The organism is Saprospiraceae bacterium (assembly GCA_016710235.1).
Taxonomy (GTDB): Bacteria; Bacteroidota; Bacteroidia; order Chitinophagales; family Saprospiraceae; genus Vicinibacter.
In genome coordinates this window covers 2,104,629-2,219,971 of sequence record JADJLG010000001.1, presented here as the reverse complement: position 1 = coordinate 2,219,971, position 115,343 = coordinate 2,104,629, and the positions used below count along the sequence as shown (strand labels likewise).

The 115,343-nt window shown below is 37.4% G+C and carries 82 protein-coding genes, 1 tRNA gene and 1 other RNA gene (1 of these 84 only partly in view); 32 read left to right on the top strand and 52 right to left on the bottom strand.

Going from position 1 to position 115,343, the window contains the following annotated elements; genetic code table 11:
* From IPI99_08835 to IPI99_08805, 7 genes are all read right to left on the bottom strand, one after another.
* Positions 1-303: the 5' end (the start) of a phospho-N-acetylmuramoyl-pentapeptide-transferase gene (locus IPI99_08835; GenBank protein ID MBK7340618.1), read on the bottom strand. The gene continues 954 nt to the left of window position 1, outside the view; 303 of the gene's 1,257 nt are visible here — the first part of the coding sequence; it begins with the start codon at positions 301-303; its stop codon lies beyond the left edge, outside the window.
* A 122-nt stretch (positions 304-425) separates the two neighbouring features.
* Positions 426-1,880 (bottom strand): UDP-N-acetylmuramoyl-L-alanyl-D-glutamate--2,6-diaminopimelate ligase, encoded by a 1,455-nt coding sequence (locus IPI99_08830; protein MBK7340617.1) that lies wholly within the window; start codon positions 1,878-1,880, stop codon positions 426-428.
* Between the two features lie 23 nt (positions 1,881-1,903).
* Entirely contained in the window at positions 1,904-4,021 is a 2,118-nt protein-coding gene (locus IPI99_08825; GenBank protein MBK7340616.1) for a transpeptidase family protein, read from the bottom strand.
* 3 nt (positions 4,022-4,024) lie between these two features.
* A complete protein-coding gene (locus tag IPI99_08820) occupies positions 4,025-4,348 on the bottom strand; it encodes a hypothetical protein (protein ID MBK7340615.1) in 324 nt (107 codons plus the stop codon).
* Between the two features lie 5 nt (positions 4,349-4,353).
* Entirely contained in the window at positions 4,354-5,262 is a 909-nt protein-coding gene (rsmH, locus tag IPI99_08815; protein MBK7340614.1) for a 16S rRNA (cytosine(1402)-N(4))-methyltransferase RsmH, read from the bottom strand.
* A complete protein-coding gene (gene mraZ, locus IPI99_08810; protein ID MBK7340613.1) occupies positions 5,249-5,701 on the bottom strand; it encodes a division/cell wall cluster transcriptional repressor MraZ in 453 nt (150 codons plus the stop codon). Before mraZ ends, rsmH begins: the two co-directional genes overlap by 14 nt.
* A 686-nt stretch (positions 5,702-6,387) precedes the next feature.
* Positions 6,388-7,227: a 1,4-dihydroxy-6-naphthoate synthase gene (locus IPI99_08805; GenBank protein ID MBK7340612.1), complete on the bottom strand. Its 840-nt coding sequence runs from the start codon at positions 7,225-7,227 to the stop codon at positions 6,388-6,390.
* Here IPI99_08805 and IPI99_08800 point away from each other — a divergent pair.
* From IPI99_08800 to fsa, 3 genes are all read left to right on the top strand, one after another.
* Positions 7,226-7,933 carry an RluA family pseudouridine synthase gene (locus IPI99_08800; protein ID MBK7340611.1) on the top strand — a complete coding sequence of 236 codons (708 nt, stop codon included), beginning with the start codon at positions 7,226-7,228 and terminating at the stop codon, positions 7,931-7,933. The genes IPI99_08805 and IPI99_08800 overlap by 2 nt on opposite strands.
* Before the next feature lie 14 nt (positions 7,934-7,947).
* Positions 7,948-8,039: signal recognition particle sRNA small type (gene ffs, locus IPI99_08795), an RNA gene on the top strand.
* 24 nt (positions 8,040-8,063) lie between these two features.
* Positions 8,064-8,723, top strand: coding sequence for a fructose-6-phosphate aldolase (fsa, locus tag IPI99_08790; GenBank protein ID MBK7340610.1), 660 nt, complete (start codon positions 8,064-8,066; stop codon positions 8,721-8,723).
* Between the two features lie 48 nt (positions 8,724-8,771).
* Here the strand turns inward: fsa and IPI99_08785 are convergent, their stop codons facing one another.
* The 5 genes from IPI99_08785 to IPI99_08765 all read right to left on the bottom strand — a co-directional run bounded on the left by IPI99_08785 (position 8,772) and on the right by IPI99_08765 (position 17,049).
* Positions 8,772-11,516, bottom strand: coding sequence for a CotH kinase family protein (locus tag IPI99_08785; protein MBK7340609.1), 2,745 nt, complete (start codon positions 11,514-11,516; stop codon positions 8,772-8,774).
* Positions 11,517-11,655: 139 nt separating this feature from the next.
* Positions 11,656-12,579 (bottom strand): DUF4249 domain-containing protein, encoded by a 924-nt coding sequence (locus tag IPI99_08780; protein ID MBK7340608.1) that lies wholly within the window; start codon positions 12,577-12,579, stop codon positions 11,656-11,658.
* Between the two features lie 91 nt (positions 12,580-12,670).
* Entirely contained in the window at positions 12,671-15,340 is a 2,670-nt protein-coding gene (locus tag IPI99_08775) for a TonB-dependent receptor plug domain-containing protein (protein ID MBK7340607.1), read from the bottom strand.
* Positions 15,341-15,376: 36 nt separating this feature from the next.
* Positions 15,377-16,372 carry a FecR domain-containing protein gene (locus tag IPI99_08770; protein ID MBK7340606.1) on the bottom strand — a complete coding sequence of 332 codons (996 nt, stop codon included), beginning with the start codon at positions 16,370-16,372 and terminating at the stop codon, positions 15,377-15,379.
* Between the two features lie 47 nt (positions 16,373-16,419).
* Complete coding sequence (locus IPI99_08765; protein MBK7340605.1) at positions 16,420-17,049, bottom strand: RNA polymerase sigma-70 factor; 630 nt, start codon at positions 17,047-17,049, stop codon at positions 16,420-16,422.
* 195 nt (positions 17,050-17,244) lie between these two features.
* Between IPI99_08765 and IPI99_08760 the strand changes: the two genes are divergently transcribed.
* Entirely contained in the window at positions 17,245-18,036 is a 792-nt protein-coding gene (locus IPI99_08760) for a phosphopeptide-binding protein (protein ID MBK7340604.1), read from the top strand.
* A gap of 45 nt (positions 18,037-18,081) precedes the next feature.
* Positions 18,082-18,158, top strand: a tRNA-His gene (locus IPI99_08755).
* A 99-nt stretch (positions 18,159-18,257) separates the two neighbouring features.
* Here the strand turns inward: IPI99_08755 and IPI99_08750 are convergent.
* Positions 18,258-21,089, bottom strand: a complete 2,832-nt coding sequence (locus tag IPI99_08750; protein MBK7340603.1) for a CRTAC1 family protein — start codon at positions 21,087-21,089, stop codon at positions 18,258-18,260.
* Between the two features lie 71 nt (positions 21,090-21,160).
* On the opposite strand from IPI99_08750, the gene IPI99_08745 reads away from it, so the two are divergent.
* Entirely contained in the window at positions 21,161-21,955 is a 795-nt protein-coding gene (locus tag IPI99_08745; protein MBK7340602.1) for a class I SAM-dependent methyltransferase, read from the top strand.
* Between the two features lie 97 nt (positions 21,956-22,052).
* Here the strand turns inward: IPI99_08745 and IPI99_08740 are convergent, their stop codons facing one another.
* The 11 genes from IPI99_08740 to IPI99_08690 form a co-directional block, all read right to left on the bottom strand.
* Positions 22,053-24,347, bottom strand: a complete 2,295-nt coding sequence (locus tag IPI99_08740) for a PKD domain-containing protein (protein MBK7340601.1) — start codon at positions 24,345-24,347, stop codon at positions 22,053-22,055.
* The gene (locus IPI99_08735) at positions 24,344-26,107 is read right to left on the bottom strand and encodes a S8 family serine peptidase (protein MBK7340600.1); all 1,764 of its coding nucleotides are present in this window, start codon (positions 26,105-26,107) and stop codon (positions 24,344-24,346) included. The genes IPI99_08740 and IPI99_08735 overlap by 4 nt, the downstream gene beginning before the upstream one ends.
* A gap of 70 nt (positions 26,108-26,177) precedes the next feature.
* Complete coding sequence (locus IPI99_08730; GenBank protein ID MBK7340599.1) at positions 26,178-26,717, bottom strand: hypothetical protein; 540 nt, start codon at positions 26,715-26,717, stop codon at positions 26,178-26,180.
* Positions 26,714-27,373: a hypothetical protein gene (locus tag IPI99_08725; protein MBK7340598.1), complete on the bottom strand. Its 660-nt coding sequence runs from the start codon at positions 27,371-27,373 to the stop codon at positions 26,714-26,716. The genes IPI99_08730 and IPI99_08725 overlap by 4 nt, the downstream gene beginning before the upstream one ends.
* A 2-nt stretch (positions 27,374-27,375) precedes the next feature.
* A complete protein-coding gene (locus tag IPI99_08720) occupies positions 27,376-27,891 on the bottom strand; it encodes an archaeosortase/exosortase family protein (protein MBK7340597.1) in 516 nt (171 codons plus the stop codon).
* 209 nt (positions 27,892-28,100) lie between these two features.
* Positions 28,101-28,292 carry a hypothetical protein gene (locus tag IPI99_08715; protein ID MBK7340596.1) on the bottom strand — a complete coding sequence of 64 codons (192 nt, stop codon included), beginning with the start codon at positions 28,290-28,292 and terminating at the stop codon, positions 28,101-28,103.
* 60 nt (positions 28,293-28,352) lie between these two features.
* Positions 28,353-29,048: a hypothetical protein gene (locus IPI99_08710; GenBank protein ID MBK7340595.1), complete on the bottom strand. Its 696-nt coding sequence runs from the start codon at positions 29,046-29,048 to the stop codon at positions 28,353-28,355.
* A gap of 48 nt (positions 29,049-29,096) precedes the next feature.
* Entirely contained in the window at positions 29,097-29,444 is a 348-nt protein-coding gene (locus tag IPI99_08705) for a hypothetical protein (protein ID MBK7340594.1), read from the bottom strand.
* A gap of 1,048 nt (positions 29,445-30,492) precedes the next feature.
* On the bottom strand, positions 30,493-30,942 hold the full coding sequence (gene smpB / locus IPI99_08700; protein MBK7340593.1) for an SsrA-binding protein SmpB: 450 nt from the start codon (positions 30,940-30,942) through the stop codon (positions 30,493-30,495).
* On the bottom strand, positions 30,939-31,412 hold the full coding sequence (locus IPI99_08695) for a hypothetical protein (protein ID MBK7340592.1): 474 nt from the start codon (positions 31,410-31,412) through the stop codon (positions 30,939-30,941). Before IPI99_08695 ends, smpB begins: the two co-directional genes overlap by 4 nt.
* Positions 31,413-31,423: 11 nt before the next feature.
* A complete protein-coding gene (locus IPI99_08690) occupies positions 31,424-33,595 on the bottom strand; it encodes a S9 family peptidase (protein MBK7340591.1) in 2,172 nt (723 codons plus the stop codon).
* Between the two features lie 23 nt (positions 33,596-33,618).
* Between IPI99_08690 and IPI99_08685 the strand changes: the two genes are divergently transcribed.
* Positions 33,619-33,765 (top strand): hypothetical protein, encoded by a 147-nt coding sequence (locus IPI99_08685; protein ID MBK7340590.1) that lies wholly within the window; start codon positions 33,619-33,621, stop codon positions 33,763-33,765.
* An 8-nt stretch (positions 33,766-33,773) separates the two neighbouring features.
* Here the strand turns inward: IPI99_08685 and hscB are convergent, their stop codons facing one another.
* Together hscB and rseP are read right to left on the bottom strand one after the other, a co-directional pair.
* Positions 33,774-34,292 (bottom strand): Fe-S protein assembly co-chaperone HscB, encoded by a 519-nt coding sequence (gene hscB / locus IPI99_08680; GenBank protein ID MBK7340589.1) that lies wholly within the window; start codon positions 34,290-34,292, stop codon positions 33,774-33,776.
* The gene (gene rseP, locus IPI99_08675) at positions 34,289-35,629 is read right to left on the bottom strand and encodes an RIP metalloprotease RseP (GenBank protein MBK7340588.1); all 1,341 of its coding nucleotides are present in this window, start codon (positions 35,627-35,629) and stop codon (positions 34,289-34,291) included. The genes hscB and rseP overlap by 4 nt, the downstream gene beginning before the upstream one ends.
* Positions 35,630-35,740: 111 nt before the next feature.
* Here rseP and IPI99_08670 point away from each other — a divergent pair, with 111 nt between their 5' ends.
* Positions 35,741-36,454 (top strand): 16S rRNA (uracil(1498)-N(3))-methyltransferase, encoded by a 714-nt coding sequence (locus IPI99_08670; protein MBK7340587.1) that lies wholly within the window; start codon positions 35,741-35,743, stop codon positions 36,452-36,454.
* Entirely contained in the window at positions 36,444-37,100 is a 657-nt protein-coding gene (locus tag IPI99_08665) for a DUF4159 domain-containing protein (GenBank protein ID MBK7340586.1), read from the top strand. Before IPI99_08670 ends, IPI99_08665 begins: the two co-directional genes overlap by 11 nt.
* Before the next feature lie 23 nt (positions 37,101-37,123).
* Here the strand turns inward: IPI99_08665 and IPI99_08660 are convergent, their stop codons facing one another.
* On the bottom strand, positions 37,124-37,633 hold the full coding sequence (locus IPI99_08660; GenBank protein ID MBK7340585.1) for a hypothetical protein: 510 nt from the start codon (positions 37,631-37,633) through the stop codon (positions 37,124-37,126).
* Between the two features lie 257 nt (positions 37,634-37,890).
* Between IPI99_08660 and IPI99_08655 the strand changes: the two genes are divergently transcribed.
* The 9 genes from IPI99_08655 to IPI99_08615 all read left to right on the top strand — a co-directional run bounded on the left by IPI99_08655 (position 37,891) and on the right by IPI99_08615 (position 56,100).
* Positions 37,891-38,550 (top strand): DedA family protein, encoded by a 660-nt coding sequence (locus tag IPI99_08655; protein ID MBK7340584.1) that lies wholly within the window; start codon positions 37,891-37,893, stop codon positions 38,548-38,550.
* Between the two features lie 17 nt (positions 38,551-38,567).
* Positions 38,568-39,935, top strand: a complete 1,368-nt coding sequence (locus IPI99_08650) for a cation:dicarboxylase symporter family transporter (GenBank protein ID MBK7340583.1) — start codon at positions 38,568-38,570, stop codon at positions 39,933-39,935.
* Between the two features lie 109 nt (positions 39,936-40,044).
* Positions 40,045-41,820 carry an ATP-binding cassette domain-containing protein gene (locus IPI99_08645; protein MBK7340582.1) on the top strand — a complete coding sequence of 592 codons (1,776 nt, stop codon included), beginning with the start codon at positions 40,045-40,047 and terminating at the stop codon, positions 41,818-41,820.
* A 58-nt stretch (positions 41,821-41,878) separates the two neighbouring features.
* Positions 41,879-42,523: a hypothetical protein gene (locus tag IPI99_08640; protein ID MBK7340581.1), complete on the top strand. Its 645-nt coding sequence runs from the start codon at positions 41,879-41,881 to the stop codon at positions 42,521-42,523.
* 14 nt (positions 42,524-42,537) lie between these two features.
* Entirely contained in the window at positions 42,538-43,533 is a 996-nt protein-coding gene (murB, locus tag IPI99_08635) for a UDP-N-acetylmuramate dehydrogenase (protein MBK7340580.1), read from the top strand.
* A 121-nt stretch (positions 43,534-43,654) separates the two neighbouring features.
* Entirely contained in the window at positions 43,655-46,075 is a 2,421-nt protein-coding gene (locus IPI99_08630; protein MBK7340579.1) for a hypothetical protein, read from the top strand.
* Positions 46,076-46,284: 209 nt separating this feature from the next.
* The gene (locus IPI99_08625; protein ID MBK7340578.1) at positions 46,285-49,707 is read left to right on the top strand and encodes a T9SS type A sorting domain-containing protein; all 3,423 of its coding nucleotides are present in this window, start codon (positions 46,285-46,287) and stop codon (positions 49,705-49,707) included.
* 494 nt (positions 49,708-50,201) lie between these two features.
* On the top strand, positions 50,202-54,026 hold the full coding sequence (locus IPI99_08620; protein MBK7340577.1) for a hypothetical protein: 3,825 nt from the start codon (positions 50,202-50,204) through the stop codon (positions 54,024-54,026).
* A complete protein-coding gene (locus tag IPI99_08615) occupies positions 54,016-56,100 on the top strand; it encodes a PQQ-dependent sugar dehydrogenase (protein MBK7340576.1) in 2,085 nt (694 codons plus the stop codon). Before IPI99_08620 ends, IPI99_08615 begins: the two co-directional genes overlap by 11 nt.
* Positions 56,101-56,108: 8 nt before the next feature.
* On the opposite strand, the gene IPI99_08610 is transcribed toward IPI99_08615, so the two are convergent.
* The 6 genes from IPI99_08610 to IPI99_08585 form a co-directional block, all read right to left on the bottom strand.
* Positions 56,109-57,083, bottom strand: a complete 975-nt coding sequence (locus tag IPI99_08610; GenBank protein ID MBK7340575.1) for a deoxyhypusine synthase family protein — start codon at positions 57,081-57,083, stop codon at positions 56,109-56,111.
* A gap of 25 nt (positions 57,084-57,108) precedes the next feature.
* A complete protein-coding gene (gene speB / locus IPI99_08605; GenBank protein MBK7340574.1) occupies positions 57,109-57,975 on the bottom strand; it encodes an agmatinase in 867 nt (288 codons plus the stop codon).
* A 130-nt stretch (positions 57,976-58,105) separates the two neighbouring features.
* On the bottom strand, positions 58,106-59,506 hold the full coding sequence (locus IPI99_08600; GenBank protein MBK7340573.1) for an arginine decarboxylase: 1,401 nt from the start codon (positions 59,504-59,506) through the stop codon (positions 58,106-58,108).
* Between the two features lie 321 nt (positions 59,507-59,827).
* A complete protein-coding gene (locus IPI99_08595; protein MBK7340572.1) occupies positions 59,828-61,180 on the bottom strand; it encodes a T9SS type A sorting domain-containing protein in 1,353 nt (450 codons plus the stop codon).
* Between the two features lie 17 nt (positions 61,181-61,197).
* Positions 61,198-72,600 carry an HYR domain-containing protein gene (locus tag IPI99_08590; GenBank protein ID MBK7340571.1) on the bottom strand — a complete coding sequence of 3,801 codons (11,403 nt, stop codon included), beginning with the start codon at positions 72,598-72,600 and terminating at the stop codon, positions 61,198-61,200.
* Between the two features lie 253 nt (positions 72,601-72,853).
* Positions 72,854-76,825, bottom strand: a complete 3,972-nt coding sequence (locus IPI99_08585; GenBank protein MBK7340570.1) for a T9SS type A sorting domain-containing protein — start codon at positions 76,823-76,825, stop codon at positions 72,854-72,856.
* A 211-nt stretch (positions 76,826-77,036) separates the two neighbouring features.
* Between IPI99_08585 and IPI99_08580 the strand changes: the two genes are divergently transcribed.
* Positions 77,037-77,255, top strand: a complete 219-nt coding sequence (locus tag IPI99_08580) for a hypothetical protein (protein MBK7340569.1) — start codon at positions 77,037-77,039, stop codon at positions 77,253-77,255.
* A 74-nt stretch (positions 77,256-77,329) separates the two neighbouring features.
* Here the strand turns inward: IPI99_08580 and IPI99_08575 are convergent, their stop codons facing one another.
* The 6 genes from IPI99_08575 to IPI99_08550 form a co-directional block, all read right to left on the bottom strand.
* Positions 77,330-78,889, bottom strand: coding sequence for a T9SS type A sorting domain-containing protein (locus tag IPI99_08575; protein MBK7340568.1), 1,560 nt, complete (start codon positions 78,887-78,889; stop codon positions 77,330-77,332).
* Positions 78,890-79,408: 519 nt separating this feature from the next.
* A complete protein-coding gene (locus IPI99_08570; protein MBK7340567.1) occupies positions 79,409-79,921 on the bottom strand; it encodes a hypothetical protein in 513 nt (170 codons plus the stop codon).
* 232 nt (positions 79,922-80,153) lie between these two features.
* Complete coding sequence (locus tag IPI99_08565) at positions 80,154-80,606, bottom strand: nucleoside deaminase (protein MBK7340566.1); 453 nt, start codon at positions 80,604-80,606, stop codon at positions 80,154-80,156.
* 24 nt (positions 80,607-80,630) lie between these two features.
* Positions 80,631-81,509: a bifunctional 5,10-methylenetetrahydrofolate dehydrogenase/5,10-methenyltetrahydrofolate cyclohydrolase gene (locus tag IPI99_08560; GenBank protein MBK7340565.1), complete on the bottom strand. Its 879-nt coding sequence runs from the start codon at positions 81,507-81,509 to the stop codon at positions 80,631-80,633.
* Positions 81,510-81,549: 40 nt separating this feature from the next.
* Positions 81,550-83,010 carry a GWxTD domain-containing protein gene (locus IPI99_08555; protein ID MBK7340564.1) on the bottom strand — a complete coding sequence of 487 codons (1,461 nt, stop codon included), beginning with the start codon at positions 83,008-83,010 and terminating at the stop codon, positions 81,550-81,552.
* Positions 83,011-83,020: 10 nt separating this feature from the next.
* A complete protein-coding gene (locus IPI99_08550) occupies positions 83,021-83,383 on the bottom strand; it encodes a hypothetical protein (GenBank protein ID MBK7340563.1) in 363 nt (120 codons plus the stop codon).
* A gap of 54 nt (positions 83,384-83,437) precedes the next feature.
* On the opposite strand from IPI99_08550, the gene IPI99_08545 reads away from it, so the two are divergent.
* Together IPI99_08545 and IPI99_08540 are read left to right on the top strand one after the other, a co-directional pair.
* The gene (locus IPI99_08545) at positions 83,438-84,283 is read left to right on the top strand and encodes an SDR family NAD(P)-dependent oxidoreductase (protein ID MBK7340562.1); all 846 of its coding nucleotides are present in this window, start codon (positions 83,438-83,440) and stop codon (positions 84,281-84,283) included.
* Positions 84,280-85,923 carry a M1 family metallopeptidase gene (locus IPI99_08540; protein ID MBK7340561.1) on the top strand — a complete coding sequence of 548 codons (1,644 nt, stop codon included), beginning with the start codon at positions 84,280-84,282 and terminating at the stop codon, positions 85,921-85,923. The genes IPI99_08545 and IPI99_08540 overlap by 4 nt, the downstream gene beginning before the upstream one ends.
* 12 nt (positions 85,924-85,935) lie before the next feature.
* On the opposite strand, the gene IPI99_08535 is transcribed toward IPI99_08540, so the two are convergent.
* Positions 85,936-86,925 carry a DUF3089 domain-containing protein gene (locus tag IPI99_08535; protein MBK7340560.1) on the bottom strand — a complete coding sequence of 330 codons (990 nt, stop codon included), beginning with the start codon at positions 86,923-86,925 and terminating at the stop codon, positions 85,936-85,938.
* Positions 86,926-87,015: 90 nt separating this feature from the next.
* Here IPI99_08535 and rlmN point away from each other — a divergent pair, with 90 nt between their 5' ends.
* The 3 genes from rlmN to IPI99_08520 all read left to right on the top strand — a co-directional run bounded on the left by rlmN (position 87,016) and on the right by IPI99_08520 (position 91,861).
* Positions 87,016-88,065, top strand: coding sequence for a 23S rRNA (adenine(2503)-C(2))-methyltransferase RlmN (rlmN, locus tag IPI99_08530; protein MBK7340559.1), 1,050 nt, complete (start codon positions 87,016-87,018; stop codon positions 88,063-88,065).
* 62 nt (positions 88,066-88,127) lie between these two features.
* Positions 88,128-89,171: a 3-dehydroquinate synthase gene (gene aroB, locus IPI99_08525; GenBank protein ID MBK7340558.1), complete on the top strand. Its 1,044-nt coding sequence runs from the start codon at positions 88,128-88,130 to the stop codon at positions 89,169-89,171.
* The gene (locus IPI99_08520) at positions 89,168-91,861 is read left to right on the top strand and encodes a transglycosylase domain-containing protein (GenBank protein ID MBK7340557.1); all 2,694 of its coding nucleotides are present in this window, start codon (positions 89,168-89,170) and stop codon (positions 91,859-91,861) included. The genes aroB and IPI99_08520 overlap by 4 nt, the downstream gene beginning before the upstream one ends.
* Before the next feature lie 27 nt (positions 91,862-91,888).
* Here IPI99_08520 and IPI99_08515 read toward each other — a convergent pair whose 3' ends face one another.
* Positions 91,889-93,292, bottom strand: a complete 1,404-nt coding sequence (locus IPI99_08515; protein ID MBK7340556.1) for a phosphoglucomutase/phosphomannomutase family protein — start codon at positions 93,290-93,292, stop codon at positions 91,889-91,891.
* A 231-nt stretch (positions 93,293-93,523) separates the two neighbouring features.
* Here IPI99_08515 and IPI99_08510 point away from each other — a divergent pair, with 231 nt between their 5' ends.
* Positions 93,524-94,171, top strand: a complete 648-nt coding sequence (locus tag IPI99_08510; protein MBK7340555.1) for a protein-L-isoaspartate(D-aspartate) O-methyltransferase — start codon at positions 93,524-93,526, stop codon at positions 94,169-94,171.
* A 39-nt stretch (positions 94,172-94,210) separates the two neighbouring features.
* Here the strand turns inward: IPI99_08510 and IPI99_08505 are convergent, their stop codons facing one another.
* Positions 94,211-96,070, bottom strand: coding sequence for an excinuclease ABC subunit C (locus IPI99_08505; protein MBK7340554.1), 1,860 nt, complete (start codon positions 96,068-96,070; stop codon positions 94,211-94,213).
* A 175-nt stretch (positions 96,071-96,245) separates the two neighbouring features.
* On the opposite strand from IPI99_08505, the gene IPI99_08500 reads away from it, so the two are divergent.
* Entirely contained in the window at positions 96,246-96,476 is a 231-nt protein-coding gene (locus tag IPI99_08500; GenBank protein MBK7340553.1) for a hypothetical protein, read from the top strand.
* Here IPI99_08500 and IPI99_08495 read toward each other — a convergent pair whose 3' ends face one another.
* The 5 genes from IPI99_08495 to IPI99_08475 form a co-directional block, all read right to left on the bottom strand.
* Complete coding sequence (locus IPI99_08495; GenBank protein MBK7340552.1) at positions 96,477-96,701, bottom strand: AtpZ/AtpI family protein; 225 nt, start codon at positions 96,699-96,701, stop codon at positions 96,477-96,479.
* Positions 96,702-96,715: 14 nt separating this feature from the next.
* Positions 96,716-97,123, bottom strand: a complete 408-nt coding sequence (locus tag IPI99_08490; protein ID MBK7340551.1) for a polymer-forming cytoskeletal protein — start codon at positions 97,121-97,123, stop codon at positions 96,716-96,718.
* A gap of 404 nt (positions 97,124-97,527) precedes the next feature.
* Positions 97,528-98,577, bottom strand: a complete 1,050-nt coding sequence (locus IPI99_08485; protein ID MBK7340550.1) for a PorP/SprF family type IX secretion system membrane protein — start codon at positions 98,575-98,577, stop codon at positions 97,528-97,530.
* Positions 98,578-98,678: 101 nt separating this feature from the next.
* Positions 98,679-99,758: a trypsin-like peptidase domain-containing protein gene (locus IPI99_08480; GenBank protein MBK7340549.1), complete on the bottom strand. Its 1,080-nt coding sequence runs from the start codon at positions 99,756-99,758 to the stop codon at positions 98,679-98,681.
* Between the two features lie 112 nt (positions 99,759-99,870).
* The gene (locus IPI99_08475) at positions 99,871-101,184 is read right to left on the bottom strand and encodes a hypothetical protein (protein MBK7340548.1); all 1,314 of its coding nucleotides are present in this window, start codon (positions 101,182-101,184) and stop codon (positions 99,871-99,873) included.
* 261 nt (positions 101,185-101,445) lie between these two features.
* Here IPI99_08475 and IPI99_08470 point away from each other — a divergent pair, with 261 nt between their 5' ends.
* Positions 101,446-102,336 carry a GSCFA domain-containing protein gene (locus tag IPI99_08470; GenBank protein ID MBK7340547.1) on the top strand — a complete coding sequence of 297 codons (891 nt, stop codon included), beginning with the start codon at positions 101,446-101,448 and terminating at the stop codon, positions 102,334-102,336.
* Positions 102,337-102,377: 41 nt separating this feature from the next.
* On the opposite strand, the gene IPI99_08465 is transcribed toward IPI99_08470, so the two are convergent.
* Positions 102,378-105,677, bottom strand: coding sequence for an AAA family ATPase (locus tag IPI99_08465; GenBank protein ID MBK7340546.1), 3,300 nt, complete (start codon positions 105,675-105,677; stop codon positions 102,378-102,380).
* A gap of 204 nt (positions 105,678-105,881) precedes the next feature.
* On the opposite strand from IPI99_08465, the gene IPI99_08460 reads away from it, so the two are divergent.
* Positions 105,882-106,472: an OmpA family protein gene (locus IPI99_08460; GenBank protein ID MBK7340545.1), complete on the top strand. Its 591-nt coding sequence runs from the start codon at positions 105,882-105,884 to the stop codon at positions 106,470-106,472.
* Between the two features lie 43 nt (positions 106,473-106,515).
* Here IPI99_08460 and IPI99_08455 read toward each other — a convergent pair whose 3' ends face one another.
* The 4 genes from IPI99_08455 to meaB form a co-directional block, all read right to left on the bottom strand.
* Positions 106,516-107,694, bottom strand: a complete 1,179-nt coding sequence (locus tag IPI99_08455; GenBank protein MBK7340544.1) for an NADP-dependent malic enzyme — start codon at positions 107,692-107,694, stop codon at positions 106,516-106,518.
* 197 nt (positions 107,695-107,891) lie between these two features.
* Positions 107,892-108,314, bottom strand: coding sequence for a peroxiredoxin (locus tag IPI99_08450; protein ID MBK7340543.1), 423 nt, complete (start codon positions 108,312-108,314; stop codon positions 107,892-107,894).
* A 32-nt stretch (positions 108,315-108,346) separates the two neighbouring features.
* The gene (locus tag IPI99_08445) at positions 108,347-110,062 is read right to left on the bottom strand and encodes a M23 family metallopeptidase (GenBank protein MBK7340542.1); all 1,716 of its coding nucleotides are present in this window, start codon (positions 110,060-110,062) and stop codon (positions 108,347-108,349) included.
* A 3-nt stretch (positions 110,063-110,065) separates the two neighbouring features.
* A complete protein-coding gene (gene meaB / locus IPI99_08440; protein MBK7340541.1) occupies positions 110,066-111,064 on the bottom strand; it encodes a methylmalonyl Co-A mutase-associated GTPase MeaB in 999 nt (332 codons plus the stop codon).
* A 329-nt stretch (positions 111,065-111,393) separates the two neighbouring features.
* On the opposite strand from meaB, the gene IPI99_08435 reads away from it, so the two are divergent.
* From IPI99_08435 to IPI99_08420, 4 genes are all read left to right on the top strand, one after another.
* On the top strand, positions 111,394-112,614 hold the full coding sequence (locus tag IPI99_08435) for an IscS subfamily cysteine desulfurase (GenBank protein MBK7340540.1): 1,221 nt from the start codon (positions 111,394-111,396) through the stop codon (positions 112,612-112,614).
* 57 nt (positions 112,615-112,671) lie between these two features.
* Positions 112,672-113,064, top strand: a complete 393-nt coding sequence (gene iscU, locus IPI99_08430; GenBank protein ID MBK7340539.1) for a Fe-S cluster assembly scaffold IscU — start codon at positions 112,672-112,674, stop codon at positions 113,062-113,064.
* An 11-nt stretch (positions 113,065-113,075) separates the two neighbouring features.
* Entirely contained in the window at positions 113,076-113,402 is a 327-nt protein-coding gene (locus IPI99_08425; GenBank protein MBK7340538.1) for an iron-sulfur cluster assembly accessory protein, read from the top strand.
* A 162-nt stretch (positions 113,403-113,564) separates the two neighbouring features.
* Complete coding sequence (locus IPI99_08420; protein MBK7340537.1) at positions 113,565-114,920, top strand: hypothetical protein; 1,356 nt, start codon at positions 113,565-113,567, stop codon at positions 114,918-114,920.
* Positions 114,921-115,343 lie beyond the last annotated feature (423 nt).

The following is a 115,343-nucleotide window of genomic DNA, read 5'->3' as shown; positions in this document are numbered from 1 at the left end:
TAAAATATACACATTATCCAACCTCGTCAACAATAAGGTTGGTATCACGATTGCCATAATGATAATGACACCACCCATAGTAGGGGTGCCTTCTTTTTCTTTTTGACCTGATAGACCCAGATCACGTACAGTCTCACCAATCTGAAGTTTTTTCAATAGACCAATCACGCGACCCCCAAACAACATGGAGATCACCAATGAAATAATCAATGCCAGCAAAGCGCGGAAGGTAATATACTGAAATAGCCTACCACCTGGCAAGTGAAATATTTTCTCGGTAAATTGAAATAAATAATATAACATTTTTGAAGTACGTCAATGAAAAAATTTAACAGTACAGCAGGGATTCAATCCCTTTGGTTGAATAAACCTGCTGTAACTGTTAAAACCAACCTGAGAATGATAATAGAACCTACTCTATAATCTTATATATCTTGAATGAACAATTCTTCTATCTCTTTTTTGTCGTCAAATGGAATTTTCTTTCCTTTAATTTCCTGATATTTTTCATGCCCCTTTCCGGCGATTAATATGATGTCATTGGTATTTGCAATGATACAAGCAGTTTTAATTGCTTGATGTCTATCTACAATTGACAATGTTTTTTTCTTTTGATCTGCAGTTAGGCCATTTTCCATTTCTTCTATAATATCTCCCGGCTCCTCGTTTCGAGGATTATCGGAAGTAAGAATGACTTGGTCACTGTTCAACACTGCAGCTTGAGCCATTTTTGGTCTTTTATCCTTATCCCGATTCCCACCACAACCAAGCACAGTTATGATCCTTTGTTGTGGCATGCAAATAGATCTGATCGATTGCAGTATTTTTTCAACAGCATCATCGGTATGTGCATAATCTATTACAGCAGTTAGTTTTTTCGAATGACCTTTTATCCATTCAAATCTACCCTCCACAGGTTTGAGAGAAGAAATAGCCTGCATCGCTTCTTGCTCTTCTACACCCAACAATATACTCGAACCCAAAACAGCCATTAAATTGTATGCATTGAATTCGCCAATGAGTGAGGTGTATAAAGAAATATTTTTATACCTCAACTCCATGCCATTCAGATCGCTTTCCAAAATCTTGCATTGAAAATCTGCAGGTGAATGGATTGCATATGTATACACTTTTGCAACTGTGTTCTGTACCATGACAGATGAATTCCTATCATCTGAATTGATCAATGCAAATGAAGATTTCTCTAATTGGTCAAAGAACTTTTTCTTCCCCTTAATATACTCAGTCATCGTCCCATGGAAGTCCAGATGATCCTGAGTAATATTTGTAAAAATTGCCAATGCAAATTTTAAACCTGCAATGCGATTTTGTACAAGAGCATGTGAACTCACTTCCATGAATACATGGCTACATCCTGCCTCAACCATATCATTGAGCAAAGCATATAAACTAATTAAATCAGGAGTAGTATGAGTTGATTCCAATTCATGATCATGTATAATGATTCTTATCGTCGAAATTAAACCGCACTTAAAACCCAGAGCCCTAAAATTGTGAAACAGTAGCGTGGCCGTTGTGGTCTTTCCATTTGTGCCGGTGACTCCTGTGAGAATCAGATGTTCTGATGGATTATTGTAATATTCTTTTAATAAATGAAGAATATCGCTATCCATCTTATCTGAAATCAAGTAGCAAACACTCGGATGCAAATCATGTGGAAGATATTCACACAATATCACTTCTACACCGCGATGAATTACTTCATTGATGTAATGATGTCCATCAAATACATCACCCTTTCTCGCCACAAAAATTTCCCCGGATTTTATCTTTCTACTATCCTGACAAATTCCTCTGACTTCTTTCTGTGTATCTCCTACAATCCGGATATTACTCCAGTTAGAAATCAGATTTGACAAACTTTTCAAAGAACTTATTTTATTTATTCTAAATACAATATCAAATTTTCATTGCTTATGATACTCCCCGGATCTTTACTTTGCCTGACAATTTTTCCACGACCTACAGGAATTGCCTTTATTCCATAATCATCGAGCAAAAACATTGCGTCGCGTAGTCCCATTCCCCTCACATCCGGAATTAAATTTTTAATATTTTGTACAGGCACAATAAATACGCCGCTGTGATCTGCAATTGTACGAATCCATTCACCTTTGGTCTCCTGTTTGAAAGGAACGCCGATATGTTGAAAAATTTCCTTAAAATCAGATCGATGTCCATAATTTCCAACCGGCAACAACTCAGAGGCAAGCAATGGCCGAGGCTGTTGATTAATTGCTGTAACCGGCTCCATATGCGTACGCATACAATGGTCAGCAATTTTCTTAAAAACCGGTGCAGCTGCTTGTCCACCATAATATCCACCTTGTGTGGGATTGTACACTACCACAATGCAACTGTATTTTGGATTCTCTGCAGGAAAATATCCACAGAAAGAAGCCTGATAATCTTTATGGAGATCATCTTTAACAAAATAATTTGTTACTGCAGTGCCTGTTTTACCAGCTACGCTGTAATAATCATTTTTCAATAAGGTGGCAGTACCTTCCTGAACGACTCCTTTGAGTAATTCATGTATTTGATTAAGTGCAGACTCTGAAAAAATTGAATCTTTCATTACCGTCGGAGAAAAACGTTTCACTTCTTCGTCGTTATCCAATATTGTTTTCACCAAAAACGGTTTCATCATACGTCCATTGTTTGCAATGGCATTGTAAAATGTCAATATTTGCAACGGTGTTAACTGTAATTCATATCCCACCGACATCCAAGGTATGGTAGTACCATACCAAGTATTTTTATTTTTTATTGGATTTTTAATTACCGGAAATGGTTCGCCACCAATCTCAATTCCTGTTTTTTGTGTTAATCCAAACTTTTCGTAATAAGCTGCAAACTTTGAAGGGCTATTGCCAAACGAACTCCATGCTAACTTTGAAATCCCTACATTGGATGATTCAATAAATGCATAATATAAATCCGCAGCAGAAATATTTGGCGTATGCGAATCTTTCATTTCCTTATTATAAAAATAAGTAATTCCGTTGCCAAGAGATACAGGCGTTTTTAGATTCACAGCGCCTTCCTCCAACATAGCAAGTGTCGAAGCAGTTTTGAGAGTAGATCCAGGTTCTGAAGAATATCCTACCGCGTAATTATAATTCTCCACCAATTCCCCACTTTCGCTTCTACCCAAATTCGCAATCGCACAAATCGCTCCTGTTTTCACGTCCATCACTACAGCGCATGCCTTATCTGCGTTGTGAGTGAGCATCGCCTCTGCAAGAGCTTCCTGCGCCACTTCCTGAATTCCAATATTAAGTGTCGTGACAATATCTTTGCCTTTCTTGGCTTCAATTTCTGAAACTTCATCTACCGGAAGATATTGATGATCTCCGATTTTTTTCATCAATCGTTCTCCCTCTTCACCTTTAAGTATTTCGTTAAATGAATTTTCTAATCCAATGGACAGACTGTCTCTGAATAATCCTATAGTCCGGTTTGCCAAAATCTTAAAAGGTTTCTCCCGACGGTTGTGCCTTATTGTCCTAAGACCACCTTTGTTTTGACCATACCTGAATAATGGAAATTTTTTAACGAGTTCTAATGTATTGTAATCTACATTTCGAGCGATTAAAACATATTGATTTTTTGCCTTACGCTCTCTTACCAACCAGGTTTTAATTTCTGATGGTGATCTATCAGGAATTAAGCTCTGTGACAAAACCAAAGACAAAGAGTCTATACTCTCTTTAAACAGATCTCTGTTTTTGTCTTTCATTCCAGGAGCTTGAGTATCAAATCGCAATTCAAAGAACGGTAGTGAAATCGCCATTGGACTTCCATCATCAGCGAGAATTTTTCCTCGCTCAGCTTCAAAAGGCATCAGCACAAAAAGTTGTTCTTTGGCTTTTGCACGCCAGTAATCTCCTTCGACCTGGCTGATATAGAAGGCCTTTCCTATCATCACAAGTGCAACCAGACTAAAAAGTCCAAACACCACATAAACGCGTAATAAGAATTCCTTTTTTCTACTCATTTTCTAGTTTTCCACTTGAACCAATTTAAGTGGAGCTTCCTTTCTGATCAATATATCTTGTGAGGAAACTTTTTTTGAAATTTGCGACTCTGTACTATTGTACAAAATTCCGGATTTCAATGTCCAGTAATCCCACTTTATTTCTTTTAACTCATCTAATAGAACCTGACTTTTTTTCATATTTTTTTCAGCATAATGCACGTTGGCGATATAAAATAATCCCAATAGACACAGCACGAACAAGAAAGGCAGATTTTTAAACAACAGCATCGAACTTACCGTGCTGTATTTTTTGTGATCGAGTTTTGGAGGTTTGTTAAATTCCATGTTTTCTATATTTTGATACCTATACGTAGTTTCGCTGATCGTGATCGGGGATTTTTCGATTGTTCATTTTCAGAAGGCTGTATAACTTTTTTATTTTCAGCCAGAAAAATTTTTTTTCTTCTCCCATAAAATTTTTCAGCTTCATCATTTGCTGTGCCGCGCAGAAAATTTTTTACCACGCGGTCTTCCAGCGAATGATAACTGATCACAGCCAACACACCACCGGAAACCAACATTTCTCCAGCTTGCTCAAGAAATTCCTGAAGACATTTAATCTCTTCATTCACCTCCATTCGCAATGCTTGAAATGCCTTCGCCAAAAATTGATGTGGCTTTCCGTAAGAGAACTGCTCAAGCCAAGTTGCAAACTCAATGCAACTTCCAAAAGATCTATTCTTCCGATCACTCACCAACTTTGCAGCTATTCGCGAGGCATTCGTCAGCTCACCAAAATCATGAAAAACAGCGAGCAAACGATCTTGCGAATAACTCATCAACACATCATGAGCTGTCATTGGATTTGCTTCACTCATTCGCATGTCCAACGGACTTCCGGATCGAAATGAAAAACCCCTATCCTCCTGATCAAAATGATACGATGAGACTCCTAAGTCTGCAAACACACCATCTATCTTTTCAATCTTATAATATTGCAGGTATTTCTTTAAATACCTGAAGTTGGAATGAACCCAAACAAAGCGATTGTCTTGGGGCAAATTCCTGACAACAGCTCGATCCTGATCAAAAGCAATCAACCTCCCTTCATCATCCAACACACTCAGAAATGCCTTTGAGTGACCGGATCCCCCGAGAGTCCCATCTATATAAAGCCCATCTTTTTTTCGAATCAGGGCCTTGACCGACTCTATCAACAATACGGGGTCATGATATGAATTACTCTCATCCATTCCCATCACCAAATATCTCTTCTGCGAGATCCGAAAAATTTTCGGGTTCTTGCGCCACCATCGCCAGATAAGTCCCTTTGGACCATACCTCTACTTGGTTATTATACGCCAGCAAGATTACTTCTTGATCAATTCCCGCATGTTCCATCAAAGACTTAGAAAGCAATATGCGATCATTTGCATCCGGCAAAACCGTTGTCGCGCCGCGATAGAAGTACCTTACGAAGGCACGTTTTTTTGCATTGTATGTATTCAGTTGATTGACTTCCTTCGTCTTTTCTGCCCAGACATCTGCCGGGTAAAGGAGCAAACACTTTTCAAAACCACGATTGAGAACCAATTTTCCTGATACGTTTGGCGCAAGTTGCTTCATAAGTTGCGCAGGAAGTCTGAGGCGGCTTTTGTCGTCCAGCTTTACTTCAAACTCTCCAGTCAGGTCGTACATCAGAAAGATCTCTTCGTTGGTTGTTGACACAAAGATATGTTTCCATTTCCACTTTTTCCCACTTTCGCCCACAAAAAATATATTTTTTTTTAATATTAATGTGGTTGATAATCAGCGTATAAGCGAAATGTGAATACAATGCAAACAAAAAGTGTATATTCTTAAGATGTAATCTCCTCTTTAGGAAAGACATATATATTATACAAAGATAAATATATAAATTATTAAATTACCAATTGATAAGGATTAAATTTATTTTATATATAAATAATTTGTCATGTGTTTAATCCCAGAAAAGGAGGAACCATGTATATATCGTCCTTTCGACTTCGGAAGCATGAATCCTACAAAGTCAGTATGTGGCTTAATACTACTTAATTAGCCTGGTGAAAACTACATTGATAAACTTAGCGGTTGTAGTCGTTTTTAATTTCATGTATCAGTCCAAAATGATTCAGGGTACAACATTAATGTAGACGAATGGTAATACTCACTGACTCTGTAAACTCTATAGTTTACCATTAAAAAGAGATAAATTGTATCACAACTTGGTTCGCGTTCAGTTTCCTTTATGCAAATCCAAAATTGACAAATTCTGAGCAAGGTTGGAAATATAGTTGTCTTAAACTCGAAAAGGTAAACTTTCAAGAAGTTTATGATTCAGAATATCTTGAATGCAAACTCTCCTAAATGAATTCTAGTCTATTCCCTCCAGCAGGTAATTCATTCGCAATTCTCAACAACTCTTCGACTGCTGCTCTACCCCTTGGACCCATATCCCAGCTCATTTCGTTTACATATAAATCAATGTGATTTTGAATTACTTCTTGGTCCATCTCTTGGGCATGCAATGCGATATATTCCTTCAATAAAACTGGATGAGTTCTGGCGACCTCTATGCTCTGTTTGATCTGATCAGACACTCGTCTGGCGAATTCCACACCTAACTCTTTTTTCACTAAGATGAGCCCCAATGGAATGGGAAGTTCATATTTTTTTACCCATAATTCTCCAAGATCAGACCACAGATGAAGCTTTTTCTTGCGGTATGTAAAGCGTCCCTCATGGATAAGTACCCCAGCATCAAACTTCTTGGCTGCTACAAGGCTGTCGATCTCTGAAAATAGTGCATATGTAAGTCGATGGACAGCAGGGTAAGCATCTTGAAATAGAATATGGGCGGTTGTCTTTTTTCCAGGCAAGACTACTTTCATCAAGCTGAAATCTTGGGGTTTCTGCTCGTGGGCAGATACCAGAATTGGTCCGCAATCTTCTCCCAAAGCTCCTCCGCAATTCAATATGTAATATTTATCGCTCAGCTGGCCAACTCTTACAGCTGACACTTTGACTATGTCAGGCTCTCCGGTAAGCGCATATTCATTCAATTCTGAAATGTCCATGAAGGATGTTTCAGATAACTTTATGGTACTTCTTTTGTTAAGTAGTCCAATCAGCCATGCCCCAAAAATGAATGTGTCATTTGGACAGGGAGAAATGGCTATTTTGATATTTTGGTCGATCGACATGAAGTATAAACTCAAAATCCTTTACGAAGATAACCATATCATAGTGATAGAAAAGCAACCGGGCGTCTTATCTCAACCAGACACGACAGGAGCCCCAAATCTAGTGGATATGGTGAAAGAATATCTGAGAATAAAATATGAAAAACCAGGTGAGGCCTACGTCGGTCTAGTCCAAAGATTAGACAGACCGGTGGGTGGTGTCATGGTACTGGCAAAAACTTCAAAAGCCTTCATCAGGCTGCAAGATCAGATGAAAGCTCGAACGATAAAAAAGCATTATCTCGCTGTCAGTGGGTTTGCTCCCCCAAAGGACGAAGACGAACTCAATCATTTTCTGCTCAAACATGAAAGCATCAACCGCACTTCCGTATATGAAGAACCTTTGGAAGGAGCGAAGGATTCGAGGCTGAAATACAAACTTCTGGGAACCCATGAAGGCCGTTATATATTTGATATCCAATTGATTACTGGCCGATCTCACCAAATTAGGAGCCAAATGGCGCATATCGGCTGTCCGTTGTTGGGGGACGTAAAGTATGGGAACAACCTTACCAAACTAGGTTATTTACTGGCACTATATGCTTATTCACTTAGTTTTGACCACCCAACTTTGAAAGAAAGAATGACATTTTTGAATTATCCTAAGGCCAAAGAGTATTGGACCGGACTAGATATTTTTTTTCCTAAAGAAAATAGCGAGCATTGATTAATTTTGCGTCCGGTAAGGATTCTTGATCGGCTCCTTCTGAACTCCCCCAGGGTAGAAATACAGCAAGGGTAGGAAGTTGAGCGGTCGTTGGGTTCTTACCATTTTTTTTACCTTCAAAATACAACATATGAAGTTTTTTATTGACACCGCCAACTTAGATCAAATCAAAGAAGCAAAAGACCTGGGTATATTGGATGGCGTTACTACCAATCCAAGTCTTATGGCAAAAGAAGGGATCACAGGAAAAGAGAATATTTTCAGGCATTATAAAAAAATTTGTGACCTAGTAGATGGCGATGTGAGTGCAGAAGTGATTGCCACAGATTTTGAAGGCATGATGAAGGAAGGTAAAGATCTTGCACTTATATCTGAAAATATCGTCGTGAAAGTTCCCGTTACCAAAGATGGAATTAAGGCTATTTCTGCGTTCACAGAACAAGACATTTTGACCAATTGTACTTTAGTTTTCAGTGCCGGTCAAGCAATACTAGCTGCAAAAGCAGGTGCAACATACATTTCACCGTTTATCGGCAGAGTTGATGATATCAGTTGGAATGGAATGCAATTGGTGAAAGAGATTTACGAGATCTATATGACCCAAGGTTTTGAAACAGAAATATTGGCTGCTTCGATCAGATCTCCACTTCATATAGTTGAAGCTGCAAAAGCCGGAGCTGACGTAGCCACTTGCCCTTTGGATGCGATATTAGGTTTACTCAAACATCCACTTACAGACATTGGCTTGGAAAAATTTCTTTCAGACCACAAAAAAGCTGCTGCAAAATAATTAGACAAGGAATGCTTCTTGTTCCAAACCTTCAATACTTGGTTTGGATTAAGGAACTACCACCATTTTTGTTTGCCACAATAATCCAGATCGCTCTGTTAATTGTATAATATATATACCTGGTGGCAGTTTCAAGTCAAACGTAATTCGATCCCTCTCCTGACCTTTGGCGTTAAACAGTATTTTACCTTCGACAGAATATAAACTCAAAAGTTTATCACTGCTCAGCTTATCAGGAAAAACCAAAGTAAAGGTGCCGAGATTTGGATTTGGAATGACTTGCACTGTTTCCAATCCAAAGGTTTGAGATGATGTTGTAAGTTGACAAAGTGCTGTGTACATTTTCTCACATTGATTGCTATCTATCACTGTAAGATTTACTCTGGGATCCGCCGAATAAAATGTATCTTGATTAAACTTTGAATTCCATATATAATGATATCCTGAATTCATTCCTGTGGTAGCTTTGAAGTAAAAAGCACACACGCTATCCTCCGGTTGATTCTCGACGATTATATCACCTGCAATATCCTGAAAAGACTCCACATTTATTTCATTGCTTGCAGTACATGCATTTTCATCTGTAACTGTAACCTGAAATAATCCTCCGCTCTGAATGTTCATTTTTCTCTCATTGATTCCCGTATTCCACAAATACTGTACAGCTTTAGAATTAGCAATTAATTCAACAGTTGAGCCGGGACAAATTCCTTTGGGTCCTAAAATCTCAACCATCGGTCCTGCCAAAACTTTCAATTTAAATAAAACGTGCACATGGTAGTTCGGAGGACAATGCAAATAAGAATGAACAATATAGTCACCCGGATGAGTAGCAGAAACAATTGCGTGATCTCCGAGAGGTACAATTTGGAGGCTATCAGATTCTATCGTAACTGAATCAAACCTAATGGGCAAAAAATTAAAAAATGCAGAATCCAAATCAGCTTCTTTTCCTACACAAATGGTATGTGTTACTGTATCTTGAATCAGGAAACTGAGGGGAGAACCGATATTTGGTTCTTTATGAGTAATTGGCTTGGTTAGATCAATTGCAACAGAAATAGGTAAACTAACAGTTTTATTATATAAAATATAGCTATACACATCATATCTCACCATTAGTTTGTATTGATCAGTGGGAGAAATATTATTAAAATAAACACCGCTTTTGAAGTTTGTATCAACCACTATATTATCTGATCGCAACAGCGCCGCTCGCTGTGCAATCAGTTTAGTACTATCATCATTATCTCTCAGTTCGACAAGCACCCATCGGACTATGTTAGTTGGTATGGATTTGACCACTTCCCTTCCAGTATAGTTAAAAGGTTCTCGATCAAAAGGCTGCTTAAGGTCTAACTTAGGTATACTATCTGTGCTGCACGGAATTTTAGCATCCACTTTGATTTGAGCTATCGCAGGTGCACAAGAACCTCCTAAATTTGCATCCATCCATTGGAGTCGATTCCAGATCCAGGATTTTACTTTCCCAATTTCTTCTGAATATGACCTGACAACATATGCATTAAATCCCCCAGGATTTGTGCCTAATATTGGCCATTTTTTGAAGTGTCGGTTCATGGCATCCATCAAAGTATCCGCAGCATATTTGTCAATAAAGGAAAAAATTAAACTGGTATCCAATATTCCGCCATTTCGTAAACTTTGGTATCTGCATCTGGTTTCATTCGCAAAAACAGGATCTTCAAGCAATCTTCTCCACATGACCGGCGTAGGTAAAGTAGCAGGAACACAGCCATTATACATCCATCCTGTGAATAAAGCGCCAGAACAGAAACTCGCGTTCCCATATGCAAAATTATAATCCCATACGGGTCCTGCTTTTAGTTGACCTTTTGATCCATCGTCTTCTTGTTTCTCCTTATGAAAATAACTACTGGCTTTGTAAGCGTCTGCATTGCGTGTAAACTCGGTGAGTAACAGATAATCAATAAACGAAGGAGTGCTGATGTATCTGCGATAGCCGACAATAGGGTCATCGAAATTAGCACCAACCAAAGTTTTTTCAAAACTGTCAATATACCTTCTTATATAATCTTGCTGCTTTAATTTGATATCTGAGGGGTCTGGGTAATCATATAGCCAAGTTATATTGGAATTATTTGTTGATTTAACCGAGGAAACAAAACTTTTATCTCCAGGATTATTGCTTTTGTCTATTTTCATGATATATCCTCCTGTCAGCTCTGTACCACTTGTATCTTCAGGGTTCATTTTGGCAATGTCAACACGATTCTTGTCCCTTTTGATTTTCTCAACCAAAATGTAGATACCTTGATAGCTTCCATTCAATATCAGTTCGCAATATCTGGTTCTCGGAGCCCAATGTCCCATTTCACTCCATAGGTGGTAAGTCAGTACATTTCTTAGTAAACTGACATCATTGTAGGGTGCATACAAAATCCAATCCTCTTCTTCAGGCATACCAAGTAAAGAAACTGCAATATCATCTCCGCTCAGACTGTCTTTAAGTTCAAAACCATATTGTTTTTGCGGATAAGCTTGGGAGCTATTGCCTCTGATTTCAATGTCAATGGAATTGTTGTACTCAAAGGTTGGCTGTTTTGTATAATTCGTATTACCGGGACCATTATTTATGACTTTCAAGTAAGCTCTTATACGTGGCTCGTTTACGATTGTTTTACCTCTGGTTTCAATGATACAAATCGGTAATTTTGATGAATCTAAAACAATGGATTGGGCAGTCGATTTATAAGCACTAATTAAATCGAGAGTAATGAAGCTTAATATCAAAAAATACAACCGTGACATACTGCTTTGAGATTATCCCACAAGATAAAGTTTTCTCTCGATGAATTGCGAGCAAGTTTATTATGGATTATTTATATCATGCAGCACCTAGAATAAAATCTCAATCGATTGACAAGATTGAATTAACTAATCCGAATATTTACTGGAACAATTTATCTTGGAATATGGATCGGTATCCAGCAAATATTCCATAACCACCTGAAACATTAGTATGTGTCAGGATAGGTTCATACAATGGTATTCTCTGGTTGTTATTTGCAAGTTGTAAAGCAACACTTCTATGAAACAAATAATAATCTTTAGTTACCTTTCTCAATTCAAACTGGATATGTTTGAATATTTCTTTTTTAAGATCAATGATACCATTTGTTCTTAGTCTGAATCGATAAGATAGCTGTCCTGCATTAGAATTATCTTCCGCAATTAGAGCGCCGGGTTCGTGCTGCAGAAGGAGTTGATTATTCTGATGATTGTCTATAAAACTCATTTCCAAAGCTTCTTTGGGATTCTCGGTATTGATTACAAATTTACCTGAAGTGACGTCAAAACGATAATTAACTTTATAAGGAATTAAATGATAATAATTATCCGTATCACTTTCATCATTCCACGAAATTCGAACATCAATACTTTGGCGAATTCCACTTTCAGAGAAATTTGGATTAAATAATTCTACGATGAGACTGTTGGATTGAATAGTCGAACTGGGTATTTCTGTTTGGGCGGTGAGAACCACGCTATCCGAGGTCAACCAATGGAGCTTATAAGCTCCATCCAATTTCTCGGCATTAGATAATAATTTGAGTCTCCTTCCATTTGTGTTCGGCAAGACATAAAAAGGGAAAGATTTATGTTCATTTTCCATTTTCAGTACATATGGCGTTTCCGGCAATCCAGAATCATTTGAAAATGGGTTTACAAATTTTCCGATCGTCGCAATGACCGGTGCATCCGGACTTATAAAACAAACCATATAGTAACCAGGGGTCACATGATCGCCTTCAGGTATATACTCACTAGTGCAAGAAGATAATATTGCAAAGCAAGTCAATGCCAGTAACATTCTAATACCATTCACATGGCAAAAATATATAAAATGTTGAATTATTAATCAAGGCAAAACATATATAATAATCTTTTATACAAATAAACTTCTAAGCCTTTGAACGCCAGCTGATCCTATAGCTTACACTGGGAAGGAGAGGCATGAGGCTCACCTGTTGGAATTTAGAGTTGATACTTCCGGTGCCTGAACCATCTAATTCAATAAAAATCGGATTCAGTCTATTGGTTAAATTATATACGCCTATATAGAATTCTTGTCCTATCCGGTCTGAAGTCAATGTATAGCTCAAGCCCAAGTCCAGTCTAAAATAATCGGGAAGTCGTTCATTGTTGAGTTTGTCATAATGGTAAATATTGAGCTGAGGATAACCACTTTCAGTTGAGTAATACAAATAATCACCGGAAGGTAAACTAACAGGGCTACCTGTAGCAAATTCAGAATATAAGTGAAGTTTAGTATTCTCAAACAATTGATAAGTAGTCAATAATTTGATTTGAATAGGTCTATCATATTTGTACAAAAATTCCTGACCTCTATTTAACAACTCAAACTTTCTTGTCGACTTGCTCCAGGTGATGTTGGATTGGCAAATCAATTTACTGGACTGAAGCCGGTAAGATAATTCCAGTCCTTTAGACTTTCCAGAACCTGTGGTAAGCTGTTCTTTCCAGTTCTTAATTTCAGCAAAAAGAAAACTTGCACCTTCTTTTATTTGCACCAATTGCTTCGAATTTTTAAAATATGCCGACAGTTTAAAATAAGAGTGAGAAGCAGGAGTCCAATTTAAATTAAAAGTGAATTGATCAGAAGTCTGTGGGCCAAATTCCTTTGTGACAGGGACCCAAAGATCAGTAGGTAGTCCTAAAGAATTTGAACTTATCAAATGTGCCGTTTGAATATTTCTATCGTAAGATATAGATAAGGCTATTTTCCTTGAAATATCAGTGATCAAGCTTGCCCGTGGTTGCAATCTAACAGTTCTGACTCCATCATATTCAAGATAAGTAGCTCTGATCCCTGCAGAAGAAGACAATGACCTATTCCATCTTTTATTGTGTTGTATAAATACATGAAATTCAGGTAAACTCGACTTATTCTTTTGTAAAATACTGTCTATCGGACCTGGTGTATAAGATAAAAATTCACTTTTCAAATCACTTCCCAATTGTGTAGTATACAATGCTGGTTTAAACCCTTCCCGCATCAAGGTCCACCCTGTTTTTAATTGGTGTTCGCCTCCAAAATGCAAATCAAGAAAACTGTTCCAACCAAAATAATTAAGTCGCGTATAAAAAGATCTTCCCAATAAAAATGAATCTCTTGCTACACCGTTGAAACTGGTCAAGTAACCTTCAAACTGTTCTGATGAGCTGTGATAGGTTCCGTAATAAAATACTTGATTTAAAAAAACGGATTTTGTGAAACTATAATGATACCTCAAAGACGCGATTTGGTTTCTCCATTCCAGCTGATCGAAATTACGACTTACTGTAGAATTGTTATCATTTTCTGTATACAATAATTCTTGATCATTAAAAAAATCTTTCCCTGTATAATAACTGAGATACACTCTACTTTTAGAATTGATCAGGTATGAGAGTTTGGCATTTAAATCATAAAAATAATATTTTGTCTCACCTTCTTTACCACCTTGCTCCTTGAAATATTTTGTGAGAGATTTTATAAAAGGATCGATCATCGTTCTGCGTGCAGAAAAAAAACAAGCCAATTTTTCAGTCATCAGAGGTCCATCAAACTGTATTTTGCTACTCAACAAACCTGTGGACAACATCGCATTCCATGTATTAAAGCTACCATCCTTAGAATGGATATCAATGACGCTGGATAATTTGCCGCCGTACTTTGCTGCAAAATTGTCCTTGACAAATTGAATGTTTCTGATTGCATCCGGGTTGAATATACTAAATAACCCTAGAGCATGATTGCTATAATACAATGGCACATCATCCAACATAATCAGATTTTGATCGTAGCCACCGCCCCGAACGTTGAGACCTCCAAAACCATCCGCACCACCTGATATCCCTGCGACAGACTGAAGACTTCGTTGCACATCTCTGTCACCAAAAGCGGTAGGCACTGCCGCAATAAATCGTGTTGATACTATTCCTTCGTTCCACTCTTTCATCTCTGAGTTTCTATCAGAACTTTGGGAAACAATGATGGTTGGCAATATGGATTGATTAGAGAGTCTGATAGTTAAAAAATTGGAAGGATTTCCTTTTAAGGAAACCAATTTAGCCGCATATCCTAACTGGAACACTTCAATTTGGTCCAATTTATGTTTTGATTTCAAAACAAAATATCCATAGTCATTAGTCATTGTCCAGTTTCCACCGTTGCTTACAATGGCTCCAATGATTAATTCCTGAGAAGCAGAATCTTCAACTCTGCCACTGACATAGTACTCGTTGGGTTCTTGGGGAATGTCAGGTTCGATAGCAATTTGCTCAGAATTAATCACTACAAGTTTCAAATTGTGCTCAGCACTGAGTTCCCCTAAAATATCTCGAAGTGGATGATTCACAAAATACTTTGTAACCTGTCTTTTCTCACAATAAGCTTGATCAAAAGAAATGTTTATTGCACTGGTTTTAGAAATTTGTCCAAATGCTTTATCTAAAGTTGTGTGATGAAAGCTAAAACTATAAAGTTTATCTAAATTGTCCTTTTGGCCTTTTAATTCTACAACGAAAAGGAAAGACAAAAATAAAATGACAACAAGATTAACACGCATGAATCACTTGTGTAATATTCTGCGCAAGATATGGTTTTATTTACAATTACCTGAAATGAGATAGCCCTCAGCTGATTTGCTGACTCGTAGCATAGGGTAAGGTGTTGTGACGATGCGAAGCACTTGTTCAATATTTGTGCCCAGACTTAGGTCACCGGGAGAACTGAACCTCAACTCGTCAATACAAGGTCTGTCAGCTCTGATATCAACAGCATAAAACTTAGATATATCTTTCAATACCTGGGTTAAGGCAATGTTTTCAAATTGCAATGTCTTTCTAAACCAAGCCAGGTCGTTAGCAGCAAGATCCGTTTCTTTCTGTATAATACCTTCCGCGTCAAAAGTCATTTTTTCCCCTTTCGAAATAAAGACCGGAGTTGAACCATTTTCAGGGGTAAATTTAACCTGACCAGATGTCACAAGGATCGTTAGCGAAAGATTGTCCCTTTGAAACACATTAAAACTAGTCCCAAGGACGGTAATGTCTCCTTCAGAAACATGGATTACAAAAGGTCTTTGCGCATCTTTACTGACTTCAAAAAACGCTTCACCTTTCAAAGTGACGTTCCGATTTCCTTTCTTAAAGTGCTTTGGAAAACTTAGGGAAGATCCTTTGTTCAATTTGACAACTGTGCCATCTTCGAGATTGAATGTGCTGATCGTCCGCAAATTGGTACTAATCGTTTGGACCTTATTGTAGTTATTGAATACATTCAAACCGGCGAAAACAAGCAATCCTAGCAAACATGCCGCTGCAGCAAATCGGAGAAATACATTAGATCTCATTCTCATTCGACGCATCTCTCCGGCTTTGCTACCCGCTATTTGGTACTTTTGGGAATATCGCGCATAAGCTGTCTCAGGATTTATTTTCAGTTCGGGTTTGAGCCGTGCACCGGCTTCCCAAATAGTCCTGTACTCAGCAAAGATCAAAGGGTGATCGTTTGAGGCATTGATCCACTGCTCAAATGCAGCATTCTCCTCCGCATTGAGTTGGTTAGTAAGCTTTTTATGGATCAATATTTCTATCATAAAAGAAACTCCTTTCATAATAAAGACAATATCTCATTTCGTCCCCCCTACTCTATGACAATATTTTTTAACTGATTTCGCAAAATTTTTAGTGCTTTTCCAATATGGTTCTCAACAGTTTTGACAGAGATGTCTAGGGTTTCTGCAATTTGACTGTAACTCATATTCTCGAACCTGCTCATTCTGAAGACGATAGAGCATTTTTCAGGCAAAGAATCAATGGATTGATATAATCTTTCAATATTCAGGTCCTTCTCCGACGATTCTTGGCTGACCGAAGGATCATCTGAATCTGCATAATCAGTATCCTGGTCCAATTCTTCAAAATCCAATTTCTTGCTTTTGACAAAATTAAGGGCGCGGTTGGTTGATGCTCTTAGTAAATAGTACTTCAAGGAGGAACTAATGTTGAGCTGATCACGCTTGCTCCAAACCTCAGCCAATAAATCTTGACATAAGTCCTCTGCAAATTGTAAATCGCCTAAAATACTATACAATCTGCTCACAAGAGTAGAATAATAATGCGAATAGATCAGTGACATGGCGGATTCTTGACCGGCTTTGAGCCGTTCCAAGATCATTTCGTCTATGTCTGCATTATTGGATTCCATGAACTTTGAACTAAATCTGAGTCTTAATGGACTTCTTGTTTTGCCATTGAGACTATAAAAATTCAAAAAGCCACCTTTTCCTTTAGTTTATTTGAAACTTGACTACTTAAATTTGTTTATATTGAAACAAACAAATGAAATTACCTTGTTGATGATAAAAGCAATTTTTGAGTCTAATAAACTTAAGGACAGGTACAAGTTCTGAGCTTTTCTTCAAAAATCGTTCCGACTTGATCATTTTTTCAAACTTAATCATAAATCATGAAAAATCCAGTTACAAAGATCAGCACATTCCCTTTCTTGGCACTTATTTTCCTATTTTCAGTAAGTCAATTCTCATGTAAACCAGGGGCGGGAACCGGTCAAAATTCGAAAGAGCTGGTTTTTAAAACAGAACCAATGGAGTCTTCCACTCCATTCCCAAATGCAGCGATTCAGTCCGTAGCTTATGAAAATGGTACTTTCAAATATCAAATCAGTGGAGACTACAAATTGGGTGAGCAAACGAGCGATGCACCACAGAAAATGTGTGCCAACTCTAAAGATGGTCAGCATATCCATCTCATCGTCGACGATAAGCCTTATGAGGCGAGATACAAAGACAGCTTTCATTATATCGTCCCGGATGGCAAACACTATCTTTTGTCTTTTCTATCGAGATCATATCATGAAAGTATCAAGACAAATAGTGCTTTTTCACTTATGAATGCTGAAATTAAAGATAGCAGCCTTGTAAAAGTTGAGCCCGTATCTCAACCAATGCTGTTTTACAGCAGACCAAAAGGCGTTTACGTAGGTAAAGATGCAGATAGAGTCATGTTGGACTTTTACATGGTCAACTGCCAATTGGGCTCAGAATATAAAGTAAAGGCTGAGGTGGCCGGAAACAGCTTTGTCCTCGACAAATGGGAACCCATTATCATGACAGGACTTCCAATGGGTGAACACGTAATGAAATTGAGCCTTGTGGATGCGTCTGGCAATCTTGTCAAATGTCCATTAAATCCTGTTGAAAGAAAATTTACCTTACAGGCAGAACCTTCGGTAAAATAATTCTCCTTAGATTTGCACTCGCTAAACCTAAAGGTTTAACAAACGGTGGTTGTAGCTCAGTTGGTTAGAGCATCGGATTGTGGTTCCGAGGGTCGTCGGTTCGAACCCGATCATCCACCCCAAGGCCTCCCAAACGGGAGGCTTTTTTATTTTTAATTCATACGTCTTAATACGACTAAACTTAAAATAAAACTTAATTTTATCTTTATCAAGGATTACAATTAATAAGGAATATCTACCTGAATAATTTGTCTATTACGACTGGTGAAGCTTACTATTTCAACAAAATACCTACCAGGGACCAAATCATTTTGGGACAAATCATTTACGGCTGCATGGAGACCCCCATACCACATCAATTGCCCGGAGAGATTGTAAAGATTTACTATGACGTCAGTGTAAGATTTCCATATACCTGGTACCGGATAATGATTTCCAGCAATACAAATCATCAGCTGATCACCTTCACCTTCACCCACCGCAGAGGGTTCTATCTTGATATTCACAGCTTCGCGTTTGCTTGTACAGACAATATCATTTCTTCGTAACACCCAGTCATAGAAAAAATAATAATAATTTTCTCCTACACTTGACTCTGTTATTTTAACTTTATCTTCTATCCTGATTGGATAAGAGAATCCTTTATCGCTTCTTTGAAGTTGCGGCCCGTTAGTTCCCAGATAGAAAATATTTGTGTCTCGGTTTGTGCCCAAGTACAAATATCTCGAGTTTGCAGCTAATTTAAAACCCAGATTCACTTGATTTTGACCAGGCAAGATGTTGACCGATTTAGACGCGATCACTGTCCCGAGGCCATCTTTTAGTTCAAAGTTTCGAACACCACCAAGGTCGGCAAATACTGTGACCGAGCTAAGGATCACATCTTCCAATGCTGAAAATTTCATCTGAGGGTTGAGATTAGCAGAAGGATATGGACCTTGAGCAAACTCAGGATAAATCAAACTGCCATGTATTTCTTGTGCACTGAATGTTGAATCATATTCGAACCAAAAAGTTGTATCTCTAGTTGCTGAAGCCAATTTCAAAATAGGCCCTGTAAAGAACTGTAGAATTGAATTTTCTCTGATATACCATCTGGTGTCTGGAATTTGACTATTGATTTGAACATCATTTCCATATCTAACCAAAATATCAGCCAAGTTCAATGGATCTAAAGTCGGAGTTACTTTTAATGTAAAAGTATCCGTAAACACACTTCCACATTTACCCTGCACCTCAGCAAAGTACAAGCCGTCCCGTTGCGCAACAAATATGGAATCGCTGTCACCATCCTGCCAGCGTAGCACATGATAATGCGGAACATTTAGCTCAACGGACTCTCCTGCGCAAACAAACTCATCAAAACTATGATTCAGTGTGGGCTTCTGTAGAGGATGGTAGAGAACTGAAGTTGGTTGCGAAACTACACTACACAAATCCAAATTTTCAGCAACATAATAATAAATACCATCCTCGTTTACGATCAAACTGTCACTTGTCTTTCCTGAGCTCCATTTATAGTTTTGCAATGACGATTCTGCCCTTAATGTCACACCTTGATCATTACAAAAAACCAATTCGCCGGTTGGATAAAGTTTTGCTTTAACCGTGGCGCAACTGTCCTTTTCAGATATAAGATAAAATTTATCTCCATCCAAGTTTTTAAATTTTTGGATAAAACCAGATGGCCATTGTACAATCAGACTATCTACTACAGAGTATCCTGACAATCCAAAATGCAAATTCAAACTATTCTGAATACCATAAGATTCTCCCGAACTCAATTCTCGATATTGCCCTATTTTACCAGCATAGCACCACACCTTTGCTCCTATGCCATTTAGATTGCTATTGCTTCCTTTGAAGCCAAGTTTCAGCCAGTGATTTTTTCCTCCTGAATTCAAAAAAATCTTGTCTTTTTGATTGTTTGGAAAATTGAGCAAGTCCGCAAAAGATGTGTAGACGTCTGGGTAACCATCTTCATTGAAGTCTCCGGTAGAAAATGAGGAAAATGGTCTAGAACTCTGCCATGATTCAGCTAATGAAAAATGTCCTTTGGAATCATTTATCCACAATTCTGTTGCTGTCCCTGATATCAACAAATCCAAATCTGCATCACAATCAAAATCATAGGCCGATGCCTGTATAGGAATCCCACTGAATTTCAAATTGGACTCAAGTGTTCTATCTTCAAAATTGCCAGCTGAATTTTGGATCATGATTAAAGATGGAGTGTAATGATTTAAAATGAATAAATCTTGTTTTCGATCACCATTAAAATCACCTTTTACTGTGGTCCAGGTTTGATCAGTAATAGCTAATCCTTTAGTATCTCCTGTTTCGGTAAACTTACCATTTTGATTTTCATAAAAAAAATTTCGGCGTCTCAGATCTGTTGGATCATCTACACCTGCTCTACACCTTGATATATACAAGTCCGGGTCATTATCATGATCAAAATCTGACCATAATATTCCATAATTACCTGCCTCATAGAAAGGATTAGGCAAACTCAGATCTACCCAATTTAGGTTCTCTGAATATATGCCTCCAATATTTTCATAGATCCTTGCGTGAGCATTATCATCGCAAATTGAATAATCTATCCATCCATCATTGTTGATATCAAAAAAATTTGCTGATTGTGAAAAAAAATCTGAGTGGACCAAATCATCCAATCTAAAAGTTAAATTTGTATTATATAATATTTTAATGGAATTTTCATCACCTGCCACTATGATATCATTCCAACCATTTCGATCTATATCTGCTACACTTACTGACCATAATTCATGCTTGGATACATCATACGGCAGCTTTTTCCAAATAAAATTTGCGCCACCTCCATTGAGACCAAGCCAAAGCTGCTGTCCTTGATCGACCACCAGTATATCGTCAATATAGTCCCCATTGATGTCTGATATGCAGGTGACAATTCCACTGTGAAAAACTTGTGCCAGTTCAGCTTCATCAAACTTAATTTGGGCTTTGACCTCGGTATCGAAAATTCCGAAAAAACTAAAGGCAAAGCACAATACAAATAATTTATACATTTGCAAGCTCGTCGTTTATTATATATGATACAAAATTACTATTAATTTCTGGTTCATTTTCAACTATTGACATGGCAATAGCCTGGTTTGCATATTTAGAATTTTATTACCGCGCAAAAACTATATATTCGATTCATCCGCCATTTTTTTATGATTTGGTTACCAAAGTGTTTGATCCCAGCAGGGTTTATTATGACTTTGACAAGATAAATACGCAATATGAAGCAATATGTTGCCTGGAACAAATTATCCCCGAAGATGAATTTTCCTTTGAAAGAAATCAACAAGGAAAAAAACTTGGAAATTTTGCTAAAAAAGCTGTTAGCCCTCCCAAAGTTTGCCATGATTTGTACAGGTTGATTGAGTATTTGAAACCTAAGCAAATTTTAGAATTAGGGACTTGTCTTGGGATATCTACCTTAAGCATGGCCATGGTTTCCCAAAATAGCGCGATCACTACCGTTGAGGGAAATTCTTTTTTCAGTCAATTTGCACAGCAACAGAATGCAAAATTTGTAGAAAATGTGAGTTACCTCAACCATCGATTTGAAGACTTTTTTGCTTCAAATGAAATAAAGAATTTTGATTTTATTTTTATTGATGGTGATCACAGTTATGAAGCTAGCCATGCTGCAATGAGACATATTATGTCATGTTGCTCAAGCGACGCAGTCATTCTCTTTGACGATATACATTGGTCATCTGATATGTATAAAGCATGGAAAGAAATCATTCAAATGAAACAAGTCCATGCCAGCTTAGAAACCTGTAGATGGGGATTGGTCTTCTTATCAGAACATATCACTTCTTCACATATCAGTTCTATCCCTTATTGGGCCAAGCCCTGGGATATTGGCCTATGGTAATCTGCTTTTTTAGGTCGATGTTTCTTTGAAATAGTTTAACCTAAAAGGAAGATAAAACATCCCTTCTAGGAAGCATTTGTTCTGAATATCTATCTCATCAATGTACAATGCTTATTTTCACTTGCTGCTTCAATCCACCTTTCAGCTGATAATCCAAAAGATAAATGCCTGCCGGAAAATGATTCACATGCATCTTGTATGATATTGATTGAGGGTACACTTGCATTACTTGTTGTCCTTGCAAGTTTTTCAAAATCAATGATTCTATTTTTTGTATTCCCACAAAATTCACTTCATCATCCCCTGGTTGTGGATATACATTTAGTAATGATTCCGTGGGGCCTCCGGGCTCATGGACACCAACTGTCGTGAGATCAACCACCTTGCTGGTTGTGCTCGAATTACATGAATTTGAAACTACCAATCTGACGGTATACTTGAGAAAATCCGGAAAAACATGAATCGGGTTTTCTTCACTACTATTCGTACCATCGCCAAAATCCCAGAAAACATTTTTTGTAGCAAAAGAATTATTTGTAAACTGAACAGTTTTCCCCTGAATTGAAGTGGCAAAAGAGGCAATGGGCTGTAAAAAAACTTTTATATCTTTTATGATATAATAAGTTTTATCCGCGTCTGTCACTTTCTCAACAATTTTTTTATTTCCGCCATTGGTATAACGTACAGTAAAAGGCCCTGCACCGGTAGCTGTTTTTGGCACTGCACCGAGTCCAAAATCCCAATAATGCTCTCCACTCGTGGAAGGGTTATCTTCCTTTACAATAGTTGCGGTGAGCACGCAAGGATCGTCAGGAGCTGCGTCGATGTTATAATTGGGAAGAGTGTGTTCTCTTTCTTTTACAACAAAATCATCAATGAACAAATCGTGATTCATTCCTTTCGTTGTTTCCAAGAGTATAACAATTTTCTTTCCCTTAAATTCGCTTAAGTCAAAGGATAATTTTTGCCAATCCGCAGCTTTCTGCGGAGACCAGTCAGTTGAAGATGAAGTATCAACCGTACTTAATAAATTACTATAGAGTTGAATAATCTGTGTTTCTGATTCATCCGAACCACAGACAGAAACCACTTTAATTTTTACACTATCCAGAAAATTTAATGCTCTACCATCCATATGATAAGCGAGATTAAAGTAAAGGTATGGTTCAATCGCACTATTCAAATCTACAGTCTGAGAATATAAGTAGGTTTTGGTTCCGATATAACCAAATGTCTTGTTGGAGTAATAAATTGCATTACTCTCTGTATTTGAATTTGATTTTACTTGGCTGACCGCCCAAGATTTCTCATGAACAGGATCATAAAATTCCCACTTTAAAGGCAATTGATCAGAATCAAATCCTTCAATTAAAGGATAGACTCCTATTTTATCTTTGACCGCAGTCAGATAAAAAGAAAGCTGAGAAGTATCGTTATATCTGAAGCCATCATTGACGATATCAATCCAAACGGGAATAATGGCATCGCCGGAGCCTTTGCTAGAAATTAAATTATTAACACTTAAGCTTAGTGAATCAAATCCTTTGATCTGCTTTATAAATTTATGTTGTCTTACACCTTCTGAAGAAAGTGCTCCAATGATAAACGAATCAATTGGATTTGCTGTAAGATTATAAATTTTGACAGCCGCATCAATATTGGTTATATCACAATTCAACTTAACTTGTTGAGAGGAAGCAGAAACCAAATTCAACTTTGCATCCGCATCGACAGGACAGTTCACTAAGGTTTGCGGAATTTCGATCGCTTTGTTCCTTTTAGATAACACATCACCCTTATAGCCTGCAACGGAAACCCATTTTAAATCACGGGGATTTGTAATTGGAATAGAAATGGAATTAGTACCAGACGTAGCAAAAGGTTCCATATACTTATCTCCCAATTTATACAGTAAGAAACTATCCTTCGCTGATTTATCCCATGTCAACTGAATTTCATTCGGACAAAACTGTTTCAACTTTAAGCCATTTACTAGTGTAGATGAAGTAAAAAAATCACTTCTGACTATTTCACCTCCTTGTTGAATTTCGACGATACATCGATTTGAGTTTACACCAATAGGGACCGACCACGGCATAAGAAATGCACTAGATGGTACTTTTTTTCTAATTCTCCAGGTACTTCCTTCATCAATCGAAATCCTGACTTCAACTGAATCCTTAGAGCCGTTTGTCGTAAAATAAACTGCAGTAGCGTCACCTGATTGAAATTTTTCGCCACCGATTGGTGCAGAAAGTCGAAGTTCTGCAGGCTCATAATCCTCTAAAAAATAAAATTGAACCTCGTCATCCGGCATGGAGGAAGCACTGATCTGGACGGTATAAGTTCCTGCAATGGGTTGATCTAAAATAATTTGTTCAAAATTATTCATGGAATCAATTCCGGCTTAGCTCCTGCTCCTAAGGTTATAATATTAGGTCTATGATCTAATACCATTGGATGAACGACTCCACCTCTACTATCGTGCAACACTAGATTTAGATCATTGATTAAGGCTCTGGAAGAAAGCGGGGTAGAAGGCGATTCAGGCCAATACAACAGCAATTTTGCTTTTTTCACATTTGCCGGAATATTGAGAGTCAGCTGTTTTGTTTCTGACTGGTGGAGTGTCTGGAGCTGATAAGATTCAGCTTGAACACATTGATATGCTCTGTATGCATCTATCATGCCCATTCCGTGTATGTAATCCGGCCCGGGAGTACCCAAATCTGAAGCTGTATTCATAAGAATTGCTTTGATCAATCCACCTGGAGGATTTTGTTCCATGTGCTTCTGCTTGTATGCTTGATATAACAAAGCCATTGTTCCCATTACACCTGGCGCGGCTGCCGAGGTACCACCACCTACTTGATACTGGTTATTCTCATCTGTTGATAATTCATCCGTGCCACGTGCAGAAACTTCTGGCTTCATCCTACCGTCCTTGGTTGGACCACGTGATGAGGAAACCTCTACTGTACCATCAAATTTGATATTTGCCACTGTAGTAGCATTCTTTGCGATTTTGTGACCACCGGTTATATTCCCCCATTGCGGACCGGCGCCATAGCCACAATCCAGATTGTTTGAATTTCCTGCTGAAAACACATGCATCAATTCCTTATTGTCCCAAAGCTGCCGATCTACAACTTGGGTACCTAAAGTATATCCTACGTTGCATCCATCACTGTAAGATGTATTGGTCAGAACTACTCCTTGTTCTGTATGCAATGCTTCTGTTCCATCGAGAAAATCTGCTTGATAGTTCAGTGTGTAAAGGGTAGCACCAGGCGCCATGCCTTCATAGCTTGGATCAATGTTGCCGGCCCCGCAAGCGATACCACTCGTCATGTCTCCATGATTTCCAATATTACCGAACGTACCATCTATTTTCCGGTTTTGAAAATCGATATGGGGACCTACCATGCCGTCATCCCTGATACACACTTTTACTCCGGCTCCATCCAGCATCAGGTTTTCCTTCACATTTGCTCCAACTTGGTTGACTCGGTGCAAGAATCTTCCCTCGCGATCATCTGGGACAGCTGGGCCTGGAAGACAGGAAAGGAATTCGACTCTTGTATCAGCTGCGATTTGAATGAGTTCAGACCTCTGACATTCAATTATACTAATTTGATCAATTGCTGAATATTTTATCAAAATTGCGCGGTGCTTTGCTAAAATCCTGGAAATGTAATTGAGATCAGAACCAGCAAACCAACTCACCATGAACTGGGATTTGCCGGAAACAGCTTCTGAGCACATTTCCCCATAATAGATAGGCTCCGATAATTTATGTTCCGGGAGGATGTCGGCGATAGCAGTTGCACCTAGTTCAAGTAAAGAGTTCCAAGTGCCCTGATTCACACTCATGATATATGATGTGTGGGGAACGAATGCATGAATTTCTACTCCCAAGGCCAAAAGTTTTTGCTTTTGTTCAGCATTGAGTTCTGCGCGGAAATGTATCAATACTAATTTGATTGAATTACTCACATCCCTGTGTGACAATGCATGAATAAAAGCGTCGGCATCATGCATGACTGGTTTACAGGATGAATTGTGCCATAAAACTGAAGGGAGCTGTTGACTTTCCAGCTTAGACAAGATAAAAAAACAAAGCAGTAAGGGAAAATGAAATTTCGATGGCATAAAACGGTTATTTTATGCTTAAAAATAATGAAAGTTTCTTATTTACCCCTAATTAATTCCCAAACAAGCGCTATTCGTCAGCTTGCGGGATTTCATCCATTACGTTGAGTAACTTAACACATGAATGATCCAGTAAATCTAATAAAGACTGATTTTTCACTTCCAATCTATAAAAATTATCTTTATTAAAAAGCATTTTTCCAAATGCATCAAGCTCTGTTTGTTTCAAACTCCCGAAAGTCTGAATGAGTACTTTAGAAGAACCTGGTTTTTCAGCTTTCAATTTCAATTCATTCATGCTCAATCCGCCTGCCAATTTATCCATTTCAGAAAAAGGATACAATGCTTTCACTACAGTCTTGTCCAGATTTTTCTTTGCCCATGAGCCGTTCCACACTCCGAGGTAATAATTTTCAAAAACATATTCTTGCAACACTAGTCCTGATTTTTGGAGTGTGGCTTTATCTTCTTCCGAAGGTAGTCTGCGAAATTCCACTTTTCCAAAGTGCAATTTACCACATTTTGACTCCGTAAGATCGGTCAAAATTACTTTATGCGAACACGAACTCAATAAAACAAAGGAAGAAATTAAAACGAAGAACTTTTTCATTTTGAAATTTGTGAAAATATGCTTTGCAAAAATTGGTAAAAACTGCTGTGGCGCAAGCCAAAAATTAACCACAGGCAAAAACAAAGAACCATACTAAATCCTATGCTCATGGCTGAAACGATGAAACTGACAAATTGTTCTTTCCAACCAGAAAGTTCATATAATCCTATCCGTTCATTTGAGATAGAAAAGTATGTATAGAGCAAAACTTTTATACCCATATATAGGGTAAATATAAGGATTGAATAAGCAAGGCCTTTCATCATTTTCTTCCAAGGCATCTTTGTCCCAACAAAAAGTGAAAGCAAAAATGCCAGTGGTGCATAGATCATTTGAAAAAAATAAAACTGTGCAGAATAAGTCGATATTCTAACTTCGTTCAACCCTTGTCGTCTTGCATTCTCCATTTCAATCTTGATTGTCTTTGGATTTCCAAATACTATATACATCCGATTGTGGTCCTTTTTATTCTGATCATCATAGACATCTTGAGATGATATCTCTGCTTTAGAAAAAAAACTTTTGTCCAATGCTGTGATAGCTACTCTAAGTTTTGCATTGAGAGATTTATACACAGCGGCATTCTGAAACAATAGAATGCAGAACGCATAACAAAACCCAAATAGAATGAGGAATCGAATGATTTCATTTCTCATTTTTAGTTGGTTTGTCTGCGTTTTAAAATACGGTTTACCCAAATCAACCATAAGACGATGCTAAACATTAAGAAAATAACTACACCACCGTGCAAGTGCAGTATCTCAAACAATGAAGGCCAATAAAGACCAGCAAGATAGAGTCCGGCGATTCGTAGAATATTGAGAATACTGAGCACCAAAACCCCTGTCAACAATCCGGGCCACTTTTCTCGCCAGGAGACAAGGGGCATTGCCAATACTGCTGTAACAAAGACTGCTGTGGCCTCTATCCCATCACAACCACTTTTTATTGAAACCCGGAACTTGTCGCTTGCGATAGAATCATTTGCAAAAAACGTCTCATGCCCCATGAGCTTCAGGAGATTGTTCGCCAGCATGGCCTGTACATTAAGGATACGAGGCATGATGTAGGTAGTATAAAAACCGGAATAATAAAATGCATAAAATGCGCCTAACACTATGCAAAAAGCAATCAAAAATCTTGCAATAGGGCTGAAGTTTTTCCAAAAATTCATTCCGAAATTTTAATAATTCAAAGTATTGTAAGCTACAAAGGTAATACCAAAATGGGCAATCTCTACTGTCCTAAGGTTAAGTAAAACCCAAATTTTGAGTTATTATCCAAAGCCAACATAGTCATAGATAAAGGGTTAGTATAAATTAAAAAGGGCTAAATTTCTTTAGCCCTTTTTAATTTTTCTAATATGATATTATCCAGTTTAAATCAGTCTTTATTAAACAACATCAACATATGAATCAAATAAGTCAATATGGGAACGGCGAACAGCATACCAATAATATCAGCAGTTGTAAACTCACCCCAAATGATGTAGATTATCACCCATCCAACCAATGCTAACATAATAGCATAAACGAAGGATTTGTCAAAGACTTTTCTATCAAAAGGAAGATTCATCTTTCCCTTTTAAAACTCAGGCAATAATTGATATTCCACATGAAGTGGATAATATATCAATTAAGCCTTTTGAGTTTTTCTGGATAAGTTGTAAACTGTTACAACTGCCATTGTTAACAAAATCAAGCCAAATAAGAATAGGCCCCATTGAGTCATAGTTGGTACTGGTGTACCACCGATGGTCAAGTATTGGATACACTCAGTACCTACGCAAGCTGCTGCATCCTTAGATGAACCGCTTTGAGGAGTGATTGTAAATTGGTAAGGACCAGGGTTACCAAATTCCCAAGTAACAACTGTGAATTCAGAACAAGCCGGAACGTCAAAATCCCAAGAGTTTACAGTTGGTTGGTTCAAGAAGTAAGAACCGTTGTCTGTAAAACCAGGAACAGGACAAGTCATGTTAGCAGTATAAGATCCGTTCAAAGTAAATCCTACCAACTGTGCAGTAGTTGTTCCATCATAATCGATAGTATAACATACCGTATTAGTAGCATTTGAGTTTTTGAACGTCAAAGTCTCATATCCTCCTACGAAGTTATAAGGAGTACATCCATGATTCGCACAAGAACCTGATCCAAGAGGACCGATAGGCTGACCAGTCATATTACCTGTTGTGAAGGCTACAAGAGTACCGCAATTTGAGTTTGGAGTGCTACCATTCCAAGAAGAAATTACCGGATTGGATAGCGGTTGTGCCATAACAGAAACTGTGATTGCACAAACTGAAAGTAATGAATAAAATATCTTTTTCATTAGATTGATTTTTGAATTGAGATGGTTATTAAATGAAGTCTGCTTTAATTAGTTAGAGTACGCTCTTTGAAGGAAATAATTCAATTTTTTTCCATCCAATGCACCTGGCATCAAGCTATCTTGTTGCTTAACTCTTAAGTAAACCACTCTGTTTACAGCATCAAATCTCCAAGTAGCATTAGTATTTAATGCAGTAATGTACTTGCTAAGATATTGCTGATAAGCAGTCTCATTGTTTGGAACCGGAGATTGGCTCAAGTCAACTTTGTACTCAGTTTGCCAAGGCAGATTGTCGTTAATCTGCAGCAGACCAGATGAGTTTACTGATCCAGTAGATTGCGCGCTCATGTTTATGGCGAATCCAAGGCAGAAAAGTAATGCTAGATTTTTTAACATAATATTCATGATTTTAGTTTTAATACTGGTTTATAATACAAATTAAAAAAATTACAAAACTAAATACAGAATATCAGTGAGTGCCAAAGGCTGTTTCAGAGATAGTCTGTAGATAATAACGCACAAAATTAAACTAACCCTGAATACTTCTAGTGGAGTGAGTTTAGTTTTGGTATCTCTGAGGCTTGCTTCGTCTAAGAGATAGGGCGAAAGTAGACACTTGGCCAATTTCTGCATATACCATCAAAATGGTATTTTAAATTTTAAGACTATTAATAATATTTAAGTCATTGATATTGAATATTCTACTTTCATATTTTTTAAAAATTTTTAACCAATGAAGCAAAAAAAAATGTCCCGAAGGTCTTTTACACAACCTGTTTTTTGCATTTACATCCAAATCATATCAATTTTATCTATTATATATAATTGTTTTGTTCGCACCTCCCGCTCATTTTACAGCTTAGAATTTATGGATCAGAAGAAATAATCACCCACCAGAAAGCTTTCTTCCAATTAGTTCTATTGAAACACTATAATGAGTCAAAATACCCTCAAATTCATGGCTTTGGAGCTTGCTGCAATTACTGGAATAGATTTTTTTTGAACACACCAAGCAACGATAAAAGAGGCCTATATTCTTAAACCAATTCTTGAAGCATAGACTTTGTCACCCTTAAGTCAAATCTAAACCCTTGATATATCAGCCAATGTTACTCTCAATGCAATAAGGACAAAATATTGGATGATATAAATGTCATATTAAGATGCGATAAATTCGCTTATAGTTCCTCATAAATCCTTGAGAAGGTGGCACAAACATCACCAAAGTGATCCAAGGCTGGACAAAATTCTCATATAATATTTTGATCTAATTTGTAATTCTCTTGAGTATTATTGCATGTTTGCTACCTAAGATGTCCCACTACTAAAAATGGGTTTCATTTTGATGATGTATACTTGTAAGAAGAATCAACGAGGTGGTAAGCCAAATTTGAAATTGTAGCTTGTTCTTTTGTTGTTGTTCAAAAATTTTCGCATGAGCGATCTAGTAGCTTTTATTCATATTTCGCTCTAATTCCCTTTTTTGGTCTTTCTCCTTCAGACTTTCTCTCTTGTCAAAGGATTTTTTACCGGAAGCCAGCACGATTTCAACTTTTGCAAAGCCCCTTTCATTAAAGAAAATGCGGTATGGAATGATGGTTTTACCTTTTTCAGTTACTTTTCGTTCCAATTTGGCTAATTCCGTGCGGTGCAGTAGCAGTTTCCTCGGTCTTTTTGGATCGTGGTTTTGTATATTCCCTTCTTTATATTCTGAAATATGAATATGGTGTGCCCACAACTCTCCTTTTTCGAAACTGCAATAAGCATCACTCAGGTTAGCCTGACCTGCCCTGATCGACTTGATTTCTGTTCCGGTAAGCAAAATACCGGCTTCAAATGTTTGCTCAAAAAAATATAAATATGTCGCCTTACGGTTGACAATTTCCAAACTCATTTTGTACTTACTTTCCTAAATTCAAAATCCACTTTTTTGCTTCCATCCAAATTTTGAATCAATGCTGAAACGGTACTATCAGCATTGTGTCGGTATGCAATGATCTGCGGATAATCGTTTTTCTCATTTTCAAATTTTAATTGCCAGCCTGGATCCGGAATCATCTTGAATAAAACCGGATCGCTCGCTTTGGGCAGCTTCACTTCGAGCATCCATTCCTTTGCCAGCCTGAATATTTTCATGGTTTCCATGATTTCTGCTGTGCCGGATTCCATAGAATAAGACACCCCAAGAAACTCAGCATCTGTGACTTTCATCCATTTTTCATAGACTTCCCTATCCAATTGTTTCCATTTTCCCACCAACCAATCTACTTGGACAGCTTTCTGATTGACAAGTTTGGTTTGAGGTGCACAGGACATCACTGTTATAAGTGAGGCAATGAGAGCAAAAATCCCTAAGATTTTCATCGTTCGAAGGTTTAAATTTTATTTTTTACAAATCTAGTCATTTCTGAAAACAGGTGCAATCTAGCTCTATCTCCCGATATCCCGTGTGATCTGTTCGGGTAAACATACAAATCGAATGATTTATTGTTTCTGACTAATGCGTTTATCATTTCAGCAGTGTGTTGGAAATGGACATTGTCGTCTCCCATCCCATGTACCAGCATATAATTGCCCTTCAAACGGTCAGCCAACAAAACCGGTGCATATTCTGCAAATCCATTACTATTCTGTTTTTCATCTTTCATGTACCTTTCTGAATACACCGAATCGTACCATTTCCAATGGGTAACAGGTGCTACTGAGATAGCTGATTTGAAAACATCATTTGATTTCAAAAGGCAAAGTGAGGACATATATCCTCCATAACTCCAACCAAAAATGCCTATACGGTCACCATCGACAAAAGGAAGAGTCTTGAGGTAAAGAGCTGCGTCGGTCTGATCTTCGGTTTCCATTTTGCCCAGATGCAAGTAAGTTTGTTTTTTGAATTCTTCACCTCTGCCTCCTGTTCCTCTGTTGTCAGAAATGCAAATCAAATATCCATCAGAGGCTAACATATTGAACCACCAGGTATATTTAAAACTATTCCATTTGTTGAGCACGAGTTGGCTACCTGGTCCACCATATACATTCATCAGCACTGGATATTTTTTGCTTGGATCAAAGTCGGAAGGCTTTATCAGGATGGCATTTAGACTGTCGCCAAACCTGTTTGCAATGCGCAGATGCTCCACATCAGCCAAATCATAATCCGCTAACTTGCTTTGCAGGCTTTGGTTATCCTCCAATTTCTTGATGACACGGGAATTTCTGTCGACAACGAAATACTTAGGTAACTGATAGCTGGTACTGTGGTTGACGATAAAATATTTCCCGCCCGGACTCATATCGGCATCATTGGTACCGCTTTCGCAGGCAATACAAGTTTTTTCATTTCCATCTATACCAGAACGATAGATCTTCCTATCGAGTCCGTCATTATCGCTGATTTGAAAATAAATTTCAGATTGTGATTCATTGACTCCAAGTACCTGGGTAATTTCATTCTTACCCTGTGTAATTTGTTTTATTTTTTTTCCATCGAGTCCATAATGATACAAATGGTTATACCCATCTATCTCACTGGTCCAAAGGAAACCTTTAGCCCCTTTGAGGAACAGAAGATTGTCATGGATATCGATATATCTTGAATTTGACTCATGAAAAATGCTTCTCGCCTCAGCCGTATTTAAGTCTGCGAGGAATAAATCCAACTCGTTTTGCCATCTGTTGATCCGAATGACAGAAACTTGTTGGTCTGATGCCCATTTGAGTCTTGGGAAATAGCTGCCATCATCCTCTGTTGCAGGAAATTTTATTTGTACATTTTTTTTCTTTTTCAAATTGTAGAACCAGGCACTTACCAAAGAATTTTTCTCCCCTACCTTTGGATATTTAAATCGGTATTCTACCGGATAATTTGCTCTTAAATAATATTCTATCGAACTTTCCTTTACCTGACTTTCATCGAATTTTAAATAAGCGATAGTACTGCCATCAGGAGACCATTCAAATGCTCTGGTCATGGTAAACTCTTCTTCATACACCCAATCTGAAGCACCATTGATAATAGAATTTTTTAAACCATCTCTCGTTACTCTTTTGGTCTGACCAGAAATCAGGTCTTTAATATAAATATCATTATTCAATACATAAGCAACCTTATTACCCTGAAGATTAAATTGAGGATACATCACTTTGCCTTCCTCACAGAGTTTTTGCACCATGTTGGTATTTAGGTCAAGAACATAAACATCTGAAGAAAAAGAATACCTGTATATCTGGTCTTTTTGGGAATGGAGGAGTAGTTTTCTTTCGTCAGCAGAAAAACTATAGTCCTGAATATCGAAATTGAGCCAGGAGCCATCAAATATGAGGCTTGGTTCGCTTGATGCCAACAAATGTGATTTAAGAATCTTTTTATCTAGCCAATACGTATAATGTTCCCCATCATTCATGAAGAAAAACTGAGGCACCGATTTTACAGAAAACGTATTTCTTTCAGTAAAATCTTCCACAGTGATTTTCTTTTTCTGGGCAGATACTTGTCCTCCGAAGATTAGTGAGGCAAAAACAAAAAGATAAGTTAGTTTTATTGACTTCATTTATAATTAAAGCTTATTTGTCAATGAATTGTCAAATATTCATTGCCGGTTCATTCCTGGATTATTCCGACTGGATGGGCAAAGGTATTAATTCCTTAGAATCCGTCCATATTGAACATTATGTGGAAGAAGAAATGCCACAAAGCAAGGTTTCGAATCAAAGAAAGTGATGAGCTGTTTATAATTCAAGATCATCTCCGGAAATTGCCTTTTCCAAACGAATGAAATACTTGAGTTTAAAATAATATTGGATGAGTTTATCAACCAAAGGATCTTCAAGCTTATCAAGCTGGTCGATGGAGAGGAGATCTTTCTGCATGTGATGCAGCTGGAACTCTTTGTAGTCCTCGATTTCTGACCGAACAGTCTCAATATCATCTGAACTGTCTTGCAGCATTGCATCTTGAATTTTCTCGTGCAAATCCATCATTTGCATAATAAATCCTTGATCTTCAAAAGGCACATTTTCTTCTATGGCTTGCCCTCGAAAAAGTTCTATGATGTGTTTTAATCTTAAAATGGGATCAGAAAGAGTTTTGTAAGCTTCATTGAGCTTGCTGCTTTCCGCTTGAGCGTCAGCATCCTGATTTTGATCGGGATGGGTTTGCCGGCTCAATACATAGAATTGCTTGCGCAAGGCAGTCAGATCGACATAATAATGAACGGGTATTTTAAATAATTCAAAGTAGTTGATCATCCCTTTCCGAAGATCCTAAACAGATCCATACCATTTGCAAACAACAATAAACCCAATAACAATATAAATCCAACCATAGTTGCTTTCTCAACAATGCTATCCGGTACTTTTCGACCTGTGACGACCTCTACCAATAGAAAAACTACGTGTCCTCCATCCAAGCCCGGAATCGGCAATAGGTTCATAAAACCAAGTATTATGGATAAAATTGCAGTCATTCTCCAAAAGGATTCCCAGTCCCATGTTTTTTCGAACATACCTGCAATGCTTGCAAAACCACCTAAGCTATCTTTTGCTTTAATCTCGCCCGAAAACATTTTGCCAAAGGCCTTCAATTGATTGGAAATCAGGTCTATTCCTTCTTTCACTCCAAGAGGAATCGACTGGAAGAACGAGAATTTTTCTCTACCAATTTTGTATTGTTTATCCATCGGGGTCCAATAGACTCCAATCCTACCATCTTCTCCGATATTTAAATCATAGGTGATTGTATCTGTCCCTCTCACCAATTGTATAGGGAGCTGCACATTTTTTCGTCCTGCGAGAACAGATTGCACCTGATGAATATAAGGTGTGGGTTTCTGATCCAGACTCAAAATCAGGTCGCCTGCTTGCATACCGGCTTTTGAAGCTGCACTGCCTTTTATTACTTCTTTTACTATTGAACTCATTGGAATCGTCCATAGTGTGAGTCCTTTCGCGGATGGTTTGGTTAGCTCTTGCACTAAGACAGGATCCACCAATATATCGACCATTTGTCCACCTCTGCGGACTGTAAATTTTCTTTGATCTTCCAAAACCATCCCTTTCACCAAAACGCTACGGTCAAATCGATCCAAATTTTTATCACCCATTTTGAGGATGATGTCACCATCGCGAAAGCCCATCTTGTAAGTAAGGCTGTCGACCAGAATTCCGTTTTTTAGCTCTTGAGTAGGTATATAGGAAGAGCCCAAAAGCCAAATCATCATGGCAAAAATGAAAAATCCAAGTAAAAAATTTACCGTAACACCTCCCAGCATGATGATGAGACGTTGCCAAGCCGGCTTTGATCTGAATTCCCAAGGTTGGGCTTCTTTTGAAAGCGAGGCCGTATCAAAACTTTCATCTACCATCCCTGCTATCTTGACGTAGCCGCCAAGTGGCAGCCAACCGATGCCATATTCAGTCTCCCCAATTTTCTTTTTTACCAACGACACCCAAGGATCGAAAAAAAGGTAAAATTTTTCAACTTTTGTTTTAAACCATTTAGCAGGGAGAAAGTGTCCCAATTCGTGAAGGACCACCAGCAAACTCAAAGAGAGCAGAAACTGGCTGATCATAATAAAATAACCCATGCGATAAAAATATGCTGCATTAACGTCAAAATCCTAATTTTGGTTCTCTTTGTTAAAAAGAAGGCCAAAAGACATAGATTTTATCCATCCAATTTACCAAATGTGTTATAAATGGATTTATTTTTAGGAAATCAAATCGATAGTGAAGTATTCCATTTAAATGAAGAGGAGTCACATCACTGCGTACGCGTATTGAGGCATAGGTTATATGACGAAATCCTTGTAACAGAATTTCAAGGTAAAATATGGCAAGCCACAATAGTCGATCTCTCATCGACATTAGTAAAGTGCCGAATCACCAAAGTATTTCGTGAAGAACGGTTGACTAATCTGAGCATAGTCGCTTTTGGGATGCTTCAGGATCGGGAACGCATGGAATGGATGGTGGAAAAAATGACTGAATTTGGTGTCGATATAGTCATTCCCTTGAAAAGTGAGAGAAGTATGAAATCAAACCTTAATTTGGTTAGGCTTGGTAAAATCATCACAGCTGCCTGTAAACAAAACCTACGTACCAAAAAACCCATCATTGCTGAAATTCAAACAATCCAGCAATTGATTGCCAGTCAACCCATTGCTCAGAAATTTGTAGCTCATTGTCAGGAAGAAATTAAAACGTCACTATGGGATGTGGTTCAGTCCGGTAAGGATGCGTTGATATGCATTGGGCCGGAAGGTGACTTCAGTTCAAAGGAAATCGAACTCATGCTCCACAACGGTTTTCAAGCAGTGAGTTTAGGACAAAGAAGATTAAGATCTGAAACAGCCGCTATTGCAGCTTGTCATATATTTGCCATGAAAAGTGAGTTGGAAAATGAAGATTAAAAATTGGTTTCTTTTATTCGCTGTGGTGGGTACTGTTTCAGCTGCGGTTCCTCCTTCTTTGAAACTAGCTCTGCTGAAGTACAATGGCGGAGGAGATTGGTATGCCAATCCTACGAGCTTAACCAATCTGAGCAAATATTGCAACCAAGAGCTAAAAACGAAATTTGATCCTGATTATGCTACAGTAGAGGTAGGAAGTGCTGAAATCTTCAACTATCCTTTTATTCACATGACGGGACATGGAAATGTAGTATTTTCAGATCTTGAAGCCAAAAACTTAAGAACTTACCTGGAGGCCGGAGGCTTTTTACACATAGATGACAATTATGGGATGGATCCTTTTGTGAGGCCAGCTATGAAAAAAGTATTTCCAGAGCTCGATTTTGTCGAACTCCCATTTTCTCATCCAGTTTACCAACAAAAATTTAGCTTTAACCGCGGGTTACCCAAGATTCATAAGCACAATGATAAAGCGCCTCAAGGATTTGGACTTTTGTGGAAAGGTAGACTGGTTTGTTTTTATTCATATGAATGTGACCTCGGCGATGGATGGGAAGATAAAGAAGTGCACAAAGATCCAGAAGAAGTAAGAATTCAAGCATTAAAGATGGGAGCAAATCTAATCAGGTACGTATTCAGCAATTAATTTATTGGTCTGGTATTGCTGATCTATAATTCACTTAATTCTTGGCCGTTGTTCTGAATCGTGAGGGTTTGAGTTGCTATCCTACGCCAACTCTTGGTATTGTCTTTTTTGAAACACTGTACGATATAAATTCCAGCCTGATTGTATTGTATGATCATATGGGTTGAGGTCATTTGTTTCCTGACTCCATTCCCAAAATCAAGAAGAAACATTTCATCAGGTCTGTAATTGATAAAACTTACTTTGAGGGGATGATTGACCACTGCTTCCCCTTCGATCAACAATTGCGAACCCATTGAAGCATCCATCCCTTCCGCAAACGGCCTTGCCGACGGTGTATGGGCTCCTTCCTGAAAAACTACTGCCGGTGAACGATTCAAATCTTTGGTTCTCAATTCGATATACTTGTCCAATAGGAAATAAGAACCTATTGCGCCGAATACAGCTATAGAGATAGATAAAATTTTGTCTTTTGTACGCTCAGACAGATTGTGTTGTCTCAATAGAGCAAGCGGATTAAATTCGCGTTCCATGGATTCGATAATTGGGTGAACAAACATAGTGTATAATTATCAATTTTAATATCTTATTTGCCTAATTATTAATATTTTATAAATTATATTTATTTTTAATTTGTTATCAAATAGAAACATATTAAAAAAAATGCCAAATGATACATGGGTGCGCTTCTCTGGGTAGCTACTTAGAATTCTCCGTATAAATTAAGATATAGGACAGTATATTTGTCCTTATCGACTACCTTCGCTAACTCATTTATATCAAATCACAGATGGATTGGATTCAACAATTGATTGATTTTATACTTCACATTGATGATCACCTTGTGGAATTAGTCGCGAATTATGGCATTTTCATTTACATTATACTTTTCCTGATACTTTTCGCAGAAACGGGTCTGGTCATCGCTCCATTTTTGCCTGGAGATTCACTATTGTTTGCAGCGGGTGCCTTGGCGGCTAGTGGGAACATGAATGTGTGGATCCTGATTTTGGTCTGTATTGCAGGAGCGATTTTGGGTAACCAGGTAAATTATATGATTGGAAAATATATTGGGCCCAGAGTTTACTCTCAAAATTTCAAATGGATCAGAAAGCAGCATATTGACAAAACTCATCAATTTTATGAAAAGCATGGAGGAAAAGCTTTGATCATTGGTAGATTTCTTCCCTTCATAAGAACATTTGTGCCCTTCATTGCCGGGGTTGGAAATATGGAAGTCGGAAAATTTACTTTCTATAATATAATTGGGGCTTTGGTCTGGGTGATTCCGATCGTAATGGTTGGATATCTTTTTGGCAATATACCTTTCGTAAAGGAACATTTTTCCATTATTGTTCTCATCATCTTATTACTGAGCATGATACCATTATTTGCTGGTCTGATTACGGGCTTATTGAGTATGAACAAGAAATCGGACACAGAAGAATAAAACAAGCAATTGGCCATATGAAGTACTTGATTTTGAACAATTTAAAACTGCTTTTTGGCCTGCTCTCAATTGCAATAATACTCCATCTTTTTCAGGCAATCGAATGGATTCACATTCCACATGACGCACTTTTTTTGGTGCGATGGTCCACTGTCTTGCTTATGTGTACCTATGCTTTGTTCAGAAAACAGTTGACTACTTGGATTTTTGTAAGCATGATATTGGGTATTTGTATAGGTTACGACTTCCCATTATTAGGAAAAGAGTTGAATATTTTGAGTAAAATATTCATCAAAATGATCAAGACGATCATTGCGCCACTGCTATTTGGCACTCTGGTAGTTGGAATCGCTGGTCACTCCAATCTCAGGCAAGTGGGAAGATTGGGTTGGAAGTCCCTTGTATATTTTGAAATTGTGACTACCACTGCACTGATCATTGGACTTGTAGCAATCAATTACTCTAAAGCCGGAATCGGCATTCCTGCTTTTCATTCGGATGAAAAATTGCCCGAAATTGCAAAAGCCATGGGATGGAAAGACATTGTGCTTCACACTTTTCCAGAAAACTTCATCAAGTCAATCAGTGAGGGACAAATCTTGCAAATTGTAGTCTTCTGTATTCTTTTCGCTGTTTCACTATTACTTATAAAAGGGGCTAAAAGGAAACCCATACTTGACTTTGCAGATTCGCTATCGCATACCATGTTCAGCTTCACAAATCTGGTCATGTACTTCTCCCCCTTTGCAGTAGGCGGAGCATTGGCATATACAGTTTCAAACATGGGTCTTGGAGTATTAGCTAATCTCCTTCAATTGCTTGGCACATTGTATCTTGGTTTATTGGTACTTGTATTCGGTGTTTTTTTGCCTTTGGCTTGGTTTTCTGGAGTCCGGATAAGAAGGTTTCTGCGATATGTGAGCGAACCGTTGAGCATAGCTTTTGGAACGGCGAGTTCTGAAGCAGCACTGCCTATTGCCTTGGAAAATATGGAAAAATATGGGGTCTCCAGGGAGGTAGTATCTTTTGTACTTCCTACAGGTTTAAGCTTTAACCTGGATGGAACTACTTTGTATCTTTCAATGGCTTCGATTTTTGTGGCTCAGGCAGCAGGTATCCAGCTCAGCATCGGCCAGCAAATTACGATGATGCTCACACTCATGTTGACTTCCAAAGGTGTCGCAGGGGTTGCACGAGCCTCTTTGGTAATTCTTGCCGGGATGGCATCCAGCTTTGGATTGCCGGATTGGCCGATTGCTGCTATACTAGGCATAGATGCTTTAATGGATATGGCCAGAACAGCGGTCAACACACTGGGGAATTGTCTTGCCACTGTGATTGTAGGAAAGTGGGAAAATGAGGTTGATGAGATGCGAGAAGATTGATTCAATAATGCACAGTTAGTTTCCAATTTCTTAAGCTTATAGATCCTTTTCCAGGAATATCTCAACTCCGCAGAACAATGAGCTTCTTCAAATCGTTTATGTTTTTTTTATGTCACAAAGACCTAAAATCAGTAGAGCGAGTTTGCTCAAATCCTATCGGATTTTTCGATATATAAAACCATATGGGACTTCTTTCATTCTGGGGATGATCTGTTTGGTGATTTCCAGTTCGATGTTTATGATTTTTCCAGGAGCTGCAGGTGAAATGGCCAATGCTGCTATTGGAAAAGGTCATTGGAACATTCCAGTGGAAAATTTCGGCTGGATATTTCTGGCGATATTGATTGTTCAGGGTGCATTATCTTATTTGCGGACTGTTTTTTTTGCTCAGGTAAGTGAAAAAGGGATTGCCGATGTGCGTAAAGCATTGTTTGCTAAAATCATTGGCCAAAATATTTCTTTTTATGAGAATCACAGAATAGGTGAATTGACAAGTAGGCTTACTGCTGACATTGAACAGCTGCAGTCGGCATTTTCAATTACGCTTGCCGAATTGATTCGACAGATCGTAGTTCTGATATCAGGTCTGGTCATCATTGGATGGATGGCACCTAAATTATCCTTAATCATGCTGTTGACATTCCCGATAGTGGTCGTTGCCTCAGTCTTCTTCGGAAGATTTATCAGAAAATTATCCAAAAATCGGCAGGACAGTCTAGCAGACACAAACATCATCGTTGAGGAAAGTCTTCAGTCATTTCATACAGTAAAAGCTTTTGGAAATGAGCATTTTGAGTATTCCAGATTTCAGGATTCTATCCAAAAAATGGTACAAATCTCGCTGCACTATGCCCGAATGAGGGGTGTGTTTTTCATCTTCATTATTACCGTACTATTTGGAGGTTTATTCTTCATCCTATGGCGTGGTGCCATGTTAGTCCAAGCAGGAGAAATGAAAGCAGGTGATCTATTTTCATTTATCATTTATACCGGCATAATTGGAGGCGCAATTGCTGGGTTGGGAAACTTGTATTCAACGCTTGCAGGGTCTATAGGTGCAACAGAGAGAATCCAGGACATCCTGGATTTGGATGAAGAAATTGACCCCGTTCAAAGCAATGATAATGTTGCTAAAAGAATGCAAGGAGACATTTCATTACAAAATGTGAGTTTCCGATATCCTTCCAGGCCTGAGATTACTGTGTTGAGTAACATCAGTTTTCATGTCAAAAAAGGACAACGGATTGCATTGGTGGGTCAAAGTGGTGCGGGGAAATCGACTTTGATACAATTACTCCTGCGATTTTATCCCGTTTCTCAGGGACAAATTGAAATAGATCATAAAGATATATACGATTACGATCTGAAGGCATTCCGAAAAAATTTTGCTATCGTACCCCAAGAGATTATTCTTTTTGGTGGAACTATAAGGGAGAATATACTATATGGCAAACCTGATGCTACTGAAGCAGAGCTGGTCTCAGCTGCTGTAAAGAGCAATAGTATGGAGTTCATTGAAGCTTTTCCTGAAGGCCTAAACACCATTGTTGGTGAAAGAGGTATTAAGCTGTCCGGAGGTCAAAAACAAAGAATCGCCATCGCACGTGCTATCCTCAAAGATCCGGCTATTTTGATTCTGGATGAAGCAACTTCTGCTTTGGATGCGGAGTCTGAAAGGATCGTGCAAGATGCACTTGATAAACTCATGCATGGCAGGACATCTATCATCATAGCTCACAGACTTTCTACTATCCGAGCTGCGAACTGCATTTATGTTCTCAAAGAAGGAAAAATTGTAGAGTCCGGCACTCATGAAGAACTGTTGAATGAACATTCAGGAGTGTATAAAAATCTGGTACAGCTTCAGTTGGAACATCAGGAGTAGTCTTTTATTTTTGTAGAGACACAAAAAGCAATGTAAATTGCAGACCAAACAATAAGAAATGCTTAGGTATCTGAAAATTTTGATTGCTTTACTGTGCCTGGGGACTGGCTCAATTCATGCACAGCTCAAGTTTAAAACACAGTTTTACACTGGTTTCGACCTGTATTGCTGGTACAAAAATCCCAGGTCGTCAGCAAGAGAATGTGAAGCCGGATTGAGCTCAGGCAGCGCTCTTTCTTCAGTTCCTATCGGAACAAGACTTTTAGTGGGTAAAGATAATTTTTCAATTTCTGCGGAAGCAGGTGCAGATCTACAATTTTTTGCTTTGGATGTCAACCACTTTAAAGGATTGGGAGCAGTTGCTTTTCCACTATTGTTAAAAATGAATTTTGGCGCAGTAAGTGGATTTTCAAAAACGAAATTGGTAGGTTGGAGCTTAGGTGGTGGAATTCAATACCAAAAAACTGAATTATTTTACCTTACCGAAGATTATAAAGATCTTGAAAGAAAGATTTTTCCAACTTATATCGGTGAGATTGCAATTGGGGGCGGTGTAAGAGGCTTTCAAACGAGTTACTTTGTAAGAGTGGGGTTTGGTAAATTGCAGGCGACCAGCGTCAATACAGGTTTTTATTTTTTCCTGGATTTGTCAGGTCCTAAAAATCAAAAACAGGCAACTATTATCGAACCCAGATCCATTTAATTAAATTTTTTACATTGCGATTTTCTCTAAAAAATCTAAACACTTTTGGCATTGAAGCACATTGCCAAAATCTCATTGAAATCAAATCAATCGCCCAGCTCAAAGAAATTGTACCGACATTGAAAAATACTCCATTAGTATTAGGAGGTGGTAGTAATATACTTTTTACCCAAGATGTCGAACAAGATATTCTACACAATACATTAAAAGGTATACAGCTGCTAGAAGAAAAAGATGAAAGTGCATTCATCAAAGTATTTTCAGGTGAAAACTGGCATCAATTTGTTGAGTGGTCGCTGTCCAAAGGATTTTATGGAATAGAGAATCTAAGTCTGATACCAGGAAGCTGTGGTGCTGCACCCATTCAAAATATTGGTGCCTATGGCGTAGAACTCAAAGATGTTGTAGATTCAGTCGAGGTAGTCGATTTTGAAGAAGGTAAAACACAAACCTTTACAAAAACAGAATGTAAATTCGGATATAGGGATAGTATTTTTAAAAATGAATTGAAGTCTAAAGTATTCATTACTTCCATCAACTTAAAATTAAGTAAAAATCCAACATTGATCCGCAGTGAGTACGGAAGCATTAAAGAGGAATTATTGAAGCAAGGAATCACAAATCCCACACCAATAGATATTTCAAAAACAGTCATCAAAATCAGGCAATCAAAACTACCTGATCCAAAAAATCTGGGCAATGCGGGGAGTTTCTTCAAAAATCCTGTACTTAGTTTAGAAGAATTCAACCTCATCCGGCACCACGACATGCCTTACTATCCACAAGCAGATGGAAATGTAAAAGTGCCCGCAGCTTGGCTAATTGAAAAATCAGGATGGAAAGGATACCGCAGAGGAGATGTAGGGTGTCATTATAATCAAGCTCTTGTACTAGTGAACTATGGCAAAGCCAGTGGATCGGATATTTTGAATCTTGCCAGAGACATTCAGACTGATATCATGGAGAAATACGGAATCACATTGCAACCAGAAGTTAATATTTGGCCATGAATGAACACGAAAAATTAGCTTGTTAAAATGAATTGTTGCATATTTCAAAATTGGAACACGAATTGCAAAAGACTAAAAGCATATTTTATATCGATGAGAGAGTGTATTTAATAGACTGAATATGAAATTGAATGATTTAAGATACCAAGCAATTAAATATTATAGGGAGGTTTCGGTAAAAGTTATCCTCGCGATATTGGTATTTTTGAGTCAAATAGAAATTGGATATTCTCAATGCAACATTCCGGGAAATTCAAATCCTGTAGAAGCATTCATTTTTTGCGATTTAGATATGTTAAATCAGCTCAAGTGTACGACAAACCCAAATGAGGACAATGCCGGCCTTCATTTTCTTTGCCCTCAAGGTGGAAAGGTTGAGAACGCATGGTGGTGGAGGTTTATCCCACACCAAAATAATATAGACTTCACTTTGAATGTTTCGCATTGCAGTAGCGGACAAGGTATACAATTTGCAATTTACGAAGGGGATCAGGCAAAAGAGGCTTTCTACTGCAGAACCATCTGTCTTTCAGAAGGCTCTCACAATATCCAAATCACCGGCTTGTATCCATGCAAAACGTATTATTTGGCAGTAGATGGTTGTAATGCAGATTATTGTCGATTTGACTTAATAGCCAAGGATATTCACAAACCAATATATCCGGATAGTTTTGAAATTGTAAGTTCTCACCAGAGTGATACATTGTGCCAAGGAGAGGAGGTGATTTTCTCTTATATAACGAATTACGAATCTTGCCATTTGAATCAAAAATGGAATATCCAGAATAAGCTCATATCCAAAACGTCCAAGGTCAATTTCAGCTTAAAAGACACAGGCGTAATAAATGTATGCCTTGATGTATGGTCAGGAGAAGAAAGTCAAACTGAAGCGTGTTTCTACAAGCAGATCTGCAAAAAATATTTTGTGCGTTCTCAACAAAGAACTGTGCTGAATGATACTGCCATTTGTTTTGAAAACTTGCCTTTTGTATGGTTTGGTGACACGATCAATACTTCAGGTACTAGACTGTATTCTAAATCTTTTTCTGACTCTAATCAATATTGTACTACTCTTTACCAACAGCGAATTGAAATATTTAAATCCCCTGATACGATATCATTATACAATTTGCTATGCTCCAATAAAACAAACTCTGATACCATCAACTATCGTGTGATTCAGGATATTCACCATTGCAATCAGATTGAAAAAACAGAACCCCTTTTCCTTCATGATGAAATCGCTGATGCAATTGGAGATACAATTTATTCTTGTAGTCATGATTTCATCTTTGTGGAACCAATTTTCTCATCAGAATTGGATACATTTTTACCACAATTGAAAATTAATTGGGATGAAGGCAATCAAAATACTTTGAACCCAGTATTTAAATTTGGTAAAAGTCGCTGGATCAGATATGAGGTAATTTATAATTCAACCTGCAATTTTGTCGACTCTGTATTTCTCAAAACTGATGGAAAATATTATAAACCAGAAATATTTGGTGTAAATAAAATTTGTCCTGATCAATCATATCTCATTGAAACAGGAAAAACTTACAAAAATTATAAATGGAGTACCGGTGATACATCGAGTTATACTATCATTACACAAGGCGGAAATTACTGCGTCGAAGTGACTGATCAATTAGGTTGCATAGGCAGTAATTGTTGGTTTGTAGCTGAATATCCGAAGCCAGTTGCAGGTATTAAAGGTGCCAACAGCTTCTGTAGCGGTGATAGTATTCAACTTGAATCTTCACAAATTGCAAATAGTTACTTTTGGAATACTCAGGATACAAGCGCAAGAATTTTTGTGCAGAAGCCGGGTGAATACTGTCTCACGGTCAGAACCCTTGCCGGTTGTGCAGATACTGAATGTATCACTATCAACGAAAAAGAGTCATATAAGATTGATCGTAGTGATTTCCTGTGTTCAGGAGACTCATTTTTTATTGCAAATTTCTTTCTAACGGATAGTGGCTTATATGATTTCAAACTGACGACTAAATCTGGATGCGACAGTGTGATCCGATTGCATTTGCGGATACCACCAGAAATTAAACTGGATTCTACCGGTATTCTCCCACAGCCAGACAATAGATTTCTGATACATCCCTATTTTTCAGGAGGAATAGGTTCATTGCAATTTAAATGGGAAACAGGTGAAACTACTAACTCGATAACTGTAGCTCAAGAAGGATCATATTCCATAGAGGTCTATGACAGTATTGGATGTATCAAAAAGTTTACAATATTGGCAAAAAATACAGGATCCAATGACTCTCCAATACCTATATTTCTGAAACAAAATCAGTGCCTCAACTCGGTTGAGTTTAAAAATTTTCTGCTACGTCTTGATGAAGATAAAATACCCGTTTATGCAAAACTTACACTTTCAACCGGACAATATCGGGAGATTGTGGGATTATCGGCTTTAATCAGAGATACAGAAAGGCTGACTCCCGGCTTGTATTATGTCACTTTGATAAACAGTAGCAATGAAATATCCACGATAAGGCTGTTGATTGCCAATAGATAATGACTACTCCTCCTCTTAAGAATCGTTACAAATCAAATCGAGTAGTGAAGAATAGTTCCATCAATCCTTTCAACTAAAGCTCGGTTTTCGGTAATATTTTTTAATATAATCAATGAAATACTTTTTGCAGTTATAAAGTTTTAATCTATCTTTACAATACCCACACCCAATTCGGTATGGGTATTCATTCATTATCATATTCTATTGCCATGGTTCGTTATTTATTTGCTATTATTTATACTGTATTCTCTATTTCTTTAGGATTCAAATTGAATGCCCAAGATACAATTACAGTTCAAACATTTACCTGGGATTCTGTGTCTAGGAATGCCTGGTTCTCTTTTCCGGATATTCCAACTTCAGAAATTGAGAGAATTAATTTGATCTACAATATGCGATGCCATGACGCTGCAGTAGGAGTAGGTAGTATTGGGTGTAGGGAGTGGGATTACAGCTGCAACACCTTCATCACAGATACAACAAGATTTGACTCAGTGCTTGCTAACCAAAAAAAATATATTATTCCCAATTATACAGAATCTGATTTTTATTACTCCAACTCGGCTACATATAATTGCGCTCAATATGTCCAAAAAAATGCAAGTTACTCATCGTTGTCCAATGCTATCAACGCGACAATTGGTATAAAAAATTCTGATATCAGTTTTAAGGATAAAGATGGTCGATATTTCTATTTATTTAAAGCTGTAGATCTTATCAATGGAGGATTGAAACCTGGTAAAATGCTGGCACTTAAATGGAATGCAAGCAAACCCGGAACATTATCATTTTTAAAAATAAATTTGAAAAATACAAATGATGATGAGCTTGACCCGACAAATGCAGATTTTAATTCTGCTACTGAGGTGTACTTCAAAAATACAGATTTCATTGCTGGTAGTAATACTCTAATTTTCCATAAAGAATTTAATTGGGATGGAGTTTCAAATATTCAACTGGAGTTAAGTTTTAACCTCAATAAAAACAACTCTACTCCAGAAATAGAGGCATTTAACGCTCAAAATCTAGCTATTGGATCCATAGAAGATACATGGAGTGTAGCGCAAACAGGAATGTTTGGACTGAATCTTCCTCCTCAAAAAATGAGCTCAGTAGCTGACGAGATAAGCATATCGTTCTGGGCGAATGGAGATCGGAATACCCTACCTGTCAATACGAGTTTTCTCGAAGCTGTGGACAAGCAAAATAATCGTCAGATCAATATTCACTTACCATGGAGTAACAGTTCAATTTATTGGGATTGTGGGTATTCAGGTGGATCCTATGACAGAATTGAAAAAGCATCTTCATCATCAGAATTCAGTGGTCAATGGACAAATTGGACTTTTACAAAAAATGCGCGCACCGGAATCATGAATATTTATAAAAATGGTTCGCTGTGGCATACCGGAACCGGGAAAACAAAACCCATCTCGGTAGACAGAATGAATTTATTATCTAATATAGATAATCAGCTTTCATATTATGGCAGAGTCAGCCACCTGAGTATTTGGAATAAGGAAATTGATTCCAGCACAATCCAAGATTGGATTCTTGATCCCGGCAATACAAATCATCCATATTATAATTCCCTACTCTATTATTATCCCATGAACCAAAATTCAAATCAGACTATAACAGATGTGGCTCCAAATCCTGCAACCATTCAAAATTCAGATTTTATCAACTGGTATAAAGAAACAGGTCGAAACCGAATTTCAGGTTATAGTAGTATTTCAGAGCTTCCGGTTACGACATTTGTACAAGGCACTCTTATAGGATATAAAGTGGAAGATATCAATGCAGTGGAAGAGATTCCAATGATGAAAATACCTGTCACTGAATTTGAGATTGAAAAAGGTGCACCAAAAATTGTAAACAGATATATCGTTTATCCTGGGGGTGATCTTTTAGTAAAAGATGAATCAGGAATGATCGTCGATTTTAAGACAACAAACTATGATGGGATTTTCACGCAAAAAGATATTCGATATCAAAGATTTTCACCTGCAAAATTTGAATTACTTTCTCTTGTAACACCATATGGCAATAATCTCGACCTAGGCAAAGAAGGTAAAACCTTTGTATTTGATGTCAGTGATTATGCGCCAATTCTCAGAAATTCTAAACGCCTAAGTATTGAAAACGGGGGAGAAAATCAGGAAGAACTTGATATAAAATTTCAGTTTATCAAAGGCAAACCGGCAAGAGAAGTAAAAGAAATTCAAAACATATATGCTTTTCAACTCGCATGGTTTCCGGATATCATATCTAGCAAGGTAATGGAACAAAGGAATTTGGTCCTTGACAATAGGGCAAATTCTTTTAAAATCAGATCTACTATAACAGGGCATGAACAAAATGGTGAATTCACGAGCAGATCACACTTTTTTAATGTGATAGGTTCCAAATCAAGCCAAAAATTTGATTTTACAGTTTGGAAAGAATGTGCCGATAACCCCATTTATCCGCAAGGTGGTACATGGATATTTGATCGAGCAGGATGGTGCCCAGGAGCAGCATCTGACGTTCATGAATTCCAAATCGGTCACTTGGGTGATCCGGGAACTGCTATCAAAATAGACTATGGACTGAACGGAGCCAATTTAGATGCAGCCAAATATCTGATTTCTTCTCAACTCGTCAGTTACGGGCCATCAGCATATTCACTTGATGCAGGTATTGAATCTATTGTAAGACCTAATTCTGAAAGAGTGGAATTCGAACGATTTAATCCAAGTTGCAGTAAACCCATGGTACAAATCAAGAATTTTGGAGCAACTGATATTTCAACTATAGATTTCAGTTATTATACAAACTCCGGTACAACTTATACATACAGCTATTCTGGAAATATCAAACCATTAGAAATAAAAAATATTGAACTTCCAATCCAAAATATGGAAATCTGGTCAAAGTCAACGGATTCCTTATTTACGGTTAAAATTGATAAAGTAAATCAGAAAGAAGACGATAATCCTCGCAATAATCTGGCGCTAAGTAAATTTAAATTTGTTAGGATTTTTGACTTTGATCCTGTTTTTGAATTGAGAACAAATAATGTTGCCAGAGACAATAGTTTTAGAATCAAGGATATGAATGGTCAAGTAATTATTGAGAAAAACAATCTACCTGCTGTTACAACTACCCAAGAAAATTTAATGCTTCCGGATGGATGCTATACTCTTGAAGTCATTGATGCCTCGGATGATGGATTGTCATTTTGGTTTTATCCCAATTTGGGCAACGGTAGTGTAGCATTCAAGAAAAGAATTAATACTGCATTAGCAACCATCCAATCCTTCAAAGCTGACTTTGGAAAAGGGTTCCAATTTGACTTTGTCATACGAAAAACAACTGATGCCTCTGACATAGAAATTCCGCTTTTGCTGAGCGTTTCTCCCAATCCAGCACATGCTTACGTAGATTTGAAAATAAGTAGTAACAAATTAAATCAAGCCAGTATTGAATTATTGAATGCTACTGGAAATTTGGTTTTTCATAAAAAAGTATCCAACCAAAATTCTGACTTCAATGAAACGATTTCATTAGAAAATCTGAGACCAGGTCTTTATCTGTTAAAAATAAAATCAGGCGCTCAGGAATATATAAAAAAATTGATCGTCGAATAATATAGACTAAAATATAAAATCCGGTACTTTTTACCGGTTTCAGACCAATAGAATGTTAGAGTAGAGTAAGGCAAATCTATTCCAACTTGGCTCAGATCTATTTTTGAAATAAATGAAGAAAAGTCAAATGAACTATACCATTCAATTATTCAACCAAACAAGCATTGGCTGTTTTTAATGGGTTTAAATGTATAAAGTAAAATGACTGAATAACTTACACATATTATTACGGTTCATATAAAATATTTTTGAAAATTTCAGCCGGAAAGCCTATTTTTATTGCCCATGACTAACCAAATCCGGCTGCACGGCTCTCAGCTCAATACATTTTACAAAGAGGTTTTACCAGCTGACACTATGCAAATTTATTCATAGCCACGCTTCTCTCATCGACCTCAATTAATCTGATTAAAATATAAAAGTGTTTCATGTAGTAAATGCTTTTTGTTTAATATTTTGTAACTGGTATGAATTCAATCGTCAATACGAAACATATGAAAAAAGGAATTGGGTTATTTTTTTTATTTTTTTTAATTTGCAATACAGGTATTCTAGCTATTTCTCCACAATCAAACAGATTTCAAGACTCACTAACCCTTGTAAAACTCTATACTGAGACTCAGGGAACCAATTGGGTCATCAAATGGAATTTACAGACATCCATCAATAATTGGCACGGAGTAAGCCTGGACGGGACAGGTTGCGTAAGCTCTCTTGTGCTCAATAGCAATAACCTAAATGGACCGTTACCAAACGAGATATCGAATCTTACAAATGTTCGATATCTCAATTTCAATGATAATAAACTTTCAGGAACTATTCCCACATCTATAGGCAGCTTAAGCAATCTAGAGGACCTTATCTTGGACGACAATTTATTTGCAGGAATCTTACCATCTACCATTGGCAATCTATCCAAGTTAAGAACTATATCACTAAGACATAATTTATTGACTGGGGAAATTCCATTAGTTTTTTACAATTTAACCAATTTAAACTCAATGGCATTATCCAGAAATTCGTTTTATGGTACTATCCACAGTAATATTTCAAGACTATCAAAACTTTCATATATAGATTTATCAAATAATTTATTCGAAGGGACTCTCCCCTCTTCTATCGGCCAACTGATCTTATTATCAGAAATATATATCCAAAACAACCGCTTCAAAGGAGAACTTCCTTCCAGCATGTCTTCTTTAGTGAATCTGAGACATTTTTGGGCAAACGACAATGGTTTTAGCGGCAGCATCCCTGATCTCAGAAATAGTAAATTAATCAGTTTAAAAGCAGATCACAATCAATTTACAGAAATACCTGATCTTAGTACAATCAATACATGGGGAAGCACTTTTCCATTCGGGTTGGATATCAGATATAATAAATTTACATTTGAGGACCTGATTCCTTTGAGAAATTTTCCATCGCAGTATTTATACTTGTACGATCCTCAGGATTCCATCTACATTGAAAAAATGATATATATCCCACAAGGCAGCAATTACAATATTAAACTCTACACTGATCCAAGTATTCCTGATAATAATTACAAATGGTTCAAAGACACTTCTCTCGTTTTTATTTCTAATCATAATGAATACCAACTAATTCAAGTAACTGAAGCTGACGAAGGTATTTATTCAGGAGTAATCAGTAATGCAATTATTCCCGGTTTTGAAATACCAATCTCAAAATCCAGGGTGATCATTACTGATCCTGAAAAATGTAATAAACCTATAGCAGGTACCACCTGTCATACCGCTGCCAGTCTTTGCGGCACAACCGAACTACACAATTATTGCGGTAATTTGGGACTCAAAGATACTACGATCATACATGGATACCTTTGTGACTCAAGTTTACTTTTAGACAATCCCAGGTGGATTTCATTTGTAGCTACAGCAGACAGCATGTTATTTGAAATTTTTCCTATCAATTGCAGTTCAGTTGTTACTGAGGGTAATACATTTAGTGGACTCCAGGCTTCTATTTCTACAGGATGTGACTCTAACAGAGAAGTACTCTACTGCATGAGTGATTGTAGCAATGATCCTTTTATTTTGGGTGGAAACGGATTTCAAATAGGTGAAAGGTATTTTATAACTTTGGACGGCTGCGCCGGAAGTGTTTGTGAATATTTAATCAAAGTAATCGAGGGTAATAGTGTATTCAGACTAACACAACCTTCTGCAATTCAAGGTGATCAGGCATTTTGCCCGGATAGTGCTTCTCATTTATTCTCCATTAAAACCATTCCAGGCGCTGAAAAATATCAGTGGTTTGTCAATGATACATTCCACGCTCTAACGCTAGATTCACAGATAGTAATCAAAAATTTTGCATCAGGTATATATCAATTGAAAGTAAGAGCTTTAAACAATTGTGACACGACTTTATTTTCGTCGATACTCTTCCAGGTATTCTCCAAAATGGAAGCAAAGCAGCTCAATATCAGCAAAGAGGGAAAGGATTCTGTATTTATGGTTGCTTGTGAGATACAAGGAGGAAATCCACCTTACAGAATTATATCAGGTAATGGAAACATTGACTCATTGACAGGCGAGTTTTACTCTCAATTTATTCTCTGCAACAATGGATATCGCTTTGTCATAGCTGACAGAAGAAATTGCCAATTGACGATAGAGGGCTTTGAATCTTGCGGATGCGGATCATTTGCCGGAATAATTCCCAATGACACCTTACAAATTTGTGAAGGATCGAATTTTTCTACAGGAGCTGCTACCCAGGTGATGAGAGATTCAGGGGATGTCAGTGCTTATATTCTTTTTTCTGACACATCAGATATTCCTGGCAGTGTGGTAAAATATTCTACTTCGGGAATTTTCGCATACGATCCTATTGCGTATAGATTTGATTCTATTTATTATATCGCACATGTTGTTAGTCGACCGAATCATCTAGGACAGATCAATTTATTACACCCATGTGTATCAATTTCAAATTACTCTCATGTGGTATTTAGGCAGAAGCCAATTGTTTCAACTGGACCAAATTTGATTTTCTGCGGTTATGAAGGTGAAATCAACGCTTTTGGAAATTATACGTCAGGAATTTGGAAAATACTCACTGGAGGAAATAATCTTATAATTGATTCGGCATTGATGAACCTTACAAAAGTATTCGCAAAAGTGTATGGCACTTATACTTTACAAAGAGAAGTCTTCAACTTATTCTGTAGCTCTCAGGACGATCTTCAAATTGTTTTCAGAGATTCCATTGAAACTCAAATTACAGGATATAAATTCGTTTGTTCCGGCCAAACTACTTCCTTGGATGCCGGCGAAAATTTCAGTGAATATTCATGGTCCAATGGCGAGAAAACCAGATATGCTACTATTGCTCAGCCCGGTGATTATTGTGTCACAGTGGTTGATGAAAACAGATGCGTTGCATATGCATGTGCTCATATAGATTCCAGCACTGCTCCTTTTCCAGTACTCAGAGGACCAGACAGCCTATGTACCAGAAAAGAAGCACGCATCACTATTTCACAAACTTTTCCTCAATATATATGGAATACTTTTGACACAAGTTCTTCATTACTCATTGATAGCGGCGGACTTTATTGTGTGACGGTTACCGCTACCAATGGTTGTAAAGGTACAGATTGTATTTATGTAGAAACCAAACAACCCGGCTATGCCATTGTCCATGATACGGCATGTTTTGATAGTGAATATTTTTATCTAGGTAAAACTTATAAAGTGCCTGGGTCATACGAAGTTTTTCTAAATAAAAATAATTACAATAATTGTGATAGTATTGTCTTACTCGAACTAAGCGCTTTTCGCAAAATAAACATCATCGATACAATCATTTCTCCTGACCTGGGAAGTGGAAATGGCAGCATCAGTGTTCTGGCGACAGGTGGAGTTTCTCCACTCAAATACAAATGGAATACCGGACAAACCACACCATTCATCTCGCAGTTGATAGCAGGAAAATATACTTTGACCATTACGGATGGAAAAGCTTGTGTGATAGTTTTAGAATTTGTAGTATCATTGCAAACAGACAATCATGAATGGTTGGACAGGCCATCTTTTAAAATCATTCCAAATCCTTCCAGTCAGTTTCAAACAGTGACGATGCTAACATCTGCAGAACCAGGAACTTATGAAATCAGCATTTGGGATTTTACAGGGAAGAAATTAGAGCGACAAATCATAGAACTTAATTCGGCCAACAATCAAATTCCATTGGGGAGCCTTCCAGAATATGGAATGTTTATCATTAAACTAGAAAATATAAATTCTAAAAAATCAGCTCACCAAAAAATAATTCGTTATGTTCAATAATATTTTCCAAAATATTTTTCTTTTGATAGCAGTGCTTTTTGCACAAATATCCCATGCGCAAAATAAAATAATTTTGAAGGAGCTAGTAAGCGGTCTTTCTTTACCTGTTGAAATAGCAAACTGCGGTGATGAGAGACTATTTATTGTAGAAAAAGCAGGAAGAATAAAAATTATTGAAAATAACAAATTAGAAGATTCACTATTTCTAAATATTGTAGACAGGGTCAATTCAAAGAATGGTGAGCAAGGATTATTAGGATTGGCTTTTGATCCGAACTTTCTTCAAAATGGGTATTTTTATGTCAATTATACCGACAAATCATCAAATGAAGGGAAGACTACCATTTCAAGATTTTCTGTAAGTTCCTCGGATAAAAATAAAGCAATTCCTTCTTCCGAAAAAATTATCATGTCTATTCCCCAGCCTTTTACAAATCACAATGGAGGTTGTCTGAGATTTGGGCCTGACGGATTTCTATACATTGGCATGGGTGATGGTGGAAGCGCAAATGACCCAATGAATAATGGTCAAAGCACAAAAACCAGGCTCGGAAAAATATTGAGAATAGATGTGAGTGATACCAGTAGCTACAAAGTGCCACAAGACAACCCGTTCATTAATGATACCAATTATCTTCCTGAAATCTGGGCTTATGGATTGAGAAATCCATGGAGATTTAGTTTTGATAGATTGAATCATGATTTATGGATCGGAGATGTTGGTCAGGGAATGTGGGAAGAAATTAATCTCGAGAAAGCAAATAGTACAGGAGGTAAAAATTATGGCTGGCGATGTTATGAAGGAAATCATGCATTTATTCAGACAGGATGCAACAGTAGTACAGTTTATACACCACCAATCTTTGAATATGTGCATTCATCCACTACTGGATTATCCATTACCGGAGGATTTGTTTATCGAGGAAAACTATGTCCCTATTTAACAGGAAAGTATATTTATGGTGACTATGATTCTGGCAGAATCTGGGGCCTGGATTCGTTAGAAAATGGCAGTTTTTCAAATGAACTCCTATACGATTTCAAAGACAAGGAGCTTTCGACCTTTGGTGAAGATAAGCATGGTGAGTTGTTTATGGCATCCATTGTAGCCGGCAAGATTTATCAATTATTAGATTCTTGCAATTATGTAACTCGTTATCAAACTAAAGACGCTACCTGTGAAGAATCACTTGATGGAAAAATCGAATTATATGTACCGACTAACAGCACAATTCTCTGGCAAAATGGTCAAAAAACTCCCACTATTTACATGTTGTCACCTGGCGATTACGGATTTGAATTAAAATATAATTATTGCATATGGAGAGACACATTAACTGTTGGTGTTCTACCTAAGCAAAAAGCATGTTTGAAAGATAGTATTTCAAAAATGCTTTGTTCAGGAGATTCTTTGAATTTAGAGTCCTGCAATTCAAATACAACGATATTGTATTTCTGGTATAAAAATAATACTTTAAATTTTGCAACATCTGACTCCACATATAATGTCAAAGATGCTGCATATTATTCAGTGCAATGGCTGGACACATTAGGTTGCTATTCTTTGGTTTCGGATTCCATCTTTGTAAGTACATATCCTCAACCTATAACACCGATACTCAGTGCTGAACGTGACACAATTTGTACAAATGCAGTCGGTAATTTATACTATTGGTTTCTAGACACAAAACCATTGGACACTACAACTACTCCATGCATTGTAGGTAAAACAAAGGGAAATTATAGTGTATTCATGGTTGACACAAATGGATGTAATAGTGCAAATTCCAAGCCTTTATTCTTTGATCCATTATCCATCCAGGACCCATTCAATGAACAAATGATTGTAATCAGTCCTCAACCAGCTAAAGATATCATTCGCATTGAATGTCATCATCTCAATTGCAAAATAGAATCTGTCCAGGTTTACAATTTCCAAGGACAATCCATCACGATATATCCTTTGAAACTAAATGAGATGACAATGAATGTATCTCCACTAATTCCAGGCAAATACGTTTTGAAAATTAAAATAAATGGAAAAGAATATTCCAAACTAATCGTAAAAGAATAGTCTATAATTTACCAACCTAATACATATGCAAAAATCAATGGTGCTACTATAGTAGCATCTGATTCAACGATGTATTTTGGTGTATGAATATCCAATTTACCCCAGGTAATCTTTTCATTAGGCACTGCTCCAGAATAAGAACCATATGAAGTTGTACTGTCACTAATTTGACAAAAATAACTCCAAAAAGGAACATCATGCCATTCCAAATCCTGGTACATCATAGGTACAACACAAATAGGAAAATCTCCTGCGATACCTCCTCCTATCTGAAAAAAACCCACTCCTTTTCCACCAGAATTCTTCTTATACCAATCCGCCAAAAAAACCATATATTCAATTCCGCTTTTCATCGTAGAAGCTTTCAACTCACCTTTGATCACGTAAGATGCAAAAATATTGGCCATGGTAGAATCTTCCCAGCCACCTACTACGATCGGCAGGTTCCTTTCTGCTGCAGCAATCATCCAAGAATTTTTAGGATCAATTTCATAATATTGCTTTAATACACCGCTATTGATCATTTGAAACATGTATTCATGTGGGAGGTATCTCTCTCCTGTTTGTTCGGCTTTTTTCCAAATATCATAAATGTGTGTTTGCAATCGGCGAAAAGCTTCTTCTTCAGGAATACATGTATCCGTCACGCGATTGAGACCTTTTTCCAGCAGATTCCATTCTTCCTGGGGAGTTAGGTCGCGATAATTAGGTATCCTTTTGTAATGACTGTGTGCTACAAGATTCATCAAATCTTCTTCGAGGTTAGCGCCGGTACAAGATATAATATCCACTTTTCCTGCTCGAATCATCTCTGCAAGTGAAACACCAAGTTCTGCGGTACTCATTGCACCTGCTAAAGTCACCATCATTTTTCCACCTTCTATGATATGTTGTTCGTAACCCTTCGCTGCATCCACCAATGCTGCTGCATTAAAATGTCGATAATGATGTGTAATAAACTGTGATATAGGACCCTTATTCATTGATAAAAATTAATTTGATGAAGATTTATTTTTTTGCATAAAATTTGTAAGCAAGCATTTTATAGTAGAGTTTTGCTACTAAAAAGTCTGGAGCAGGGTTATGTTTATTTGGAGCCAATTCTACAATATCGAATCCAATGACATTCCGCTTGGTGAAAACCAGTTTTAAAAATTTCAGGACTTGATACCACTGCATTCCGCCCGGTTCAGGAGTACCTGTACTAGGCATCAATGATGAATCAAAAACATCTAAATCCAAAGTAATGAAAACATCTTTGGTCATTTTCCTGATACACTCATTCATCCAGGTATCGTTAGACATGATTTCATGAGCAAAAAATACTTTTCCTTTTTGTAAATACTTCTTCTCAGAAATATCCATACTTCTTATCCCAACTTGAAGTAGATTACAGCTTTTTTGAGCTTCTGCTACAGCACACGCATGATTATATTTAGTACCATTATACTCTTGTCTTAGATCAGTATGAGCATCCAACTGCAATACAGTCATGCTTTTGTGCTTTTCAGCATATGCCCTCAACACTCCAATTGAAATTGAATGCTCACCTCCAAAAAATGTTAAAAACTTTTTACTTTTCAACAATTCTGAGGTATGCTTATACGTTTTTTCTACCATCTCCTCAGGACTTAATTTTTTGACCTTGAGAGGCTTATTCATGTATACTCCAACTTTATATGGCTCGCTATTGGTCTCAATATCGTAGAGTTCCATATTTTCTGAAGCAAAACGAAACGCTCCAAATCCTTTATCTGCACCTTTGCCCCATGTGCTTGTACCATCATAAGGAATGGATGTCAAAACCACTCCAGCCTTATCAAATCGAGCATACTGATCTTCGATGCCTGCATAATTTTCCGAAGTACACTTCATACTATAATATTTAAATCATTTCAAATTGGATTCTTAAATTAAATTACATTACCGCAAGTTTTACTCAATTAGAACCAAAGTAAAACTGTCTAACAATTTTTTAAAGTATATAATTCAATCAGAATTCGAATCATTTATATCCCAGAATATGCAGCATGTCTCTTGCAGTTTGCTGCTCACTATACACCCAATCCACGATATTTCCGTTCTCGTCGCGGTCCACAATAATGTGCTTTGGTGATGGAATCAGACAATGCTTGATTCCACCATATCCTGATAACGCATCTTGATATGCTCCGGTGTGAAAAAATCCAAGATACAAAGGTTCTTTATCTTGCCTGTCATACTGAGGTAAAAAGAGCTGTTGATTTTGGGCCTCCCGATTGTAATAATCCGAATTATCACAACTGATTCCTCCTATATTGATTCGACGGTATTCATTATACCATTTATTGATTGGCAGTAAGATAAATCGTTCGGCAATTCCCCAACTGTCAGGCAGTGTATTCATCAATGAATTGTCAACCATGTACCATATCTCCGAATCATTCTGTTGTTTTTGTTCCAATACAGAAAAGATCGTAGCACCACTTTCACCCACAGTATATTTTCCAAATTCTGTAAAGATATCGGGTTCATCTACACCGTCTTCCTCGCATGCCTCTTTCAACATAGAAACGATGGATTGAATCATATACTTATAATCGAATTCAAAACCTAAGGAATTTCTGATCGGCAATCCACCTCCTATATTAATTGCTTTGAGCGAAGGAAACTGTTTTTTGAGTTCAATATAAGTTTTGATCCCACGCTTTAGTTCTCCCCAATAATAAACGGTATCTTTGATCCCAGTATCCACAAAAAAATGAAGCATATACAGCTCAAACTTTTTGTTCTTCTTCAACTTCTCTTTACAAAACTGCACTATCTCCGAAGATCTTATTCCCAGTCGAGATGTATAAAATTCGAAGCTTGGTTCTTCTTCCGTTGCAACTCTTACACCAACTTTACATTTTTTCTGTATCCTTGTTTCTAAAGCATCTATTTCAAACTTATTATCTAATACAGGGATCACATTTTTGAAACCTGAATTGATCAATTGGGCAATATTGTCCAGATAATTTTCAGTTTTGAAACCATTATTTACAATAATATGATCCTTGCTCAGCTTTCCATTTTTGTACAAATTAAGTACCAGATCTATGTCAAAAGCAGAAGATGTTTCGATCTGCACATCGTGTTGCAATACTTCTTCCAATACATATGAAAAATGACAACATTTTGTACAATAGCAATAATGATATTTTCCTTTGTAAGAAGAAGCTTTTATTGACTTATTGAAAAGATTTCTGGCCCGCTTAATTTGTTCACCAATTCTGGGAAGATATGTCATCTTAAATGGTGTCCCGTATTTTTCTATCAATGACATTAATGGTATGCCATTAAATACCAATTCATCTTTTTCCAAATCAAAACCTTCTTGCGGAAAGTAGTAGGTTTGGTCTATGAGATCAAAATATCGATTTACCATCTTTGTAAGCGAAGTATGTATTTTGCCGTAAAATTAACAGATTCTTCCGTTTCACTGTCAAAATAAATAAGAGCTTTAATAGCAGAGATAATTATATATATAATACTTACATATACATATAATATTGATTTACTATTACTTATTTAGTATTTTCGGCGTTTAACTCTTAGTCAGACTTCCCTAAGGTCAGGAAAATTTCTTGGTTTCACAGCAAAGGTGGTGCCACACCAGTTGTTAAAAAAAAGCGCCTTGGTTTAACAAACCAAGGCGCAAAACGAAACCGATTACTACACACTTTACTTTTTCTAATCCTGAGAAATCTTAATCGATTAAGATCATTCTCCTGAATACTCTATTTTTATCAGTTTGGAGATGGTAATAGTAAATACCACTTGAAGGCAATTGCTTTTTCTGAATATTGATCTCATGATAACCCTTATCATAATTTCCAGATTCAACGTAGACTGTCTTTCCATTCATATCCGTAACAGTACACGTTATATGCGCATTATAGTTGATAAAGAATGGTACTACTGTAGCATGTTGGAATGGATTCGGAATGTTTTGATACAATCTCAAGTCGTCGCTAAATGCATCTGAATTGAACTCCAACTGTAGTGATTTACTCTCACCGGAAACCGTATAACATTCTGACAAAAATCCATTATTCAATATACTTAATATATTAGATAATTTTGCATTAGACTGCAACTTGATCTTTACTTTCAACGAGGCATTATCTTCTTTGGTCCAGCGATGGGAAACATCTGCCCAAGACAATACGACAACTCCATTATCCAGCAAATTAACGTTTTCAGGTTTAATCAAATTTGAATTGTCAAATACCAACTCTTCTATATTACAAACCGCCCTGTCAAACTGCAATGCTATTTGGACTCCATCCCAGTTTCTGATTGAAGCAAATGGAACTTCAATAACATATGACTCTGCCTTCTGCAACTCTGCATCCATCATAGAAATAGATTCTATATTCTTGCTTCTGGTTGTAGTAGAAGCCAGACCAAACTGGTGATTTGAATCATCAATATCTCCAATTTTGATGCCCACAAAATCCGCATAATAATTACGATTCAGCTTCTGAATTTCAAATGCTTCTTCGAAATTTTCTGCCAATGGATTGTACGGATCCTGGAACGAATAAGATTTTGTAATAAACCTCCAAGAAGTATTATTCGTAAACGAAGATTGAATTCCTAGTATCAGTTTCCTGATTTCCGAAATATCTGACCCAGTCACTCTTTTGTTATTGTTTACATCAGCTGCTACATATTTCAGAGGATCATCAAATTCTTTTATTCCTAATATGTGCTTTTGGATTTGCACGATATCAAATGTGGTGACTCCATCGAGATGATTGAAATCATACAGAGGTTTCACCTGATAAGAACCGCCCAAAGGCATATTCATAAATGAATAGCGTCCATTTCCATTCGTTTCTGCAGACAAAGTATTATTGCTGATCAACTGCACCGGTATTTCGCTCATGGACAATTTTCTGCGAGATTCTATCAAACCTCTGACATGTGCGAAGTTGAATGTATTGTTACAGATTGAATCTTCATCCACAGCCTGGAATAATGTAACACATGAATCGATGTTGCCTGCCTCATCTTTGAAGTACACTGTTCTCTCGCCGGTATACTCTCCAAACATGATCGAATCACAACAAATCATAAATGTTGATCCATGAAATCATTGATATCAAACGACACCATAATCGTTGCGGAATCTGAACAATTGTCTGTTGCGTTTCTCACAAAATCTCTTGCATTAAAAGTAGCACATTCTGTGTCAGTAATTTTTCGGACTACCTTCCTGCAAGTGAATTCAGGTTTTATTGTATCCAGTACGGTAATCAAGATTGTTTTTGTGGCTTGATTGCAACATGCATCAGTTGCAGTAAAGGTCACTGTGGTTGTACCAAATGGATAAAATCCTGAGGCATCTTCAAACATATTGGCACCGTAAGGAGAATTGTTTGTGATCACGACTAAGTTTGAGTCGCAATCTCCAGAAAATGCCTTCATGAATACATAATTGTTGCATGATGTGTCGCTCGCATACAAAGTAGTATCTCTCACTCCCATGATACTTGGAGGCAAGGTATCATTTCTGATGATTGTTTGTATATATTCTATCGCTTCGTTGGTACAACTATCAAAAACTGTCCACGTCCGTTGAATCTCACACGTTTGAGTGATTTTACACAAATTGCTGTCAGCATAAGTAATCCTTGCTCTAAAGCAAGTTGCACCTGCTGTGTCAATGGTTGGCATGCCAAGAATGGAAGGATCAATATCATCACATTCCTCTACAGTAACCGGAGATGTCGGCCAATTGATATCTAAACTATCCAATGGATTTGGATTTTCAACAGTGATAATTTGACTACAAGAGGCAGTATTGCCTGATGCATCTGTTACCGTGAAAATTCTCGTAATTGTACCGATTCCACAAATATTCTGGTTGCGAATAACACTATCCTTCAATGTCGGATTCGGGCAATTATCGCTGAACTGCGGTTGCCCAAACTGGCTGAGATCATTTGTATTCACACTACAAGGCACCAATGTATCATGAGGACATGTAATTTGAGGCGGTACATTTTCTATAACTGTCACCTTGGTAGTACAGCTGTCCTTATTTCCACAACTATCCGTTGCAATAAACAATACGGTAGTCATACCCACCGGATAAAAATTACCTGTTGGTATCTTAGTAAACTGGACACCTGCATTGCATGAATTATTCAATGTTGGATCCGGCAAATTTACTATGGCACCACATTCAGTCTGATTTGCATTGACAACCGTATCCGGTGTACATGTGATCGACGGCTGGCCTTGATTCTTTGTGATCAGATATTGATTAAATCTGAACACCTGACTTGCACTACAATCGTTTCTTGCAGTCCACGTACGTTGAATGGTTCTGCATTCGCCTCCACCTTTCAAAGAATCAACATAACTAAAGTGAATTAATCCACAATAGTCTTTACTCAAAGAAGGCATACCTGTGATTGAAGGATCAAGATTAGGAATACAGCTGTAGGAAGTAAAACTATCTTGAGGCCAAATGATATCAGCAGGATTCAAATTCACATCTCTGATAATGATTTGTGTTCCTCTCAATACTGTATCCACAATTGGCCTACATCTAACTCTTACCGACCAATTTCTATTAACCTGATAACAAATTTCAGGATTTGTACGAATGGTATCATCCCGATAAGTTATCATTAAACTGTCGCATGCACAATCTACTGTCGGATATCCATTAAGTGAATCTGGCAATAATGGTTTTTTGCAATCCGTAACAGTGATGTTAGGTGGCAAAATCAGTTTTGGTCCATTTGGATGGATCACTTTTAAAATTTGGTCATAGCGATACTCTTGCTTGTTGGCACCAGTACGACATGTATTACTGACTAACCAGGTTCTTCTGATAATTTTACACGTATCATTGTTACTCAATACTTGGTCAGAATAAGAAATTGAGACGTAACCGCAGAAATCTTTAAACAATTTCGGAACATTATCAATAATGCCCGTATCTACTTTCCCGCCGCAATTGTCAACATATACTGAATCTGCCGACCAATCAATATCTCCCGGTTGAATATCGATCACAACTGTAATCTTTTGTGTACCCATAAATGTACCAACAACATCAGGAGGACAATTAAATGTAGATGTCCATTTTCTGTAAATTGTATAACAAGCATTTGCACCACCATTCACAGTAGAATCTCGGTATGAATGATTGAATATATCACAATTACAATTTGTGTATGGATATCCATTCAAAGAATCCGGGACCAAGACTTTTTTACAATCAGTAACAGTAATGTCAGCAGGAACGAAATATTTCACACCTGAGAAATTTACTATCTTCAATACTTGTCTGAATGAGAATGATTGTGAAGCAACACACTTACTGAAAACTGTCCAAAGCCTTTCAATAAAAACACATTCTGTGTTTCTACCAATTTCCCTGTCAGTAAATCTCAGCATTACCTGACCGTTATAGTCACAGAACTTCGGTGTATTATGAATAATCGCTGTGTCAAATGCTCCGGTACAATTGTCTACCAGTACACTATCTGACGGCCAGGTGATATCGGAATCTTTCAGATTTGTAGTAACATATATTTTCTGAACACTTTCATTCACCCATAATCCTTCGTTAGGACAGTTAAATCTGACTGTCCATTTTCTATATATCACATAGCAATAATTTGGAACATTTGTCACAATACTATCGCTGTGAGAAGTTCCTAAGTGAGTACATGGACAGGTACCTAATATAGGAATAGAAGTTATTGTACTTGGATCATAATTGGTCACGCAACTATTTACTATGATATCAGCAGGGAATCTTACACAAGAACATTTATTAAACTGAGTATTTGACTGAATATCGATAAAGGATTGGCAACAATCTTGTTCGCCATTTGAGGCTGTGATACATAATGTCACTTCTCTTCTTCCAATGCTGTCACAATTGTATGTGATGGACTTCACAGTAGTGTCAAGACCAAAAGAATAAGTGATCGGGTAATTACATGGGTGATAACTTCCTTGATCGAAATCTTTAGCCCAAATGGTTACCATTTCTTGATCTACTTTACCATCATTATTAAGATCCATCGGTACTAAACTTGCAGCCAAACCATATTTGCAATAAGCAACTGGCTTCTTCTTATTAATCACTTCAATGGCTCTTGTACAGGCACTCTGGTTGCCACACAAATCTTCAAATAGTACAGTGTATTCGTGTGAACCCAGCGGATAAAAATGTCTCAATCTTATAACACCACCAACACCCCTTACAAGTGAATCCACAATTCCATCAGAATTCAAGTCCGCACTATATTGCCAGAATAACTGATCTGCCGGTGTACAGTCATCATCTGCGCTTGCAAAAATATCGACGTATGCACCAAAACAAGAAGTATCAGGAGTGAACACTTTTAAATCTTCACAACCATCCTGAATAGTAGGTTTGATAGTATTGTTCACTTTAATAATCTGTGTGTGCTCGTAATACAAGTTTTCATTACTTCCAAATCTACACCAGTTGATTACTTTCCATTTACGGAGTATTTTATAACAAGCATCACTGCCATTTACGAATCTGAATAAATGATCTTCATAACTCACTCCCGTCAAATCACAAAAATCTTCAATCAAGATGGGATACCCGAGAGTATCCGGCAAATTCGTTGGATCCAATGCATTTGTCTGGCAAGTTGTTGTATCAAAGTCATAAGGCCAGATGATATCTTTCTCAGTGAATGGATGCTCATTGATGATGGTAATTCTCTGCACTGCAACAGTATATCCTAATGCATTTCCTGCTACAAATATCCTGTCAATGTAACCTTCTCTACACTGATCAATATGAATGCTATCTACTTCTGTCAAATCTGCAACACAATTGTCCGAAACAGTAGCGGACCCAAACTCAGAAAGATCATTCAAATTAATATGTCTCTCACAGCTAATCGTCACATCATGCGGTGGATATACCGTTGGAATCACTTTATCTTGTACTTCAACTTGTACCATACAGCTATTAGCATTTCCATGATGATCAGTTACCAACATAATTACAGTGATCAACTTTCCTACATCTTGGCAACAGAATCCCACTGAATCTGCAAAAACTGTTGAATTGAAAGTACATGGTACACCATTATCCATCCTGCGCACTTTCATGGATTTAATATGACACTCATCATAACTGCCATCATCAAATACATGTGCAGGGACCCAAGCTTCTCCAAATCTATCTAGTGATACAACCATCTCCTTGTCACACACAGCAACAGGTGGAGTCAAATCTTGAACTATTACTACAAAACTTGCACTATCTACATTGTGGCATTTATCGTATGCACGTACTTTCAATACGTTTGTATCTGCAGGGATTTTCAAATAAGCACCCTTGAAATCAGTAATAATTCCACCTGGATAAACTAAATCTACTCGTACTTCGCTTCCACAACTATCGAAAGTTTTGATAGGTGGTATCCATAACTCAACTTCACAATTGTAACCTGGAGTAGTTGTTGTGCGAATCGTATCCAACGCTAGAATTGTAGGTGCCTGACGATCTACAATTTCTATCAATTGATTGAAAACTCTTTTGTCAAATGATGAGCAGGTCCATGTGAATATTTCCCAATTCCTGAGAATTTTTTTATTGCAACTTTTAGGATCTGGAATTTCAAGATCATAATAACGAATACTGTAATCACAATATTTTTGGTCATTGTTTGGATAAAGTGATTGTCCGTTCAATGTTGGAACTCCAGTTTCTTCTGGCAAAGGATGACCTAAGCTGTCAGCTTCAAAATTATTACAAGTCAAAGGATTCTTAGTAATTAATGAGAAACTATCAGGATACACAATGGAATCTAAAGGTATTCTTTTTAGATAAATTTTTGTAGTACATCGTGATGATCTGTTACCACTTTTATCAATAGCTGAATACACTCTAGTTACGATTTTGGAATAATTCGGATCGCATGAAGTATTTTCTATAGTCTCATCTAACAATTCTTTTGTAGGATTTGGATCACAATTATCATATACATATGGTTTTAGATAACTTGTCATCCTTGTACAAAGAATTGTATCATTTGCACAGACTATCTGTGGCCGAGTCTTATCTTCTATGGTCAACTTGCTCCAGCAAGAATTTCCGTTGCAAATATTCATCACTTTGGCTGTCAATACCTGACCAATATAACTTCCGTCCACAGTAGCATTTGGAATGATATATCCATGCTTATCCATCACGATTACTGCATAATTTGTATATGTGTATGGACCACCAGCAAGCAAAATATTTGGAGTTATGATAGCCTGACAATTTTTATCAAGAGATACCTGTAAATCGCCGATACAATTCATTTGTTCAGCAGTTGAAGTTTGGACTGTAACAGGTATTTCTAATGGTTTTAAACATGAATTTGGATTGACTTCACGTATAGTTAGTAAATGGCTTGTGCCTATGCCACCTGTCCAATGTACATTAATCTCATTCAAATTTGGATCAGAGGTAATTGTACCACCAGAACTCAATGTCCACTCATAGGTACTTGATGGGTTGTATGCAACTCCATAATGAACATCAGAATTCGAACAAACAGGGCTATAACCTGTAGTTTGATGAGGCACATCATATCCACAAGCTCTAGAATTATAATTTACCTTATCTCCGTATTGATTTTCTAATATAAAGGAGAATGGATGGCCATCAATGGAAATAGCACAAAACTCAAATACCTCACTTGTACCATTTGAAACTACGGAAGGCACTACAAATCCAAGTGGTCCTGTAGTAAATTCTGTAGGAGCAGCCGGAGGTGCAGCACTGGCTTCAGAATATAAACCACTGATCTCCCGAATGAACCATACGTCTCCTGCCTGAGACTCAATATTAAAACAACTGATAAATTGGCCGTTTGATGGTGTGGTAGCATTATTTAAACATCTGCAAAGATCTTGTTGAACTTCCACCAGAAATACGCCTGCAGGGTCTGCATCGTCCTCGTCTCCTGTAATATCACCTTCGTCAACAATTGCATTTCCAACTTTGTCTTGATTTGTAAATACATTTCCTCCTGAATCATTATTCTCTATATCATCGGGTTTTGAATCTTCGTCCGGAAGATTGAGATCGTTCTCAGCAGCAAAAATTTCAGCGCGATTTACTATTGCACCTTTCCTTGCACTTGCAGTGACTTCTACATCAAAATATACTGCCAATGTATCTCGGTATTTTAATCCACCTGCAGGAATTTTACCATTAGCAACGCTAAAAGTATAGTAAAATTTACCTGAGGACATGGGTCCTGCTACCCAATCAGGATCTCTAAATCGCAATCCCTCCGGAAGATAATCTACAACTGTAATCGATGTGGCTGGAACCGTCCCTTGATTGACTACAGTTATTTTGAAACTAATATCCTGACCATGTTCTACTATTCTAACCCCAACGTCTTTGGCCAAAGCAAGATCAAAATTATCCGGATTCGTACAAGTCTGATCCTGATCATCTTCATCAATATTGCCATTATCAGTGATATTATTTTTGTCTGAGTAGCCTACATCATCAGTTTTGTCATTTGTAGGGTCAGAGTCCGCTACAGAATCAAAATCCTCGATAACAACTCCTTCAGATCTATAAATTGCTGACAATTCTGTCACATTACAAAATCTTAGTCCCTGTCTTTTAGGTCGGATAATCAAATGAATATGCAATACTTTCTTTGAACCAACTTTAAGTGTATTTCTATCTGTATATATTGCTGCTCCTGATGATTGGAGTGTCCAACCCGGATTTAAAGAAGCATCAAAAATATAATTTGTATCTACATAATCGATCACATCAAAGCCACTCACCGGTAAAGATCCCTGATTGAAAACTTCAATAGCGAAATCAACTGTATCTTTTGAATTATAAAATCTTTCTATGTCCGGTACTGTCTTGCGCAATGCCAAATCATAAATTCCAATTCCTGCTATATCTTCATCATCTTCGTCTATCATACCGTGGTCAGAAATCATATTATCTGTTTCAGTATTCCATACTGCGCCAAGATCATTTCCCAAAATGGCGTCAGGAGTCGAGTCAAAATCTCTTGAACCAATGTCCTGTCCAGATGCATTCTGGAAAGCACTTATTTCACTATAATTGAACACATTATTTTCCGGAGCAGTCGATGTTGCCTGAATCTTGATCTCTAACAAAGTCGATGAATAAGCCTTTAGTTCAGATAATCTTATCTGAGCTATTCTAGCTTGAGATGTCCAACCCTCTGAAATGGATGTTGCTGCCAATTCATAACCTGATGGCAAATAATCTGAGACTAATACGTTTTTTACGTCAGTATTGCTTTGATTAAATACTTCGATAATAAACTTAAGCTCACCCAAATACTTCACGTAAGTCCCTGCTGCAACTGTTTTTCTCAGAGCAAGATCCACAAAATGAACCAGCTCAGGATCTGCATCATCCTCGTCAAATGATTTACTTCCCGTAAGTAAATTATCTGTTGGTGTACCATACAAACCACCATTATCATTTGTCGATATCATATCAGGATCTGAATCAATATCAAAAGAATTCATGTTCCGATTCTGCAAATCTTCTGCTCCAACAATTTCCGCTCTATTGAGCAAAGCACTTGGATCCGAAACATCTGATATTCTCAATACAATATCGATCGTTGTGCATTCTCCGGGTTTTAATTCAGACTGAACAATATTTCTCAAAATTCCTCCCTGAAACATCCAACCATTGTTGTCATGAGAACTCAGTATTAAACCTGAAGGTAAATAATCAACTATCTGAATATTCTGTGCTGAGACACTTCCTTGATTACAAATTTTAATGTGTTGAATTACGTCTTCATTTTGTTTCACAGGCAATGCATTGTCTGCTGTCAATATGAGCGCAAGATCAAAGACTTGTAATGCCTCAGGATCATGATCATCCTCATCATCTGTGACTCCATTTCCTGTCCATAAATTATCGGTAGCACTTGAAGGTATACCTCCTAAATCGTTAGAATTGTCAGCGTCTTGTTTTGAATCTACGTCGCTCACTTCATCTTTATTTGAATTTTGGATACTGCTGATTTCCGCAAAATTGATCAGTTCATCTGCATTCGAAGACACAACTTTTAGAACAATTTCCTTTGTGACGCTTCCACCGGGCAATAATTCATTATTGACCAAACATTTTGCAATTCCATTCTCCAATTTCCAACTCGGATTTGATGCCGCAACAAATTCTAAGCCAACAGGAATATAATCCACAATTTCAAAACATGATACAGCAATATTTCCTTGATTTATAAGCTGGATCTGGAAAGGAACAAGCTGATCTAATTTTACAGGTGTCTTAACATTAGTTTGCAATATCAAAGCTAAATCATAATAAAATATTCCTGCCTGATCATGGTCGTCTTCATCAGTCAATCCATCACCGTCCAGTCTGTCATCATTTTCAGTAAATACTCCGGCCCCGGCATCATTATCTGGATCTTGATCAGGTCTAGAATCAACGTCCATGATAGCTTCTCCTTTTTCATTGCGCATACTACTGATTTCAGCAGTATTAATTAGAGAAACAGTATTGTCGTACTTCGTCAGTTTTAATTTCAGTGGAATAAAAATATCCTCGTATGGAGCTAATCCTTTAGTAGAGGTATACACCAATTTACCATTTACAATATTCCATTCAGGATTCAAACTATGATCAAATTCATAAGCTTCACCCAAGTAATCTGTTATCTCGTAAGAAGCAACATTCTGATTTCCCTGATTCTGAATATAAATATCAAATTGGACAAAATCACCGACTTTATATCCGGAAGATACTTCCAACCTTTTAATCAATGCCAGATCATATACCACAAGTGATTCACGGTCATGATCATCCTCATCCAGAAATCCATCTCCGTCCAACTGATTGTCTGTGACATCATGTACTATTCCGCCTGCATCGTTATTTGGATCATTGTCCGGTTTTGAATCAATATCGATAATATCTTCACCTTTTGCATTTTTCAGAGCAGAAACTTCTGCAGTATTAATTATCGTTTGGATACCTGTGCTATAAAGTATTTTAAACCCAATCGGTATGACTCGTTTTTCACCTTTTATTAAAGCAGAAGTTGAATTGTAAACAGCCGTCCTGCCTACCAACTTCCATCCTGCACTTTTTTCAGCTATAAATTCAAGTCCATCAGGAATATAATCACTAATCTCAAATTGATCAAGTTCTGTGTCACCTTGATTAACTACAGTGATATCAAATATTACTATTCCTTGCGGTGCAATTACTGAGATTGGATTAACTTGTTTGATCAAAGCAATATCGTATATTGGATTTGGTTCAACTGGACCTTCTTCTTTTCGTCCACAAGTTTTAAATCCAAAGTCCAATGTATAATTATTTTGTCCGCTATTTCCTGTATGAGCGGAGATCATTGGAATTCCTTTTAGACTTGGACACAATGACACATCACCCAGAAAAGCATCGCTGTCTATATTGTCTCCCAATAAAGTGGCGTCCTGAATTGTCAAACACAATGAATCATTTCCCCAGACAAGTTTTTGATTATTTACATCAAATCTTGAATCTTGAAGTACAATGTAATATTGAGAATTGTACAAAATCCCTCCCGCAACATTATTCTTGTTAAATAGATAATTGCCATTGATATCTGTAACTGTTGTCGTTAATAAATTACATTGACTGTCATAGAGTGCAATTCTCAATCCTGAAATTCCTGATTCATTTGGATCTTGCAAGCCATCTCCGTCAGAATCAAGCCAAATTCTGTTGCCGATCACGATCTCAGCCGGAGCGTATACTACTTCTACATCTCCAAGACCAGATGCTTTGCCAAATGCGGATGAAGTGGAATTATATAATTGGACAGCACCTAATTTTTTTCCGTTGATAGTACTATAACGATGTAATCCACCAGCCAAAGATTCATAAACAGGATCAAATGCTGAAGAAATGACTTGATCGGAACCTGGCACCACAGCTATGGATCCCATGGATACTTCTGGATGTAAACTCGGGCCAATCACCCAGTAATCTTCACCAAAGAACTCTCCACCTCCAGGTCCCTGCCCGTTACTTGAGCCTGAACCAACCAATGTTCCCACCACACCATTGCGTTCCAATGACCACAATCCATTGTCTTTGTGCAGCATTAAAATATCTCCAAACTGGTTTGTCAGGATTTCATTTGCTCTGCAAAAGCTATGACCATTACGATCCGCTATTGCAAGTATCATGTCGCCTCCATCCGAAAAATCGATATCTGTAAGCCATTGTGAAATCAATCCTTTCGCTGCAGTACCTACATCCTTAGGCCAATACTTTTTTCCAAAATCTGTTGAAAAAATTAAATGAAAAGTTCTCGTCAACAAATTCATTTCATAAACATGAAAAAAATGTTCTGCCTCATTTGCACTAGTCTCTGCAGTACAAGTTACACCTACATAAAGAGAACCTTTATTATATTTTAATGCTGACACAGCATAATCAGAATTACTACAACCAGGATCCGGGACCTTAATTTCAAATGTGTTTGATGCATTTGCACCAAGCGTAGGAAGGATAACAATCGATTTTTGGTAGAGATTACTTACAAAAAGCAAATTTTCATCCGAAGAAATATCCATATCTCCCAGACCAACTTTTCCTACAAGGTTGCCATACGCGCAACTGTTCAGAGCTACACCCTGTACAGATCCAGTATTAATTCCAAGGGTTTTGAGATCAATATACGGTGTTGTGACCATAGATTGATAATTTGTTTGATAAATACCCCCTGTTCCCAGAGCACCTAGCCCGGTGCCTACTTTTACAAAAGCAGAAGAAAACAATTGGTTGCTTGATTTTTTATATGCGAGTCCCCATACCGCACCGGTTTGAGAATGCATAGCAATTTTTGAAATCGGAGTCGTGGTTTTAAAGCTTTGGGAAAGTCTCACCAATGTTTCACCACTAGCCTGTGAATTGGATTCACCTTGAACGAAGCAGCTTACTGCCAAATCACTCAACAATCCACCACCATTGTATGAAGGGTCAAACAATCCAAATAAAATATTACAAGCTGGGGCTGTTTGGATTCTGATATCAGAAATATAATCTGCTCCTGATAAAGAATATTCCAACCATCCGGGTTTTGATATTTCTATCAGATAATTATCTCCATCCTTCAATCCAGTCAACTTATAAGAACCATCATTAGCCGTATAAGCTTCTGCCAATGTGTTTCCAGATGGTGCAACTGCAATCACTTTGATATTGGAAAGAGCTTGATCTGAAGCATCTTTTATACCATTATAATTTTTGTCCCATACTACCTGACCGGAAATCGTACCCGGTACAATAGTGCACTGAGCATTGATGTCATTGTAAAATAGTGAACCGGAAAAAACAAGAAAGAAAAGTGGAAAAAGAAAACTTGTTTGCTGATTATACCTGCACCTTAGTTGCTGGTATACGTGTAAACGCTGTAGATTTCCCATTATAAAAAAAATATGTGTAGTTTAATAAAATACGCTTTAAATAGACCTTCGTTAAAAGGCCTGTTTTGCTAAATTTTATTCTGTCCTACAGAATCCTATAAATGGGATACACCTTGAGCTGGTGATTGACGCAAAAGTATAAAGTATTTCAAATAAAAAAAATAAATATTAAACTTTTTTCTATATATTTTTCAAAAAAGAACAGGATCAGCTGTTTTTCAACTGATCCTGCGCTTAGATGAATGACTGATTATCAGTCTATTAATATCATTTTTTGAGCTTTTTTCTGGCCCTTTGCCTCGATCTGATAATAGAACATACCTGAGCCGTCAAGATCTGATTTTAATATAATAAGAGGATTGATTCCCGCTTTTGCTTGCATCAATCTTGACAATACTTTCTTTCCTGTCATGGAAAATACTTCCAACTTAGCCTCACAGTCCACATTTATTTCAAAATTAATCGTAGTGCTCAGAGAAAATGGATTAGGTGTATTTTGGTATAGAACCAATGATCCAATTTTCTCCTGATACTCTTCATTCGGGATCAACTTAATCGAGTATTGATTTCCGGCCGCATCATATACTTGTGCCGGCATCCAAATTTCGCTTAGTTCAAATGAAGGTATTGATGAGCCGGATGATTTAATATAAAACAATACATCGTCCTTTTCTACCGATACATCTGATTTTGCCGCCCATGAAATTCTCAACTGCTGCTGAAGCTCAAGATAATCGTCTGCCTGGACTTGAATTTTTCCACTTTCCAAATTATAAGCTTGAGTTGATCCTAACTGTAGTGCTAACTGGAATCCTGAAATCAATTGCTTCTGAGTGGATACGACGGCAACACGATGGTTACTTTCTTCCTTGATTAACTTCCAACTACGAGTTTCATTCTGTCGTACTATTCCATTTTGATTACCAAAATTAGCCGACTGATCTATATCGCCACTTTTAATCCCAACAAAGTCTACATCAGTATAAATACCATTCAGACTGCTGCTCAATATTTTATTTGGAGCATTGGTCCAACCCACTTGTTGATAGTATTTGAATCTTTTGTCAACAAACTGCCATATAGGCACCCCTGAAAACTGGCTGCTTACTCCCAAGATTACTTTTCTGATTTCACTGATGTCTCTTGCAGTAAGATTATTTGTTTTATTGACGTCAGCTGCCATCAACTTGAACGGATCTTTTATTTCTGAAATCCCTAGAATATGTTTTTGCAATAATACTATATCATAAGTAGTTACTCCATTTGTGATATAGTCACCCATTTCTGCATTTATTTCAAATAAAGCCGCTTTTACATCTTGAAATGTATATTCTCCTGCCCCATCTGAAAGTACTGAATACAAGATTTGATGATCTGATGATCGTTCCACAGACACCTGAGCTCCGAGCATTGGCTCATTGCGCATATTGAAAATTCCTCCTGAAACCACAATGCCTGTGTTGTTGCAAGCATTATTATTATCCTGAATTCTTACAAATGTTTCACAGAAGTCTTGATTGCCTGCTTCATCTGTAACATACAGCCGTACAGTCTTGTTGATTACAGTTTGTCCTTCAAGACTATCACAGGTATATAATATGGTTTTGATCGTTGTATCAGATGAAAAAGAAAATACAAGTTTTGAATGCTCAGTACAGTTGTCAAAACTATTTTGTTCAAGATCTATTGCTTTTACCAAGACCTGACCATTGGTCTGCATCACCACTGTCACTATACCGCTTTTACAATATGGTGTTGGTTTCTTATCATCACGTATCACAAATAATCTGTCACACTGAGAATAATTTCCACATTTATCTTGTACGATCCAACGGATCCGATGAGTATCTACAGGAAGTACACCCATAGCTCTGGATCCTTTTTGTTCTGGTTCATATGTGCCATCATCATGAATATCTATCTTATAAGACCAAACCAATTCAGCCTCCGGAGTACAATCGTCATCTCCAAGCGCAGTCATATCATAATGGCCGTAACATAAATTTGAAATCGGATCTCTATATGCTTCCTTGTCGTCGAAAATGGCATCCTGACAGGAGAAAATGTTTGGAGCTTCAGAGTTTTTAACTTGGATGACTTGTGTGCCTTCCCATTGCCCTGCTCCTGTTCTTTGATCATATTGACACCAATCGATCACTCTCCATTTTCTAATTATTTTATAACATGCACTATCTTGCGATACCAATTTTGTGTCGGTATGTGTTGACAGTACTTGTGCACAACCAGCGTTATAAAAAATTGGTTCGCCTGTATTCTTTGGATCTGTTTGTACATTTCTGCAAGTCCTGATTATTGCATCTTGAGGAAATTCTATATCCTTTCCGTTTTGATTGAATAAATAAGTTTTGACGATATATATGTTTTGCACTGCAGTTGCTACTTGTCCTTGCTTATCTTCTGCATAGAAATACCTTCGAATTACTCCCTGGTGACATTGAATATCTGTCTCAAATGTATCTCTGTAGTTCAAGGTACAATTATCCTTTACAAGTCCATCTATTCCTGCAACGAATCCAACAGCACTATAAATTGGATCTTTGATTATAATCTGCTTGCGATCGCTTTCACTGGTTCTGAGAGATCCGAATTCTTCAAGATGATTCAAATCATATGGGTAGTCACAATTGATTGTAATGTCTGTCGGTGGTACAATAACCGGCGGTAATTTATCCTGAACGATCACCTGAACCATACATGTATTACTATTGCCATATTCATCTACAGCCATGAATGAAACCATCACAGTATCTCCTACGTCTTCACAACAAAGCTCTACGTATTCCCTGAAACTGGTATCCAGGCTACATGAATTTGTCATCCTTCTCACTGCAAAAGAATCCAGCGTACAATTATCTATAGATCCATTATCGAGAGAGTTTGCAAACAATTTTGCAAAACCATCTCCTGATAAAGTGACTACTGTGCGTTGATCACATATCGCTACAGGTGGAAGATCATCTACTACGCCAACCTCAGTGGTATCCCTTGACGAATTACCACAACTATCAGTCAAAACATAAACCAACCAAACTCTTCCAGGAGGAGCTCCTTTCAAATGATAATGTTTATCGAAAGAATTATATATCACATAATCTTTTGTCAATGGAGCTAATTCGTCATCTTGACTAAGTTTTACAAAAATATCGTACCTCCATCCGGCACAATCCTCTACATTGAGTGGAGATGGAAGTATGCCATTAGAACCACAGCTGTATGGTTCCATCCCTACAGTAAAATCAGCCGGACTTTGAAATTTGGGACCTTTGTCGTCGATGACTTTGATCAGTTGATTGTGTTGGATAATTTCTTTTGTACACCAATTTAAAATAGTCCAGCGACGAATCACCTTATACGAACCTTCGCATATGTCTATCCTCAAATCATCATAGGTTGCCACAAAAGAACCGCAAGCTTCAGGTACAGGATGACCTGTATATTCCGGAGAGGGATTACCATCCTCCAACTTTGGAAATACACCATCACAGCTCAAATGGGGTCTTGAAATCCCATCATAATCATATAATGTATTCAGATCTATGGTTTGAGGTTGTCTGATGCAAATAGTCTGTGTACACTTGCTCACGTTACCATTGACATCCTCCGCTGTCCAATTTCTATAAATTGTCGCTATACAATCATAAGAACAGTCATGTTTTACGATCTGGTCGTAATAACTTAAGATGACTACTCCACATTTATCCCATCCATAAACAAAAAACCTGTTTGGGTTGACAATATCGTAAACTACGCTTGTTGAAGGTTCAATCCAGGAAGGAATTGGAAAACCAACAGCGCCCACTGTCGTAGCCATATTGCATCTCACGGTATCTTGCCTGCATTCCATTTGTGGTGGATACTTTTCTTCAACTTTGATTTTTCCCCAACAGCTATTGCCTGAGGGTAGGTGCCATACGGTAAAATCAATCACATGACCGACATCTTGTTGGCCTAAGATCAAATCATTTTGAGGCTGCCCATTATACTTCAAGTGTATCGTATAATCAGAGATCGGCCCGATGTTTCCTTGAAGCAACATTGGTACTGTTACTGTTGCCATACAGTTTGTGTCCAGCGAAATATTGACCAGATCGTTGCAGGCGATTTCGGAAAGTACTCCTACTGCCGGCTCAGAGCCGGATGTTGAAGCATAAGACTGGACGGATATCCAGTGAAAAAGGATGAGTAAAGTAAAAAATCGGTTCATGTAACACTTTTTTTGGTTCGCTGAGTAATTGCAACCTGAACTTATCAGGTATAGAGAGTCACTCAAAATACATACCAAATTTTTATAATTCGTTTATTTTTATAATATGTTATCGAGCACGATGTAATATTAAATATTTGACATACAATCATTTATAAATAATTGTAATAAATATGTGTACATTTTTATTTATGATGAAAATCCTTAATATTTGATATCAAACCAGTCGGGGAGAGTGTGCTTTGCAGGACCTGAAAATCGACCGATTCTCCTGAATTTTTCCATGATGATTGCCATTAGAAATCAATTCATATTGGCAAAAGACGACAGTGCAAATCGAACCGATACAACCCAATTTGAGATTCAGTCACTGTTTAACTCAAAAGGATACAAGCTTTCAAAGTTGATGTATTTCAATGCAAGTGTATAGTGTTGCCTGGTTTAAGCATTAAATTGAATGTTTTCAAAATGCAGAAATTTACTCCATATCACCAAAATAACGAATTAGTAACTCACTACAATTTTATCTATATTTTTTAATTGGCCTCCTTCAAACAATTGTAATATATATATGCCTGGGAGGACACCTGCTAAGTTAAAATTAATTTCTTCCTGTAGTGTAAAGTCTCTATGATAACACAACTTTCCTTCCATATTGTAGAGTCTTAGCTCCAACTGATACTGTTTGTCAGGATCAGAAGAACTCAGACGTATTTGATCTCGGCAGAGGGTATTATAATAGTAATGTCCTGCAGCCATAGACGAGGCTTGACTCAGGCTATCGCAGTCACTCTCTGATAGCCGCTCATTGCGAAAATTTGGAAAAAAAGGAAGTCCTCCATTCATATAATTAGGTAAACGAAAATCATGGTTTCGGAAATCACAGGCCTTTCCATAAGCATCCGGACGATGCATCGTATGCATATAATATCCATTCGTTCCGAACACGGTATAATAGATCTTGTCATCCAGTGCGAGCCTGCCGACAAAGAAAAGAGTACTATAGGTATCTTCGATCAATACTGAATCCCAGCTGCCTACCAGAATGGGCTTGTATCTTCGATTAAATCTCTGAGATATATCGTACTGATAGATATGCAGTATGGAGTTGACATACAGGTAGCGGCTATTGGGCGAAAATGCGACGTTGCCGTTGATCAGGAAGGTATCCGGAAAGATCTGGATACTTGGATTATAAAACAATCCCTTGCATCGGTCAAACTCCATCAACTCCACCCCCTCTTCCGGGATCACTCTGGCCAGCATATTCTCTTCGCGATTGAATATCATATTGCCATTCAGATCGTCGAATATAAAAGCAGTACCAACTTGCTGCTCGTGATGAAGATGCGCTCCTGATGAATCCACCAGGATAAAATAATACGAAGGTCTGCCTATCCTCCGAGCTACCACCCAATAATCCCTCCCATTGGCATGCTTTGCGACGGCAAATTCATTTTCGGCAATTTCACCTTCGATCAGTACATTGTTCTTCTCGGAGACGACATACCTCCCCAGATGATCGTCATAGTGAAAACTGCTGAAGTACAGCCTGTCACACTTGTACTGTGGCAGTCTGCCCTCTACTTTTCCAAATTCAATCCTTTTGTGCAATAATATGTACTCGGATTTTTTTCCAGGAATTGGTAGAAAGATGGCTCCGTCACTCAGAGGGTAACTTCCGCCTAAGGTTCCTGCCCAAAAATTACCGGGATTGATGGTATCTCCGCCCAGCATGATCTCATGCCGATTGTCAAAGATATTGTGCCCATCGGTATAAGCCACCAGTCTGCCATCCTTATCAGAGATACAAGCACAGGTAAAGGAAGTATAGCAACTGTTGTCGATAGTGCTATCCAGGAGTATGTTCAGCTCAGGTCCGAAGTAAAACTGCATGATACCTTCTCCACTGGCACCGGGGATAGGATTCTTGTAAGGCTCACCCCTACCTATGATCCAATTTTGGTCGTGGAGCTGAGCCACTCCTTTAAAAGGCAATACTACTATGAATATCAAAATGAACTGAAAGTAATTCCGAAAAAGCTTATTCAAGTGAACTAACATACATTGCAAATTTGTGCTAAAATCTGAATAAAATGTCTTGCTCCAATTTTCGAACTCCTGCATGCAGTGATATAGCCAGAAAATTAAAGCCTCATTTCCATTCCTAAATTTAAAACATATTCATCAATCTTACACAAGATATGAAATCTTAGGAATGCTTGAAATACTGAAAAATGATTTCACTACCCTTTATTATTAAAAGTGCTCAATGATTAGGCTGTTTTCAATTTTAAAAAGTCTCGCTTGGGGTATTGATCATTTCTCTTTCTTGCAATTCACACAATGAAGAGAATACTCCATTCCAAATATAATGTTGACAATTCAGAATATTTCCATCTCCATAAGAAAAATTAAAATTTCTAAATTGTATTCTTTCGGAACAAAGTTATCTTTACTAACAAACTGAAAATATAAACTTTCTATCAAATTAAAACAAAGAGCCCATCTTCCCTTAAATGAAAGACAGGCTCAGTTTGTTTGAAACTTTTAAATATATTCCTCTAAACAAAAAATCTGCTTCTATTCCACTACTCTACCTTCAGCAGTTTTTCTTGAAACCTGGCTCTTTTTTATTCTGGTGAGGTCCACCATCAATGTAGTCCAGGCAGAACTTGTCGATGTATTGTACACTTTGTCCTGATAAGTCACCTGACCTGAATTTCTATTCCACTCTTTTCCAAATAGTGCATATCGATTTCCGAATTTAGGATTTGGTCCGAAAATCAAATAACTTGGTTCAACACTATTCTCAAAACTTATCGCAAATCTATTCTCTTTTGGAGAAAACAAAAAAACACCCGGGGTACCTTTCTTAAATCTAAGTTCTTCTATTTGTTGACCATTGATTGTTTTTATCTTGCCATTTGTAATTTGTGTTTCACCCTTTTCAAACACTCTCGTCAGTATAATGTCATCCGAAAGATAGAATTGAATTTTTTTCAGTTCCTCCTCAGACCATTGATTCTCTTCATAAAGCTTTTGATTGAAAGTACTTAAGTTTGGGCTACAAGATGCCATCATCAGTACAAACATTGTCGCTGATAAAATAGTGGTTTTAAATTTCATTGGAAAAAAATTTTAATTTTAAAAATACTGAACACATGATTTCAAATACGAACTGACAAAAGTCTGATTGATGCATTCAATCTCAAATCCTACTTTCCTCAATCAATATTAGAGTGTTTTTTGGTTAAATCGTTTAATCCAAATTTAATTTTAAATCACTTTAACTTTTGGAGGCTGATCCTTTAACAAAATATTAATTTTATGCCTTCTTTCTCCGGGTCTTAAAAAACTCTCGCATCAATTCACTGCATTCATCTGAAAGGAGACCGTAATGAATTTTCGTCTTGGGGTGCAACAGCTCATTACCATATCTCATATATCCTTGCTTTGGATCTTCAGCAGCATATACTAATTTTGATATCTGTGCCCATCTTAATGCAGCAGCGCACATGACACAGGGCTCTAACGTAACGAACAAAGTACAGTCTTTGAGATACTTTGCATTAATTCCATTTGAAGCCGCGGTTATTCCAAGCATTTCTGCGTGGGCAGTGACATCTTGCAGCAATTGAGTTTGGTTATGTGCACGAGCGATGATTTGCTTTTTAAAAACCAACACTGCACCAATGGGAACTTCACCGGCATCTCTAGCTTTCAATGCTTCAGCATATGCCTGCTTCATAAAAAACTGATCATTGTAAACCTCAATCATATGGTCCTGCTTTGATTTAAAGCTTTAGAACTGCTTCCTCTTGTAAGCATCCCAGGTATTGCTGATCAGAGCAGTGATCGTCATTGGCCCAACTCCGCCGGGAACCGGAGTGATCGCCGAAGCTTTTCTACTCACACCATCAAAATCCACATCTCCGACCAATCTCGATCCTTTTGGAGCAGAAGGATCCTGGATTCGGTTTATACCAACATCGATGACTACAACACCTGATTTTACCATATCCTCTTTTACAAAAAATGGAATTCCCAAAGCAGCAATGAGTATATCTGCGGATCTGGTAAATCCAATCAAGTTTTCGGAACGGCTATGCACAATGGATACAGTGGCATTCCCAGGTTTTGTTTTCTTTGACATCAGGAGTGAGATTGGTGTACCCACTATATTGCTTCTTCCAAGCACAACACAATGTTTACCTTCGGTTTCAATACCATATCTGTCCAGCATCATCATGATACCGGCTGGCGTCGCAGGATGAAATGCAGGCAGACCAAGTGCCATTCTTCCAAAATTGTTTGGATGAAATCCATCGACATCTTTTTCAGGATTGATAGCCAGGTTTACATGATCCTCATTGATGTGCCTGGGAAGAGGTAGTTGGACAATATACCCATCAATCTGATTGTCGGTATTGAGTTTGTAAATGATTTCAAGTAACTCCTCCTCTGTGGTAGACGCAGGTTTTTTGATCAGTGTGGAAGCAAAACCAACTTCTTCGCAAGCCTTGATTTTGTTTCGGACATACGCTTCACTTGCGGGATTGTCGCCCAGTAATACTGCTGCCAGATGTGGTGGTCTGATGTCAGTTTGACAAAAATCTCTTACTTTATCTGATATTTCTTTTCGGATTGTTTTTGACAATTGATTGCCATCTAATAAAATCATAAATAAATTTGAATATGCGGTTTTTGAAATAATTTAATTTTTAATACTTAAAATAATCTTTAGCTCTACGGTTGAAATTATCAGAGATATTTGCTGGTGCAAGCGGATCATTTTCTCTGAATTCTTCTCTCGCATTTTTGTACAATTCATTTTCCCACAGTGGATTAAATCTCTCACCTATTGCATTACAGTGAAGCAGACGATAATCTGAACCGGCAAGATCGGGATTATAAAATAAAAATGTAACACGTGTTTGACCAGTTGTTCCAAGTTTGGAATACTTCCATATTTCATAAGGATATGCACCATTCTCATATTCTTCAGAAATAATTTCAGTTGGATTGCCGTATCTCAAAATGATAAATCCTCTATCCGTCTCAAATCCGTATCCAAAACCACCATTATATTTTTTGTCTACTGCTCTTGCCAAAGACATATAACTTTGGAAACTCTCCACCGGTCTTGTTTCGCTTCTTTCTTTCCAACTTTGATATAGAAATATCTTTAATTCTTTAATTTTATTGAGTTTTGTCAGATAGTCCAAAGCTCCAATTTCCCCACTGGACAAAATTGGTTTCATCGCCTTAACTGCGTATATTACACTATCTGGTTTCATATTTTGGAAAAACAATTTTTCTTCTGACTGATCTCCATCCGTCGCATAAAATCTATCCCAAAAAGGATTGATTCTTGAAAAAAGTTGTTCAGTCTGATCTATCACTTTTTTTTCGGCATTCATCAATTCAACTTTCAAGTAATATTCTCCCGATGCAAGCGAACTAATATCTTGTTCAGAAAGTTGGATGTCGCGGGTTTGCCAAGGTCTCTTTTTGTACCATTCCAATGTGTTTGTTCTGGTTCCGATGCTATCGATCTTATCGACAGAGTACCTGTACATTAATTTTTCTTTGATGGAATTTGGTGCCTGATAGGATTCGACGTATGAAATTAATTTATATTGATTTTTATACAATGTATGCTGCAACAATGGTTCAAAGTAGAAACCATTTTTGCAATTTGGCAAGGTACATTTGTCAAGATTTGACACTTTTGACAGTAATTGTATTTGAGATAAAGCAATTTTGTCACAGGGTCTGACTTGAATGTCGTTTTTCAAAAAGAGTTCATTCAAACTATCACCGCTTTCCAAGAGATGAGATTCCAGCACATAATCACCGGTGTCAACAACCCACCTCATGAGATGGATGGTACCGGATTTAGGATCTTCGCAACTGATTTGAAATTTCTCAGCTTTTGAAATTCCCATTTTATTTCTCAAAAAAACGGAAAGCTGAAAATATTTCTTCGCATTTGCAATGACAAAAGAAGAGCTTGAAGGTTTCAAAACGTAGGAGATCTCGATGTAGGCTATATTGTCCTGACAAAATACCACAGGCTGTACAAAAAATTCCGCAGCACTTAATTTGCAGATGAAACTACACAAAAAAAAGATGATAAAAGATAGGTTTGTAGTTTGACTATTGCCCTTTTGTCTTTGCATCCTGATCCATTTATTTTTTTTCGACGATAAAAGTGAATGCAAGATTTTGAACTTGAGTTTTCATTTCGAGTTTTCCGGAATCGAGGGTTTTTAACTGAATCTGAAAAGCCTGAGGCTTAGAGATATCAATTATGTTCTTGCTCAATTTATACTCGTATTGAACAATCTCTCCCAGAAAGTTGGAAGTTAAAATGAATTCATCGAAATTGAAAAAAGCACCAGACATAGTCATTGTTTTTTTGTCGCCTCGATAAGCTTCAACTAAATGCCAATCTCCTTGTAACGCATCGTGGCTGATATACTTTTCTCTGTTGCAGGCAACCGTCAATATAAAAAAGAAATGCACCACCCTAATGTTCCAAAAACTCTCCATATATTGGCAAAGTTAATACGAAATGGAGGCAATCAATAACAATTGGGCCGGCAGATGAGGAGAATTTTACTTATTACCGGCATTTCTACGGGTATCGGGGCTCATCTTGCTAGATTTTTCCACGAGCGTGGATATTTCATTCTAGGTACTGTGAGGAAGACAAAGTCAGCTCCCAGGTGGACCAAGGAACTAGATCACCTTCATTTGTTTGAAATGGATCTTACTGATCCTTCGAGTGTTGAGCTTGTTTTTGAACAAATCAAAGATTTCCTGAAATCTGACAAAATCTACGGATTAATCAACAATGCCGGAATAGCTGTTGCGGGACCGATGCTCTACTTGCCAATGGAGTCTTTCAATAGACAAATGATGATCAATGTAACAGGTTTGTTAGACGTTACTCAGCGGTGCTTCCCTTTAATGATGTCCGATAATGCCAGAATAATCAACATCAGTTCAGTGTCCGGACTCCAGTCTAGTCCTTTTTTGGGAGCCTATTCTGCGTCAAAATTTGCGGTAGAGGCGATCTCTGATAGTTTGAGGCTTGAAGCTGCATTGCTTGGCATAAAAGTTGTCCTTGTAGAACCAGGGCCGATTCAAACTCCAATTTGGCAAAAAAACGACCTTCTTGCAAGCGAATATCAAGATACAGAATATGGACCCTACTTGTCTCAAGCAAAAATAATAATGCAGCAAATTGAACAAAAAGCTCTGCCACTCACTGCACTCGAAAAACCCCTCATACATGCCCTCGAAGCAGCGACTCCACGAAATCGATATCTCATTTATAAACATCCAATATTGCTCAAAATCTTGATACGATTCATTCCAGGAAAATGGAAAGACTATTTCACGATTTCATACCTCAAAACCATGGCTTTAAAAAATAAAATAAAATGATGAAAAATATTATTTCTTTCATTCTGATTATTGCTGTTCATTTGTGTAATTCACTTTTAGCCCAAAGTCATTTCACACCCAAAGACAGTTTAAGAGGTTCTCTTAATCCGAATCGAATGTACGATGTTCAGTTTTACGATTTACATGTCAGCTTTGATATGCTGGAGAAAAAAATAGAAGGCTATAACGATATTCACTTTTCTTGCCCAATGGACCTTTCCGGTATTCAAGTCGATTTATTTGATCAGATGAACGTAAGTAAAATTTCCATGGGAAAAGATAATCTTAACTTTTCCAGATCCAACAACACCATTTATATTCCCCACTCATTTAAAAAATCCGAAAAATATACAGTACGGATTTACTATGATGGTAGTCCTATTGAAGCAAAAAATCCACCATGGGATGGCGGATTTAGTTGGAAACGGGATGAAAAAAACAGATTCTGGGCTTCCGTTTCATGTGAAGGAATTGGTGCAAGTTTATGGTGGCCAAATAAGGATCATTTGTCAGACGAACCGGATAGTATGCATATACATCTGACAGTGCCTTCAGATCTATATGCAGTATCCAATGGCCAATTGGTTCAGAGAGAGAGAATAGATGGCTTGCACGTTACATATCATTGGTCTGTACAATATCCAATCAACAATTACAATGTCACTTTTTACATAGGAGCATACGAACACTTCCAGGATCAGTATTTGTCTCAAGAAAGTAAAAAACTGGATTTGGATTATTATGTCCTGGACTATAATACCACCATCGCAAGAGAACATTTCAAACAAGTCCACAAAGTATTAGAAGCCTTCGAAAAATACTTGGGACCATATCCTTTCTGGAAAGATGGTTATGCACTCGTAGAAGCACCATACCTTGGCATGGAACACCAGTCAGCTATAGCATATGGTAATAAATATCTACGAGGTTATCTGGGAGGCAGGATTCCTGCGGAATTTGATTTTGACTTTATTATATTGCATGAGACCGCTCATGAATATTGGGGCAACAGTGTGAGCTGTACGGATCTTGCGGAAATGTGGATACACGAATCATTTGCAACTTACATGGAAAATTTATTTGTCGAATATTTTTATGGCAAATCTGCTGCATTGCGTTATCTTCAATCAAGCAGACAGTATATCCAAAATAAATTTCCGATCATAGGACAATTCGGTGTCAATGATGAACCTGCTGACAGTGATCAATACTACAAAGGAGCTTGGATGCTGCATACGATCAGACAAAAAATCAATAATGACTCATTATGGTTCGACATACTCAAACAATTTTACAAAAATCATGAATATGGCTTTGCAAGCACTCAAGATTTTGTGAATCTTCTCGAAGCAAAAACGGGTACAGATTATTGTGATATCGTAAATCAATATTTGAAATATGCAAATCTCCCGGAATTAGAATATAAAATCATCCAAAAACCGGAATATTCAGGAGTTTCTTTCAGGTGGAAAAGCAATACAAAAAAATTCGACTTACCTGTAAATTTCCAATTAGATAAAAAGGTGATACGTTTAACTGCGACTAACGAATGGCAGACAGTTAGTTTTGGAAGAATTTACCAGCTGATAGAGCCTATTGATTCAGACATTCTGATTACCACTAAACTTGTTAATGAATAATAGAAACATCGTTTAAGATTTAAAAAACATACGTACTCGCAATTTCGCATTTTCATAAATGTCCTTGTAAAACAAATTTACATCTCCCCGATGAAAGTTAGCTCCTGTATACAAAAAACTTCCTTTAAACTTTGGTTTGTTTACCCATAAAATATTGCGATGTATCTGTGTTTGCAACTGAGAGCCTTTTGTACCTTCATTAAAATGAGTGATCAGCATTCCTTTATGCATTTCCTTTGGCACAACATCGCGTGAAGTTGACCAACTTACAGGATTTGTGATATCTACGGGATAATCTTCAAATCTCTTAGGCAACTCATGCCCCACTTTAAAAGTTCGCCAACTGCAAAAACAACCTGTTTGTTCGGGGGTTTTACAGACCGGAATATTTTTGTATTCATTTTGTCTAACGGGATAACCCATGATATATGCTACTACAAGTCTATTCTGCAATGGGCTGTCATCAAAAAATTCGTGCAACAATCTTATCGCATGCAATCCACCTTGACTATGTGCTGCAATGATAATAGGCCGCTTTTGATTATAGTGATTTAAATAATAAATGAATGCTGCTCTAACGTCTGAGTAAGCAAGGTCCAAAGCAGCATTTCCTTCTGCGGTGTCGGAAGTAAAAAATGCTCTGATGTGCGCTTGACGATATCTGGGACAATAAATTTTACCTGCACCATTAAAAGCACTTACTTGATATTTTATTGTTGTTTGATCTGTCTTGTGATTAAGCTTTTCGTCATTGACATCAGCATTCCAATTAACAAATATTTTAGAAATATTCGTTGTAGGATGAATAAAAAACACATCTGCTTCTGCAAATTGCTGCAGATCCTTTAAATCTGATGGAGAGATATCAGCCGAATCAAATCTTGATGGCAAAGCAGCCCAATTTTCTTCAATTGAATAATCCGGAGGCGCAGGGACAGATTGTGACTTTCCTATTGCTGCTATCAAGAATATTATACAGAAAAAGAATAATCTCAATTTCACAAATTTCTTTTTATAAATAGAAGCATTAACGTTTCTAAGTTAATTTTTGTTTTGATTCCATAACAAACTATTTTACCTTTGCGACTTCCAATGAGTACAATTCAAAAGAAAGATATCCTGACTCTCAGCGATGAAGAGCTACAAAATATTCTAATCAGTTTCGGGTGGAAAAAATATCGCATTTCACAAGTGAATGAATGGCTTTGGAAACACGGAATCCGATCCATTGACGAAATGTCAAATCTCTCTTTGACAGACAGACAAAAGCTTAAGGATGTTTTTGAAATGCATACACTCGCCTTGGACAAGATGCAGATCAGTTTTGACGGAACAAGAAAATATAGATTTAATTTACACGACAATCTCAAAATTGAATCTGTTCTAATCCCCGTTCCTGAAGATGAAAGGTACACTTTGTGCATTTCTTCTCAGGCAGGTTGCAGCCTTACTTGTACATTCTGTGCCACAGGTCGAATGGGTTTATTAAGACAACTCACTCCAGGTGAAATATTTGACCAATATTTGTACGTTAATCGCGAATGCATTGAAGTATATGGAAAACCCATTACCAATATTGTATTTATGGGAATGGGGGAACCCTTATTAAATTACAAAAACGTTGTTGCATCCATTGGAAAATTTACATCACCCAAAGGGGCAAATCTCTCTCATAGAAGAATTACTGTTTCTACTTCCGGTATTGCAAAAATGATCAAAAAAATGGCAGAAGATGGATTAAAAGTAAATCTTGCGCTTTCGCTCCATGCTGCAGATGATACTAAGCGAACCGAAATCATGCCTATTAATAAACAGAATAACCTGCATTCACTTTCTCAGGCATTGAAGCATTATTACAATACAACTTCGAACCGCATCAGTATAGAATACATTTGTTTCGACCATTATAATGACAGTGAAAAGGATGCTAGAAATCTGATTCGTTTTTGCAGTCATTTTCCCGCATTGGTCAATATCATAGAATACAATAATGTGCGGGGAATAGACTTTCAAAAATCTGATGAAAATACCATTAACTCTTTTGCCAAACATCTTTTGAAAGCAGGCATTATGACCACTGTGCGAAAAAGCAGGGGCAAAGACATTGATGCAGCTTGTGGACAACTGGCGAATGAAGCATAATCCCCTCAAATTCTCCAAAATACTGAAATTATCTCAACTCTTACTATCAATCTAATCCATCCATGACAAGTCCCATATACAGTACAAACCCCTGGGAAAAACTCAACACCTACCTCAGTCAACACCAATACTCCCAAATTTTTGTGCTGGCAGACCACAACACCAAGCAGCTTTGTTTTCCAATTCTGGAAGAAAAACTTCAACTTACCCAATTGTATATTTTCAGTTTTGAGGCAGGAGAAAGCTCTAAAAACCTAGAAACCGCTCAGGATATTTGGACCAGCTGGTTACAGGGAGGTATAGACAGATCCTCATTGGTCATTGCATTGGGAGGAGGTGTAGTGTGCGATATAGGTGGATTTTGTGCTTCTCTGGTATGGCGAGGTGTGGACTTCATTTATATTCCAACTACATTGATCGGAATGGTTGACGCAGCAATTGGCGGAAAAAATGGGATCAATTTTCTCGATTTTAAAAATCAGATTGGCCTTTATCAGGAACCAAAGGTGATTGTGGTTGAACCTGATTTTCTCCATTCTCTATCACAGAGACACATCAAAAACGGATTCGTTGAGATGATCAAACACAGTCTGATACAATCGCCAAGTTACTATGAAGACTTGCTGAATCTTGATTGGCCGGTGGATGTAGGAAATATGGATAGCTGGATCAGAAGATCAATCCGAACCAAACAAGAAATCGTCGAAGCGGATTTTAAAGAAAAAAATGTGCGTAAGTCCCTCAATTTTGGCCACACTATCGGCCATGCAATAGAGTCATACAGCCTTCGCTATAGTTGTGACTTGCTTCATGGAGAATGTGTTGCACTGGGCATGATCGCTGAAACTTACATCTCTCATAAGATGTACAATTGGAAACCTTATGTCTATGACCAGGTCATGACAATGCTAAAAAAATATGCTCCTCCTTTTCATCCTGACGCGGAACAAACAAAATTTATAATGGAGACGATGCGTTATGACAAAAAGAACAGTCAAAGGGAGTTGCGTCTCAGTCTTCTTGAATCTCCGGGAAAACCTCGTTGGGACATAGCTATCAATCATGAAGTTCTTCAAGAGAGTTTGGAATATATCCAAAACTTGTGAAATTTGCTACTCAATCCAATCGAATGGCATTCCAGGAAAAACTAAAAACTGCATGGCAAAAATTCAGAAAAGAGTTCAGCTTTGCAGATATCTATTCAGGCAAACAAAGTACAGACAAAGCCTGGTATCACTCCGCTGTCAATTGGATATGGAGAATTTGTCTGGGTTCGGTAATTTTATTTCTTCTTCTATTTATTTTAATCTCATTCGACAATATCCCAAGTTTTGACCAACTTGAAAACCCATCCTATAACCAGGCGAGTTTGGTGTATGCAAGCGACAAAAGCGTGCTGGGAAAATATTACAATGAAAACAGGGAATTTGTTCCCTACGATAGTTTGAACCCATTACTGGTTCAAGCCTTGCTTTCCACAGAAGACTCCAGGTACTATTCTCATTCAGGTGTTGACCTGCAAGCATTATTTAGGGTAGTTGTCAAAACCATAATCTTGAGAGACGAAGATTCAGGGGGTGGAAGTACAATTACACAGCAGCTCGCCAAGCTTTTATTTGAAAGACCAAACCTCAAAAACAAAAATACATTTTCCAAAATGGTAATGATCTTGAGGATAAAACTTAAGGAATGGATCACCGCTTTCAAATTGGAAAGAGCATATACCAAAGAAGAAATTGTTTCATTATATCTCAATAAATTTGATTTTATCTACGAAGCACACGGCATCCAAACAGCTGCACAGACGTATTTTCATAAAAGTCAAAAAGATCTCACAGCTCCAGAAGCTGCCACTTTGATTGGAATGTTGAAGAACCCCACTCTGTACAATCCCAGAAAATTTCCGGAATTGGCCAAAACCAGGAGAAATACAGTCCTCGCTCTGATGCATGAAAAATCTCATCTCAACAATTCACAATTTGAGGAAGCTAAAAATTCAACACTGGATGTAACTCAATTCAAACGAGAAACTCATCTGGAAGGATTGGCGCCTTATTTTCGAGCCGAACTCGGAAAGTGGCTGAAAGACTTACTCAGTGATCCAAAATATTTGAAACCGGATGGATCAAAATATAATATTTACGAAGATGGTTTGAAAATCTACACTACCATCAATCCTGAATATCAGAGACTTGCTGAAGAAGCAGCAGGAGAGCACATGACCAACATTCAAAAATCCTATTTTAATGTTTGGAAAACTAACGATCCTTGGACTTTTGAAGCAGATGAAAATCAACTGAAGATCCGAAAAGCAGCATTACAAAATCTCATTCGAGAAACAGAACGATATCAGGCTATCTGGGATAAGTATTATGGTAAATTGTTACCTGTGCTTGCTAATGAAATCGGAGATGTTGACGTAAATGACAGAACAATACAACGCATTCTGAATGAAGAAATCGAACCAGGATTTTTAAAAAAAGAGCTCGATAAAAAACAGATAACGAAGACCCAATACGACATTTCACTCAAAATTCGAAAAAGCAAACAATGGCCTTCGTTAAAGAAATTTTTTAATGCTTTTGAGACAGAAGTAAGAGAAGCAATGAACACTGCCGTCCCCATGAAAATCTATGATTATACGACTCATGGTGAAAAAGATGTGACGATGAGTCCATTGGATTCAATAAAATACCACAGAAAACAACTCCAGATAGGATCAATAGCTGTTGATCCACATTCCGGTGAAGTGAAATCTTGGGTCGGAGGTACCAACTTCAAGTACTTTAAATATGATCATGTCAATTCAAGACGCCAGGTTGGATCGACATTCAAACCATTTGTTTATTCTACAGCAATAGCAATACAAGGAATTCACCCTTGCAATGAGTTTCAGGATGTTCAATACACTATTCCTGCTGATGATCCTAACTTTCATTTGCCTGAGGCATGGTCTCCAGGAAATGCAAAAGAGAGCTTTAGCGGTGCTTCATACAATCTTTATAGGGCACTGAAAGAGTCTAAGAATTCTATTATAGTAAAACTCGTTATCCTATTAGGGAGCGTGGATCCAATCAGAGGATTGTTGCATAATATGGGAATAGATTCTACAGCACGAAGAAAAGATGGTGGCTTACTCATCCCAAAATGGCCTTCCATTGTATTAGGTACACCAGAGCTTACTGCGATGGAAATGACAGGCGCCTATACTACGTTTGCCAACAACGGTGTTTACACAAAACCTTATTTTGTATCCAGAATTGAAGACAAAAATGGAAAAGTAATCTATCGTAATCCAAGTGTAAACAATGTTGCACTTTCTCCTCATTTTAACTATGTGATGATGGACTTGCTGCAGAAATCTGGTAGCATAGGCTCCAATGTAAAAGTGCCAACTGCAGGAAAAACGGGAACAACAAATGATTATGTGGACGGTTGGTTCATGGGAATCACTCCGGATTTGGTAGTAGGCACTTGGGTGGGAGGAGAAGATCCATGGATACGATTTTTAAGCCTCGAGCTGGGGCAAGGGTCTGTAATGGCTAGACCATTTTTCCAGAAATTTATTCAAAAACTGGAGGCAAATCCTTCATCGGGCTTTGATTCAAATGCTAAATTCTTTACACCACCGGGTGAGTCCGGATCAGAATTCGATTGTGGTGCTTTCAGATCGCAAATGAATTCAAGCAGCTTGGATAATAGTGTTCTGCCTCAGAAATCAGGTGAGGAAGATGAATTATTTGAAGAAGAACAACCTGTTAAAAAAGAACAGAAAGCTGACGATGAGTTGGAATAAAATTTGCTCGAACCTACAAAATATCCTTTAGCTCTGATTGAGTTGTAACTCTTGCAATACTTCATTCTGGATTGATTTTAATTCCTCTGAATCTTGCCCCTGTACGTAGATTCTAAGCACTGGTTCAGTACCTGATCTTCTGAACATCAACCAGGAATCGTTTTCGAAATAATATTTTTCACCGTCCAATTGATCCTTTTTGATCACTTTATAACTGCCCCATTTCTCTATATTTGGCTGTGATAGATATTTTGCAATCCTGCTAATTTCAGACGGATTCAGATGGAGATCTATACGGTCATAAACAAATGCGCCAACAATTCCATAAATTTCTTCTATGAGCTCAGCAAGGCTTTTTTTCGTTTCTGCCATCAGTTGCAATACGGTAAGACCAATCCAAATTCCATCACGTTCTGGTATGTGTCCTGCAATCGCAAGACCACCGGATTCTTCACCTCCGACTAAGACATCGCCCTCAATGATGTATTCCGCAATGTATTTAAATCCAATTTTAGTAGTGATAAACTCTAAACCATAGTGAGCAGCCAGTTTAGCCAATTTGTTGGTGACTGAACAACTTACGACAATTTTGCCTTTTTGACCTTTGATACCTGCCAGATAATACAACAGCAGTAATAGAATATGGTGACTATCAATCATTTTGCCAAAAGGATCCACCATTGCAATTCGATCCGCATCTCCATCCGTGGCAATCCCAATATATTTTCCCGGAAATGATTTATTCCATTCAACGATTTCACCCAAATTCTTGGCGATTGGTTCAGGTGCTCTGCCTTTAAAACCTGGATTCCAATCACAATGAAATCCTTTCATTTCAGGAAATAATTTCTCCATAACAAATTGTCCTGCCCCATACATTGCATCATATGACAGAGAAACAGACGATCTGATGGCATCGAGATTAAATCCCTCGCGAACATGATGTTCATAGGGACTTTGGATATCAACCAATTTGATTTTACCATCGTCTAGATAGCTCGAAAAGGCATGTGTTGGTTCCGCGGCGAAGTCGGGTATCAAAGCCTCAATTGCTTCAATGTCCATCGGGAGGGAAGGGCTGCCGTGGGACGATTTTAATTTATATCCGTTATACAATGGTGGATTATGACTAGCAGTAATCACAACTCCAAGGTCTGCATGGTAATGTAATACAGCAAGGGAAACCATAGGAGTGCTCACGATACAATCTCCTGCAAACACTTGAATACCATGATCTGCAAAGATTCGTGCAGCTTCCCGCATAAACATTTCACCACCGAATCTACAGTCATGACCAATCACCAACTTCTGGTATGACCTTTGAACCATCCATTGCGCTGTACCCTCAGCTACCCTTCTCAAATTGTCAATTGTATAAGTATCTGAGATAATCGCTCTCCACCCATCTGTACCAAATTTGATCGGTACAATTCTACTTTCCTGCTTGTCAACCATGGTGCAAACCTACAAAAAGCAATGCACTGCAGCTTACATCATCAATTCATTTAACATTCAGTCAACACACTATAAAGTTTGACATCCTTGTCCACACAAACATTTCATATTATAGTTTTTTGTTATATTTGTGATCCTTAATAAAATCTAAATTTATCCATAGACTAGAGTCTTTTTTTATCTACGACAAATTGATTACAATTACCAATGTTTGATTCATATCGTCACAAAGGTCTCAGGGCACAGTTGATACAAGAGATCAAACGCAAAGGCATAAATGACGAAAAGGTTCTGAATGCAATCAGTAGAGTACCGCGGCATTTATTTTTAGACAAGGCATTCGAAGAATGGGCATACAAAGATCAAGCATTCGCCATAGATTGCGAGCAAACTATATCCCAACCCTACACTGTTGCATATCAGACGACTTTACTTGAAATTAAACCAAAAGATAAAGTCCTCGAAATAGGATTGGGCTCAGGATACCAGGCAGCAATTTTGATTGAATTAGCTTGTAAAGTATATTCTATAGAAAGATATAAACATCTTCATGACAAGACATCAGCACTGTTACACCAAATCGGATATGGCGCTGTTCGCACATTCTTTGGAGATGGATTTCAGGGGCTCCCAAGATTTGCCCCATTTGACAAAATCTTGATTACTGCTGCTGCACCTGAAATTCCGCAGTTACTAGTAGATCAACTCGCAAATGGCGGTTGTATGGTGGTACCTCTTGGAGAAGGAAATTCTCAAACCATGATCCGATTGAAAAAAAATCTTGAAGGTAAATTGATACAAGAATCTTGTGGAGATTTTCGATTCGTTCCAATGTTAAAAGGAGTGGTAAACTGACTTCTGGATCAGTTTTAAAATTGTTCAAATCTGCTTGAATTATTCTTCTTCCGAATTCTCATTAGTGTGTTGGTTTACAACTTCTTCATGAGTTTCATCCTGTGCTGAAAGAAAATTCAATATTTTTTGTGCTGCAGATTTTCCAGCTAATCCAATGATTTCATCTGGGGGAGCTTCTGCTATTCTTTGGATCGATCCAAAATGACTCAAAAGCTTCTGTGAAGTCTTAGGACCAATTCCAGGTATATTTGATAATGCAGATGAGATTTGTGCTTTTGATCTGAGCTGCCGATGAAAGTTTAAACCAAATCGATGTGCCTCATTTCTGAGTTGTTGGATCAATTTGAGTGATTCGGATTTTTTATTCAAGTGCAAGGGTACCGGATCATCAGGAAAGTAAATTTCTTCTAATTTTTTAGCGATTCCTATCAACAGAATTTTTTCTGTAAGCGCTAATGCAGTAATGGCTTTCAGGGCTGAAGACAACTGCCCCTTTCCTCCGTCGATGATTACTAGCTGAGGCAATGAAGATTCTTCATCCAAAAGTCTTTTGTAACGACGATGAACTACTTCCTGCATAGAAGCAAAATCATCAGGACCTCGTACAGTTTTAATTTTGAAATGCCTGTAATCTTTCTTAGAGGCTTTGGCATGTTTGAAAACAACACAAGCAGCTACGGGATTTGTCCCCTGAATATTACTATTGTCAAAACACTCAATATGGATGGGTGCAGCCGACAGATTCAGATCAGCTTGTAAAGTTTTGAGAATACGTTCACTATGACTTTGTTTGTTACTCATCTGCAAAGCTTCCTTTCTCTTCTGCAATTGATATAATGTAACGTTCTTCTCTGACAAATCAAGCAAACTTTTCTTATCACCCCTTTGAGGTACAGTTACGACTAGATTTTGATTCTCCAGTTCTAGCGGGAATGGCACTATTAATTCCGGCGCCTGGCTTTCAAACTGGTCTCTGATCTTGTGTATCGCAACAGATAAAATGCGCTCAACTTCCTCTTCAGCATTTTTTTCTGCTTCTATGGTCAATGTGTGAATTACTGCTCCATCGATTACTTTCAGGTAATTGATATATGCCATTTTCTCGCCAACTGCAACAGAAAAAACATCCACATCTTTGATTTGACTGCTGACGACACTTGATTTACTATGATAATCTTCCAAGACATCCAGTTTCAGTTTCCACTCATGTGCCTGCTCGAATAATTCCTGACTCGCAAAATATTTCATTCTCTCGGTAATAAACTCTTTAACCGCTCTAAAATGACCTCTTAATATATTCTTGATCTGTATGATCTTTTCGTTGTATTCCTCTTCTGATTCCAATCGAGTACATGGCCCTTGACAATGGTGTATGTGATATTCCAGACAAACCTTGTATTTGTTACGCGCAATTGCCTGCTGGGTAAGTAATAGATTACATGTTCTCAGTGGAAAAATCTGACGAATCAATTCAACAATTACTTGTGTCTTGAACTTAGAGGTATAGGGACCAAAATACAGTGAACCATCGCGCACAGGTTTACGTGTAAAAAAAACTCTTGGAAAGGCTTCTTTCTTGATACAGATATAAGAATATGTTTTGCCGTCTTTCAGCATTACATTGTATCTGGGCTGATGAATTTTGATGAAATTATTTTCCATCAATAGAGCATCATGTTCGGTTTCTACTACAGTAAATTCAATATGATGCGCATGTCGAACTAGTGCTTTGGTTTTGGCATTTGTCTGGTGCGATTGTGAAAAATAAGAGTTCAGTCTATTCTTCAAGTTCTTCGCCTTTCCAACATAAAGGATATGATTGTGCTTATCCAAAAATCGATAAACACCGGGATCCGTAGGAATGTGTATAGAAAACTCGCGGTATTGCTGTGTAGTCAATGAAATGAATTTTGCACAAAATAGTATTCAACAAACAATTGACTATCTGGACTTGCTGAGTTTCATGAGTGAATAAGTTTCAACTATGGTAAACAAGACATAAATAACAATTGATGGTAACATCAAGTTTTTACTGTCAACATTAAATTTTTTGATCATCATAACAATGAGAAAAATGAATCCAAACATCTTGATCATTATAGAAGCCAGAAAGATTCTGCTGAACTGGTATAGGTCACTTGACTTCGCAGCTCGGAGCGCAAATACAAATAGTGCTATTGTAAAACAAACAAAGAAAATGATCATGATCCATGATGCTCGTGTTGCATTTGGATCTTCGTTGATTGTCCAATGCACTAAACCAAAAGACAAAAGTGTAACAATCAATATACTAGTCACAAAATGACTATTCTTCATTCTCCGTCCTTTTGAGATCTTGAAATAACCAAACCATGACCAGGATAAAGAAAACCAATGCAAACAATACAGTAAAAATTGGCTTCTTCATTTCCAGATAGCCATCAAGCTTATGTCCAATAAAGATTCCAAACCCAATGACTCCAAAAAACTGCATGGCTAAACCGGAGTACTTGAGATACTTATTGACATCAGTTGACTTTCTAGGCAACATATGCTGTTTGTCGATTACTGCTCTTTCTTGGGCAGCGGGGCGGGTCCTGAGGACGAAGTGCTCATTTTACTAAGCACATTAAATCGAGCTCCTGGGGCAACAGATAGTTTATCGGTATTGATTTCTCCTTCAACTTGTGCAGTTTCTTTTATATGAAGCAAATCCTCTATAAACAGACTACCACGAAATTGGCCTTCAATGACTGCATTTTGAGCTTTGATTTCGCCATCAATATTTCCTTTTGGACCTATAATGACTTTTCCCTTGCAATTGAGTATACCTTTAAGGTAACCGTCTATCCGTATGTCGTTATCCGCTGAAATTGTTCCTTCAACAGATGTACCAGACACCAGACTATTGAGTGCAGATTGTGTCAAGGATACCTGATTTTTGGCCGGATCGTTGTTTTTGCTTCCAAACATAGCTTCTGTCTTTTGAGTGGGCTGCTAAGTTAAGCATTTTATACTGATGCTATTTGCTTTTTGAGTGATTCTTCTCAAATTTGAAATTCAGGTCTTAGATCCCCTCATCAAGCGCGCTAAGAAATTATGGTTTTGATGCCCTCCCATTTTTATCTATACATCCATGATGAAGCCCAAAATTTAAAGCTGAAATTCTGTCACAGGTGAATTTTATGAACAGATTGGATAAATTCACAATGTCTTGAATTGAATCAGAATGATCAATTGCCCAAAAAATTGAACTCTCATTTTCATATAGAGAATTCCTCAAATCCAATTCATTCCTTTGAATGAATAATGCTAAAAATAAAACAGGGACGTCGTCAGACATCCCTACTTTAATATGTACAGGAATTTGGAATTTATTAGAAGTTAGGGCAATAAATACCTCTCTTTTCGGGTCCGCAAACGTTGTAAATAAAAGACAATTCAAAAGCATTAGAAGCTGCGCTAGCATTTCTTAGTCCTGACAATGTCACATCATAGCTTAGCCCGAAACCGAATTTGTTATAATCGAATCTAGTTGATAAGATTAAAGCATCTGCATGTATCCCTTTTTGCTTATTCGCCAACCTGGCCCAGACACCCGTTTGAAATGACTGTCTGTCATATTTTGAACGGCTCACGTCAAAACGAAAGCTTGTTCCACCATTGACTTGCCAAGATGGTCCTTGAAAGAAAGTAACGATACCGGGCACCAAGCCCAACTTACGACCTATAGAAAATACACCACCTCCGTGGATAGTCAGCTTTGAATATAAAGGACTAGCAGTAAAGGCACCGCTTGATTTAGAATAATGATTTTGCAAAGGTTCATTTAGATGAGAATAAGCTCCACCAAGGTAGTAGTTGTTTTCCTTATCCAAAACAGAAAACCAAAGAAGCCCTACAGAAACATCTGCGAACAAGAAACTAGGATCAATCGCATAAATATCATTTTCACCCGGAGTATTGATCGGACCATTGGATGATAGTTGGTTTCCCCAAACTGCATTATGGAAATTGATACTACGGTTGTTTACTCCGGCTTCAGCTCCAAAAACCAAATAATGTCCAGAGGTCCTAGAGCCGGCCATACGTTTGCTATAGGTTCCTGAAAGTTTGAATTGTATCGTAGAAAATGCCAGACTTCCGGCACGGTCACCCCAAAATGTTCCTCCAAAGCCAAAATAATCGTAACGTCCTACCGGCACCTTCTGATCAAATGAAAGATTCATTGTATTGAAAGCCTTGGACTTGAGTATTGGTGCCCACTGGTTGCGATAGTTGGCTACAAATCTCATTTTACAATTCATAACCCCGGTTAAAGCCGGATTGAGGTTGGTCGGGGACATATAAAATTGAGAAAAATGGATATCCTGAGACATCAACCACAACGGGGAGACGAACAGTAACGCTTGAATCAGTTTCTTCATACCTACTACAATATAATGGCTTAAATATACAGGTGTTTTTACAAAAACCATTCCCATTCCAGTTTCTTTTATCATATTTATTTAATTATAATATATAACTCCTAATCTGGACGCTTCATTGCGCCATATTGTTCCAGTAAAACATCATCCAGTTGATTTGCTGTTTCGAGCAAGTTTTGAATGGTGTTTTTTCCGGATTCCGGGGTGAAATAGTTATCAAACATGACCATACTCAACAAGATGTCGTTGTTCCGTATACTGAGACTAAGACCCCTTAACTTGTCATTCTGTTGCAATAGGTAGGTATAAATCGCTTTAATATTATCTTTTGGTAAAGAAGACAACACTGCATCCCCTGCTATCATCCCTGTTTCCTCGTGGTAACTCAGGATTACTTTTGCTGAACCCACTACTGCCTCCCAATTAAAAGGTCCTCGTCTGGTCAGCCTAACATCGTAATGCAAGGTGGAAAGTACGTCCTCAATTTCGCGTCTGAAACCGGAAGGCGTATAATCTTCTAAATCACTGATCATGAGGATGTCAGCACCACAATGTGGGCAATACTTTTTCTCAGGATTGGGCTCAAAGACGATGTTGGCGCAAGAGGTACACCTTACTCCTGACTTCCCTCCTCCCCGAACAAACTCATCCAGGGCTTGAGCAAGGTAGTTGGAAGGCAATGAAAAACCAATATTTTGTCCATTTTGGATAATAAATGTATTAACCCCTATGATATAACCCTGACCATCAATCAATGGGCCTCCACTGTTTCCAGGATTTAAGGCAGCATCATGCTGGATGTATTGAATATCACCTTGATGGTGAGCAACATTAGAAATGATGCCTTGAGTAGCTGTAAACTTCAAACCAAAAGGATGGCCCACAGCCATGACTGTATCCCCTTCTGTAGCGACCAACTGCTTCCTGATTTGGGCATCCCCCATATGATGCTCAACAGGTGCCTTGACGAATGCAAGGTCATATTTAGCATCCAAATAAACCACATCAAGCAGACTACGTGACATTCCCTCAGCATCCACCACAACCATTTTGTTTTGTCTGACAACATGCTCGTTTGTAACCAGCAAATTATACTCTTTTAAATAGAATCCGGTTCCTACTGAAAAAGGAGTAGCCATCTGGACGACTACGGATTTGTAATTATCGATAAATGCTTTCAATTGATATAAAATTGAACTGTATATTAATAATATTCGAATCTTAATTCAAAATTTGGACAAGCTGAGAACGATAAAATAGACTCAACAATTTTACTTGAATTCATATATTCCATCATGCAAGTACCTGACGAAATAATTGCAAGTAGGACTGATAAAAATGAGCCTTAGTTTCAAACTGAAGTTGATCCATCAAATTTTGCTTATCCGTCAGATTACTATCTTCCAAAATTTGTTTAATAGCTGCTTTTATCCTTGCTGATCTCAATTCGTCTCCGTCAGTAAAGTCGACCGGTATAGAAAGTGATTTAAAAAAATCTTCTTCAGATATACAATAGAACAAATGCAATAAATCTTTTGCAGGAGAAGCAAATGCAAATTGGAACAATAAGAAGCCCACAAGATAAGAACATATTTGTTCACAAATAAAATAATGCTTTTGCTCTTTGTACCATTCGAACGATTTCATTTCATTCTCAATGATGCCCCCAATCTCCGTTTCTGTAGCCGGAGGAACAACACTAAAAGTTGAAATCACATTATAAAATTCTGATCGCAGTTTTTCCGGTTCTATTTCTTTTAAAGCCTTTAATCCTTCGGTCAATTTTCCTAAACTCAATCCGACATCCTGATTGCCCGCTAAACTATAAACGGCATGAATTTTAGCAATTTGGTGCATCGCCTTCCCTTCTGGTTTGAGCAGATAGTCGAGCTTATACACACAGGATAAATATACATAAGTCAAGGCACCTTGGAATCTATCCGGATTCAGATGTCCCAATACTTTAGGATCGAGGACTTCATCAATTTCACGATAAAAATAATTTGTCTTTAGCTCCTTTTCCTTATCACTGATAGCTATAATGTGCTCTGCATTTATAGGTTTCACATTTTGAAAATCCATTACCATTAGATCATCGTCCAAATCTGCCTGTATGGCCATTTCCTTTAATCCATAAAATAGCTTATATGGCGAGGCTTCAGCAATTACACTATCAAATTTTAAACTCATTTGAAGTTTATCATTTAATGCATAACGACTGTATTGCAACATATAATTTTTCTCAAGGGATTTTCTCATTAACCCAATGTTCAAATCTTCAACTATTGCCAATGGAGCTATCGCATAAAAATGAACTAGATCCATATAACCCAACACCGATTTTGATCCTTGAAATATTTCAAATTCAATTCGATCATTAATCTGTTGAAAACGAATATTATCACCCTTTTCGTTTTTCAAATATTCCAATACATGACTAAAGGAACTATGGTAATCTTTCTTCTCAAAATCGCTCAATGCCATTTCCCAATGTTCATTCAAAGAATCGGATTTAAACACGCCTGAAAATCTGCCAAAAACCGTGTTCGAATCTAACAATACTGAAGAATCAGAAGAAGATTTAAAAATGGAAGACCAAAAACCCATAATTTGGAGTTATGTGCAAAAATATAAAAAATACAAATACAAAAGCCCACAAATCTTACCCGCTAGGCTAATATTTCAATAACTGACAAATCTCAGGACAAGCCAAAAATTTGCTTTACTATCAAAACCAAAAGAAAAATAGGGAAAGAACTCCATCTGCAATGTATTTTTGCAGTTTGTATGAGTGATTTCAATTTAAGAACAGAATTGCTGCTAGCACCTTCTCCAAATAAAATTTTCCATGGTGAAAAGATCATTTGCATGGGTAGCTGTTTTGCAGAAAATTTGCACCAAAAATTGACTGAACATGGTTTCAACAGTAGCTTCAGCCCATATGGTATTGTATTTAATGCGTGGATGCTAGCTCATCAGCTCAGACGATTAATTGCCGGAAAAGAATATTTAGATCATGAATTGATTTTTTCGAATGAAATGTTTTCAAGTTGGGATCATCACGGGAGTTTTTCTCATCCCGATAAAGATGTTGCATTACTTCAAATCAATGCCCATTTCAATGACTGTAGAGAAAAGTTAAACCAAGCAGAATATCTGATCCTTACCCTTGGCACTTCAAGTATTTATGAAACCAAAGAAGACAGACATCGGGTTGCCAATTGCCATAAAGTTCCCGCTCAGCATTTTACAAAATATAGAATAACTTTACAGGAATTAATCAGCGAATTTAACGCTAGTTTTCAGGAACTCAAACAATTCAATCCCGGATGCAAGATATTAATTTCTGTCAGCCCTGTAAGGTATCTTCAGGATGGATTGGTCGATAACAATCGAAGCAAATCATGTCTCTTGATGCTCTCAGAATTTCTGGAACAAAATTATAACTTCGTCGAGTACTTTCCTGCATTTGAATTACTCATTGATGATCTTAGAGACTACCGGTTTGTCAAAGAGGACATGGTTCATCCAAATTCGCTGGCAATCCATTATATCTGGCAGAAATTTTCAAATGTTTTCTTTACAAAGGCAACTCAAGCGCTCAACGAGGAAATACTTAGCTTTCAAAAAAAAATAAAACACAAACCGTTATATCCGAATAGTGAAGCCTCCATTCGTTTTCAGAATCAACTTAAAAAAGATTTCGCACTATTTAAACTCCAACATCCACAAGTCTTCTTGCCATTGATTGAAATTTGATATTTTCAACAGGAATGTTTGAAAATGAAAAATTGAATTGATCAGCTTTTAGGGCTTCCCATATTAATTCTGGTAAAATTCGCAAGAAGGTATTGATATTCGGTAGAATTTTGCAATGCGTCTGACACACCGCAAATTATAATTCTTTCACGAGCTCTTGACAAGGCCACATTCAATTTTCTGTCAATACCGTTTGCATCTACGGATTGTATCTGAGAAAGCAGCCGGCTATCCTGAATCACAGTTGAAAGTATAATAATATCTCGAGCACTTCCCTGATACCTTTCAACAGTGTCAACTGTCAAGTCGATCTTATCCAATCCTCTTTCATAAAGCGCTGCTCTGATTGCAGTAATTTGTGCCCTGAAAGGCGTAATAACTCCAACACTTTCCGAAGACCAAATTAGATTTTCCTCCTTATAATGATGATAGATTTGCTCTACTAATTCCGCAACAATCAAAGCTTCAGCTCGGTTAGTTTTAAATGAGAAATTAGATTCTGATTTACCAACATCTATGAATACAAGTCTTTTATTTGGAAATATGTTATTTGGATTGGAAGACAAGGAATCAGGATGAGATAGCAACCTCAATTGTTTACCATTCTTGTCTCGATTCATTACCTCCAGTTTGGATTGATAGAATAATTGGTTGACAATATCCATGATTTCCAAATGCATCCTACCCTGCGACTGCAGCATTCCTATACAGTGCTCCCATTCCTTAACTACACATTGTTTCCACAATCGTTCAAACAATGATTCACTCGTCGAGCGGAAACCTGCTTGAAGCAGTTCTTGGTTTAATATGATGGATTGAGATTCATCCTGCACGCTTACAGCTGGAAGTTGCAAATGATCTCCTATAAAAATTACCCGTTTAAACAGAGGAAGCAAGCCAATTATATGAGGTTCCAAAATTTGTGAGGCTTCATCTATGATTAAAATGTCAAACTGCTTAACATCAAACAATTCCTTTTTCCCAAGAATTGAAGCCACTGTAGCCGCATACAATCTAGTCTTTTGTAAATGATCCAATAACAATGCCCGACTGTTAAACTGCATAGATACTTCCTCCAATAAATAATGTCTAAAATCTTGATGGACGGCATATCTAGAACCAATTCTGATCAAGGAATTTTCTTCTATTATTTCCAATGCTGCAGAACACATTTCATCTACTGCTCGATTTGTATATGCCAAGAGCAATACACTTTCTTCAGAACAGCCAATAAAATACTTACATAAATGTTTTACGATAATACTTGTCTTGCCCGTACCAGGAGGTCCCCAAAGTAAAAAATAATCTTGTGCATTTAATATGCGCTGAATAATAGTCAAATGTTCTGTACGCAACTCCGGAGAAGCATAATAAATACTAGCATCAGTTCTTAACACAGGCTTTTCCTGAGACAAGTAAAGTTTTCTAATCCTGGATTCTGCAGAAAGAAAAGTGTGTAGATTTTGGTATTGCTGAATAAAACTCCTGTCTAAATGATCGTGTTCAAGATTCCAAATCGAACTTACATCATCAATATTTTCTCTAAACTGTCGGCATCTTAATCTGATGTGAACCATTTGTGGTTGTACTTCTAACAACGTACACTTATAAACCTGTTGATGCATCACATCAGGTTTATTCTGGATTTGTTTGTAGAGTAGAAGTGTATCACCGACCCTAAAATTGTGCGAGAGCGAACTACCATTTTTATTTTTCAATAACAAAATAGGAAACTCCCTTCTTTCCAGAACTATTTCATCTATTCTTAGATCAGCAATCAAATTATATTCTATCTCTTTTTGCTTTGCATCCACCAACCACAATCCTGAAACTCCGGTATCGGATGATGTACTTCCTAGTTTAGAATAAATTTGCTCCCTAGCAACTGCAGCTATATAAGTTTTGAAGTATTCCTTCTCGAGCTGATCACAATTCTGATAGATATCGACAACTGACTTTGCTTTCGTCAGCATAAAAGAATCAATTTTTTCAAAATGTCTGTAATGCAATTCATCAAAAAGATGTTTTTCTGATTGTCCGGCTAATGCAAAATGAAGAAACAACAATTGGTTTCTCATCTGCAAAATCGAATAAAAATCAGAACTAGACTCAGGAGAAATCCGAAGTGCACCACTTGAAAGCACAGAATATAATATGTAACAATCGGCTTGTCCGAGGTCCGGCCAAACTGACTGGATCAAATATTTGTAAAGAGTTGCTTGTACATGATGATTTCTATTAATTCCATTTAAATTTGGCTTGTATGGCTTACCGCTTTTAAGTTCAATTATGGTAGCGCGGTTAACTTCATTGTTCTTGAAAAAGACATCTAATCTGCCCTGTATGCCATATTTTCTTGAATAAAATGAAGGTTCCAGGTCACAATATCCTAAATCCTCTATCAAACCATCAAAACGGTTTGAGACAAGTGCTTTGAGGTGATCAAACTGCATTTTAAGTTTTGTCCTAAATTCCAGCAATTCATCGTCCGAAAACAAAACGAAAGCCAGTGGATTTGTCCAAAAAACATTTTTGAAAACCTCAGCAAAACTCAAGTTTTTTTCAATTATCAACTGGTCCAAATAATCATTGATCAGAGTACCTGCTAACATCGCTTTACTGAAAGAATCAAAATAAAATAATGAAATCAAATGTTTGTAAGGATTGGCTCCATCAGTATAAAAACATTCTGCAATTGCTGTAATATCCAGTAAATAATCTGGGTAGAAAATGAGATACCCGGCTTGGTACTCATCCTCAATTTGTTGTAGTTCTAGTGCATGAACCTTAACCGGCAATATATTTAATTTCAGGAAGGCATGCAGCAATTTATTCTGTTGAATAGCCTCCTTTGTGAGTTTCAATTTATCTTTCTTCTCACTTCCACCATCAAATTGAAAATAAAATTCATTTTCAGATTCGCCTGGCGCCAAAATGATAAGGTAGCCAGCTTTATTCTTGAATTCATCGTTTAAGGTTTTTGAATATTCCAAGTCATTTTCTTCAACGAAAGAAGACTCGTTATTACCATTTAGCTGAATTCTTTGATAAACTCTGTTGGCGCGTTCTATTTCAGTTTTTAACTCATCAAAATGGAGTTTGTCGATATCAAGATTCATAAAGCGTAATATTGCCTCCATTGAATCTTCATTCAAAATGTTTTCCCGAACCATCCTGAATAATACAGGGCTTATTTGGATAGACGTTTTAGCAGATTTTCCTGAATGTAATAAAGCATATTCATAAAAAAGCTGGTACTGATTGCCATAGGCTCTCAATACGTTTAACCTGGAGATTTCAGGTGTCGTCTTTATTTCAGGGAAATCATTTTGAGGACTCATGAATCATTTTAATACAAACAATTGCGATAATACGTATTTTTTCCTTTTTAGCCAAAGATAAGCAGGTCATATTTGAAACTCAAGTTTAATGTTTCAAATTTATAATGTAAGTTGCCTAAGCAGAACCCAAAATAAATGTTAATAATGTGATCTCATATCCTTAGTGACTGTGAAGATTTTACCTTAGCAAAAATTTATTGCCTTATGCATTCAGTAAGATTCATCTTGTTAGTTTTTAGCATCTCTTCTATCATTTTTGGAGCATGCAAAAATGATACTCAGAAAGCGAATCCATCACCAAAGGTTATATCTACAGCTGTGCCAGTTCCGGTTATTACTGAAGATGTAAAAATGGCATTGAGCAAGTTGTCAGATGTAACTCCTTCTGAAGGAACATTGGTACACCAGTTGTTTGAGTTTGCTCAATCAGGCCAATATGATTTAGGCACGGAATTTAAGTTCTTAGACCTACAATGGAAGCCAAATACTGCTGAATGGAAGGCAAACTCCGACAAAGAAATCGTGGACCTAGCTAGATTTATGACAGAGTTTCCGAAAATGATCATTAAAATTGAAGCGTATACTGATAATGAGGGAGATGATCAAAAAAATCTCAAACTTACAGATGCTCGAGTTCAAGCAATCAAATCAAAATTAAAAGACGCCGGCATTGCAGATGAGCGTGTAATCGTTGAGGGCATGGGTGAAAAATATCCGGTTGGGGACAACAAAATCATTGAAGGTCGAATGATAAATAACCGTGTAGTAGTTACTTTAAGACGCTTTAACCAATAGCAGTGATGAGCTCAATAACAGCTCAAATCAACAAATTTTATTTCTAGAAATTATGAGTGAGAGCTATAGAACGAACTGCTTCTGCAACACTCGTAGCCACTGTTGGATCTAAAGAATCCGGTATTATTTTATCTTTGGTTGGCTCCTTAACATGTGCGGCAATTGCTTCTGCAGCAGCAAATTTCATGCTTAGGTTGATTCGGGAAGCCTTTGCCTGAAGAGCACCCAGAAAAATCCCTGGAAATGCCAATACGTTATTGACTTGATTGTTGTAATCGCTCCGTCCTGTACCAACGATAAAAGCTCCACCCTTGTATGCATCTTCAGGTAATATTTCAGGGATTGGATTAGCCAGTGCCAAGATCAAAGGATCTGGTGACATGGAACGAATGTGCTCTTCTTTCAATAAATTGGCTTTGCTTACACCTATAAAAACGTCAGCTCCTTTAAGAGCATCAAATACAGACCCGGCAATATCGTCCGGATTGATGTAAGTCAATAACTCACGCTTCATTGCATTCAAATTTTCACGCTGTGAATGTATAATCGATATTGAATCGCACACAATTACCGATTTCACCAATTGCTGATTAATAGCCATTGGATCCTTTCTGGCGATGTATCTGGCAATAGCAATTCCAGCCGCTCCAGCACCATTGATGACAACTTTAAGATCTCCCATCTTTCTGCCTGTAGCTCTACAAAAATTCAATAAAGCTGCTAGAACTACTATAGCTGTGCCATGCTGATCATCATGAAAAACCGGTATTCCTATATTTTGAAGCCTTGCCTCAATTTCAAAGCATCGAGGTGAAGAAATGTCTTCCAGGTTGATTCCACCGAATACGGGTGCAATGTTTTTCACAATTTGTATGATTTCTTCGGTATCCTGAGTGTTCAAGCATATTGGAAAACCGTTGATTCCAGCAAATTTTTTGAAAAGCATTGCTTTACCTTCCATAACAGGAATCGCAGCCAAAGGGCCTATATTGCCTAACCCCAATACAGCAGATCCATCAGAGACAATTGCTATTGTGTTTGCCTTAATGGTGTAATCATAAACTTTACCAGGATCTTTATAAATCTCTTCGCAGGGTGCAGCAACCCCTGGACTATAGACTTGAGAAAGTTGTTCTCTGGTTTGGATATCCAGCTTGTTCGCAACATCCAGCTTACCTTTCAAGTCTTTGTGGAGCAGCAGCGATTGTTCAAAAATATCCATATTGTCAATTTCGTAGTTTACTCAAATACAGCGTCAAAAATAACCCATATCTTACGGAATTGACTCAATATACGCTATTTTTTTAAAGATTTATCAATGATTTCCTTTTAACCAAAATTCACTTCAAGATAAAAAAATCGGATTAGATATACTCTCAAGAATTTGTTCCTGGTGTTTAGCGCTGACTACCGGATAAATTATTTCATGAATTTTTTCTCAGAATTCAAGATAAAAGTACTTCTATGGATACCTTGAAACACTATTCCCATAAATTTCTTTTTGCTATATACTCCTAGTGTTTTAGCTAGATTATTATTTTCATCAACTAAAAGATCATATGGAAGATGAAATTTGTCTATGAACTTCCGGTGACTTTTTACAGTGTCCGAGCTCATTCCTAAAAGATGTACATCGTGAGATAGGAGTTGAGTAAAATGATCTCTCAGGTTGCAAGCCTCTTTCGTACATGTAGGCGTATTGTCTTTTGGATAGAAAAAAATGACAAGCCACTTTGAAACGATATCCTGAAGTTGAACAGTTTTTCCATGTTGATTGAGCAATCCAAATTCTGGAAAAAGATCGCCGGCTTTTAATTTAAATTTGGGTAAATAATTGTCCATTGTGCTTTTTCATGTTAAGAGACAAGATCTGCTTAACGAATAAAATTGTAAGTATACGACCTGGAATTTTGACGATCATCTGTAGCCACCAGTATCAGCTCATGTTTGCCCGGGCTCAGCCAATCTTCGAACTGATGTTTGATCAAGTGGTTTTTCGCATCATACTCCATCAAAATCCATTGCCCATCTAGATACGCATCACATCGTGGATGTTCAGCTGATCCTAATGCAGGAATATTATCCTGAATTCGGAATGACATATACTTATTGTTATGCATATTAAACTTATAAGTAATAGGAGCTATTCTTGGCGCCATTGTATCCATCATAATGGAATAATACCCTAAGGACTTATATGTCGATTTTAGATATCCGTCCATCCATTTCCCTCCACAAGACACATAGCTTGAGCCCCGTTTGACTGCAACAAAACATTTGTCGAGTTCTCCCGGATCCATTTGTCTTGTTGGGCGGAGTGCGATTTCGATTTCTCCATGTAATGGATCTTTTCCCGGATAACAACCTATCCAGTTGCACAATGCCATTGCAGAAGAATTTATGATAGAGTCGGATCTATAAAAGGAGTTGTCGTATAAACTACCAGCAGGAATATGAAAATAGCCGCTTTGGAACTGAACTAAGTTATCGGTATCGTAATGCAATACCTGATCCAGGTCTTCATTCTTTGATTTCTTGGTGTAAGGCACTTTACGCACTAAAAAATGAACTGAGCTCTCATTGTGGCGCGAGTCTTTTACTGTGAGACTTACATTGTGATCGAACCCATCAGCCATAAAGAATGTACCTTCATTTTGCAAAACCTTGTATAAGCCTATACGGTTGCCTTTAAGTTTGAAACATCTCTGAAATTGCCCCTGTGCATTCAACTTAGATGGATAATCAATATGTGCGTTGACACACCTCGTATCTTCCAGAGACCAATGATCCGTTGAAAACTGATAGACCACTATGCCATCTACTTTCATCTCTATAGATTTTACTCCTGTCCAATTCCATGAATTATTAGACCTATCTAAGGCATCGACACCGAGGCTAAACATATCTCCCGGTACACTGATCAAATGAGTTGATTTATTCAGTTTTGATGCATAAAAAATTTGACTTGAAGATTCATTGCCCTGGGAATCAAAACCATAAAGTTTGACTCGTCTAATCAAAGGTGCTATATTATCCTGAATAGGAACACCATACTCTGCAGGATCCAGGACTTCCGATGAATTCGTTTCTCTCAACTCAAAATGCAAATGAGCCCCTTTACTGGCTCCTGTATTTCCCATATAACCGATCAGGTCACCGACAGTTACCGGCCAGTCCTTAGGGCTAAAATCTATATCTGTTTCAAACTTTTGAACTTTATATTGATGTGTTTTCACTGCAGCATCCAAATCAGGCCGAAATTTTTCAAGATGTGCATAGAGTGTAGTATATCCATTGGGATGCTCAATGTAAATTGATTTACCGTAATCTGTACTGCTGATGGAAATTTTGCGAACGAATCCTGTGGCCGCTGCAAGAATCTCATCACCTCCTACCCCAGTTGCCGATCTAATGTCGATACCTGCGTGGAAATGATTATTCCTGAGCTCTCCAAAGCTACCGGTCATTGAAATGGGATTGCGCACAGGCGAACTTAAAACAAATGGACTTGGGTCAGTAGAAACACAATCGTTTCCTACTTCTTTGAAACTAAAGCTCATCAATAACAAAGTCCAAAAGATTTTCCGCATCAGTTAGTTTTCATTAAAGTTTGCAAAAATATACTGAATCATCAGTTCTACTGCATAATCTGCCTGAATTTGTCCACTCTTAAGCATTTCTTGATATTTTCTTAACTCTTTTTGGAAATATTCATTCTCTTCCAAAGTTGAAATCAAAGCTCTAGGCCACTCCTGATCAAAGAAATTCAGGCTCTGATTCTGTCTAAGCTGATTGATGCCACCTGAATCAGAATGCCTGATGAAAAAAAGATCAATTTTCTCGAATAAATTTATCACCCCATTTGGCAAAACAGCTGAGGCAAGGATAATTGGAATTTTCCAATCTCTCCAACGTGAGATCCTAAACTGAATTGCATTTTGAAGGTAACCGGCAGATTCTTTTGCTTTTTGAAGTAAATCACCATCTGCTTTATTGATCACGAGTATGTCCGCCCATTCCAATAATCCCATTTTAATGGCCTGCATATCATCGCCGCCTACCGGTGGTTGAACGACAATAAGGCAATCACACAAATCTGATACAGCATGTTCAGATTGACCTGCACCCACCGTCTCTATTATTATGGTATCATAACCGGCAGATTCACAAATTTTGATGGTGCGGTAAGTCGACTCATTCAAACCACCAAGAATTGATCCTGCAGAAGAAGGTCTAATGAATGCTGCGGATTTTAAAGCCAGTTCTGCCATCCTGGTTTTATCTCCGAGAATACTGCCTTTTGTTCTTTGACTGGATGGGTCTACACTGAGTACTGCCACTTTATGACCCAGTTCAACGTAACGCAGTCCTAATTTTTCTATTAGAGAGCTTTTACCTACACCTGGAGGCCCGGAAATACCAATCCTTCTTGTTTTTCTTTCATTAGGTGGAAGCAAACTCAAGAGTTCTCTTGTAAGTTTTTTGTCAATGGCAAGTTTACTTTCAGCCAAGGTAATTGCATTCGCCAGAGCGCTTCTGTCACCTCTCAACAGCGCCTCAAGCATTTTGTCTAATTCAATATTTTTTTTCAATATTAATAATAATGACAATATATAATGATAAGAATATCAGATGTAAATTTAAGATAATGCTGCAATCTGACCAAAATTTTAACCAAAAGGCTATTGAAATTTTGGCCAATAAATGATAAATCAAGGAAGTTATACAATTTCACTGTAAACTAATAAAAACTGAAATTGGATAAGATGTTGATTCTGAACTCCTTCCTTTTTGATTTCAAATCAAACTGAGGAATGGAAAGCAAATGATTATTAATAGGACAGAATAAGACCCATAACTCCTTTATATACAGGCAGATACAATTAAACCATTTAAAGCTTTTCGCGTTTGAAACTGAGATATGCAACTGAAAAAAATCTATCTTGACAATAACGCCACAACTCCTTGTGATCCAAGAGCTGTGGAGGCAATGCTACCCTATTTTTTTGAAAAACCGGGAAATGCAGCTTCAAGGTCCCACCCTTTCGGATGGGAAGCTGAAGATGCTGTTGATGAAGCGAGGAAACAAATCGCTCTACTTATCGGAGCCGATGAGAAGGAAATCATTTTCACATCCGGTGCTACCGAAGCAGATAATCTGGGAATCAAAGGCGTATTTGAGATGTATGCGCGCAAAGGAAACCACATTATTACAGTCAAAACAGAACATAAAGCTATCTTGGATACCTGCTTACATCTTGAAAAACAAGGAGCAGAGATCACCTATTTAAACGTCATGCCCGACGGTAGAATTTCTTTGGAGGAATTGGAAAATGCAATTACACAAAAAACCATTTTGGTATGTGTCATGTGGGCAAACAATGAAACTGGTGTAATCCAACCGATAAAGGCTATCGGAGATATCTGTGCTGAGCATGGAGTTCTTTTTATGAGTGATGCCACTCAAGCCGTGGGTAAAATTCCTGTCAATCCAAGAGAAAATGGAGTCCATATTATGGCTTTTTCAGCCCACAAAATGTATGGACCTAAAGGCATTGGTGCACTTTATGTTTCAAGAAAAGAGCCCAGAGTCAAAGTAACTGCTCAAATGGATGGCGGTGGACATGAAAGAGGTATGAGGAGTGGCACTCTAAATGTTCCCGGAATTGTTGGATTCGGCAAAGCAGCTGAGCTAGCACGATTAGAAATGGTTGAAGAAGCAAACCGTTTAAGCAAATTAAGGGACAGATTGGAAGCCGCCCTGATGGCAAAACTTGATGAAGTGTATATCAATGGCAGTGTGGTGTACAGAATGCCGCATGTTACGAACCTTTCCTTCAAACACGTTGAGGGGGAAGGACTCATGATGACCTTCAATCAGGATATCGCTTTATCTTCCGGCTCTGCTTGCACCTCCGCATCTTTGGAACCCTCTTATGTCCTGGTAGCACTTGGTCTTGGAGACGATCTAGCACACAGTTCTTTAAGATTTAGTCTAGGAAGGTTCACAACTGATGAAGATATAGATTATGCGATCAGTGCTATTAGCCAAGGGGTAAACCATATGAGAGACATTTCTCCTATTTGGGAAATGTACAAAGAAGGTGTAGATCTTACTAGTATAAAATGGGAAGCACATTGAAATTGAACTTCAAGAAATTATAAACTGTTATTTAATTAGCAATTCATATTCATACAAATGGCATATTCAGAAAAAGTACTCGATCACTTCAAGAATCCGAAAAATGTAGGTACCATGGACAAAAATGATCCTCTTGTAGGTACAGGATTGGTTGGCGCTCCAGAATGTGGTGATGTGATGAGACTCCAAATCAAAGTAAATCCTACCACAAATACAATTGAAGACGCAAAATTCAAAACTTTCGGTTGTGGATCTGCAATTGCTTCATCATCATTAGCTACTGAGTGGCTAAAGGGGAAAAGTCTTGATGATGCAATGAAAATCGACAATATGTCGATAGTAGAAGAATTGGCACTGCCTCCTGTCAAAATCCATTGCTCTGTTTTGGCAGAAGATGCGATAAAAAGTGCAATAAAAGACTATAAAGAAAAAAGCGCAGCTACAGTTTAACCCAATTTGCTATGATATATATTGCTGATTCAGCTAAAAACAAAATCTTGCAATTGATGTCTGAAGCAAAACTCAGTACAGAGCATTTTGTTAGGGCATCTGTTACGAGTGGTGGATGCAGTGGGTTGAGTTACAGCTTGGACTTTGATAATGAAACTCAATCCAATGATCAAGTATTCGAAGACAATGGGGTCAAAATTGTAACCGATTTAAAATCTTTCTTATATCTATTCAACTCCACACTAGAGTTTTCAAGTGGATTGGAAGGGAAAGGATTTTATTTCAACAACCCTAATGCCAACCGAACTTGTGCTTGCGGTGAGAGTTTCGCTGTTTAATACATAGTCGATCTCCTATTAGGCGATTACAGATTTACTGTAATTTTCTCAATTTTTGCATCCTTGCGTTCCAATTCCTCCTGATTTTGATATTCCAGACATATTATAAATTAAAATATGATTTATCTTTATGACACCTGAAATTTCAATGACGGGAGAAGTATGTCCGCAGAAGATACAGTCAACATTGTAAACATAATTCCTAAGGAAATTTCCTACCCATCTCAAAAACTCTCTTTGATATTGCTCACTTGCAACATTGCAAGTTTTGGACTACAAAATATCATTGTACTACCATATTTCGATGAAAGAATTCAGATTTCAGAGTTTCTATTTCTAGCTAATATCATCTGGATTTCAAGGTATCGCTTTTTCTATTATAGGATTTGGGAATACTTCATCCAAAATTATTGGACTCGGCTAATCATCATTTTTTCTTTTAGTTGGTCTTTATGGAATTCAGTCAATGTTATCATTCATCCTGGATTATCCTCGGTCTTGGAAGCAATCGGAAGACTCTATCTTTGCCTGGCATTTGTAATCTGGCTTTTGCTTGTTGGGGGGCTTAGCTTCACAAAATTTTCAAGTTTAAAGTACAATTGGATGCCTGTGATTGGTTTTCTATTCGCCATTATCGGCATCGTTGGATATTTTATGGAATATTTTGGAATGGACAATATACAAGCTAACTGGTGGGAAAATTATCCATACACTGGAACAATTGTCAGATTGCAAAGTTTCGTAACAACTCCCTCTTTTTATCTTAGTTGGATATCCATTCCTGCTATTTTTACCCTTTTTAGTATTCACATTAAATCGAACTCTAAAAAATTCCATTTCATAATAGTTTGCATTTTGATTAGTGCTGTGCTTAGCTTTTCGAAAAGTTTGATACTGCTGGCTGGAATTATTTTCTATACTACATGGATTATACACTTGAATAGAAAATCAATCGGATCAGTTCTATTAGCATCATCTATTTTTTTTCATTTAATTGCAGTCCATATTTTAATTACAAAAAATCCATCAAAGTATGAATCAACGAATTATACAGCCTCCGAATATTTATTCAACTTTGAAAATTATACAATGCTCAAAAGTTGTTACCTCAGCTTCAAAGAAGGCGCATTAAAACTATTTTCACAAGAACCATTGACAGGAATCGGACCAGGATTGTTTAACCAAGGAATTGACAATTTGAAAGCGAATGGAAATTATCCTCAGCAACTTTACTCATTTGATGCCCATTCGAGCATAACAGGAACACTGGCTGAAAATGGTGCCGTGGGAATGCTGTTATTAATTTTTTTGAGCATTTCAATTATTTGTATTATTCGGCAATTAAATCCTCATGACAAACTCCTATTCAGCTCATTATTTATATTATTTGGCGCTGAAGGAATTTCAATGGATATAATGAATTTCAGGCATTACTGGTTTTGTTTAGCTTTATTATCTGTCACATTCCTGTTTCATAATAAAAAAATATATTCATTTAAAGGCCAATTTTCTATCTGAATGCCCATTTACAAATAACAAGTGTTTAAAAAATTCTGCTGATTTGAATCCGCAATCGAATTGCGCAAATCCCATCAGATAAAGAATGCATCAATCTATATCGTTTAACCTCATAAAAAATAGGCTTTAAAACCCCTCATTTACCCTGTTTGTAAATATATATTGGATTTTAAACCCAAATATTGTAGCTGAGATTCACTGTAACACTCAAGTAAGCAACAATCTCAATTTTTAGAGTTCATTAACTATTATTCGCCAAACTGGCTTCAAAATTAAAGCTTTGCAATTTACTTGATTCGTAAAATTATGTTTTAATCACACTACCTGCAACTGCTTTAGTTTCCTTCAATATTGATTTAAATGGAATACTGGGGCACGGAAGCTTAATCACTTTAAAACAAACACTCTGCCTAGTATCAATTT

What these genes read in the sequence shown, in the direction of transcription:
- IPI99_08825 (MBK7340616.1), bottom strand. Translation starts at nt 4,021, where the DNA reads ATGAGTAGAAAAAAGGAATTCTTATTACGCGTTTATGTGGTGTTTGGA.
- IPI99_08820 (MBK7340615.1), bottom strand. Translation starts at nt 4,348, where the DNA reads ATGGAATTTAACAAACCTCCAAAACTCGATCACAAAAAATACAGCACG.
- rsmH (MBK7340614.1), bottom strand. Translation starts at nt 5,262, where the DNA reads ATGGGAATGGATGAGAGTAATTCATATCATGACCCCGTATTGTTGATA.
- mraZ (MBK7340613.1), bottom strand. Translation starts at nt 5,701, where the DNA reads ATGTACGACCTGACTGGAGAGTTTGAAGTAAAGCTGGACGACAAAAGC.
- IPI99_08800 (MBK7340611.1), top strand. Translation starts at nt 7,226, where the DNA reads ATGAAGTATAAACTCAAAATCCTTTACGAAGATAACCATATCATAGTG.
- IPI99_08805 (MBK7340612.1), bottom strand. Translation starts at nt 7,227, where the DNA reads ATGTCGATCGACCAAAATATCAAAATAGCCATTTCTCCCTGTCCAAAT.
- fsa (MBK7340610.1), top strand. Translation starts at nt 8,064, where the DNA reads ATGAAGTTTTTTATTGACACCGCCAACTTAGATCAAATCAAAGAAGCA.
- IPI99_08785 (MBK7340609.1), bottom strand. Translation starts at nt 11,516, where the DNA reads ATGTCACGGTTGTATTTTTTGATATTAAGCTTCATTACTCTCGATTTA.
- IPI99_08780 (MBK7340608.1), bottom strand. Translation starts at nt 12,579, where the DNA reads ATGTTACTGGCATTGACTTGCTTTGCAATATTATCTTCTTGCACTAGT.
- IPI99_08775 (MBK7340607.1), bottom strand. Translation starts at nt 15,340, where the DNA reads ATGCGTGTTAATCTTGTTGTCATTTTATTTTTGTCTTTCCTTTTCGTT.
- IPI99_08770 (MBK7340606.1), bottom strand. Translation starts at nt 16,372, where the DNA reads ATGATAGAAATATTGATCCATAAAAAGCTTACTAACCAACTCAATGCG.
- IPI99_08760 (MBK7340604.1), top strand. Translation starts at nt 17,245, where the DNA reads ATGAAAAATCCAGTTACAAAGATCAGCACATTCCCTTTCTTGGCACTT.
- IPI99_08750 (MBK7340603.1), bottom strand. Translation starts at nt 21,089, where the DNA reads ATGTATAAATTATTTGTATTGTGCTTTGCCTTTAGTTTTTTCGGAATT.
- IPI99_08745 (MBK7340602.1), top strand. Translation starts at nt 21,161, where the DNA reads ATGGCAATAGCCTGGTTTGCATATTTAGAATTTTATTACCGCGCAAAA.
- IPI99_08740 (MBK7340601.1), bottom strand. Translation starts at nt 24,347, where the DNA reads ATGAATAATTTTGAACAAATTATTTTAGATCAACCCATTGCAGGAACT.
- IPI99_08735 (MBK7340600.1), bottom strand. Translation starts at nt 26,107, where the DNA reads ATGCCATCGAAATTTCATTTTCCCTTACTGCTTTGTTTTTTTATCTTG.
- IPI99_08730 (MBK7340599.1), bottom strand. Translation starts at nt 26,717, where the DNA reads ATGAAAAAGTTCTTCGTTTTAATTTCTTCCTTTGTTTTATTGAGTTCG.
- IPI99_08725 (MBK7340598.1), bottom strand. Translation starts at nt 27,373, where the DNA reads ATGAGAAATGAAATCATTCGATTCCTCATTCTATTTGGGTTTTGTTAT.
- IPI99_08720 (MBK7340597.1), bottom strand. Translation starts at nt 27,891, where the DNA reads ATGAATTTTTGGAAAAACTTCAGCCCTATTGCAAGATTTTTGATTGCT.
- IPI99_08715 (MBK7340596.1), bottom strand. Translation starts at nt 28,292, where the DNA reads ATGAATCTTCCTTTTGATAGAAAAGTCTTTGACAAATCCTTCGTTTAT.
- IPI99_08710 (MBK7340595.1), bottom strand. Translation starts at nt 29,048, where the DNA reads ATGAAAAAGATATTTTATTCATTACTTTCAGTTTGTGCAATCACAGTT.
- IPI99_08705 (MBK7340594.1), bottom strand. Translation starts at nt 29,444, where the DNA reads ATGTTAAAAAATCTAGCATTACTTTTCTGCCTTGGATTCGCCATAAAC.
- smpB (MBK7340593.1), bottom strand. Translation starts at nt 30,942, where the DNA reads ATGAGTTTGGAAATTGTCAACCGTAAGGCGACATATTTATATTTTTTT.
- IPI99_08695 (MBK7340592.1), bottom strand. Translation starts at nt 31,412, where the DNA reads ATGAAAATCTTAGGGATTTTTGCTCTCATTGCCTCACTTATAACAGTG.
- IPI99_08690 (MBK7340591.1), bottom strand. Translation starts at nt 33,595, where the DNA reads ATGAAGTCAATAAAACTAACTTATCTTTTTGTTTTTGCCTCACTAATC.
- IPI99_08685 (MBK7340590.1), top strand. Translation starts at nt 33,619, where the DNA reads ATGAATTGTCAAATATTCATTGCCGGTTCATTCCTGGATTATTCCGAC.
- hscB (MBK7340589.1), bottom strand. Translation starts at nt 34,292, where the DNA reads ATGATCAACTACTTTGAATTATTTAAAATACCCGTTCATTATTATGTC.
- rseP (MBK7340588.1), bottom strand. Translation starts at nt 35,629, where the DNA reads ATGGGTTATTTTATTATGATCAGCCAGTTTCTGCTCTCTTTGAGTTTG.
- IPI99_08670 (MBK7340587.1), top strand. Translation starts at nt 35,741, where the DNA reads ATGGATTTATTTTTAGGAAATCAAATCGATAGTGAAGTATTCCATTTA.
- IPI99_08665 (MBK7340586.1), top strand. Translation starts at nt 36,444, where the DNA reads ATGAAGATTAAAAATTGGTTTCTTTTATTCGCTGTGGTGGGTACTGTT.
- IPI99_08660 (MBK7340585.1), bottom strand. Translation starts at nt 37,633, where the DNA reads ATGGAACGCGAATTTAATCCGCTTGCTCTATTGAGACAACACAATCTG.
- IPI99_08655 (MBK7340584.1), top strand. Translation starts at nt 37,891, where the DNA reads ATGGATTGGATTCAACAATTGATTGATTTTATACTTCACATTGATGAT.
- IPI99_08650 (MBK7340583.1), top strand. Translation starts at nt 38,568, where the DNA reads ATGAAGTACTTGATTTTGAACAATTTAAAACTGCTTTTTGGCCTGCTC.
- IPI99_08645 (MBK7340582.1), top strand. Translation starts at nt 40,045, where the DNA reads ATGTCACAAAGACCTAAAATCAGTAGAGCGAGTTTGCTCAAATCCTAT.
- IPI99_08640 (MBK7340581.1), top strand. Translation starts at nt 41,879, where the DNA reads ATGCTTAGGTATCTGAAAATTTTGATTGCTTTACTGTGCCTGGGGACT.
- IPI99_08630 (MBK7340579.1), top strand. Translation starts at nt 43,655, where the DNA reads ATGAAATTGAATGATTTAAGATACCAAGCAATTAAATATTATAGGGAG.
- IPI99_08625 (MBK7340578.1), top strand. Translation starts at nt 46,285, where the DNA reads ATGGTTCGTTATTTATTTGCTATTATTTATACTGTATTCTCTATTTCT.
- IPI99_08620 (MBK7340577.1), top strand. Translation starts at nt 50,202, where the DNA reads ATGAAAAAAGGAATTGGGTTATTTTTTTTATTTTTTTTAATTTGCAAT.
- IPI99_08615 (MBK7340576.1), top strand. Translation starts at nt 54,016, where the DNA reads ATGTTCAATAATATTTTCCAAAATATTTTTCTTTTGATAGCAGTGCTT.
- IPI99_08610 (MBK7340575.1), bottom strand. Translation starts at nt 57,083, where the DNA reads ATGAATAAGGGTCCTATATCACAGTTTATTACACATCATTATCGACAT.
- speB (MBK7340574.1), bottom strand. Translation starts at nt 57,975, where the DNA reads ATGAAGTGTACTTCGGAAAATTATGCAGGCATCGAAGATCAGTATGCT.
- IPI99_08600 (MBK7340573.1), bottom strand. Translation starts at nt 59,506, where the DNA reads ATGGTAAATCGATATTTTGATCTCATAGACCAAACCTACTACTTTCCG.
- IPI99_08595 (MBK7340572.1), bottom strand. Translation starts at nt 61,180, where the DNA reads ATGTTTGGAGAGTATACCGGCGAGAGAACAGTGTACTTCAAAGATGAG.
- IPI99_08590 (MBK7340571.1), bottom strand. Translation starts at nt 72,600, where the DNA reads ATGGGAAATCTACAGCGTTTACACGTATACCAGCAACTAAGGTGCAGG.
- IPI99_08585 (MBK7340570.1), bottom strand. Translation starts at nt 76,825, where the DNA reads ATGAACCGATTTTTTACTTTACTCATCCTTTTTCACTGGATATCCGTC.
- IPI99_08575 (MBK7340568.1), bottom strand. Translation starts at nt 78,889, where the DNA reads ATGTTAGTTCACTTGAATAAGCTTTTTCGGAATTACTTTCAGTTCATT.
- IPI99_08570 (MBK7340567.1), bottom strand. Translation starts at nt 79,921, where the DNA reads ATGTTTGTACTGATGATGGCATCTTGTAGCCCAAACTTAAGTACTTTC.
- IPI99_08565 (MBK7340566.1), bottom strand. Translation starts at nt 80,606, where the DNA reads ATGATTGAGGTTTACAATGATCAGTTTTTTATGAAGCAGGCATATGCT.
- IPI99_08560 (MBK7340565.1), bottom strand. Translation starts at nt 81,509, where the DNA reads ATGATTTTATTAGATGGCAATCAATTGTCAAAAACAATCCGAAAAGAA.
- IPI99_08555 (MBK7340564.1), bottom strand. Translation starts at nt 83,010, where the DNA reads ATGCAAAGACAAAAGGGCAATAGTCAAACTACAAACCTATCTTTTATC.
- IPI99_08550 (MBK7340563.1), bottom strand. Translation starts at nt 83,383, where the DNA reads ATGGAGAGTTTTTGGAACATTAGGGTGGTGCATTTCTTTTTTATATTG.
- IPI99_08545 (MBK7340562.1), top strand. Translation starts at nt 83,438, where the DNA reads ATGAGGAGAATTTTACTTATTACCGGCATTTCTACGGGTATCGGGGCT.
- IPI99_08540 (MBK7340561.1), top strand. Translation starts at nt 84,280, where the DNA reads ATGATGAAAAATATTATTTCTTTCATTCTGATTATTGCTGTTCATTTG.
- rlmN (MBK7340559.1), top strand. Translation starts at nt 87,016, where the DNA reads ATGAGTACAATTCAAAAGAAAGATATCCTGACTCTCAGCGATGAAGAG.
- aroB (MBK7340558.1), top strand. Translation starts at nt 88,128, where the DNA reads ATGACAAGTCCCATATACAGTACAAACCCCTGGGAAAAACTCAACACC.
- IPI99_08510 (MBK7340555.1), top strand. Translation starts at nt 93,524, where the DNA reads ATGTTTGATTCATATCGTCACAAAGGTCTCAGGGCACAGTTGATACAA.
- IPI99_08500 (MBK7340553.1), top strand. Translation starts at nt 96,246, where the DNA reads ATGAATCCAAACATCTTGATCATTATAGAAGCCAGAAAGATTCTGCTG.
- IPI99_08495 (MBK7340552.1), bottom strand. Translation starts at nt 96,701, where the DNA reads ATGTTGCCTAGAAAGTCAACTGATGTCAATAAGTATCTCAAGTACTCC.
- IPI99_08490 (MBK7340551.1), bottom strand. Translation starts at nt 97,123, where the DNA reads ATGTTTGGAAGCAAAAACAACGATCCGGCCAAAAATCAGGTATCCTTG.
- IPI99_08485 (MBK7340550.1), bottom strand. Translation starts at nt 98,577, where the DNA reads ATGAAGAAACTGATTCAAGCGTTACTGTTCGTCTCCCCGTTGTGGTTG.
- IPI99_08475 (MBK7340548.1), bottom strand. Translation starts at nt 101,184, where the DNA reads ATGGGTTTTTGGTCTTCCATTTTTAAATCTTCTTCTGATTCTTCAGTA.
- IPI99_08470 (MBK7340547.1), top strand. Translation starts at nt 101,446, where the DNA reads ATGGGTAGCTGTTTTGCAGAAAATTTGCACCAAAAATTGACTGAACAT.
- IPI99_08465 (MBK7340546.1), bottom strand. Translation starts at nt 105,677, where the DNA reads ATGAGTCCTCAAAATGATTTCCCTGAAATAAAGACGACACCTGAAATC.
- IPI99_08460 (MBK7340545.1), top strand. Translation starts at nt 105,882, where the DNA reads ATGCATTCAGTAAGATTCATCTTGTTAGTTTTTAGCATCTCTTCTATC.
- IPI99_08455 (MBK7340544.1), bottom strand. Translation starts at nt 107,694, where the DNA reads ATGGATATTTTTGAACAATCGCTGCTGCTCCACAAAGACTTGAAAGGT.
- IPI99_08450 (MBK7340543.1), bottom strand. Translation starts at nt 108,314, where the DNA reads ATGGACAATTATTTACCCAAATTTAAATTAAAAGCCGGCGATCTTTTT.
- IPI99_08445 (MBK7340542.1), bottom strand. Translation starts at nt 110,062, where the DNA reads ATGCGGAAAATCTTTTGGACTTTGTTATTGATGAGCTTTAGTTTCAAA.
- IPI99_08435 (MBK7340540.1), top strand. Translation starts at nt 111,394, where the DNA reads ATGCAACTGAAAAAAATCTATCTTGACAATAACGCCACAACTCCTTGT.
- iscU (MBK7340539.1), top strand. Translation starts at nt 112,672, where the DNA reads ATGGCATATTCAGAAAAAGTACTCGATCACTTCAAGAATCCGAAAAAT.
- IPI99_08425 (MBK7340538.1), top strand. Translation starts at nt 113,076, where the DNA reads ATGATATATATTGCTGATTCAGCTAAAAACAAAATCTTGCAATTGATG.
- IPI99_08420 (MBK7340537.1), top strand. Translation starts at nt 113,565, where the DNA reads ATGTCCGCAGAAGATACAGTCAACATTGTAAACATAATTCCTAAGGAA.